General features: G+C 64.5%; 98 protein-coding genes (1 of these 98 only partly in view). 46 read left to right on the top strand and 52 right to left on the bottom strand.

Annotation, left to right across the window (positions count from 1 at the left end):
* Positions 1 to 204 precede the first annotated feature (204 nt).
* Positions 205 to 2436 (bottom strand): CHASE2 domain-containing protein, encoded by a 2232-nt coding sequence (locus tag ACR9YP_RS01590; protein WP_474218854.1) that lies wholly within the window; start codon positions 2434 to 2436, stop codon positions 205 to 207.
* Between the two features lie 137 nt (positions 2437 to 2573).
* Positions 2574 to 8435: a VCBS domain-containing protein gene (locus ACR9YP_RS01595; protein WP_474218855.1), complete on the bottom strand. Its 5862-nt coding sequence runs from the start codon at positions 8433 to 8435 to the stop codon at positions 2574 to 2576.
* Positions 8436 to 9087: 652 nt separating this feature from the next.
* On the opposite strand from ACR9YP_RS01595, the gene ACR9YP_RS01600 reads away from it, so the two are divergent.
* Positions 9088 to 9819, top strand: coding sequence for a transglutaminase-like cysteine peptidase (locus ACR9YP_RS01600; RefSeq protein WP_474218856.1), 732 nt, complete (start codon positions 9088 to 9090; stop codon positions 9817 to 9819).
* Positions 9820 to 10004: 185 nt separating this feature from the next.
* Positions 10005 to 11120, top strand: coding sequence for a lysozyme inhibitor LprI family protein (locus ACR9YP_RS01605; protein ID WP_474218857.1), 1116 nt, complete (start codon positions 10005 to 10007; stop codon positions 11118 to 11120).
* Between the two features lie 179 nt (positions 11121 to 11299).
* On the opposite strand, the gene ACR9YP_RS01610 is transcribed toward ACR9YP_RS01605, so the two are convergent.
* The 6 genes from ACR9YP_RS01610 to ACR9YP_RS01635 form a co-directional block, all read right to left on the bottom strand.
* The gene (locus ACR9YP_RS01610; RefSeq protein WP_474218858.1) at positions 11300 to 12499 is read right to left on the bottom strand and encodes an ABC transporter substrate-binding protein; all 1200 of its coding nucleotides are present in this window, start codon (positions 12497 to 12499) and stop codon (positions 11300 to 11302) included.
* Between the two features lie 100 nt (positions 12500 to 12599).
* Positions 12600 to 14438 (bottom strand): AMP-dependent synthetase/ligase, encoded by a 1839-nt coding sequence (locus ACR9YP_RS01615; protein WP_370987860.1) that lies wholly within the window; start codon positions 14436 to 14438, stop codon positions 12600 to 12602.
* Between the two features lie 78 nt (positions 14439 to 14516).
* Positions 14517 to 15305: an ABC transporter ATP-binding protein gene (locus ACR9YP_RS01620; protein WP_438104441.1), complete on the bottom strand. Its 789-nt coding sequence runs from the start codon at positions 15303 to 15305 to the stop codon at positions 14517 to 14519.
* Positions 15306 to 15309: 4 nt separating this feature from the next.
* Positions 15310 to 16068 carry an ABC transporter ATP-binding protein gene (locus tag ACR9YP_RS01625; protein WP_060737253.1) on the bottom strand — a complete coding sequence of 253 codons (759 nt, stop codon included), beginning with the start codon at positions 16066 to 16068 and terminating at the stop codon, positions 15310 to 15312.
* Positions 16065 to 17216 carry a branched-chain amino acid ABC transporter permease gene (locus ACR9YP_RS01630; protein ID WP_474218859.1) on the bottom strand — a complete coding sequence of 384 codons (1152 nt, stop codon included), beginning with the start codon at positions 17214 to 17216 and terminating at the stop codon, positions 16065 to 16067. The genes ACR9YP_RS01625 and ACR9YP_RS01630 overlap by 4 nt, the downstream gene beginning before the upstream one ends.
* 5 nt (positions 17217 to 17221) lie before the next feature.
* Positions 17222 to 18097: a branched-chain amino acid ABC transporter permease gene (locus ACR9YP_RS01635; RefSeq protein WP_128936774.1), complete on the bottom strand. Its 876-nt coding sequence runs from the start codon at positions 18095 to 18097 to the stop codon at positions 17222 to 17224.
* Between the two features lie 251 nt (positions 18098 to 18348).
* Between ACR9YP_RS01635 and ACR9YP_RS01640 the strand changes: the two genes are divergently transcribed.
* The 5 genes from ACR9YP_RS01640 to ACR9YP_RS01660 all read left to right on the top strand — a co-directional run bounded on the left by ACR9YP_RS01640 (position 18349) and on the right by ACR9YP_RS01660 (position 23508).
* Positions 18349 to 19098: an ABC transporter ATP-binding protein gene (locus ACR9YP_RS01640; protein WP_474220992.1), complete on the top strand. Its 750-nt coding sequence runs from the start codon at positions 18349 to 18351 to the stop codon at positions 19096 to 19098.
* Positions 19095 to 20621: a permease gene (locus tag ACR9YP_RS01645; RefSeq protein WP_474218860.1), complete on the top strand. Its 1527-nt coding sequence runs from the start codon at positions 19095 to 19097 to the stop codon at positions 20619 to 20621. Before ACR9YP_RS01640 ends, ACR9YP_RS01645 begins: the two co-directional genes overlap by 4 nt.
* Before the next feature lie 106 nt (positions 20622 to 20727).
* On the top strand, positions 20728 to 21540 hold the full coding sequence (locus ACR9YP_RS01650; protein WP_474218861.1) for an MBL fold metallo-hydrolase: 813 nt from the start codon (positions 20728 to 20730) through the stop codon (positions 21538 to 21540).
* A gap of 65 nt (positions 21541 to 21605) precedes the next feature.
* Entirely contained in the window at positions 21606 to 22127 is a 522-nt protein-coding gene (locus ACR9YP_RS01655; protein ID WP_370987854.1) for a hypothetical protein, read from the top strand.
* Between the two features lie 328 nt (positions 22128 to 22455).
* On the top strand, positions 22456 to 23508 hold the full coding sequence (locus tag ACR9YP_RS01660) for an amidohydrolase family protein (RefSeq protein WP_438104433.1): 1053 nt from the start codon (positions 22456 to 22458) through the stop codon (positions 23506 to 23508).
* An 80-nt stretch (positions 23509 to 23588) separates the two neighbouring features.
* Here the strand turns inward: ACR9YP_RS01660 and ACR9YP_RS01665 are convergent, their stop codons facing one another.
* Positions 23589 to 24044, bottom strand: a complete 456-nt coding sequence (locus ACR9YP_RS01665; protein ID WP_438104431.1) for a cupin domain-containing protein — start codon at positions 24042 to 24044, stop codon at positions 23589 to 23591.
* 240 nt (positions 24045 to 24284) lie between these two features.
* On the opposite strand from ACR9YP_RS01665, the gene ACR9YP_RS01670 reads away from it, so the two are divergent.
* Complete coding sequence (locus ACR9YP_RS01670; protein ID WP_474218862.1) at positions 24285 to 24839, top strand: hypothetical protein; 555 nt, start codon at positions 24285 to 24287, stop codon at positions 24837 to 24839.
* A 168-nt stretch (positions 24840 to 25007) separates the two neighbouring features.
* On the opposite strand, the gene ACR9YP_RS01675 is transcribed toward ACR9YP_RS01670, so the two are convergent.
* Entirely contained in the window at positions 25008 to 26264 is a 1257-nt protein-coding gene (locus tag ACR9YP_RS01675) for an aminopeptidase (protein WP_091885349.1), read from the bottom strand.
* Positions 26265 to 26377: 113 nt separating this feature from the next.
* Positions 26378 to 27739, bottom strand: coding sequence for a 3-carboxy-cis,cis-muconate cycloisomerase (gene pcaB / locus ACR9YP_RS01680; RefSeq protein ID WP_438104428.1), 1362 nt, complete (start codon positions 27737 to 27739; stop codon positions 26378 to 26380).
* 440 nt (positions 27740 to 28179) lie between these two features.
* On the opposite strand from pcaB, the gene ACR9YP_RS01685 reads away from it, so the two are divergent.
* The gene (locus tag ACR9YP_RS01685) at positions 28180 to 29739 is read left to right on the top strand and encodes a winged helix-turn-helix domain-containing protein (RefSeq protein ID WP_438104426.1); all 1560 of its coding nucleotides are present in this window, start codon (positions 28180 to 28182) and stop codon (positions 29737 to 29739) included.
* 42 nt (positions 29740 to 29781) lie between these two features.
* On the opposite strand, the gene ACR9YP_RS01690 is transcribed toward ACR9YP_RS01685, so the two are convergent.
* Together ACR9YP_RS01690 and mddA are read right to left on the bottom strand one after the other, a co-directional pair.
* The gene (locus ACR9YP_RS01690) at positions 29782 to 30204 is read right to left on the bottom strand and encodes a GFA family protein (protein WP_128956882.1); all 423 of its coding nucleotides are present in this window, start codon (positions 30202 to 30204) and stop codon (positions 29782 to 29784) included.
* A gap of 85 nt (positions 30205 to 30289) precedes the next feature.
* Entirely contained in the window at positions 30290 to 31075 is a 786-nt protein-coding gene (mddA, locus tag ACR9YP_RS01695) for a methanethiol S-methyltransferase (RefSeq protein WP_438104425.1), read from the bottom strand.
* Between the two features lie 133 nt (positions 31076 to 31208).
* Between mddA and ACR9YP_RS01700 the strand changes: the two genes are divergently transcribed.
* Positions 31209 to 32771 (top strand): winged helix-turn-helix domain-containing protein, encoded by a 1563-nt coding sequence (locus ACR9YP_RS01700; protein WP_438104424.1) that lies wholly within the window; start codon positions 31209 to 31211, stop codon positions 32769 to 32771.
* 40 nt (positions 32772 to 32811) lie between these two features.
* On the opposite strand, the gene irr is transcribed toward ACR9YP_RS01700, so the two are convergent.
* The 4 genes from irr to ACR9YP_RS01720 all read right to left on the bottom strand — a co-directional run bounded on the left by irr (position 32812) and on the right by ACR9YP_RS01720 (position 35674).
* Positions 32812 to 33291, bottom strand: a complete 480-nt coding sequence (gene irr / locus ACR9YP_RS01705) for a Fur family transcriptional regulator Irr (protein WP_438104422.1) — start codon at positions 33289 to 33291, stop codon at positions 32812 to 32814.
* Positions 33292 to 33515: 224 nt separating this feature from the next.
* Positions 33516 to 34085 carry a DUF2147 domain-containing protein gene (locus tag ACR9YP_RS01710; protein ID WP_474218863.1) on the bottom strand — a complete coding sequence of 190 codons (570 nt, stop codon included), beginning with the start codon at positions 34083 to 34085 and terminating at the stop codon, positions 33516 to 33518.
* A gap of 32 nt (positions 34086 to 34117) precedes the next feature.
* The gene (locus ACR9YP_RS01715) at positions 34118 to 34774 is read right to left on the bottom strand and encodes a DUF3313 domain-containing protein (RefSeq protein ID WP_474218864.1); all 657 of its coding nucleotides are present in this window, start codon (positions 34772 to 34774) and stop codon (positions 34118 to 34120) included.
* A 270-nt stretch (positions 34775 to 35044) separates the two neighbouring features.
* Positions 35045 to 35674 carry a TetR/AcrR family transcriptional regulator gene (locus ACR9YP_RS01720; protein WP_438104418.1) on the bottom strand — a complete coding sequence of 210 codons (630 nt, stop codon included), beginning with the start codon at positions 35672 to 35674 and terminating at the stop codon, positions 35045 to 35047.
* A 216-nt stretch (positions 35675 to 35890) separates the two neighbouring features.
* Between ACR9YP_RS01720 and ACR9YP_RS01725 the strand changes: the two genes are divergently transcribed.
* The 7 genes from ACR9YP_RS01725 to ACR9YP_RS01755 all read left to right on the top strand — a co-directional run bounded on the left by ACR9YP_RS01725 (position 35891) and on the right by ACR9YP_RS01755 (position 42874).
* A complete protein-coding gene (locus tag ACR9YP_RS01725; protein ID WP_474218865.1) occupies positions 35891 to 37441 on the top strand; it encodes an ABC transporter substrate-binding protein in 1551 nt (516 codons plus the stop codon).
* 205 nt (positions 37442 to 37646) lie between these two features.
* On the top strand, positions 37647 to 38618 hold the full coding sequence (locus tag ACR9YP_RS01730; protein ID WP_474218866.1) for an ABC transporter permease: 972 nt from the start codon (positions 37647 to 37649) through the stop codon (positions 38616 to 38618).
* The gene (locus ACR9YP_RS01735; protein WP_143035393.1) at positions 38615 to 39454 is read left to right on the top strand and encodes an ABC transporter permease; all 840 of its coding nucleotides are present in this window, start codon (positions 38615 to 38617) and stop codon (positions 39452 to 39454) included. The genes ACR9YP_RS01730 and ACR9YP_RS01735 overlap by 4 nt, the downstream gene beginning before the upstream one ends.
* Before the next feature lie 2 nt (positions 39455 to 39456).
* Positions 39457 to 41076: an ABC transporter ATP-binding protein gene (locus tag ACR9YP_RS01740; protein ID WP_474218867.1), complete on the top strand. Its 1620-nt coding sequence runs from the start codon at positions 39457 to 39459 to the stop codon at positions 41074 to 41076.
* Positions 41077 to 41271: 195 nt separating this feature from the next.
* Positions 41272 to 41604, top strand: coding sequence for a hypothetical protein (locus ACR9YP_RS01745; RefSeq protein WP_438110883.1), 333 nt, complete (start codon positions 41272 to 41274; stop codon positions 41602 to 41604).
* Positions 41601 to 41810 (top strand): hypothetical protein, encoded by a 210-nt coding sequence (locus ACR9YP_RS01750; RefSeq protein ID WP_091885309.1) that lies wholly within the window; start codon positions 41601 to 41603, stop codon positions 41808 to 41810. Before ACR9YP_RS01745 ends, ACR9YP_RS01750 begins: the two co-directional genes overlap by 4 nt.
* A gap of 125 nt (positions 41811 to 41935) precedes the next feature.
* Positions 41936 to 42874, top strand: a complete 939-nt coding sequence (locus ACR9YP_RS01755; protein WP_474218868.1) for an AEC family transporter — start codon at positions 41936 to 41938, stop codon at positions 42872 to 42874.
* Positions 42875 to 42885: 11 nt separating this feature from the next.
* Here ACR9YP_RS01755 and ACR9YP_RS01760 read toward each other — a convergent pair whose 3' ends face one another.
* Entirely contained in the window at positions 42886 to 43170 is a 285-nt protein-coding gene (locus ACR9YP_RS01760) for a hypothetical protein (RefSeq protein ID WP_474218869.1), read from the bottom strand.
* Positions 43171 to 43359: 189 nt separating this feature from the next.
* Here ACR9YP_RS01760 and ACR9YP_RS01765 point away from each other — a divergent pair, with 189 nt between their 5' ends.
* From ACR9YP_RS01765 to ACR9YP_RS01780, 4 genes are all read left to right on the top strand, one after another.
* Entirely contained in the window at positions 43360 to 43680 is a 321-nt protein-coding gene (locus ACR9YP_RS01765; RefSeq protein ID WP_128956889.1) for a helix-turn-helix domain-containing protein, read from the top strand.
* A gap of 225 nt (positions 43681 to 43905) precedes the next feature.
* On the top strand, positions 43906 to 44631 hold the full coding sequence (locus ACR9YP_RS01770; protein ID WP_474218870.1) for an outer membrane protein: 726 nt from the start codon (positions 43906 to 43908) through the stop codon (positions 44629 to 44631).
* Positions 44632 to 44795: 164 nt separating this feature from the next.
* Positions 44796 to 46937 (top strand): methyl-accepting chemotaxis protein, encoded by a 2142-nt coding sequence (locus ACR9YP_RS01775; protein WP_474218871.1) that lies wholly within the window; start codon positions 44796 to 44798, stop codon positions 46935 to 46937.
* A gap of 291 nt (positions 46938 to 47228) precedes the next feature.
* Complete coding sequence (locus ACR9YP_RS01780; RefSeq protein WP_474218872.1) at positions 47229 to 48290, top strand: MBL fold metallo-hydrolase; 1062 nt, start codon at positions 47229 to 47231, stop codon at positions 48288 to 48290.
* Positions 48291 to 48459: 169 nt separating this feature from the next.
* On the opposite strand, the gene aroQ is transcribed toward ACR9YP_RS01780, so the two are convergent.
* Positions 48460 to 48891 carry a type II 3-dehydroquinate dehydratase gene (aroQ, locus tag ACR9YP_RS01785; RefSeq protein WP_091885287.1) on the bottom strand — a complete coding sequence of 144 codons (432 nt, stop codon included), beginning with the start codon at positions 48889 to 48891 and terminating at the stop codon, positions 48460 to 48462.
* A 335-nt stretch (positions 48892 to 49226) separates the two neighbouring features.
* Between aroQ and hemA the strand changes: the two genes are divergently transcribed.
* On the top strand, positions 49227 to 50456 hold the full coding sequence (gene hemA / locus ACR9YP_RS01790) for a 5-aminolevulinate synthase (RefSeq protein ID WP_128942077.1): 1230 nt from the start codon (positions 49227 to 49229) through the stop codon (positions 50454 to 50456).
* A 296-nt stretch (positions 50457 to 50752) separates the two neighbouring features.
* The gene (locus ACR9YP_RS01795; protein ID WP_438104394.1) at positions 50753 to 54262 is read left to right on the top strand and encodes a PAS domain-containing hybrid sensor histidine kinase/response regulator; all 3510 of its coding nucleotides are present in this window, start codon (positions 50753 to 50755) and stop codon (positions 54260 to 54262) included.
* Positions 54263 to 54298: 36 nt separating this feature from the next.
* On the opposite strand, the gene ACR9YP_RS01800 is transcribed toward ACR9YP_RS01795, so the two are convergent.
* The 3 genes from ACR9YP_RS01800 to ACR9YP_RS01810 all read right to left on the bottom strand — a co-directional run bounded on the left by ACR9YP_RS01800 (position 54299) and on the right by ACR9YP_RS01810 (position 56406).
* Positions 54299 to 54853, bottom strand: coding sequence for a cytochrome P460 family protein (locus tag ACR9YP_RS01800; RefSeq protein ID WP_438104393.1), 555 nt, complete (start codon positions 54851 to 54853; stop codon positions 54299 to 54301).
* Between the two features lie 71 nt (positions 54854 to 54924).
* Entirely contained in the window at positions 54925 to 55953 is a 1029-nt protein-coding gene (locus tag ACR9YP_RS01805) for an alpha/beta fold hydrolase (RefSeq protein WP_474218873.1), read from the bottom strand.
* Positions 55954 to 55986: 33 nt separating this feature from the next.
* On the bottom strand, positions 55987 to 56406 hold the full coding sequence (locus ACR9YP_RS01810; RefSeq protein ID WP_474218874.1) for an organic hydroperoxide resistance protein: 420 nt from the start codon (positions 56404 to 56406) through the stop codon (positions 55987 to 55989).
* A 199-nt stretch (positions 56407 to 56605) separates the two neighbouring features.
* On the opposite strand from ACR9YP_RS01810, the gene ACR9YP_RS01815 reads away from it, so the two are divergent.
* Complete coding sequence (locus ACR9YP_RS01815) at positions 56606 to 59446, top strand: ATP-binding protein (protein ID WP_474218875.1); 2841 nt, start codon at positions 56606 to 56608, stop codon at positions 59444 to 59446.
* 6 nt (positions 59447 to 59452) lie between these two features.
* Here the strand turns inward: ACR9YP_RS01815 and ACR9YP_RS01820 are convergent, their stop codons facing one another.
* Positions 59453 to 60124 carry a response regulator gene (locus tag ACR9YP_RS01820; protein ID WP_091885267.1) on the bottom strand — a complete coding sequence of 224 codons (672 nt, stop codon included), beginning with the start codon at positions 60122 to 60124 and terminating at the stop codon, positions 59453 to 59455.
* Positions 60125 to 60463: 339 nt separating this feature from the next.
* On the opposite strand from ACR9YP_RS01820, the gene ACR9YP_RS01825 reads away from it, so the two are divergent.
* Positions 60464 to 62053 carry an MFS transporter gene (locus ACR9YP_RS01825; protein ID WP_438110512.1) on the top strand — a complete coding sequence of 530 codons (1590 nt, stop codon included), beginning with the start codon at positions 60464 to 60466 and terminating at the stop codon, positions 62051 to 62053.
* 69 nt (positions 62054 to 62122) lie between these two features.
* On the opposite strand, the gene ACR9YP_RS01830 is transcribed toward ACR9YP_RS01825, so the two are convergent.
* Both ACR9YP_RS01830 and ACR9YP_RS01835 read right to left on the bottom strand, forming a co-directional pair.
* A complete protein-coding gene (locus tag ACR9YP_RS01830; protein ID WP_474218876.1) occupies positions 62123 to 62596 on the bottom strand; it encodes a secondary thiamine-phosphate synthase enzyme YjbQ in 474 nt (157 codons plus the stop codon).
* A gap of 154 nt (positions 62597 to 62750) precedes the next feature.
* On the bottom strand, positions 62751 to 63272 hold the full coding sequence (locus tag ACR9YP_RS01835) for a hypothetical protein (RefSeq protein WP_474218877.1): 522 nt from the start codon (positions 63270 to 63272) through the stop codon (positions 62751 to 62753).
* A 358-nt stretch (positions 63273 to 63630) separates the two neighbouring features.
* On the opposite strand from ACR9YP_RS01835, the gene ACR9YP_RS01840 reads away from it, so the two are divergent.
* The 5 genes from ACR9YP_RS01840 to ACR9YP_RS01860 all read left to right on the top strand — a co-directional run bounded on the left by ACR9YP_RS01840 (position 63631) and on the right by ACR9YP_RS01860 (position 66270).
* Complete coding sequence (locus ACR9YP_RS01840) at positions 63631 to 64005, top strand: AtpZ/AtpI family protein (RefSeq protein ID WP_370987822.1); 375 nt, start codon at positions 63631 to 63633, stop codon at positions 64003 to 64005.
* Positions 64006 to 64113: 108 nt separating this feature from the next.
* Positions 64114 to 64863, top strand: coding sequence for a F0F1 ATP synthase subunit A (locus ACR9YP_RS01845; protein ID WP_091885258.1), 750 nt, complete (start codon positions 64114 to 64116; stop codon positions 64861 to 64863).
* 53 nt (positions 64864 to 64916) lie between these two features.
* Positions 64917 to 65147 carry a F0F1 ATP synthase subunit C gene (locus ACR9YP_RS01850; protein ID WP_007599451.1) on the top strand — a complete coding sequence of 77 codons (231 nt, stop codon included), beginning with the start codon at positions 64917 to 64919 and terminating at the stop codon, positions 65145 to 65147.
* 65 nt (positions 65148 to 65212) lie between these two features.
* Entirely contained in the window at positions 65213 to 65779 is a 567-nt protein-coding gene (locus ACR9YP_RS01855) for a F0F1 ATP synthase subunit B (protein ID WP_474218878.1), read from the top strand.
* 5 nt (positions 65780 to 65784) lie between these two features.
* On the top strand, positions 65785 to 66270 hold the full coding sequence (locus ACR9YP_RS01860; protein ID WP_474218879.1) for a F0F1 ATP synthase subunit B family protein: 486 nt from the start codon (positions 65785 to 65787) through the stop codon (positions 66268 to 66270).
* Positions 66271 to 66496: 226 nt separating this feature from the next.
* Here the strand turns inward: ACR9YP_RS01860 and ACR9YP_RS01865 are convergent, their stop codons facing one another.
* From ACR9YP_RS01865 to ACR9YP_RS01885, 5 genes are all read right to left on the bottom strand, one after another.
* Positions 66497 to 67147: a hypothetical protein gene (locus ACR9YP_RS01865; RefSeq protein WP_438110509.1), complete on the bottom strand. Its 651-nt coding sequence runs from the start codon at positions 67145 to 67147 to the stop codon at positions 66497 to 66499.
* Positions 67148 to 67293: 146 nt separating this feature from the next.
* The gene (locus ACR9YP_RS01870; RefSeq protein ID WP_474218880.1) at positions 67294 to 67881 is read right to left on the bottom strand and encodes a GNAT family N-acetyltransferase; all 588 of its coding nucleotides are present in this window, start codon (positions 67879 to 67881) and stop codon (positions 67294 to 67296) included.
* Positions 67882 to 67917: 36 nt separating this feature from the next.
* Entirely contained in the window at positions 67918 to 69207 is a 1290-nt protein-coding gene (locus tag ACR9YP_RS01875; protein ID WP_474218881.1) for a M16 family metallopeptidase, read from the bottom strand.
* Positions 69204 to 70622: a threonine synthase gene (gene thrC / locus ACR9YP_RS01880; RefSeq protein WP_474218882.1), complete on the bottom strand. Its 1419-nt coding sequence runs from the start codon at positions 70620 to 70622 to the stop codon at positions 69204 to 69206. Before thrC ends, ACR9YP_RS01875 begins: the two co-directional genes overlap by 4 nt.
* A 548-nt stretch (positions 70623 to 71170) precedes the next feature.
* Positions 71171 to 71815 (bottom strand): response regulator transcription factor, encoded by a 645-nt coding sequence (locus ACR9YP_RS01885; RefSeq protein ID WP_091885239.1) that lies wholly within the window; start codon positions 71813 to 71815, stop codon positions 71171 to 71173.
* An 86-nt stretch (positions 71816 to 71901) separates the two neighbouring features.
* Between ACR9YP_RS01885 and ACR9YP_RS01890 the strand changes: the two genes are divergently transcribed.
* Complete coding sequence (locus ACR9YP_RS01890) at positions 71902 to 73242, top strand: histidine kinase (protein WP_474218883.1); 1341 nt, start codon at positions 71902 to 71904, stop codon at positions 73240 to 73242.
* A gap of 97 nt (positions 73243 to 73339) precedes the next feature.
* Here ACR9YP_RS01890 and ACR9YP_RS01895 read toward each other — a convergent pair whose 3' ends face one another.
* The 9 genes from ACR9YP_RS01895 to coxB all read right to left on the bottom strand — a co-directional run bounded on the left by ACR9YP_RS01895 (position 73340) and on the right by coxB (position 80409).
* Positions 73340 to 73705 carry a nuclear transport factor 2 family protein gene (locus ACR9YP_RS01895; RefSeq protein ID WP_091885231.1) on the bottom strand — a complete coding sequence of 122 codons (366 nt, stop codon included), beginning with the start codon at positions 73703 to 73705 and terminating at the stop codon, positions 73340 to 73342.
* Positions 73706 to 73819: 114 nt separating this feature from the next.
* A complete protein-coding gene (locus ACR9YP_RS01900; protein ID WP_474218884.1) occupies positions 73820 to 74572 on the bottom strand; it encodes an SURF1 family protein in 753 nt (250 codons plus the stop codon).
* Positions 74569 to 74970: a DUF983 domain-containing protein gene (locus ACR9YP_RS01905; RefSeq protein WP_474218885.1), complete on the bottom strand. Its 402-nt coding sequence runs from the start codon at positions 74968 to 74970 to the stop codon at positions 74569 to 74571. The genes ACR9YP_RS01900 and ACR9YP_RS01905 overlap by 4 nt, the downstream gene beginning before the upstream one ends.
* A gap of 99 nt (positions 74971 to 75069) precedes the next feature.
* Positions 75070 to 75966: a cytochrome c oxidase subunit 3 gene (locus ACR9YP_RS01910; protein ID WP_091885221.1), complete on the bottom strand. Its 897-nt coding sequence runs from the start codon at positions 75964 to 75966 to the stop codon at positions 75070 to 75072.
* Between the two features lie 79 nt (positions 75967 to 76045).
* The gene (locus ACR9YP_RS01915) at positions 76046 to 76684 is read right to left on the bottom strand and encodes a cytochrome c oxidase assembly protein (protein WP_091885218.1); all 639 of its coding nucleotides are present in this window, start codon (positions 76682 to 76684) and stop codon (positions 76046 to 76048) included.
* 4 nt (positions 76685 to 76688) lie between these two features.
* The gene (locus ACR9YP_RS01920) at positions 76689 to 76853 is read right to left on the bottom strand and encodes a hypothetical protein (protein ID WP_018644977.1); all 165 of its coding nucleotides are present in this window, start codon (positions 76851 to 76853) and stop codon (positions 76689 to 76691) included.
* A 7-nt stretch (positions 76854 to 76860) separates the two neighbouring features.
* Positions 76861 to 77805: a heme o synthase gene (locus tag ACR9YP_RS01925; protein ID WP_474218886.1), complete on the bottom strand. Its 945-nt coding sequence runs from the start codon at positions 77803 to 77805 to the stop codon at positions 76861 to 76863.
* Between the two features lie 60 nt (positions 77806 to 77865).
* Entirely contained in the window at positions 77866 to 79482 is a 1617-nt protein-coding gene (gene ctaD, locus ACR9YP_RS01930; RefSeq protein WP_091885212.1) for a cytochrome c oxidase subunit I, read from the bottom strand.
* Positions 79483 to 79569: 87 nt separating this feature from the next.
* Complete coding sequence (coxB, locus tag ACR9YP_RS01935; protein WP_370987813.1) at positions 79570 to 80409, bottom strand: cytochrome c oxidase subunit II; 840 nt, start codon at positions 80407 to 80409, stop codon at positions 79570 to 79572.
* Positions 80410 to 80857: 448 nt separating this feature from the next.
* On the opposite strand from coxB, the gene ACR9YP_RS01940 reads away from it, so the two are divergent.
* The 4 genes from ACR9YP_RS01940 (at position 80858) to ACR9YP_RS01955 (ending at position 84851) form a co-directional block, all read left to right on the top strand.
* Positions 80858 to 81388, top strand: a complete 531-nt coding sequence (locus ACR9YP_RS01940) for an invasion associated locus B family protein (RefSeq protein ID WP_438104363.1) — start codon at positions 80858 to 80860, stop codon at positions 81386 to 81388.
* A 564-nt stretch (positions 81389 to 81952) separates the two neighbouring features.
* Positions 81953 to 83380 carry a metalloprotease TldD gene (gene tldD, locus ACR9YP_RS01945; protein ID WP_091885424.1) on the top strand — a complete coding sequence of 476 codons (1428 nt, stop codon included), beginning with the start codon at positions 81953 to 81955 and terminating at the stop codon, positions 83378 to 83380.
* A complete protein-coding gene (gene lepB / locus ACR9YP_RS01950; RefSeq protein ID WP_091885205.1) occupies positions 83377 to 84156 on the top strand; it encodes a signal peptidase I in 780 nt (259 codons plus the stop codon). Before tldD ends, lepB begins: the two co-directional genes overlap by 4 nt.
* 128 nt (positions 84157 to 84284) lie before the next feature.
* The gene (locus tag ACR9YP_RS01955) at positions 84285 to 84851 is read left to right on the top strand and encodes a nucleotidyltransferase family protein (protein ID WP_474218887.1); all 567 of its coding nucleotides are present in this window, start codon (positions 84285 to 84287) and stop codon (positions 84849 to 84851) included.
* A gap of 125 nt (positions 84852 to 84976) precedes the next feature.
* On the opposite strand, the gene ACR9YP_RS01960 is transcribed toward ACR9YP_RS01955, so the two are convergent.
* From ACR9YP_RS01960 to ACR9YP_RS01970, 3 genes are all read right to left on the bottom strand, one after another.
* Positions 84977 to 85543 (bottom strand): PAN domain-containing protein, encoded by a 567-nt coding sequence (locus ACR9YP_RS01960; protein ID WP_474218888.1) that lies wholly within the window; start codon positions 85541 to 85543, stop codon positions 84977 to 84979.
* 112 nt (positions 85544 to 85655) lie between these two features.
* The gene (locus tag ACR9YP_RS01965) at positions 85656 to 87026 is read right to left on the bottom strand and encodes a glutamate--cysteine ligase (protein WP_439358911.1); all 1371 of its coding nucleotides are present in this window, start codon (positions 87024 to 87026) and stop codon (positions 85656 to 85658) included.
* Between the two features lie 99 nt (positions 87027 to 87125).
* Positions 87126 to 87623 carry a MarR family winged helix-turn-helix transcriptional regulator gene (locus ACR9YP_RS01970; RefSeq protein WP_018644966.1) on the bottom strand — a complete coding sequence of 166 codons (498 nt, stop codon included), beginning with the start codon at positions 87621 to 87623 and terminating at the stop codon, positions 87126 to 87128.
* Positions 87624 to 87749: 126 nt separating this feature from the next.
* Here ACR9YP_RS01970 and gstA point away from each other — a divergent pair, with 126 nt between their 5' ends.
* Together gstA and ACR9YP_RS01980 are read left to right on the top strand one after the other, a co-directional pair.
* A complete protein-coding gene (gstA, locus tag ACR9YP_RS01975; RefSeq protein ID WP_091885197.1) occupies positions 87750 to 88364 on the top strand; it encodes a glutathione transferase GstA in 615 nt (204 codons plus the stop codon).
* Positions 88365 to 88605: 241 nt separating this feature from the next.
* The gene (locus ACR9YP_RS01980; RefSeq protein WP_370987805.1) at positions 88606 to 88914 is read left to right on the top strand and encodes a hypothetical protein; all 309 of its coding nucleotides are present in this window, start codon (positions 88606 to 88608) and stop codon (positions 88912 to 88914) included.
* Positions 88915 to 89341: 427 nt separating this feature from the next.
* Here the strand turns inward: ACR9YP_RS01980 and ACR9YP_RS01985 are convergent, their stop codons facing one another.
* The 4 genes from ACR9YP_RS01985 to ACR9YP_RS02000 form a co-directional block, all read right to left on the bottom strand.
* The gene (locus ACR9YP_RS01985; RefSeq protein WP_474218889.1) at positions 89342 to 91555 is read right to left on the bottom strand and encodes an FAD-dependent oxidoreductase; all 2214 of its coding nucleotides are present in this window, start codon (positions 91553 to 91555) and stop codon (positions 89342 to 89344) included.
* Positions 91556 to 91709: 154 nt separating this feature from the next.
* Entirely contained in the window at positions 91710 to 92918 is a 1209-nt protein-coding gene (locus ACR9YP_RS01990) for an acetyl-CoA C-acetyltransferase (protein ID WP_474218890.1), read from the bottom strand.
* A 57-nt stretch (positions 92919 to 92975) separates the two neighbouring features.
* Complete coding sequence (locus tag ACR9YP_RS01995; protein ID WP_438104350.1) at positions 92976 to 94766, bottom strand: acyl-CoA dehydrogenase C-terminal domain-containing protein; 1791 nt, start codon at positions 94764 to 94766, stop codon at positions 92976 to 92978.
* A 101-nt stretch (positions 94767 to 94867) separates the two neighbouring features.
* Positions 94868 to 95251, bottom strand: a complete 384-nt coding sequence (locus ACR9YP_RS02000) for a nuclear transport factor 2 family protein (RefSeq protein WP_474218891.1) — start codon at positions 95249 to 95251, stop codon at positions 94868 to 94870.
* 196 nt (positions 95252 to 95447) lie between these two features.
* Here ACR9YP_RS02000 and ACR9YP_RS02005 point away from each other — a divergent pair, with 196 nt between their 5' ends.
* The 4 genes from ACR9YP_RS02005 (at position 95448) to ACR9YP_RS02020 (ending at position 101858) form a co-directional block, all read left to right on the top strand.
* Complete coding sequence (locus ACR9YP_RS02005; RefSeq protein ID WP_474218892.1) at positions 95448 to 96035, top strand: PadR family transcriptional regulator; 588 nt, start codon at positions 95448 to 95450, stop codon at positions 96033 to 96035.
* Between the two features lie 358 nt (positions 96036 to 96393).
* Positions 96394 to 99801, top strand: coding sequence for a tetratricopeptide repeat protein (locus tag ACR9YP_RS02010; RefSeq protein WP_474218893.1), 3408 nt, complete (start codon positions 96394 to 96396; stop codon positions 99799 to 99801).
* Between the two features lie 372 nt (positions 99802 to 100173).
* Positions 100174 to 101091, top strand: coding sequence for a sulfite exporter TauE/SafE family protein (locus ACR9YP_RS02015; protein WP_370987800.1), 918 nt, complete (start codon positions 100174 to 100176; stop codon positions 101089 to 101091).
* Positions 101091 to 101858 carry a TIGR02186 family protein gene (locus tag ACR9YP_RS02020; RefSeq protein WP_474218894.1) on the top strand — a complete coding sequence of 256 codons (768 nt, stop codon included), beginning with the start codon at positions 101091 to 101093 and terminating at the stop codon, positions 101856 to 101858. Before ACR9YP_RS02015 ends, ACR9YP_RS02020 begins: the two co-directional genes overlap by 1 nt.
* A 109-nt stretch (positions 101859 to 101967) precedes the next feature.
* Here the strand turns inward: ACR9YP_RS02020 and ACR9YP_RS02025 are convergent, their stop codons facing one another.
* Together ACR9YP_RS02025 and ACR9YP_RS02030 are read right to left on the bottom strand one after the other, a co-directional pair.
* Positions 101968 to 102741 (bottom strand): MBL fold metallo-hydrolase, encoded by a 774-nt coding sequence (locus ACR9YP_RS02025; protein WP_474218895.1) that lies wholly within the window; start codon positions 102739 to 102741, stop codon positions 101968 to 101970.
* A gap of 12 nt (positions 102742 to 102753) precedes the next feature.
* Positions 102754 to 103665, bottom strand: a complete 912-nt coding sequence (locus ACR9YP_RS02030) for a DMT family transporter (protein WP_474218896.1) — start codon at positions 103663 to 103665, stop codon at positions 102754 to 102756.
* 99 nt (positions 103666 to 103764) lie between these two features.
* Between ACR9YP_RS02030 and ACR9YP_RS02035 the strand changes: the two genes are divergently transcribed.
* Positions 103765 to 104628, top strand: a complete 864-nt coding sequence (locus tag ACR9YP_RS02035) for a LysR substrate-binding domain-containing protein (protein WP_474218897.1) — start codon at positions 103765 to 103767, stop codon at positions 104626 to 104628.
* Positions 104629 to 104768: 140 nt separating this feature from the next.
* On the opposite strand, the gene pdeM is transcribed toward ACR9YP_RS02035, so the two are convergent.
* The 4 genes from pdeM to ACR9YP_RS02055 all read right to left on the bottom strand — a co-directional run bounded on the left by pdeM (position 104769) and on the right by ACR9YP_RS02055 (position 110654).
* Complete coding sequence (pdeM, locus tag ACR9YP_RS02040; protein WP_474218898.1) at positions 104769 to 105467, bottom strand: ligase-associated DNA damage response endonuclease PdeM; 699 nt, start codon at positions 105465 to 105467, stop codon at positions 104769 to 104771.
* A gap of 116 nt (positions 105468 to 105583) precedes the next feature.
* On the bottom strand, positions 105584 to 108169 hold the full coding sequence (locus ACR9YP_RS02045) for a ligase-associated DNA damage response DEXH box helicase (RefSeq protein ID WP_474218899.1): 2586 nt from the start codon (positions 108167 to 108169) through the stop codon (positions 105584 to 105586).
* 212 nt (positions 108170 to 108381) lie between these two features.
* Complete coding sequence (locus ACR9YP_RS02050) at positions 108382 to 109611, bottom strand: ABC transporter substrate-binding protein (protein WP_370987793.1); 1230 nt, start codon at positions 109609 to 109611, stop codon at positions 108382 to 108384.
* A gap of 116 nt (positions 109612 to 109727) precedes the next feature.
* Positions 109728 to 110654 carry a class I SAM-dependent DNA methyltransferase gene (locus tag ACR9YP_RS02055; RefSeq protein ID WP_474218901.1) on the bottom strand — a complete coding sequence of 309 codons (927 nt, stop codon included), beginning with the start codon at positions 110652 to 110654 and terminating at the stop codon, positions 109728 to 109730.
* 131 nt (positions 110655 to 110785) lie between these two features.
* Here ACR9YP_RS02055 and ACR9YP_RS02060 point away from each other — a divergent pair, with 131 nt between their 5' ends.
* From ACR9YP_RS02060 to ACR9YP_RS02075, 4 genes are all read left to right on the top strand, one after another.
* A complete protein-coding gene (locus ACR9YP_RS02060) occupies positions 110786 to 111823 on the top strand; it encodes a ligase-associated DNA damage response exonuclease (RefSeq protein WP_474220993.1) in 1038 nt (345 codons plus the stop codon).
* Positions 111820 to 113481 carry an ATP-dependent DNA ligase gene (locus tag ACR9YP_RS02065; RefSeq protein WP_474218902.1) on the top strand — a complete coding sequence of 554 codons (1662 nt, stop codon included), beginning with the start codon at positions 111820 to 111822 and terminating at the stop codon, positions 113479 to 113481. Before ACR9YP_RS02060 ends, ACR9YP_RS02065 begins: the two co-directional genes overlap by 4 nt.
* A gap of 301 nt (positions 113482 to 113782) precedes the next feature.
* A complete protein-coding gene (locus ACR9YP_RS02070) occupies positions 113783 to 114088 on the top strand; it encodes a DUF6460 domain-containing protein (RefSeq protein WP_091885415.1) in 306 nt (101 codons plus the stop codon).
* Positions 114089 to 114185: 97 nt separating this feature from the next.
* Positions 114186 to 114913: the 5' portion of an MBL fold metallo-hydrolase gene (locus tag ACR9YP_RS02075; protein WP_474218904.1), read on the top strand. It continues 7 nt past the right edge of the window; only the first 728 of its 735 coding nucleotides appear in the window; its start codon is at positions 114186 to 114188; its stop codon lies beyond the right edge, outside the window.

Raw genomic sequence — 114913 nt, forward strand, 5'->3', positions numbered from 1 at the left:
AATAACGCTGTCGTCCCGGCCTAGTGCGCAATTGCGCACTAGGCCGGGACGACACTCTTAGTCAGGAGGCCCATTCGCGCAAAACACTCAGTCTCGTAGGGTGGGCAAAGCGTAGCGTGCCCACCATTCGACCTCGGTGAGAGCGGATGGTGGGCACGGCGCTTCGCGCCTTTGCCCACCCTACGGGAGCGGTGACGAAGGCAACTACTTCGTCAGCAGCGCATAAGCCCCGGTCCATCCTTCCGGCGGCGGCGTGAGCTGGAAATCCCTGATCCGCGCTTCATAGAGCCTGAACAGCTTTTCCAGCGTGTCGGCGTCTTCGCTGCGGCGGCCGCGCTCGATGGCGTCCAGCGCGCCCTGCCAGTCGCGGCCGCGATAGCAGCCGAGCATTTCGATGGTGATGTTGCGCAGGCGCTGGAAGGCACCCGAATGCATCACGTCCTCGCGGCCCGCGATGGCGTAGATCACCTCCGGCTCGGTCTTGCCCTTGACCATGATGAAGTCGAGCTCAAGGATCGCGAACTTGTCCTTGGCGGCGACCGCCGTCCGGGAGCCGACGATGATCGGGAAGCCGTATTCCTTGGTCTGCCCCTCGAGGCGCGAGGCCAGGTTCACACTGTCGCCGAGCACCGAGTAGTTCTTCTTCAGGTCGGAGCCCATATTGCCGACCACGCCGATGCCGGTGTTGAGACCGATGCCGACATTAAGCGGAATGTAGACGTGGCCGCCGTCGGCGGCTTCCTGCTCGCGCTCCTTGTTGACCGCGTCGATCTGCTCCAGCATCTGGATCGCGGCCTCGCAGGCGTTGACCTCGTGCTCGGCATCGTCGAGCGGCGCGTTCCAGAACGCCATGATGGCGTCGCCCATGTATTTGTCGATGTAGCCCTTGCGCTCGATGATGACGTCGGTCAGCGGCGTCAGGAAGCGGTTCATGAGCTCGATCAATCCTTGCGGATCGTCCTTGTAGCTCTCCGAGATCGTTGTGAAGCCGCGCACGTCGGAGAACATGATCGTCATCTCGCGCTCCTCGCCGCCGAGCACGAGCTTCTCCGGCGACTGCACGAGCTGCTCGACCAGCACCGGCGACATGTATTGCGCGAATTGCCCGCGGATCTGCACGCGCTGGCGCTGCTCGCGCACGAAGCTGGCAAAGATCAGCGTTAGGTAGACCGCGGTGGTCGACAGCAGCGGATAGGTGAAATCGATGAGGTAGCGGTACTGCGCGTAGAAGAACCAGGACACGCCGACCAGGATGGCAGCGAACATCGCGCCCGCAAGCACCAAGCGCACGGGGCCGAGGTTTGGCGTAAAGACGATGACGAGCAGGCCGATGACCAGCGCGGCGATCAGTTCGACGCCGAGCGCATAGTTCGGCTGGGAGATCACCGCGCCGCTCAGCACGCTCTCGAGCACCTGGGCATGGATCTCGACCCCGGGCATGGTCGAGGACACCGGCGTGGTCTTGATGTCGTTGAGCCCGCCCGCGGAGGTGCCGATCAGCACCAGCTTGCCGGCGATCTTGCTCGGCGGCACGCTGTTGTCGAGCACGTCAGCCGCGGAGACGTAGATCGAGGGATCCCGGCGGGCGTAATGCACCCAAAGCTGGCCGTTCTTGTCGGTCGGAATTTCTACGCCCTTGAGGCGGATCGCCCTGATACCGGTCTTGTCGGTGCGAACCAGCAGCGTCGGCGTGCCCGTGACGACGCGCAGGATCTCGAGGCTGAGCGAGGGCATGATGTTGCCCTGGGCGCGCATGATCATCGGCACGCGGCGGATCAGACCGTCGCGCTCGGTCCTGATCGAGAACAGACCGCGACCGGCGGCGACCTTCTCGATGATCGGCACGTTGCGCAACAAGCCCGGGAATTCAAACAGGAAGCGCTCGGCGCCCTCCTCGCCGACCGTCGCGACGCCAGTGAAGGGCAGCGACTTGTCGAGCTCGGACAACACGCCTGGAAGCCCGGTCTCGCCCAGCACCACGCGCGAGCGCTTGATCGCCTCGGCGAGAATCTGATCGTTGGTCGGCAGCTCGCGCAGCTTGGCGCGGGTGACCTCGTCGAGATAGCGCATCTGGCTCGCGACCAGATCCGGATTGAGCCGGTCGGCTTCCGAGAACACCACGTCGAAGCCGATCGCCACCGCGCCGTTGTTGGTGAGGTTCTGGATCAGATCGGCGATTCGCGTCCGCGGCCACGGCCATTGGCCGAGCTTGCCGAGGCTCTTGTCGTCGATGTCGACGATGGTGACGGGCCGCGCCGTCTTGTGGCGCGGATCGATCAACTGGAACATGTCGAAGGTGCGCAGCCGCAATTCCTGGATCGGCGGCGGGTCCCAGAGACGGGCGCCGGCAAACAGGACCAGCAGCGCGAGGCACATCAGCCGCGCAAAGCCGAACTTGCGTGCAAACCACCGCCGCAGGATTTTTAGACGTTTCATGCCGGTTGGGCTTCCTGTCCCGCCTGCTGCCGTGCGCACCGATCATGGAGCGTCCACGCGCGATTTGCTATGCCCTGGCAGCTGAGGATTATGGATTTTTTGCCGCGGTCAAGCTGCCCGCCGGCTGGCGGGGCAGATCAGGTGATGTGGAAGATGAAATCGCTGGCCTTGAGATTTGCCGCGATCACGTTCTTCAGCAGCAGCGACTCGTTCTCCGTGAACGGCGCGCCCTCAGGCTGTGTGACCTGCTGATGCCAAGTGATCAGCGTGTCGCCGGAGCCCTGCTGGACGATGGTGAGATTGCTAATGGAGTTGACGTCCGAGAATTGCCGCAGGTCGATCTTGTCCAGCCCCGTCGTGAAATCGGTGATGGTGTGCGAGAGGTCGGTGACGGGTTGCCCGTTCTGGTCGTACAGCACGCCCGGCGAGAACACGAACTGATCCTTGCCGGCGCCGCCGGTCAGCGTGTCGCCCGTGTCGGTCGCGAAGATGACGTCCTTGCCGTCGGTGCCTTCCAGAGTGACGCCTTGGCCGGTGTCCCCCGCCTCGTTGAAGATGAAGTGGACGGTATCGAACAGGCCGGTGGTCTTGTCCGTCACCGTCAGCGTGATCTGATCGTTGTCCGGCGGCGTTTGGCCCGGATCATAGGTGACGCCATCCGCGAGGGCCAAGTTGATGTCGTCGAGAGAGCCGCACGCCGTCCCCGGGGCGACACTGCTGTCCGGATCATGTGCAGTTACGGCCGTGATCTTGAACTCATCCGTCGCAGCGCCGGGATCGGTGTCGATGACCGAGAGACCGGTTATGAAGTCGGTGTTGCTCTCATTGGCGTGCCAGACGTAGAAGCTCGTGGTGTCGATGACCGGGCCGCTGGCGTCGTCGGCGCCGGTCACGTCCACCGTGAGCGTTGCGGTGCCGGTGGCACCATGCGCGTCCGTGGTCTGGACCGTGAATGTATCCGCATAGGACCCGTCCGACAGCGCGTTGATGGCCGCTGCATTGGGAACGTAGCTGTAGCTGCCGTCCGGGTTGATCGTCAGCGAACCGTACAGTCCCGCAACCGTCGTCGTGGCATGGTGATCCGCGTTCAGGACGGCATAGGTCAGCGTCGCCGTCTCGCCGCTATCCGCGTCGGTGCCGGCCAGTTGACCGGTAAGATCGGAGAAGGTGTCGGCAGCGGTCGTGTCCGTGAGCGGGCCGATGTGGAGATCGGCGAGTGTCGGCGCATCGTTGCTGCCGGCGATGTTGACGGTGACGATTGCGCCCGTGCCAGCGCCCTCGGCATCCGACGGCACGATCGTGTATCGCAGCGACAGCGTCTGGCCGGCGGCGAGGAAGTCGAAGGCCTGGCTGCCCGAATTGAAATTCCAGGTGAACTGGGCGTAGCTGGCCGTGCCGTCGAGGATGTCGCCGGACGGCACGGTGAGATAGTTCAAGAGGTCCGCATGCGACAGCCCGCCGACGTCGCCGGTTTGCGGCACGCCGTCGAGAGAGATCTGCACCTGGCTGACCGACAACGTGACGTGATCGATCGCATCGACGTCGGAGACCGCCAGCACGCCATGCGAAAGCTGGCCGGCATTGGTTTCCATCAGATCGGCGACGGCGCCGCCCGGCCCGGAGGTCCCGCTGGCCCAGTCCGCGGTGCCCTCGATCGCGAGGCTGTGGGCGGAGTTGACCGTATTGGCGGCCGTGGTCCCGCTGCCGTCGCCGAGCTGGTAATACGCGGCAAGATTCGCCTCGCTGCCGGTGAGTGCGGTGAAATCGATCGACTGGATCTGCGTCTGCGTGAGCGCGGTGGTCCAGACGCTGACATCGGCGATCGAGCCGAAGAAGCCTTCCGCCCCGAAGCCCGGCGCGCCTGGTTCGCTCGCGGCGCCGATCATCATGTAGGACGCCGACGGATTCGACGGACTGCCGTCGATCGGGTTGACCGTCCATGACTGCGAATATTCGAGGTGTCCGTCCAGATAGAGTTTGAAGGTGTCGTTGTCGCGGGTCAGCGCGATGTTGTGCCACTGCGACGCGGTGAGCGCCACGCCGGTATCGGCGATCTGGACGCCGCCCGCAAGAATCTGCAGCTCCATAGTGCCATCGGCGTTGACGGTGCCAAGGAGACCGAACCCGGTGGTCGAGGTGTTGCCGTTGTAGAACAGGATCTGGCCGTGGCCGGCATCTGCCGCCCCGCTCCAGTTCACCCAGCCGTCCAGCGTCACGTCATCGGTGGCGACCGTCGGCACGTCGCCGACCGCGATGGTGTGGCCATCGAAGTTCATGTAGTTCGATGTCACATAGGAGACGGCCGGCGCATCGTTGGTGCCGGTGATCGTGACGGTGACGTCCTGCGAGACTTGCGCACCGTGATCGTCGGTAAAGGTGACGGTGTAGACCTGGGTGATGGTCTGCCCCTCCGCCAGCGACTGCAGCACGGGATCGCTATTGTCCAGCGTGAAGTGCCAACCCAGCGTCGCGCCGTTGCTGGTGTCGGTGCTGGATTCGGACACCGGATCGATCGTGAAGGTGCCGATGTTCGTGCTGCCGTCCTCGAAGCCCGGCAGCGCCGAGCTGACGGACGACGATTTGAACGACCACTGCGCCGTATGGGTGTCGGTCAGGTCGACGTCCTGGATCGCCAGCGTGCCGCATGCCGACAGCGACGAGCCCTCATCCTCGGTGACCGCGCCCGTCGCCGCGGCAGCATCGCTCGTGATGGTCGGCGCGTCGTTGACGCCGTTGATCGTGACGGTGACATCCTGGCTGACGGTGCCGCCGTGGTGGTCATCGAACGTGACGGTGTAGACCTGGGTGATGGTCTGGCCCTGCGCCAGCGATTGCAACATCGCGTCGTTGTTATCGAGCGTGAAGTGCCAGCCCAGCGTAGCGCCGTTGTTGGTGTCAGTGCTGGATTCGAGCACCGACGGATCGATCGTGAACGTGCCGATGTTCGTACTGTTGGCGTCGAACCCCGGTAGCGCCGAGCTGACGGACGACGACTTGAACACCGCTTGCGCGGTATGAGTGTCGATCAGGTCGAGGTCCTGGATCGCCAGTGTGCCGTCAATCGACAAGGTCGGACCCGTGTCCTCTGTGATCTCGCCCGTTGCCGCCAAGGCATCGCTCGTGACGGTCGGCGCATCGTTGACGCCGGTGATGGTGACGGTGACGTCCTGCGTGACCGTCGCATTGTGATTGTCAGTGAAGGTGACGGTGTAGACCTGGGTGATAGTCTGCCCTTCCGCCAGCGACTGCAGCATCGCATTGCTATTGTCGAGCGTGAAGTGCCAGCCCAGCGTGGCGCCGTTGTTGGTGTCGGTGCTGGATTCGAGCACCGAAGGATCGATCGTGAAGGTGCCGATATTCGTGGCGCCCTCAACAAAGCCCGGCAGATGCGCGCTCGAGGACGAGGACTTGAACACCGCCTGCGCCGTATGGGTGTCGATCAGGTCCAGATCCTGGATCGCCAGCGTGCCGTCGATCGACAGCGACAGGGCCGTGTCCTCGATGACTTTGCCCGTCGCCGCCGCGGCGCTGCTGGTCACGATCGGCGCATCGTTGGTCCCGGTAATGGTGACCGTGACGTCCTGGGTGACCGTTCCGCCGTGATGATCGTCGACGGTAACGGTGTAGACCTGCGTGATGGTCTGGCCTTCCGCCAGCGACTGGAGCACCGGATCGTTATCGTCGAGCGTGAAGGTCCAGCCCACGGACCCTCGCGTGCTGACGCCGGGGCTCTCGATCACCGGCAGAAGCGCGAAAGTGCCGATATGCGAGCTGCCGTCGCTGAAGCCGGGCAGATGCGCGCTCGACGTCGTCGACTTCAGAGCGAAGCTCGCACTGTGCGTGTCCGTGAGATCAGGGTCGTTGAAGGCGATGGTACCCTCGGCCGTCAGGCTCGCCGCATCCTCCGTCACCGCGCCGGTCGAGATCGTGGAGTCTTCGACGATCGTCGGCACGTCGTTGGTGCCCTCGACATTGACGTCCGCACCGTTGATGGACACGGTGATCGGCGTGCTGACCACACCGCCGTGGCCGTCATCGACCTGCACCACATAGTTGAGGGTCAGCGTCTCGCCTTCGGCGAGGAAATCGAACAAGTGGTCGGGGACACTGTAGGTCCAGGTGGCCGAGCCGTTGTTGCTGTTTCCCGCGCCCTGCACCACGGTCAGCGGCACCTCGACGCCGGCGATCGCGGCGCGTTGCTCCGGCGTCAGCGTCGCGGTGATATCGTTGCCTTCGGCATCGAGATATTTGAACGGCTGGGTCGACGAGAGCGCCGCGCTCACGATCGGCCGGTCCGTCAGATCGACGTCGGTGAAGCTGACCGTGCCCGTGATGGTGTCCAGAGCCTCGTTGCCGGTCCCGACCTTCTCGATGACGGTGCCACCCGATGTCGCGACGGTGGGCTTGTCGTTCGTCCCCGTGATCGTGATGGTGATCGGGATGAACTTGGACTCCGGGTTCACCGCGAAATTGGTATCGACGCGAACCATGTAGGTCAGCGTCAGCGTTTCGCCGGCTGCGAGGAAGTCGAAGACGTGATCGGGGACCGTGTAGGTCCAGACCGCAGAGCCATTATTGTTGTTGCCGGCGTCGGCAACGACGTTGATCTGGATCTGCGTCGCCGCGATGTCCTGCTTCTGCAGCGCGGTGAGTGAGCCGGTGACGTCCTGCTGGCCGGCGTTCTTGTAGACGTAGTTCGGCGCCTCAGCGAGGCTCACCGACACCGTCGGCAGGTCGCCGAGGTTTTGATCGACGAAGGTGATCCGGCCGGAGACCGTGTCGTTATGCGTCGTGTCGCCCGTGGTGTCCGCGCGCTCGGTCACCGAGAACGCCGTCTTCACGTTGCCGCTGGAATCGAGGCTTTGCACCAGTGGCTGGCCGGGAACACGGGTGGCCGTGGGCGTGGAGGTGTGGGGGCCGTCCTGTCCCTGCGGATTGAGATTGACGAATGTCGCGACCGCGATGGCGCCCGACCCCGATTTGAACACCACGTCCTGGCTGATCGGCGTGATCGTGTCGGTGAAGTTCGTGGTCAGCTTGGTGTTGGTGTTGTTGTCGGTGAACTTCAGCGTGAACACGTCCGTGATCAGCTTCTGCACGTCCGGCGACATCAGTGCATTACTGATTGAGACGTTGCCGCCGCTGATCTGGATCATCTGGCCGGCCTGGTTGACCGTCGCGATCGGCAGCAGCGTGACCTTGTCGAACAGGATGTAGGAGCCCGTGGTGCCGTTCGGCTCGACCAGCACCTGGAAGCTCGCCTGCGGCTGCGGATCGCCGCCGCCGGCGGGAACGACGAAATTGATCTGGGTCAGCACCGCGGTGCCGCGGATGCCCATGGTGGCGACCGGCGTGTCGATCTTCATGTCGCCATGCTTGGCGGTCTCGCCGGCGACGAAGGTGATGGTGCCCGCGACCAGGCTCAGCAGCGAGGAGTTGCTCGACCCGTTGGGGTCATAGACCATCTCGTTCAGCACCATCCGCGCATTGGAGGACAGGCCGAACACGGTGCCGTCGATGAAGGTGATGCCGAGTGTCGAATCGGCGCCGGTCGAGACCACGTCGCCCTTCTCGACATTGTCGCCGTTGTTCAGGATGACCGAAACGCCATTGCGGATCGCGGTCGCGCTGCCGGAGAGTTTTGTGACGTGACCGATGACCTGGGCCGCGGCAGTGCCGGGCGCGGCCTGCGCATATTGCACATGGCCGGTGAGCGCATTGACGACGTCGCCGCTGAGGTGGGCGCCATCGGGCGAGGCGATCGCCGCGCGCTTGTCGCCCCTAAAATAATCGTGAACGACGAACTCATGACCCTCATGGGACAGCACGAGGTCGAGGCCTGCGCGCTTGAACTCGCCATTGAAGATCAGGTTGGGATCGGGAACAACGAACGCGCCATCGGGCACGTGACCATGCGCCTTGGCGATAAAGGGCTTGGCAGCAGAGAAATCGACATGGCCATCGGCGAGCGAGCGGGAATCCTGGCCGTCCAAGGACATCGCGGCGTCAAATTTGCCAGCGTAATTCAATCGGGCACCGTAAAAAGGGTTAAAATCTAAGTAAGTATCGACCGCCTAAGCTTGCATAGCATTACCAAGTCCTTAGCGAAACCATCTATTGCTTGTGTGATTTCGCGTCACCGAGCCGCCGCCGGCTCGGTCGGAGCAAGTCTTCATGGAGGAAGCGGGGCAGTTCGAGAAATATTTGGACGTATAATTTCGCCTGTTTGAGCCCATTTCCTGCACTCCCACGTATTCCACTGTATAGATTCGGTAACGAATACTTGTGTCATCTTTTGTTCGTGGTGCCCCGCAGCACACTGGGGCAAATACGGAACCAAATCTGTGACCCAACTAACAGAACCCGGGAAATATCGGGGCCGTTAGCCATAGGGCGCGGAATCAGCGAGCACACAACCAATACCTGCAATTGGCTCCATTTCGCGGCAGGCGGCGCTTCCCCTAGCCCCGATTCGTAAAATTTTATGCAATCTGGGCAGGCTCGTTTCAGCCTGTTCCCCGGTTTCGGGACCCCCGCCGGGCGCGTTAAGCAGAACAAAACGGCCCATCTCGCACTATCTCCGCGAAAGCAACAAAGCCCGGCACGTCGAGATCGAGGGGGATCTCGCGAAGCTTGGGAAGGGGATGTCAGATGGAGACCGCTGCTCGCTCGCGCGCTTGGCGCGCAATCCTTGTCTTGTGCGCATTGATCCTGCTCGGATCGGTCGCCGAGCTTCGCGCCGGCACGTTGCTGTCGCCGGGCGCCGGCGTCCTCGTGCGCAAATCCGCCGAGCCGTTCGGCGTGTTCGCCTTCGCCATCTCGTCGGGCAGCCTGCAACGGAAATGGCTCGCGCTGAAGGACAAGCTCGACGACGACATGGTGCAGCTCGCGCTGTGCGATGGCGACCGGGACCATTGCGCATCGCCTGCGGCCCTGAAGCTGCTCGCCATCGTCGACCAGGCCCGTGATCGCGACGGCCGCGCGCGGCTGGGCGAGGCCAACCGCGCCATCAACCTCGCCATCCGGGCCGCCAATGACGGCACCGACGACGTCTGGAGTTCGCCGCTTGCGACCTTCCAGCGCGGCGCCGGCGATTGCGAAGACTATGCCATTGCCAAGCTCGCCGCACTGCGGCTCGCCGGCGTTGCCGCCGAAGACCTCCGCATCGTCGTGGTGCGCGACACCCACGCCGGCGAGGCGCATGCGGTGGCCGCCGCACGGCTCGACGGCCACTGGCTGATGCTCGACAACCGCCGCATGGCGATGGTCGAGGACGACGCGGCACCGATCTACCAGCCGCTGTTCGTGCTCTATCAGTCAGCCGTGATGAAATATGTCGACGAACCCGTGCGGTTCTCGATGGCCGCCACCGAGACGCATTGATCCATCTCGTAGCCCGGATGGAGCGGCAGCGAAATCCGGGACCGCTATCAGTCTGTTGCACGAATCCCGGATTGCGCTTCGCTCCATCCGGGCTACAGGACTGGAATACGCCGTCCAGCCACAAAGCCATTCCGTCACATCGTCCGGGACGCTAGCATGGCAGCGGCTATGCGGGGGCGACTGAGATGCGGTTCATCGTGATGACTGTGCTTGCGCTGCTGGCGTTGCCGGTGGCACCAGCCTCCGCGCAATCCGACCGCCCCATTGCCGATCGGCTGCCGCTGTTTGCCAAGAACAACTGCCAACAGATTCGCGATCCCGGCAACCAATTGTTCTGCGGCGATGCCGAGCTTGCCGCCGCCGCCGAGAAGCTGAGCACGGCGATCGAGGCACGGCTCGCCCGCCTGCCCGATCGTCTGCCGGCGATCGAGGAGAATGCGATCTGGAACCGCCAGCGCAACCTCAGCTGCGGCATCGTCGGCCAGACCGCGATTCGCGCCGACGATTTCGACCGGGTGAAGGCGTGCCTGCTCAAGGTCACCGAGGAGCGCGCCGCAATCGTGCGCGATCCGGATTTCGACTGTCTCGCGGCCAACACCGCGGCGGGCGCGCTGATCTGCGCGGACCCGGCGCTGGCACTTGTCGAAACCGAGTTGAACAGCCAGGTGCTCGGCCTGATCGGCAAGCTGGACCCGACCGCAGCGCGCTTTGCCTTCGCCGAATATGGAAGGTGGACGCGAGAGCGCGACCGCAAATGCAATCTGGTCGGCAAGGAGAACGTGCCGCTCCTGGAGCTGGAGTCCGCGGAGGACTGTCTCGCCGACCATTTGAAGCGCAAGACCGATGAGATTCGCGCCGCGAGAGGCGACCCCAAGAAGGTGTTCGGCCGGCAGGTCGCGGCCCGCTCGCCCGACACCGACGCGATCGACTTCTGCGCCGCGCGGATTCACGCCGCCAATTCGTGTGGAAATTTCCTCCGCATCAACCGCGTCTACGCGCTCGACAGCCAGGTGACCGGGCAGGAGGCGCAGGTCACGGGCGAGATCGAGATGGCCGTGCTGGCGCCCTTCACCATGTGCAGCAAGGTCGCCTCCACCTGCACCGGCACCTGCTGGGACGCCAGGACCGGTCGTCCGCAGCCGGGAGCCGGCAACAAGGAGCGTGCCGCAGAAGCCTTCAATGTCACGCGCCGCCTGCGGATCCAGCGGACTTTTGCTTTCGTGAAAGCCGCCGATGGGTGGCGGTGCCGGGAAGACGAACTGGCCCCGGTGAATTCGGGAACGGCGGGTGGGGGATCGTGAGTGCTCTTACCCTCCCCTGGAGGGGGAGGGTCGCTACGCATGTAGCGAAGCGGAATGCGTAGCGGGGTGGGGTGACAGTCTCTCCACATCGAGTACTGCCCGTGTTGAGAGATCACCCCACCCCGCTCGCGCTGCGCGCGATCGACCCTCCCCCTCCAGGGGAGGGTGAAAGCGAAGTGTCAAAACATCAGATTGTCCTTCACCAGCACCCAGCGGCCGCCCTTGACCTGCTGTACCTGGGTGATGGTGTTGGCGAGGTGGTCGGTCTTGGAGAACTTGGTCGGGGGCGAGTTGAAGATGTCGAGGAATTTGTCGCCCGACTCCAGCGCGTCCAGCATCTTCTGACCCGTGAGATCCTTGCCCGCCTTGTTCGCGTAGAACGCAAACGTCATCACCGCATTGTAGCCGATGATGGCCTGCGTATTGGCGTCGGTGCCAAACATCTTCTTGTAGTTGACCAGCCAGTCCTTGACCTTGCCCTTGGCGGTGTCCTCGTAAGGAATCTCGAAGCCGCTGGCGGCATAGAGACCTTCGACGGCTTCCTTGCCGAGCATCGGCACCTCCATCACGTTGGTCGGTGTCGCACCGAGGAAGGTGACGTCCCAGCCGAGCTTCTTGGCTTCGGTCATCGCCCCTATGGTCTCGCGGAGCACAGTGCCGAGCAGGACGAGGTCGCAGCCATCGGATTTCATCTTGGCGATCTGCGCGCTGAAATCGGAAGCGCCGCGCTTGTAGCTCGTGATCGACGCCGGCTGCACCTTCATCGCGGTGAGCTGCTGGTTGAAGCCGTCGAGCACGTTCTTGCCGTACTCGTCGTCCTGATGCATGATGCACGGCTTCTTGAAGCCCTTCCACTCCATCATGTATTTCAGCGCGGCCCGCGTGCTCTCGACGTAAGGCAAGAGGTTGTTGAACTTCAGCCGCTCCTGCGGCTTGGCCGGATCGAACTTGAAGGTGAACTCGGCCGCCGTCAGCGGGAAGAGCTGCATGACGCCGGCGTCGAACAGGATGTCCTGCGCGGCGAGCACTGTCGGTGATCCCATCGGTCCCACCATCGCGAAGATCTTGTCACGCTCGATCAGTTTTTGCGAAGCCAGCACGGCCTTTTTCGGATCATAGCCGCTGTCCTCGACGACCAGTCGAATCTTGCGGCCATTGATTCCGCCGGACGCATTGATCTCCTCGGTCGCCATCTTCATGCCGTTTGCGACCGGGACGCCCCAACCCTTGATCGGACCCGACAGATCCTGGTGAGTGCCGATGACGATCTCGGATGCCGAGATGCCCTCATTGGTGATCTTGGTCTGCGCCGCGGCCGGCAGATGCGTGAGCACCACTGCGCTCACCGCAAGGCCGAACGCCCTGAACGACTTCGACATTGATATCTCCTCTCCCTGGCCGGTGTTGCGCGAAGGGCGTGGCCATCGCTCCTTCGCTGATTTCAGCGTCGCCTGGCGCACGGCGTTCCTGCCATGCGCCTCACGCCACCGCACGCTGGCGATACATCGCCTCGATCTCCGCGGCGTAGCGCTTGTTCACGAAGCCGCGCTTCAGCTTCATGGTCGGTGTCAGCTCTTCGTCCTCCGGGGTGAGCTGGCGCTCGATCAAATAGAACTTCTTGATGGTCTCGACCCGGGCGAAATTGCCGTTGACCTGCTCGATCTCACGCCAGATCAGGTCCTGAATCTCCGTCGCCCGGCACAGGCTGGCATAGTTGGTGAACGGAATGTCGTGGTCCTGCGCGAACTTTTCGACGTTCTCCTGGTCGATCATCACGAGGCAGGTCAGATACGGCCGCTTGTCGCCGATCACCACGGCGTCCGAGATGTAGGGCGAGAATTTGAGCTGGTTCTCGATCTCCGACGGCGTGATGTTCTTGCCGCCCGAGGTGATGATGATGTCCTTCATCCGGTCGGTGATGCGGACGAAGCCTTCATTGTCGATGGTGCCGACGTCGCCGGTATGCAGCCAGCCGCGTTGATCGATGGTCTCGGCAGTCTTCTCCGGCTGGTTCAGATAGCCCATGAACAGGAAGTCGCCCTTGATCAGGATCTCGCCGTCGGGCGACAGCGCGACCTCGCCCCAGGGGACGGCCGTGCCGACCGAGCCGAGCTTGATCCGCTCCGCCGGCATCATGGTGGCGACCCCGCAATTCTCGGTCTGGCCATAGACCTCGTGCATGTCGATGCCGAGCGCAAGATACCAGCGGATCAGCTCCGGGGCGATCGGCGCCGCGCCGGTGAAGGCGATGCGGCAGCGGTCGAGCCCGATCATGCGGCGGATGTTGCGGAATGCGATGCGATAGGCGAGGCGGTTGGCGAGGCGCAGCGACAGCGGCGGCGTCTTACCCTCGAGCCGGCAATCGACCATGCGGTGGCCGACACCGATGGCGCGGCGATAGACCCATTGCTGGAGCGGCGTCGCATCCTTCAGCGCGATGGTGATGGCGGAATAGAATTTTTCCCAGATGCGCGGCACTGCGAGGAAGACCGTCGGCTGCACCTCGCGCAAATTGTCCGGCACTGTCTCCGGGCTCTCGGCAAAGTTCATCACCGAGCCGAGCGCGACCGAGATGTAGTAGCCGCCGATGCGCTCGGCGACGTGGCAGAGCGGCAGAAAGATCAGCCGGTCCTCGGCTTCCTGCGCCGGGATGAAATCGTTGGCGTGGCGCATCTGATGCGTCACGCTGCGGTTGGCATGCATCGCCCCCTTGGGCGGCCCTGTCGTGCCCGACGTGTAGACGAGGATCGCGAGGTCGCCGGTGCTGCGGCTGTCGATCATCTCCTGCCACAGCGCCTCGCGGCCGACCATGTGGTTGCAGCCGAGCGCGCGGAACTCGTCGAGCGACATCACCATGTCGTCGGAGAAGCCGCGGAGACCCTCCATGTCGAACACGATGATCTTCTGCAAGGTAGGACAGCGGGCCCGGCAGGCGAGGACCTTGTCGAGCTGCTCCTCGTCCTCGACGAAGATCACCTTTGTTCTGGAGTCGTTGACGAGATATTCGACCTGGGAGGATGCGTCGGTGGGATAGATGCCGGAGGAGACGCCACCGGCGCACAGGATGCCCATGTCGGCATGGACCCATTCGGGCACGGCATTGGCGATGATGGAGCCGACGTCGCCGGGCATGAAGCCGATCGCGCGAAGCGCGTAGGCGACTTCCTTTGAGATCTCCAGCCATTGGCGCCAGCTCGTCGGCTGCCAGATGCCAAATTTCTTCTCGCGGATCGCCGGCCTGTCGCCCCGCGTCTCGACGGCGCGCAGAAAGCTCTTCGCGATCGTATCAGCGACCGTCAGCACCGCCGGTCGGGCCATGCGCCTCTCCTCCTTGTCGCTTTCCCTTCCGCTGCCTGCCTTGCCGGCGGTCTATGTCTTACGGAGGGGCTGTTCCATCTAACGCCACGTTTTCTTCTTTTTCCAGCGCCGTTCGCCTCTGGCGCCCACTTCCTTGGCGCCAAGGTAAAATTCCTGAATGTCCTGGGAATGCATCAAGCGGTCGCAGGTGTCGTTCATGACGATCCGGCCGATCTCCAGGACATAGCCGTAATGCGCGGTCTCCAGCGCCACCTTGGCGTTCTGCTCGACCAGCAGGATCGACATGCCCTGCTCCTCGTTGACGCGGCGGATGATGGTGAAGATCTCCTTCACCAGCAGCGGCGACAGGCCGAGCGACGGCTCGTCGAGCAGCAACAACGTCGGCCGGTTCATCAGGGCGCGGCCGATCGCCAGCATCTGCTGCTCGCCGCCGGAGAGCTGACCGGCCGGCTGGTTGATGCGTTCCTTCAAGCGCGGGAAATAGCCGTAGACGCGCTCCAGATCTTCCGCGACACCGTCGCGATCCCGGCGCGGATAGGCGCCCATCATCAGGTTCTCGCGCACCGAGAGGAACGGGAAGACTTCGCGTCCCTCCGGCACGTGGCTGAGGCCGAGTCGCACGATCCTGTCGGCTTCCATGCGCTGGATCGGCTTGCCCATGAACTCGATCGCGCCCTTCTGCGGATCGAGGATGCCCGAAATCGTCTTCAGCACGGTGGTCTTGCCGGCGCCATTGGCCCCGAGCAGCGTGACGATGCGGCCGCGCGGCACCTCCAGCGAGATGCCGCGGATTGCCATGATCGGCCCGTAATAGCTCTCGATGTTCGAGAGCTTCAGGATGGTCTCCGGTGTCGCGGTCGCATCCATCGCCTCAGGCTCCCAGATACGCGGCGACGACGTCGGGGTGCTGCTGCACCTCGGCCGGGGAGCCCATCGCGAGCACTCGACCATAGTTCAGCGCGATGACGCGATCGGAGACGCGGTTGACCAGCGACATGTCGTGTTCGACCATCAGCACGGTGACACCGAGCTCGTTCTTCAAGTCGCGGATCCAGAACGACATGTCGTCGGTCTCCTCGACATTGAGGCCCGAGGACGGCTCGTCGAGCAGGATCAGCTTCGGCTCCGAGCACAGCGCGCGCGCCAGCTCGATCACCTTGCGCACGCCGTAAGGCAGGCCCGAGATCAGCTTGTCGCGATAGGGTTCGAGATCGAGGAATTCGATGACCTGCTCGACCCGGCGGCGGTGCACCTTCTCGTTGGCCCGCACGCTCGGCAGGAACAGCAGCTCCTGCCAGAGCTGCGTGGTGGAATGGCGGTGGCGGCCGACCAGGAGGTTGGAGAGCACGGTCGCGTTCTCGAACAGCTCGATGTTCTGGAAGGTGCGGGCGATGCCGAGCTTGGCGATGTCGTAGGGCGGCTGCTCCGTGATGTCCTGGTCCTCGAAGAAGATGCGGCCCGAGGTCGGCCGGTAGATCCGCGAGATCAGGTTGAAGATCGAGCTCTTGCCGGCGCCGTTGGGACCGATGATGGAGAGGATCTCGCCCTTCTCGACCGCGAACGAGACCGCATCGACGGCCTTGAGGCCCCCAAAATGCAGCGACAGGTTCTCGGCGCGAAAATAGCTCATCGGTTGCGCTCCGACTTCACGTAAATCTTCTGCCGCTTGAAGGTGGCGCGCTTGTAGAGCGGGAACAGCTGGAAGAAGAGCTTGATCTTGAGCCAGCGGCCGTAGAGCCCGAGCGGCTCGAACAGCACGAACAGCACGATGATGATGCCGTAGATCGCGCCTTTCAGGCCGTTGAGCGAGGCGAAGGCCGCGACTTTTGACTGGACGTTGCCCGCAGTCGTCGGGCTCGCACCAAAGGTCGCGGTGATGCCGGCGATGATGCCGGGCATGTCGTCCTTCAGATAGGTTAGGAACGGATCGATCATGACGATGAAGATCGCGCCCAGCACCGCGCCGTGCAGGCTGAAGGCGCCGCCGATCAGGATCACGATGATGAATTCGATCGAGAGCTGCAGCGTGAACATCTCCGGCGAGATGAAGGAGAGCTTATGCGCGAACAGCACGCCGGCAAGGCCGGTGATCGCTGCCGAGATCGCAAAGGACTTGACCTTGTAGAGCGCGACGTTGACGCCCATGCTGCGCGCCGCCGTCTCGGAGTCGCGGATCGCGACGAAGGCGCGCCCCGTCGGCGAACGCAACAGGTTGAGCGTGCCGACGATGGTCAGCACCAGCACGGCAAGACAGAGGAAATAGAAGGCCGGGCTGTCACGCGGGACCGTGACGCCGAGCAGCGACAGCGTCTTGATCCGCAAGCCCTCGTTGCCGTTGGTGACGCTCTCCCAGCGCGCCAGGACCTCCTCCACGATCAAGGCAAAGGAGATGGTGGCGATGACGAGGTAGATTCCGGTCAGGCGCAGGGCGGGAAAGCCGACCAACGCGCCGATGACGCCGGTCAAGGCTCCGGCGGCGAGGAAGTAGACCGGGAACGGCACGTTGTATTTCTGCAAATAGGCCGCGGTATAGGCCCCGATCGCGAGGAACGCGGCGTGGCCGAGCGAGGCCTGCCCCGTGAAGCCGGTGAGGATCAGGAGCGCCACGCCGACGGTTGCATAGATGCAGACGAAGACGAGCTGGCTCATCAGATAGCTGGAGAGCACGTAGGGAGCGATCAGCAGCAGCGCGATCAGGATGCCATAGGTGACGACGTAGCCCGAATGCGGAAACAGCTTGATGTCGTCTTCATAGTCGGTCTTGAACAGGAAGCGCATGGTGTTCAGACCTTCTTGCGGACGTGGAGGCCGAACAGGCCTTCAGGCTTCAGGAGCAGCACGGTGAGCAACACGATGTAGGGCGCGGCGTCCTTCCAGCCTTCGGGCAAATAAAAGCCGGCCATGCTCTCGATGACGCCGATCAGCACGCCACCAACGACTGCGCCCGGGATCGAGCCGAAGCCACCGAGCACGGCAGCCGGAAACGCCTTCAGGCCGAGCACGAGGCCGACATTGGAGTGAATGAAGGTGATCGGCGCCAGCAGCACGCCGGCGCAGGTCGCGACCGCCGCGCTGATGGCCCAGACGATCGACACCACGCGCTTGACCGGAATGCCCATGTAATAGGCCGCGAGCATGTTCTCGGAGCTGGCGCGCATCGCGGTGCCGAGCGTGGTCTTGTTGAAGAACAGCCAGAGCAGCGTGCACAGGATCATCGTCGCTGCGATCACCGAGAGCTTGTCGTAGGCGAGCACCAGCGAGCCCATGCGCAGCACGCCCTGGCTGAACGGCGTCTCGATCTTCAGATCGTCGGTGCCCCAGATCATGCCGGCGATCGAGCGCAGGAAATAGCCGAGCCCGATCGTCGCCATGATGATGGAGAATTGCGGATAGCCGAGGATCGGCCGGACCACCACGCGCTCGGCCAGCATGCCGAACAGCGCCATGGCGGCCACCGCACCGGCAAAGCCGATCCAGTAGTTCAGGCCCATCATGCCGATGAAGGTGAAAGCGAAGAAGCCGCCGAGCATCATCAGATCGCCCTGGGCGAAATTGACGACCTCGGTAGCCTTGTAGACGAGCACGAAGCCGAGCGCGATCAGGCCGTAGACGCAGCCGAGCGCAACACCGCTGACCAGCTGCTGAACGAAATCCAGCATCGCCGCGCATCCTCCCGACGCAACCGGCGGCTCTTCCTGACCGCCTTGTCGCATCTTGTGTCCAGTCGCTACGCAGTCGTTTCGCTGCGTCAGCGCCATTTGTCCGAGACCAATTCAGCCTGAACCGCCAAGCGCTGTCAACAAACGGTGACTTGCCTTTAGGATGACGGAATTTGTCGGCCGTAGATTCACGGTGCCGAAACATCTTCAAGTCATGGTCGCGGGCGATGCAAAACCGGATGGTGGACGTCATGAAGCCGGGCAGCTCGGCGCTGGAAGTCGTGGGGTTAACGAAGCGTTTTGACCGTTTGGCGGTCGATGGCCTCGATCTCACCATTCATGCCGGCGAATTCTATGCCCTGGTCGGCCCCAACGGCGCCGGCAAGACCACCACCCTGCGCATGGTCGCGGGCCTGTTGCGGCCCGATGCCGGCAGCGTCTCGATCTTCGGCATCGATGCGCTCCAAAATCCGGTCGCCGCCAAGCAGATGATGGCGTGGGTGTCCGACGAGCCGATGATCTACGACAAGCTGACGCCGCTCGAATATCTCGAGTTCGTCGCCGGTCTCTGGGGCATCGCGCCGTCCAGCTCGGAACCGGTTGCGCAGGAGCTTCTCGGCTCGCTCGGCCTCGCGCAGCACCGGCACGAACGCTGTGAGGGCTTTTCCAAGGGCATGCGCCAGAAAGTGGCGCTGGCCGGCGCGCTGGTGCACGATCCCCGCCTCATCATCCTCGACGAGCCGCTGACGGGGTTAGATGCCGTTTCCGCCCGCCATGTGAAGGGCCTCCTCAGCGGGCGCGTCCGCGCCGGCTGCACTGTCATCATGACCACGCATATTCTGGAGGTCGCCGAGCGCATGGCCGACCGCATCGGCGTGATCGCATCGGGCCAACTGGTCGCCGAAGGCACGCTCGACAAGCTGCGGCGGCAGAACGGCCATGCCGATACCAGCCTCGAAGACCTCTTCATCGCGCTGGTGACGCTTCCGGACGCCGCATGAGCTCGGCGACCGCGCTGTCCTGGTTCACCCGTCACGAGCTCCGGCTCGCCTGGCGCGAATGGTTCGCCATGATGACGGGCGGACGGCGCAAGCGGGCACGCGCCGCCATGATCGGCCTGCTGTTCTTCGCCGCACTCCTGCACCTGCCGGCCTGGGCCGTGATCGGCCGCTTCGCCGACCTGCAACTGCCGCTCGACAAATCCTCGCTGATCGTGATCTCGGCGACGATCTTTCTCGCCTGGACCTTGATGCTGTCGCAGGCGATCGAATCGGTGACGCGGGTGTTTTACGCCCGCGCCGATCTCGATCTCATCATGTCCTCGCCGGCGAAGCTGGCCAATCTGTTCTCGGTGCGCATTGCCGCGATCGCGCTCACCGTCACGACAATGGCGCTGCTGTTCTCGACGCCCTTCATCGACGTGCTGGTGATCGGCGGCGGTGCGCGATGGCTCAGCGCGTTCGGCGTCGTGGTCGCGATGGGCCTGTCGGCGGCGGCGATCGCGATTGCCGTCACCATTCTCCTGTTTCGGCTGATCGGCCCGGCGCGGACGCGCTTGATCGCCCAGATCCTCGCCGCGATCATCGGCGCGGGCTTCGTGATCGCGCTCCAGGTCGCCGCGATCACGTCGTACGGCACGCTGTCGCGCTTCACCATCCTGACCTCGGGTCGCGTAGCCGCCTACGCGCCCGATATCGACAGCATCTGGTGGTGGTCGGCGCGGGCGACCATGGGCGACAGCGAGGCGCTGCTGTTGCTCCTCGCGCTTGCGCTCGTGCTGCTCGGAAGCGTCATGGCGATCTTCTCACGCCGCTTTGCCGACACCGCCATCGACGCGGCGGCGTATGGCACAGCCGGCCGCGTACGCGCCAAGGAGCGCCCGTTCCGCGGCGGATCGCGGCAGCAGGCGCTGCGGCGCAAGGAATTTTCGCTGCTCTGGCGCGATCCCTGGCTGATCTCGCAGACCCTGATGCAGCTGCTCTACTTGGTGCCACCGGCGCTGCTGCTCTGGCGCAATTTTGCCGACAGTTCGGCGGCGCTGACGCTGATCACGCCTGTCATCGTGATGGCGGCCGGACAGCTCGCCGGCGGGCTTGCCTGGCTGACGATCTCGGGCGAGGACGCGCCCGACCTGGTCGCGACCGCGCCGCTGACGCCATCCAGCGTCATCCGCGCCAAGATCGAGGTGGTGCTGATCGCGACCGCCGTGATCTTCTGCCCGCTGGTGGCGGCACTGGCCTTCGCCTCGCCATTCCAGGCGGCGATTAGCGCCGGCGCGATCGTCATCAGCGCGGCCTCCGCCACTGCGATCCAGCTCTGGTTCCGGGTGCAGGCTCGGCGCAGCCAATTCCGCCGCCGCCAGACTTCCTCGCGGCTTGCAACCTTTGCCGAAGCCTTCTCCTCGATCGGCTGGACCGCCAGCGCCGCGCTGCTGCTTGCTCTTCCCATCGCCGGCCTCATCAGCGGCCTGATCACAGCCAGCCTCATCGCCATCACCTGGAAGTTCAGCCCAAGGCGCGAATAAAAGACGCGGGCGAGAGGTGCGACACTGACGCGCTGTTGATCGCAGTCCATTGGCCATGCGCAGCATAGCACGCTAGACTTTCTTCGAAGTCATCGGGGACGGATGCATGTGGCGACTGGTTTCGGCGGCTCTGGCGCTGTTCGGCGTATCCCTCGCACCTGCCCTCGCCCAGCAGCCGCAGCGCAGCGAATGCCTGGCGATGGCGAACGCGGCGCCCCGCGCGCTGCCGGTCGCGTTCCGGCAGGCCGGCGGCTCAGCCGAGGTCGAGATCACCTATGCCGGCCACTCCACCTATTTCATCGATACGCCCGGGGGCCTGCGCATCGCCACCGACTATAGCGGCGCCTATCAGGTGGGACGGCGCCCCGATGTCGTCACCATGAACCGGGCCCACAGCACCCACTACACGCTATTCCCGGACAAGCGCATTCCCCATGTGCTGCATGGCTGGGGCGAGGACGGCAAGCCCGCGGTGATCTCCGAGCGCATCGGCGACACCTTCATCCGCAACGTCACCACCGACATCCGCCGCTATTTCGGCGACGATTCCGGCGCCGACATGATCCGCGACGGCAACTCGATCTTCATCTTCGAGGTCGCCGGCCTTTGCATCGGTCATCTCGGCCATCTCCACCACAAGCTCGACGACAGCCATTTCGCCCAGATCGGCCGGCTCGACATCGTGATGGTGCCGATCGACGGCACCTACACCATGTCGCTGGACGGCATCTCCGAGATCACCAAACGGCTGCGCGCCTCGGTGGTGCTGCCGATGCACCGCTTCGCTACCCCGCTCGACGATTTCATGCGCCGGATCGGCCAGCAGTTCGAGATCGACCAGCGCATCGAGCGGTCGTTCCGGATCTCGCGGGATGCGCTGCCGTCGAAGCCGACGGTGATCATCCTCGACGGGGTGTGACGCGCAATTTTCTCCAAGTCCGCTGAGGCCCGCTCGTGCTGATCTCCTGGCAACAGGAGATCGACATGACAGATTTTGCGAGACTGTTGCACGCGGACGGACCGAACCCGGAGCACGCGGCGGCTCTGCAGCTTTACGGCCGTTTCGTCGGCGACTGGGACGCCGAAATCACCGCCCACGCGCCCGATGGAACCAAACACGCCGCGCCCGGCGAAATCCATTTCGGTTGGGTCCTGGAAGGGCGGGCCGTGCAGGACGTCTGGATCATCCCTCGTTCCCCAGGCAGCCCGGCCTTTCCGATCGCCGGCAATTGGTACGGCACGACGCTGCGGGTCTACGATCCCGCCATTTCCGCATGGCGGATTTCCTGGTTCGATCCCGGCCGCAGCGTGTTCCGGCAGCAGATCGGCCGTCCGCGCGGCGCGGACATCGTGCAGGAAGGCACGACCGAAGCCGGTGAGCTGACGCGCTGGAGCTTTACAGAGATCACCGGCGATTCCTTCCACTGGCTCGGCGAGGTCAAGCCTGCGACCGCAACCGATTGGCGGCTCGTCGTCGACGTGAAGGCGAAGCGGCGCAAGGCTTAAAGATTGAATCGCTCTTGAATCAGTCAGCTCCGGGCGCGCTGCAACCTCTCCCGCTTGCGGGGGAGGTCGCGCCGAAGGCGCGGGTGGGGGCTCGCTCCACACTGGGAATCTCTCTGTGGCGGCACCCCCACCCCAGCCCTCCCCCGCAAGCGGGAGAGGGAGCGCACCTTCCGTGTGGCGGCAATCGAGCTTCATCTAGTCGATATCAGTCACACCGCCGCTGTGCGCGCGATGATGGGTGCGGTTGCATGGCGTGCGCTGCTGCGTGACGAGATGAGATGCTAGGCTCCCAGCACAAAATACCAAAATACAGAGGGAGCGAACGCCGATGGCCGCAAGCGGGTTGCCCACTAATACCAGCGGCCTGTTTGTCGAGCCGCGCGAGGATTGGCTTGCGCAGCACCAGGAGGAGATCATCGATGCGGCCCGGCCGATCGTCGATCCTCACCACCATCTCTGGAATCGCGGGCATCGCTATCTGATCGAGGCGATGGCAGCCGACATCGCCTCCGGCCACAACGTCATCGCAACCGTCTATGTCGATTGCCGCTCGATGTATCGCGCGCATGGGCCAGAGGCGTTCCGGCCTGTCGGTGAGGTCGAGTTCGCCAATGGCGTCGCCGCGATGAGCGCGAGCGGTGCTTACGGCAAGGCGGCGATCTGTGCGGGCATCGTCAGCCACGCCAATCTGCTGCTGGGTGACGCGGCCAAGCCGGTGCTGGAAGCGGAAATCGCGGCGGGCAACGGCCGCTTCCGCGGCATCAGGCATTCCTCGGCCTGGGACGAAGACCCCGTCGTCGCCGGCATGTATGCGAACCGGCCGAAGGGCCTGTTGCGGGATCCGACCTTCCGCAAGGGTTTTGCCTGCCTCGCGCCGCTGAACCTCAGCTTCGATGCCTGGCTGTTTCATCCGCAGATCGGCGAGCTCACCGAGCTTGCGCGCGCCTTCCCCGACACCAGGATCGTGCTCGACCATTGCGGCGGCCCAGCCGGCGTGGGACGCTTTGCAGGGCGGCGCGAGGAGGTGTTTGCACAGTGGCGCGCCTCGATCCGGGAGATTGCGAAATGCGAGAATGTGGTGGTTAAGCTCGGCGGGCTCGCAATGTGCCTGCTCGGCTACGACTTCCATTTGCGCGCGAGGCCGCCGTCATCCGAGGAGCTTGCCACGGCCTGGCGGCCTTATGTCGAAACCTGCATCGAATCGTTCGGACCTAAACGCGCGATGTTCGAGAGCAATTTCCCGCCGGACAAAGGCCAGTGCAGCTATCAGGTGATCTTCAACGCCTTCAAGCGCATCGCGGCGCCCCTGAGCGAGGCCGAGAAGACGGCACTGTTCTCACAGACCGCAATTGATTTCTATCGGCTCGAACTGCCGTCGTGACAAGAAAAGGGGCCCGGATGTTGATCCCGACCCCTCTTCCGTCGTGGCCGCTGGGAAGCGTCCTTGAAACTTTGTGAGCTCTAGCCTGCACCCATCAACGAGGCTGGACGGCGTTCGCCGGTGGAGGTGAACATCTTCTTCAGCTTGTTGACGACGCGGATCAGGAAGCCGATCATCACGGGATTGGTCTTGCGGCAGAACGCGATCTTCCTGACGTGCCCTTCGACATGCCATTTGGCATGCGCGCCATCGCGGAAGAAAATGACGTCGCCGGGGCCGTAGCGCTTCGGCGGCATGCCGTCGCTTTCGAGCACGATCGATCCTTCCATGATCATGATCGTCTCGTCGATGTCGTAATACCAGTTGAAGCGCCCTTCGGTGCAGGCCCAGATGATGGTTTGGGCCGTGCCGTCGGCGCTGGTGGACAGGACGCGCGAGCGCGACACCGGATTACCCTCGATGATCCAGGACGGCTCGATCGGCCGCAGCTCGAGATCCACATTGCAACTGCCGATTTCAATCATTGCGCGCGACATCTGTTTCCTCAGGGAATAAAATAGGTTTGGCCGGGTCGGAGCCCGGATTGTTTCCAATGATGGCCGCAACGCTAGTGACCGCCTTTTAATTCTTCCTTACGCAGGCACCGACAATCAGCCCTAAGTTGCAGGTGCGAAGCAGCTAACGTTGAGATTCCGCTGCGAATTCGCGCACATGAACCCCTCTTTTCCGGGGTGCGACAAAATGCGCGAAAGTGACCATGGAAGGAGCCAATGCCGATGCCCGTCACGCCCGAGGTTCTGACAGCCAACCGCGAGGTCGTCGCCTGGCTCGGCGCCCTCGATGTTTCCTTCGGGCCGGACGAGGAGCCCTGGTTCACTATCGACGACATCGAAAGCCCGCGGCAGATCGGCAGCGACGGTTCCGGCGGCACGTTCGTGCTGCTGCCGTTGCAGAATGTGCTCTACGTGTCGTCAGAGGGGCGCGCTGGCATTATCGCGGAGAATTTCGAGGCGTTCATGCAGCTCGTCGTCGCCTGCCCCTATTGGCTCGACATCCTCAAATTTTCCGCCGGCGGTGATCTCCTGGAGATGCGGCGCGCGGCGGATGCACTGGAGGCGACACTCGACAACGAGGACGACCTCAACGAGGCCCGCGAGCAAATCCGCGACGCGCTCGACCTGCCCGAGCCGGACGATTCCGTCGGCGCGCTCTACGAGGCAGTCGCTGCTTCCTACGCCATCGTGCGGGCCACCGACGGCAGCCCGTTCACGACGCTGTTCAACCGCTTCAGCATCGACAACAACCCGATGCTGCGCAACGCCGCGGCGTGAGACAGCACGCCAGACCATGAGCGCGAGGAAGACTGTCGCCGGGATGCTTACTCTCCCCGACGGGGAAAGGTCGGGTGGGGGCCGCGGCATTTGGTGAAAGCGTAAACCCTCACCCGGATCGCATCTGCGATGCGATCCGACCTCTCCCTACGGGAGAGGTGAAGCAAGCTACTTCGCCCACTCGCCCTTGCGGAACACCGGCACCTTGCTGCCATCGGCGAGAATGCCGTCGATGTCGGTCTCGGCAGAGCCGATCATCCAGTCGATATGGATCAGGCTCTGGTTGCCGCCCTGCGCGGCGATCTGCTGCGGCGTGAGCTGCGCGCCGTTGATGAAGCATTTCGAGTAGCACTGGCCGAGCGCGATGTGCGAGGCCGCATTCTCGTCGAACAGCGTGTTGTAGAACAGCAGCCCGCTCTGCGAGATCGGCGAAGAATGCGGCACCAGCGCCACCTCGCCGAGGCGGCGCGCGCCCTCGTCGGTATCGAGCACCTTGTTCAGCACTTCCGCGCCGCGCGAGGCCTTGGCGTCGACGATCTTGCCGTCCTCGAAGCGCACTGCGATGTTGTCGATCAGGGTGCCCTGGTAGGACAGCGGCTTCGAGCTCACGACGTGGCCGTAGACGCGGCGGCAATGCGGCGTGGTGAAAACCTCTTCGGTCGGGATGTTGGCGTTGCAGCTGATGCCGTTCTTGGAGAGCGAGGCACCGCCCTCCCATTCGTGGCCGTCGGCGAGGCCGATGGTGAGGTCGGTGCCGGGACCCGAATATTGCAACGCGCGAAAACGCTGACCGTTGAGCCAGTTGGTGCGCTCGCGCAGCACCGCATTGTGGCTCGCCCAATTGCTTATCGCGTCCTCGCGGTCGACGCGGGACGCGGCGAAGATCGCATCCGCGAGCTTGCCGATCGCGATGTCCTCGGGATCATTAGGAAACACCTGCTTGGCCCAGGACGGGCTCGGATAGGCGATGATGTTCCAGTTGGTATCGAAATTGACGATTTTTTCCAACGCCGGCTGATAGGCCATGGAGTTGGCCTTGCTGGCGCGCGCCACCTTCGACGGATCCTCGCCCGACAACAGCATCGGATTGTCGCCGACGATGGCGAGCCGCGCGGTATTGTCCGAGAAGGCCTTGGCCATGCCCTCGTACAGCCAGCCGGCGGCACGATCGAAACTGTTGTCCTGGCCGTGGCGGTAGCGCGCCAGCGTCATCTCCTCGTCCGACAGGATCGGCGTCACGATGCCGGCACCGGCCTTGTAGGCGTGCACGGCAATCCGCCGCACCAGCGGCAGCGCGATCGCAGGCGCCGTCAGAAGAAGATCCTGCCCCGGCCGCAAGCCCAGGCCCACCTTCACCGCCACCTCGGCCAGCCGGTCGAGTTTCGCGGGATCGATGGGAGTAGCGGAATTGCGGTGATCAGTCATGCGGGGCCCTCTGCCGAAAGTCTCTCATTCAATCTAAGCGTAGCATCGCGAGGCGCAAGTGCGCGAGCACCTTACGACACCGATAAGATACGCAGTTTCACGCATATTGGTTTTCAACGCGTTGCCGATTTCAGCACCCGGTCGACCATGGCGGGGGCAAGCCCGAGGTAATTTTTTGGTGAGGTGAGCGCCTCGATCGTGGCGCGGTCGATGCGGCTCGAAACGCGGGGGTCGGATGAGAGCGCATCTGCCAGCGTCAAGCCTTTCTCATTGGCGAGCCGGCAGGCGTCATAGACCACGTCATGCGCCTCCTGCCGTCCGATCTGCGGCGCGAGCCCCATCATGACGGCTTCGGCCACGATCAGGCCGCGGCTGATGGCGAGATTGTCGTTCATCTTGGCCTCGTCCACGATGAGGCCTGCGAGCGCAAACTTCGCCTGGTGCAGCGCGCCGGCGCTCAGCACGAAGCTTTCGGGGATCGCCATCCATTCGGCGTGCCAGGGGCCGGTGGCGCGCTCGAAGTCCTGCACCATCGCGTCCAGCATCAGGCCGGCATGCTGGCGCACCGCCTTGGACGCCGCCAGCATCAGCTCGGACGAGATCGGGTTGCGCTTCTGCGGCATGGTGGAGGAGGCGCCGCGGCCCTTGACGAAGGGCTCGTAGACCTCGGCAAACTCGGTCGAGGCCATGATCATGATGTCGAGCGCGATCTTGCCGAGCGAGCCGGTGACGAGCGCCAGGAAGTTCACGGCCTCGGCAAAGCCGTCGCGCGCGACGTGCCAGGTCGAGGCGGGAACGCCGAGCTTCAGCTCGGCGCAGAGCGCCTCCTGCACCTCGAACCCCTTGTCGCCGAGCGAGGCCAGGGTGCCGGCGGCGCCGGCGAACTGGCCGACCAGGACGCGGGGCTTCAATTGCGCCAGACGCTCGGCATGGCGGTCGAACATCGCGAGCCAGATCGCGGTCTTGTAGCCGAATGTCACCGGCAGCGCCTGCTGCAGATGGGTGCGGCCCGCCATCGGCGTATCGCGATATCGCTTGGAGAGGTCGGCGAGGATACGGCGGAGTTCGGCAATGTCCTTTTCGACGATCTCGAGCGCGGCGCGCAGTTGCAGGACCACCGCGGTGTCCATGATGTCCTGCGTGGTCGCGCCCCAATGCACGTAACGGCCGGCCTCGCCGCATTGCTTCACCATCTGATGCACCAAGGGTAGGATCGGATAGCCGACGATGTCGGTCTCCCGCCGCAACAGATCGAAATCAAGCGCGGTAACATTGGTGCGGGCCGCGATCTGGTCCGCAGCGTCCTGCGGGATCACGCCGCATCTGGCCTCCGCCTTCGCCAGCGCCACCTCGACCTCGGCATAGCGCGCCACCAGCGCAACATCGGAGAACACCTCCCGCATCTCAGGCGTGCCGAAGGCATCGCGGAACAGCATGGAGTCGAGCACGGTGGTCGATGCGGGAAAAGCGGGCATGGGCGTTTCTTCGTGGCTGGGTGTTTTCTGTGAAGGCAGCTTACGCAGGCCGCGCTGTTCGGCAATGCCCGCGATACAGCCGATGTCGTCCTGGCGAAAGCCAGGACCCATTACCCCAAGGAGACATTTGGCGAAGACACGCCGTCCGGTACTTATACCGCCTGCAATCGAGAGATTCCGTATGGGTCCTGGCTTTCGCCAGGACGACATCGGGGAGATGTTCGGCACTGCCGACTCGCTGTTCTTGCGGATTCAGCTGGCGGCAATCTGGCCCAAACCTCACATTCCACCGAGGTCGTATTCCCATCCGAAACCGCATGACTGCCATCACGCGATCGTGGTGAACCTGACAGACCGTTCGGCGGACTCACAGACTTCAAGTCGAAATCCATTTTGATTTTATTATTGCCTGATGTCGTTGTGAGGACTGAGTTTTCGACGTGCAGTTTCTGTTCCGGGATCACCTTCTCGACACCGACCGGCGCGAGCTGAGCCGCGAGCAGGTTCCCATTGCCGTGGAACCCCAGGTTTTCGACCTGGTCGTGCATCTCATGGAGAACCGCGACCGGGTGGTCAGCAAGGACGAGCTGATCGACAAGATCTGGCACGGCCGCAGCGTCTCCGAATCGACCTTGACCAGCCGGATCAACGCGGCGCGCAAGGCAATCGGCGACAATGGCGCGAACCAGGCGCTGATCCGCACCATCGCACGCAAGGGCTTTCGCTTCGTCGGCGACGTCGAGGCGAAGCGCGGCGCGGCCGCGCCGGAACCCGGCCGCGGCGCGTCGGCGCCGCAGCCCACGCTCGCGCTGCCCGACCGGCCCGCGATCGCCGTGCTGCCCTTCACCAATATGAGCGGCGACCGCGAGCAGGATTATTTCTCGGACGGCATCAGCGAGGACATCATCACCGCGCTGTCGAAGCTGCGCTGGTTCTTCGTCGTCGCGCGCAATTCCTCCTTTGTCTACAAGGGCCGCGCCGTGCACCTCCACGAGGTCGCGCGCGAACTCGGCGTACGCTACGTGGTCGAAGGCAGCGTGCGGCGCAGCGGCGAGCGCCTGCGCATCTCGGCGCAGCTCAACGACGTCTCGACCGGCAGCCATCTTTGGGCCGAGCGCTACGACCGCGAGCTAGCCGACGTCTTCGCCGTGCAGGACGAGATCACCGAGGCGATCGTCGCGGCGATCGAGCCGCAGCTCTATGCCGCCGAGAGCTTCCGCGCCCAGCAGAAGCCGCCGGGCAGCCTGGATGCCTGGGATCTCGTGATGCGCGCATTGTCGCATTACTGGCGCATCACCCGCGAGGACAATGCCGCCGCGCAAGGGCTGCTGGAAATGGCGATCGCGATCGACCCTGCTTATGGCAAGGCGCTGGGCCTGCTCGCCACCAGCCATATATTCGGCGCGCATATGGGCTGGGCGGACATGGCTGTAACCGTGCCGGTCGCCGAACGCGCGGCGCTGGCGGCGGTGGAGGCCGATCGCGACGACGCCTGGGCGCATCACGGCCTCGCCTATACTTATTTATTCCGCCGCCGCTTCGAAGACGCACTGGCGGAGTTCGAGCTGGCTCTCAAGCTCAATCCGAATTTCGCGATGGCGTACGCCTTCTACGGCGTGACGCTGTGCTACGCGGGACGATGGCAGGACGGCGACGCCGCCGCCCGCCGCGCGCTGCGGCTGAGTCCGCGCGATCCGCTCGCCGCGATCTATTGCGGAGTTGCGGCCTATGCCCGGTTCATCGGTCGCGACTACGAAGGCGCCGTGCAGATGGCACGCGAGTCGCTGCGGCAACGCAGCGATTTCGTCGGCGCGCATCGTGTGCTGACCGCCGCCGCCGGCATGTCGGGAAGCTCGGCTCTCGCCGCGTCCGCCCTGGAAGGCCTGCGCCGCACCCAGCCCGGCATTTCGCTCGCCTGGATCACGCGCGAGTTGCCGATGCTGCGCGACGAGGATCGCGCGCATTATCTGGAAGGATTGCGGCGCGCGGGGATGGGGTGAGGACCTCTCCCTCGCCCCGCTTGCGGGGAGAGGCGAAGAGTCCTACTCCTGCATCATCTCGCCGCTGCCGCCGAACTCGGCGGGAAAATCCTTCAGCTTGGGCAGACCGTCGCGCATTGGCAGCACCGTCTCGGCGTAGTTGACATGGACGCCGGGCGTGAACGCCAGCGTCGGGATGGTGGCGGTGAAGACGTCGACGAGGCCGAGCGGCGGATGGTTGGTCATGAGATGACCGCCGCACTTCTTACAATATTTGCGCTGGCTGAGCGGCGTCTTGGCGAAGGTCTCGACGTTCTGGGCGCCTTCGGTGATGCGCACGGCTTCAGGCTTCCACAGGCTGAAGGCGTTTACCGGTCCGCCCGACCACGACCGGCAAGAGCGGCAATGGCAATAGCCCATCGCCTCCGGCGCGCCCGTGACCTCGACCGTGACCGCGCCACAGAAGCAGTTTCCGACATGTTTCATTGGTGTCTCCATGATGAAGGATCGTTATCGCGCGTCGGCGCCCCGCGCATCCTCCTTTCGGTGGACGCGCGGAACGAGGCCAAGACTATACCGATCTGCGCCAGGGAATAAGCATCGACACGCGTTGTTTGTACTGCCGGTACTCGTCGCCGAAGAGATCGATGAGGTCGCGCTCCTCCAGCGCGATACCGACGAAGATGTAGAGCGTCGTCACGGCGGCGAACAGCAGGTGGCCCGCGGTCATGACCGGCGCCGCCCAGAACGCGATGATGAAGCCGAGATAGATCGGATGGCGGACGAAATTGTAGAGCAGCGGCGTCTTGAACCGCGCAGGCGCCGCCTCCTTGCCGACGAGATGGTTCGTCACCTGATGCAGGCCGAACAATTCGAAATGGTTGATCATGTAGGTCGAGGTGAACACCAGCACCCAGCCTGCGAAGGACAATGTGACCAGCGTCACAGCAAGATCGGGATCCTGGACCTCCCATATGACCGCAGGCAGCGGACGCCATTGCCAGAACAGGAGCAGCAATGACAGGCTCGCCAGCAGCACATAGGTGCTGCGCTCGACCGGTTTCGGGACGAACTGCGTCCACCAGGCCTTGAAGCTCTGACGCGCCATCACGCTGTGCTGAATGGCGAACAGCGACATCAGGAGGAGATTGACGATGACCGCCTCAACCGGCGGCGTGGCGGTTCCAGTGTCGATGGTCTTCGGCACGACCAGCCCCATGACAAAGCCGATGGCGTAGAGGATGGTGACGAAAAACACGAGATATGCCGCAATTCCGTACAGAAAGGCGACGAACTTGAATATGCGTGAGCCCGCAACCGCCGGGCTGATCGAATGAACCTGATCAATCTGGGACATGGAAAGCTCCGTTGTGCCAAAACATCGGCACTTGTTGGTAGTCCCACCATGCACCTCGGACGGGCCTGAGACTTTCGCTGACAATTGATTTTCGCCTGAGACGCCTTTGAGTTTTGCTTGAGACGACGAAAACGTGCGATTTTGCTTTGAAAACAATGTGCTCGACGGCGACCTGCGGGAACTCACCTGCGCCGGGGTTGCCGTGCCGTTGCAGCCGCAGGTGTTCGATCTGTTGCTCTATCTGGTCGCGCAACGCGCGCGTGTGGTCAGCAAGGATGACCTGATCAGCCAGATCTGGAGCGACCGCATCGTCTCCGATTCCGCCCTGAACAGCCGAATCAATGCTGCGCGCAAGGCGATTGGCGATGACGGCGCGACCCAGCGGCTGATCAAGACCATTCCGCGCAAGGGTTTTCGTTTCGTCGGCGAAGTCCGGGAAGAAATCCGGAAAGACGTGGCGGCTTCGCCTGCGCCCGCCGTATCCGTTCTCGCCCAACCGCACACTGTCTCGGACCGCCCGGCGGTCGCGGTGCTCGCCTTCGAGAACATGAGCGGCGATCCCGCACAGGATTATTTCGGCGACGGAATCAGCGAGGACATCCTCACCGCGCTGTCGAAGCAGCGCTGGTTCATGGTGATCGCCCGCAACTCGTCCTTCACCTACAAGGGACGCGCGGTCCACGTCAGGCAGATCGCCGAGGAACTCGGCGTCCGCTACATCGTCGAAGGCAGCGTCCGCAAGGCGGACAACCGGGTGCGCATCACCGCGCAGCTCAACGACGCCACATCGGGCGGCCATCTCTGGGCCGAACGCTACGACCGCGAGCTCGTCGACGTCTTTGCCGTGCAGGACGAGATCACCAACGCGATCGTGGCGGCGATCGAGCCGCAGATCCATGCGGCGGAAAATTTTCGCGCTCACCGCAAGCCGCCTGCGAGCCTGGATGCCTGGGATCTGCTGATGCGGGCGCTGTCGCACTACTGGCGCGTGACGCGGCGGGATCACGAGACAGCGAAGGCGCTGCTGGAGCGCGCGATCGGGATTGATCCGAATTATGGTCAGGCGCTGTCGGTGCTGGCGGCAAACCACATGTTCGGCGTGCATCTCGGCTGGGCCGAGCTTGCCGCGGTGGCGCCGGTCGCGGAAGCCGCCGCGCTGGCTGCCGTGCGCTGCGACCATGAGGATGCCTGGGCGCATGCCGCGCTCGGGAGCGTCCTGTTCTCGACACGCAGGCTGACCGACGCACTGTCCGAGTTCGAGCGGGCGCTCGCGCTCAATCCGAACTTCTCGCTGGCGCAGGGCTATTACGCGCTGGCGCTGTCCTATGCCGGACGCTCGAAGGAGTCGTTCGAGGCGGCGCAGAGGGCAATCCGGCTCTCGCCGCGCGATCCGTCGCTGGCGATCTATCACGGCATTGCTGGCTATGCGCGCTTTACCGAGCGGCACTATGACGAGGCGATCGCGCTCGCGCGCGAGGCGATCCGCCACCGCGGCGACCTCACCGGCGCCTATCGCGTGCTCGCGGTCTCCGCCGGCATGACCGGCGACCGAAAGCTTGCGGAGACGGCGCTCGGCGAGCTCCGCCGCACCCAGCCCGGCATCTCGCTGCACTGGATCGCGACGCAACTGCCCTGGGCCAATGAGGCCGATCGCGAGCACTATCTGGAGGGATTTCGGCGCGCAGGGTTGCGGTGATTCCTCTTACCCTCCCCTGGAGGGTAAGTGCACCGTGGTGCTACGCGCGCTTGCGGCGCAGATGCACGATGACGTCGAGCCGCGCGATCTCGTGGCCGGGAAGCGCCTCGGGCACCCTGGTGAAAGTCAGGCCCTCGGCGACGTCGACCAGCACATCCTCGCCTTCGAGGTAGAAATGCGGATGCACGGAAGTGTCGGTATCGAAGAACGACTTGATGCCGTCGGCCGCGATCCGGCGCAACAGGCCGGCTTCGGTGAACTGGTTCAGCGTGTTGTAGACGGTCGCGAGCGACAGATACATGTTCGCCGCCATCGCCTCGTCATAGAGCTTCTCCGCGGTGACGTGACGATGGCCGTTCAGGAACAGCAGCTGGCCGAGCGCCAAGCGCTGGCGCGTCGGGCGGAGGCCAGCCTCGTTCAGCAGTTGAAGACAGCGCTGCACGCCCTCATCCGGCGGTGGCCCGACGACATCGGGCCCGCTGTCGTTACCGGCAGCGATATTCGTGGCGTACATGTCCATCGATCGTCTCACGTCTGCAAGAACCGGGACGCGCAACACGCTTTCCCAGTTGCTATTCGATCGCAGAAGCGACGACTTGGCTTTGATCCGGATCAAATTGGAGGCATCGATTGCCTCCACGCCGTCATTGCGAGGAGCCCTTGCGACGAAGCAATGACTGAGTTTGGCGCAACAGCGCCTGACACAATGTCGCTTGCGATCGTGGCCGCAGGACAATGCTACTCCTATTTCGCCTTAACCGGGATCGGCTTCGGTGCCGGCACTTGCGCCCATTCCTTATCGGCGCGGGGACCATTGAGATCGCCGGTCAGGCCAATGAGCTGACCGGGCAGCACGTCGAGGGTCTGTTGCCAGGTTTGGGTCTGGCACAGGATCTTGATCAGGCATCCCCTGAGCTTGAGGCGGTCGGGGGATTCGCGCCAGAGCGAGACCGAGTACGACTTGCCGTCTTCGGCATTGTAGATGTCGCCAGCAAACCGCCCCTCGGATGTCGCCTGCAGGCCCATGACGAGCTGGTGGCCGAGCAGCATTCGGGCGCGCTTGTCGGGATCTGGATTCTGGCTGTCGCGATAAGGCTGGCCGCGTTTGTCGGCCGGCTCCTTCATCCAGACGATGAAGCCGCAAATGCGGTCGCGCGACGGACCGCAGCGCTCGAGCCGGATGCGGGCGCGGCCGTCCTCGACCAGCCAGGTGCCGCTCGGATCGGTGGACGCGGCGGCGCTGGCGCGGCCGCCAAACGCCATCATTACGATCGTGATCGCGATGCGCAGCACGAAGCGAAGGAATATGTTCATCGGCAGCACCTTTCGTTGGATGGATCGCGGCGTCAGTTCAGTTGCACCATCAGCGCGTCGGCGCCCTTGTCGAGGCCGGCGGTGGCGGCCTCGAGCGCGCCGACGCTGGCTTTGATGTCGTAGGCGCCCGGGTACTGCTTGGTGACGTAGGCCGAGAGCAGGCGCGAGGACGTGGCATCGAAGATCTCGACGCCGTAGACGACCGAGCCGGTCATGGTCCCCTCGCCGTCGCGCGCGGCCTGCACGCCGTTGTAGACGGCACCGGCAAGGTCGAAGCGCGAGAGCGTGCCGAGCACCGGCGTGTTGGTGACGGCGCCGGTGAGCGTCAGCCTGATCCGCAGCGTATTCGGCCCGCGCTCGCGCACCAGCGCGAAGCGGCTGCGCAGCCGGTCGGCGAAACGGGTCTGCATGTAAGCGGCGAGCGTCGCCTTGTCGGACATGTCGCCGAACTGGTGATCCCTCCCCCGGTAGACGACGACGGGATCGAGGATCACTTTATTGTAAGCGCGCCAGTCGACCTGCGTGGAATAGCGGTAGGGCACGCGGCCGGAGGCGTCCGACTTGTCCGGAGCCATGTAGGCCGAGGACGCCATCTCCGAATAGGGCACCGGAGCGACCGAGGCGCAGCCCGCCGCAGCGACGCAAAGCACCAGCGTTCCCAGACCGCGCAGGGCGATCGAGCGATCCATTCCAGACTCCTCTTGCGGCTGATTGGGAAGGCCAACCTTTAAAGTTGCGATGGCGACCGCAGCCGCGCTTCGGGACCAGACGCGGCTGGGGCGCTCACCATTGCCAGCCCAAGGCATCGTCCGGGGTCATTTCAGATGCCTTAGGCCGTCTCAGTGTTTGCGCTTATAAAACCGACCAGTCGGCTTGTAAAGTGCCGAGATGACGACCTGGCACCTTTGGCCGCAGGCGTGGCTTTAGGCAGTGACCGGCAGGACATCATTAACGATGAATCAGGCCCGCTTGCGCGGGCCGGCCGCCTTTGCTGCACCGGATTTTGCCGCGCGCTTTACGGCCGGCTGTTCGAGACCGGCCCACTGCGCGTCGTCGAGCAGACGCGCGAACAATCGCTGGTGCTCGTCGTTGCTGAGCGGCGACATGCCAAATAGCGAGCTCAGCAGCAAGCCCATCGCTCCAGCCCAGCGCAGCATCGCAAGGTCGGGGTCGGCGGCCTCGTCCCTGATCGCCGCCATCCTCTCCATCTCGCGCTCGCGCGGCAGCGCCATCAGGTTGGGATTCTCGACCATGGCTGCAACCAGCGCCAGCGCGGCAGAATTCGGCGAGGTTGCGGCTTCGCGCACGGTGGCGAGCTGGGTCGCCAGATTGGGATTGGCGGAGGTCGCGCTCACCTTTGCCATATAATCGTTCGAGAACTCCTCGAACCGCACCATCTGTCGTTCGAGCAGCGCCTTCAGCACCGCCTCCTTGGTGCGGAATTGATGCATCACGCCGCCCTTGCTGAGGCCGCTCTCGCGCGCGATCGCATCGAGCGTCAACCGCCCCGGCCCGTCGCGCGCGATGATCGCGATGGCCGCTTCAAGCGCAGCGTTGCGGGACCGTTCGGAGCGCGTGGCGTTGTCCATGGCGGACTTGTCTGCGTGACAGGAGAATGAATCAAGTGAAAACAGGACGCGCTGTACATTTTTTGTGCGAACACTGTCGCGACTTTCATCTTGCGGCGCCGAACGAGACTATGTGAGCCTCGATATCGGATGGGGACTGGGATGGGCCGGCCGTCGCTTTGCGCGCGAGGACGTTGCGAAGCGCTCACGGCTGGTCTCGGTTGAGAAAGATACGACATGCCAAAACGAGTGTTGCTTGGTCTCCTCCTGGCTTGCGGCCTCACGGCCCCGGCAATGGCGCAAGAGCCGAAAACGGGGGGTGTGATCAATGCCGTGATCCAGCCCGAGCCGCCCGGCCTGATGCTCGCGATGGTCCAGAACGGTCCGACCCAGATGGTGTCGGGCAACATCTTCGAGGGGCTGCTGCGCTACAGTCCCAAGCTCGAACCCCAGCCGGAGCTCGCCGAGAGCTGGAGTGTCAGCGAGGACGCCAAGACCTACACCTTCAAGCTCAGGAAGGGCGTGACCTGGCATGACGGCAAGCCCTTCACCGCCGCGGACGTGCTGTTCTCGGTCGAGATGCTGAAGCAGACCCACGCGCGCGCCCGCAACAACCTCGCCCAAGTGGACAAGGTCGAGGCGCCCGACGACTACACGGTGGTGTTCACGCTGAAGCAGCCGTTCGGCCCGTTCCTCGGCATCTTCGAGGTTGGCTCGATGCCGATGGTGCCGAAGCATCTCTATGAAGGCACCGACTTCAAGACCAATCCCTACAACAACGCGCCTGTGGGCACCGGCCCCTTCATGTTCAAGGAGTGGCAGAAGGGCTCGTTCATCCGCCTGGTCAAGAATCCGAACTATTACGAGAAGGGCAAACCCTACATCGACGAGATCTACTGGCAGATCATTCCCGACGCGGCCGCCCGCTCGGTGGCGTATGAGACGGGCAAGGTCGACGTGCTACCCGGCGGCTCGGTCGAGAATTTCGATGTGCCGCGCCTGTCCAAGCTGAAGGACACTTGCGTCACCGGCGCCGGCTGGGAGTTCTTCTCGCCGCTGGCCTGGCTGTGGCTCAACAACCGCCAGGGTCCGCTCGCCGACAAGCGGGTACGGCAGGCAATCATGTATGCAATCGACCGCGACTTCGCCAAGGACGTGATCTGGAACGGGCTCGGCAAGGTCGCGACCGGCCCGTCCGCCTCGACCATCAAATATTACACCGACGACGTGAAGAAATATCCGTACGATCCGGCCAAGGCAAAGGCGCTGCTGAAGGAAGCCGGCTACAAGGGCGAGAAGATCCGCCTGTTGCCGCTCGCCTATGGCGAAACCTGGCAGCGCTGGGGTGAAGCGGTGAAGCAGAACCTCCAGGACGTCGGCATCAACATCGAGACGATCGCCACCGACGTTGCCGGCGGCAACCAGAAGATCGGCGACTGGGACTACGACATCGCCTTCACCTATCTCTATCAGTACGGCGATCCCGCGCTCGGCGTGGGACGCAATTACGTCTCCAGCGCCATCGCCAAGGGCCAAGTCTTCAACAATGTCGAAGGCTATTCCAACCCGGAGATCGACAAGCTGTTCGCCGATGGCGCCGTCGCGACCCCTGATACCAAGCGCAAGGAGATCTACGAGAAGGCGCAGAAGATCCTGGTCGAGGACGTGCCGGTGGCCTGGATGCTCGAGCTGCAATTCCCGACCATCATGCGCTGCAAGGTCAAGAACCTGATCACCACGGGGATCGGGGTCAATGACGGCTTCAAGGACGCATGGCTCGACAAGTGAGAGGCCGATCCTTCACCTCTCCCCGCTTGCGGGGAGAGGTCGAATGTGCGCAAAGCGCACATTCGGGTGAGGGGGAGTCTCCGCGAGCCCAGCTGTCACCTCCCCCGCGGAGAGTCCCCCTCACCCCAACCCTCTCCCCGCAAGCGGGGCGAGGGAGCACTTCCGTCTCCGTGGCTGCAGATCATCCCCCCGGTATGACCTTCTAATGCTCTCCTTCGTCGCTCAGCGTGTCCTGAAGGGCGTGATCGTCCTGCTCGCGATCGTTGTCCTCAATTTCTTCCTGATCCGGCTTGCGCCCGGCGACCCCGCGGTCGTGATGGCGGGCGAAGCCGGGGCCAGTGACCAGGTCTTCGTCAAGCAGCTCCGGGAAAAGTTCGGCCTCGACAAGCCGCTGCCCGAGCAGCTCTTCATCTACGTCAAGGGCGTCGTGACGTTCGACCTCGGCTTCTCCTTCCGCCAGCAGGCGCCAGTCGCAAAGCTGATTGGCGAACGGCTGCCGGCGACGCTGCTGCTGACACTGACGGCCTTTGCGATCTCGCTCATGCTCGGCATTCTCTTCGGCACCTTCGCCGCGCGCTTTGCCGGAACCTTCCTCGACACCGCCATCACCGTGTTCGCGCTGATCTTCTACGCCATGCCAATCTTCTGGGTGGCGCTGATGGGGATCCTGCTGTTCTCAGTCACCATGGATTGGCTGCCGAGCTTCGGCTACGAGACGGTCGGCGCCAATCTCACTGGCCTTGCCCACGCGGTCGACGTCGCAACACACCTGATCATGCCGGCGATGACGCTCGGGCTTTTCTTCATGGCGACCTACACCCGCATGACGCGCGCCGCGATGCTCGAGGTGAAGCGGCTCGACTTCGTCAAAACCGCGCGTGCAAAGGGGCTGTCCGACGCCGTGATCCAGCGCCGCCACGTGCTGCGCAATGCGCTGCTCCCCGTCGTGACGCTCGCCGGCGTCCATTCCGGCACGCTGATCGGCGGCGCCGTCATCACCGAGACCGTGTTCGCCTGGCCCGGCATCGGTCGGCTGATGTACGACGCGCTGCTCCAGCGCGACTACAACCTGCTGCTCGGCGTCTTCGTGATCTGCTCCGCCATGGTGCTGATCTTCAACCTCATCACCGACCTGGTCTATCGACTGGTCGATCCGCGCATCGAATTCGCCTCATGAAACAGTTCTGGAAATCGATGCTGAAGAGCCCGAGCGGCGTCATCGGGCTCGTCATCCTGCTGCTTGCGATCTCGGTCGCGGTGTTCGGGCCGATGCTGTTCCCGAACTCGCCCTGGCGCATGGTGCAGCGGCCGTTCCTGCCGCCCTTCACGCTGTCGACCGTGCCGCTCGGCACCGACGCGCTCGGCCGCGACGTGTTCGCCGGCATGATCTTTGGCGCACGCGTCTCGCTGCTTGTGGGCCTGGTCTCCACGCTGGTTGCGCTGGTCGTCGGCGTCCCGATCGGCGCCATGGCCGGCTATTTCGGCGGCAAGGTCGACGACGCCCTGATGCGCTTCACCGAGTTCTTCCAGACCATTCCGAGCTTCGCGCTCGCGATCGTGCTGGTCGCGATCCTGCAGCCCTCGATCTATTCGATCGTGGCATCGATCGCGGTGGTGAGCTGGCCACCGGTCGCCCGCCTCGTGCGCGGCGAGGTGCTGTCGCTGCGCACGCGCGAATATGTTCAGGCCGCGGTGGTCACGGGACAGAGCAACACCTGGATCATCCTACGCGAGATCCTGCCGAACGCACTGTCGCCCGTGATCGTGCTGGCTTCGCTGATGGTGGCGACCGCGATCCTGCTGGAATCCTCGCTGTCGTTCCTTGGTCTCGGCGATCCCAATCTGATCTCCTGGGGCTACATGGTCGGCGCCGGCCGCACCGTGATCCGCCAAGCCTGGTGGATCACCGTTTTTCCCGGCGTCGCTATCCTGATCTCGGTGCTCGGCCTCAATTTGATCGGCGAAGGCCTCAACGACGCGCTCAATCCACGCCTGTCGCGGGAGGGACGCTGACGATGACCGCACCGCCCGCCATCTCCATCAAGAACCTGAGAATCGCGCTGCCCAAGGGCGCCGAGCGTCCGTTCGCCGTCGATGGCGTGTCGCTCGATTTGCAGCCCGGCAAGATCGTCTGCGTCGTCGGCGAATCCGGCTCCGGCAAGTCGATGTGCGCGCATGCGCTGATGGGCCTGTTGCCGGACACGGTGTCGATCGCCTCCGGCGAAATCCAGTTCGAGGGCCGCGACCTGCTCAGGCTGGACGACGACGGCTGGCGCGACCTGCGCGGCCGCAGGCTCGCGATGATCTTCCAGGAGCCGATGACCGCGCTCAATCCGTTGATGCGGATCGGCGACCAGATGGCCGAGATGTTCGAGGCGCACGGCCTGCTCACACCCAAGGAACGGCGCGCGAGAGCGCTCGCATTGGCGCACGAGGTCGGCTTGCCCGACCCCGAACGCATCGTGCGCGCCTATCCGCACCAGCTCTCCGGCGGCCAGCGCCAGCGCGCCATGATCGCGATGGCACTCGCGCTGGAGCCTGCCGTGTTGGTCGCGGACGAGCCGACCACCGCGCTCGACGTCACCACGCAGGCGCAGATTCTCAAGCTGATCCGCAACCTCCAGCGCAATCGCAACATGGCGGTGATGTTCATCACCCATGATTTCGGCGTGGTCGCTGACATCGCCGACCAGGTCGTCGTGCTGCGCCATGGCAAGGTCGTGGAGGAAGGCTCGGCCTCAGCCGTCTTCAGCGATCCGCAGCACGACTACACCAAGGCGCTGCTCGCCGCCGTGCCATCGATGGACCCGCCGGTGCGCGCACCTCTCGACGATCAGGCCCGGGCTGTCGAGGTGATCGGGCTGGACAAGACTTATGTCACCTCGGGCGGCTGGTTTCGCGAGGACCGCCGCGTCGATGCCGCGCGCGAAGTCAATTTCAACATCCTCAAGGGCGAGACGCTCGGTCTCGTCGGCGAATCCGGGTCCGGCAAATCGTCGGTCGCGCGGCTGGTGATGCGGCTGATCGAGGCCGACCGCGGCACGGTGCGAATCGGCGAGACCGATCTCACCTCTCTTTCGGGCAAGGCGCTGCGCGCCGAGCGCCATCGCATCCAGATGATCTTTCAGGATCCGTTCGCCTCGCTCAATCCGCGCCGCAAGATCGGCCACATCATCGCCGACGGCCCGATCGCGGCCGGCACTGATCCGAAGGTCGCATTCGACCGGGCCCGCGATCTCCTCAAGATGGTTGGCCTCGACGCCGGCGCACTCGAGCGCTACCCGCATGAATTCTCCGGCGGCCAGCGCCAGCGCATCGGCATTGCGCGCGCGCTCGCACTCGAGCCCGAGATCATCGTCGCCGACGAAGCCGTCTCCGCGCTCGACGTCTCCGTGCAGGCGCAGGTGCTGAAGCTGCTCGAAGACCTCAAGGCGCGCTTGGGCCTCTCGATGCTGTTCATCACTCACAATCTGCGCGTCGCCGCCCAGATCTGCGACCGCATCGCCGTGATGCAGCGCGGCGTCATCGTCGAGCTCAAGCCAACCGCGCAATTGTTCGCCGCGCCCGAGCACGCCTATACGCGTGAACTGCTGGCGGCGGTGCCGGGGCGGAAGGAGCGCGCGCCGGCAGCGTGAGCGACGGTCGCCCAGTTCTTCGAACTACAAGATTGTTCCAAAAACTTGCACGCGACACGGGCGAAACATATTCGCTCGATCAGCATTTGCTTTGCGAGACTGCCTTGCCGGTGACGGCAAGAGTAAGCTGTCACCGGCATTCGCTCGCGCGCTAGTTGCAGCCGCGCGATAGGAAGCGGTGAACAGCCCAAGAACTTGGCAAAGAACACCCGACGTTGGGACGCCGGCGCGGTCACGAGCTTTTTATTCCGTCGTGAACGGGCACGCCATTTCAAAGTCGAGGGCGACGCCATAGATGCTGATTGGATGATCGTCATCATCTCATGTCCTACTTGCCCACTGATATTCGGAGCCAACATGGGCGAAGTTATTCGATTTGTCTCAAGATCTGAGCGCGAGCGCATGCGCCTCATTCAGGAGGCACGCGCAATCTACGACAGCATCTTCCCGCCATCCGATCCGGCCAGCGACGGGCAGGATGGAGACAACGGCCGCACGATCGGCGGCGATAGGAGTAAGCTCTCGTGATCAAGATCATCGCCGTGCTTTGCAGCCTCGCCACTCCGAGCAATTGTCACGAGCAGATCGTGACCACTTCCGATTTTGCTGAGGTCTCGGTGCAGTCCTGCCTGATGGGCGCGCCGCAGCTCGCCGACTGGATGAATCAGCATCCGGCTGAGCGCCTGGCGGCATGGCGTTGCGTGATCGGGAAGCAGGGCGGCAGGGGAATCTAGCGAGGAAGATTATCGTCCTTTGCGACTTGAAACGATCGCTCGGGACGGCTCCATCAAATCACACAGTGACGACAATCCATCGCCGGGCTAACCTCGTCGCCGTTTGGCCATGAGGGGGAAATCGGATGGAGGTCGCCAGCCTCGTTCTTCCCGTATTCGCGATCATCGTCACCGGCTGGCTCGCCGGCGAGTTCGGCTACCTCTCCCGCTCGCTTGCCGATGCCCTGGTGCACTTTGCCTACAACGTGGCGATGCCGGCGCTGCTGATCGTCACGATCGCGCAGGAGCCCGCGCGCAATCTGCTGGAATGGCGGTTCCTGCTCGCATTCGGCGGCGGCTCGCTGATCTGCTTCGCGCTGGTGTTCCTGGCGGTCCGCGCGAGTGGCAAACACGATCTGGCCAGCAGTACCATCCATGGGATGGCGGCGGCGATGACCAACACCGGGTTCGTCGCACTGCCGATCCTGCACGCAATCTACGGCCAGCCCGCCGTTCTGCCCGCCGCGGTGGCGACAGTGTTCGTGGCCGCCGTGATGTTTCCGATCACGGTCATCCTGCTGGAAGGACGCGACCCGCACGGGTCCGCGCATCCCACGGGACTGGCGAAGCAGATCCTGCTCAATCCGATGGTACTGTCGACGCTCATTGGGCTGGTGTGGGCGATCACGGGCTTGCCGATTCCGGCGCCGATCGCGACCTATCTGAACATGATCGCTGCCGCGCTCACGCCCTGCGCGCTGTTTGCCATCGGACTTGGTTTGTCCGTCGAGGGCCTGCGATCCAACCTGAAGGCATCGTTTGCGCTCGCGGCGGTGAAGCTGGTGGTGATGCCTCTGATCGTCTACGGGCTCTGTGTGCTCTTGGGCCTCGATCCACTTTACACGATCGCTGCCGTCGTCTGCGCGGCAGTACCGACGGCGAAAACCGTGTACGTCCTCGCGCACGAGCACAAGGTCGAGGAGAAGCTGGTTGCGGCCACGATCTCGATCACGACGATGCTGTCGGTCGCAACGTTGCTGGTCGCGCTCTATCTGCTCTCCGGATTGGCGAGCGGCGCAGGCTGATCGGCATCGGTCTATCTGGTGGTGTTGCTCCACGTGGGCACCGAATTGGTCACGCCGACCGACGGCCAATTGTACGATCCGATCGACGGCGCGGTGACCGTGCCGACCGTCTGTCCGGATGACCCGTAGGACGCCCTCGGCTGCGCTGCCGGCGTTCCGGCACCGCTGTAGGCCGGCGCCACTACACCGGTGCTGTAATGCCGGCTCGACCGGACCTTCTTCGCCTCAGCCGCGAAAGGCGCGGCAAGCAGTCCGGTCGTGATGAGCGCGGCAATGGCGAATTTGATACTTGTCATGACTGTTCCTTTCGCCCCGCACGCGCCCCGGTATGCCAACTGTTCATTCCTCAGAAAATTTCCATAGGTTCTCCGTTCATAACTCCGTGCGCACGCGAAGGTGCCGCAGCGCGTGCGCTCGCCGCCTTCGGATGGACCCGAATCAGCGCTAGTGCATTGCTTTCATTGACTTCCCTGGACGCAAGCAGCATGACCGGCGCCGAACTGAAGCAACTCCGCAACGACCTCTCCGATGCGCTCGAGCGCAAGCTCACCGCCGCCGACATGGCCAGGCTGTGCGGATTGCCGGAGAAGGGCGGCGCCGACACCATTCGGCGCTGGGAGGTCAGCGGCCCGACACCGTCGGCGACCAAGGTGCTGCGCGTGCTCGCGATGGCGAGCGAACGCTATCCGATCCTGGAGAAGTTCGACATCTTCGATCGTCACGACGTACGCGAGGAAGACCGGCCGGCAAAGCGCGCAGCCTTTCGCGCGCAGATGCGCGACGAGGCGCGGCGGCGTCTTGGTTAATGAGAGGCGCGCGCAAGTTACCTGCGAGGCGCCACGTTAAGCCTTCCTTCAGCATTTCTTAAGCCGGCATTAAGCACGAAAATCATTTGCGACCCAATAAGTTAGGTTGGGCGACGCTGTGCCATGCATGTGACAGCATTTTCGTCAAAAGCAAGCTATCTGCAAAACCAACGACGGCGCGGAATGCGCGCCTGCCGGGGACCTTACGTGTTGGAGTTCAAGACGATGAAGAAGATTTTGTTTGCGACCGTTGCGCTGCTCGTGCTGGGCATGGCTGCGCCGGCCGTCGGTGCCGATCTCGGCAATCGCAACTATTACAAGGCGCCCGCGCCTGCCTATGTCGCGCCGATCTACAACTGGACCGGCTTCTACATCGGTGGCCATGTCGGCGGCGCGTTCTCCAGCGACAACAATTTCAACGGCCTCTCCACCGGCAACAATGGCAACGGCCGTTTCCTCGGCGGCGTGCAGGTCGGTGCGGACTGGCAGCTCAACCCGAACTTCGTGGTCGGCGTCGAGGGCCAGTATTCCTGGCTCTCCGGCAGCGTCGGTGCGGTATTCCCGGGCGGCATCGCCTACACCAACGACCAGCGCGGGCTCGGCTCGATCACCGGCCGTGTCGGCTACACCTGGGGTCCGGGCCTCCTCTACGTGAAGGGCGGCTACGCCTATTCGGACAACAACGAGAAGGTGACGGTCGGCGGCGTGCCGACCGGCTTCATCATCGATGGCGATCACCGCAACGGTTACACCGTCGGCGCAGGCCTCGAATACATGTTCGCGCCGAACTGGTCGGCCAAGGCCGAGTACCAGTACTACAACTTCGGCGACGCGCACTTCACCGCGGGCCCACTGGTCGGCACCGGCAACTTCACCACCGACGATCACACCTTCAAGGCGGGCGTCAACTACCGCTTCAACTGGGCCAGCCCGGCCGTCGCGCGCTACTGAGCGGTTAGCAAAATCTTATCATCACGAAGGGCCGGCGATGTCGCCGGCCCTTCTTTTTTCGCTCTGCGGAACGCACGCAACCGATTGCACAAATTGCGATTTTTTAACCGGCGTGCCCGATACTCCCGGCCACAAAACAGAAGCAAGGGCGTGGGGGAATTTCGATGGCGATCCGTCTCAGTCTCGGCCGTTTCAAGCCGCGTTTCAAACTGCCGAAATGGGGCGTGCGCGGCAGCCTGTTCGCGGCCTTCGCAGTGATCGCCGGCATGGGCCTCGTGATCTCGGCCGGCGCCGGCCTGGTGCTGCAGAATCTCGGTGGGCGCATGACCGAACTGAGCGGGCGGGACATTCCGCGCCTTGCTGCGAGCCTGCAATTATCGGCATTGAGCGCGAGCCTTGCGGCACAGGGACCTGCCCTGCTTGCGGCCCAAACCGAAGACGCCCTAAACGAGCGCACCAAGAAGCTGAAGGAATTGCAGGAGCAGACACAGCAGAAACTCAACGAGATCATCGAGCTCGGCGCTGACAAGGCAGTCGTCTCCGGACTCAGCGAGACCATCAAGAGCATCAACGAGGCGGCCCAGAGTCTGGCCAAGGCCGCCCGCGAGCGGCTGGATATCGCCGCCCTGCATGATAAGCAATATGACGCCCTGCGCAGCGCGCAGAGCGCGTTCGTCGGCGCGGCCAGTCCGGCCATGCTGAACGCCCAGACCCAGGTCAACGCCATTCTCGGGTCGGCCAACCTCTCCGCCGAAGATGCCACCGAAGCCGCGCAGACCGTCGGGCAGCTCGGCAACGTCGTTGCCAGTGGCAATCTCGCAGCCGCCGACATGAGCGCGGCGCTGTCGGCGAACACGGCCGACAAGCTCGACGACATCCAGAAGGAATTCAAGACGGCGCAGGGACGCCTGCGGTCCAACCTCGATTTGTTGCCGAACAATCAGGGCACCAAGATGCTGCGCGAGACGGCGGAAAAGCTGCTCGCGCTCGGCACCGGCAAGACCGGCGTATTCAATTTGCGTGAGAAGGAGCTCGACTCCGTCGACTACGGCCAGACCATCCTGGACGAGACGCGCAAGCTCAATGTCGGCCTCGGCATCAGCGTGCAGCAGCTCGTCGACGGCGTGCAGAAGGAGACCAACGCATCGACCTTCCAGGCCCGCCAGGACATCTCGCTCGCGACCATCGCGATGCTGGCGTTGGGCGCTATGATGCTTGTCGGCTCGGCGCTGTTCGTCTGGCTCTATGTCGGCCGCAACATCCTGCGCCGCATCAGCGGCCTGCAGCGCGCCATGCAGCTGCTGTCAGCCGGCGATCTCGACACCGAGATCGCACGCGCGAAGCACAATGACGAGATCGGCGCGATGACCGACACGCTTCACGTGTTCCGCGACAGCATGATCGAAGCCCGGGCGCTCGCCAGCGAGCAGGACAAGGATCGTGTCGCGAAAGCCGAGCGTGCGGCGCGCATGGAAGCGAAGATCGCCGATTTCGAAAGCACGGTGCGCTCCGCGCTCGACAATCTCGCGCAGTCGGCCAATTCGATGCAATCGACCGCACAGAGCATGTCGAACACCGCGGACCAGTCCAACGCGCTGGTGAACGCGGTCGCATCCGCCGCGGAGGAAACCTCGGTCAACGTGCAGACCGTCTCGGCCGGCACCGAGCAGCTGTCGTCCTCGATCGCCGAAATCAGCCGCCAGGTGGTCACCTCTGCGGAGATCGCCAAAAAGGCGGTCGACGAGGCCGGCGCCACCGACACCACGGTGCAGAGCCTCGCCGACAGCGCGAGCCGCATCAGCGTCGTGGTCGATTTGATCCAGACCATCGCCTCGCAGACCAATCTGCTCGCCCTCAACGCCACCATCGAGGCGGCACGCGCGGGCGAGGCCGGCCGCGGTTTCGCAGTGGTCGCCTCCGAGGTGAAGAGCCTCGCGAGCCAGACCGCCAGGGCGACCGAGGAGATCCGCACCCAGATCGCCAGCATGCAGGAGATCACGACCTCGGCAGTCGGCGCCATCCAGGGCATCGGCCGGATCATCGGCGAGATCAACGACGTCACCACGACGATTGCGGCAGCGGTCGAGCAACAGGGCGCCGCCACCCGCGAGATCGCCCGCAACATCCAGCACGCTGCCGGCGGCACCAGCGAGGTCTCCAGCAACATCGTCGGCGTCTCCACGGCATCCGCCGAAGCGGGCGCTGCGGCGAGCGAAGTGCTGGGCGCTTCCGACGCACTGCGCCGCGAGGCAGACATGCTGCGCGGAGAGATCGACGCGTTCCTCAACAACATGCGGGCGGCGTAAGGACGCCGGCCACATCGGGGCTGCATTCCCTCTCCCGCTTGCGGGAGAGGGCTGGGGGTGAGGGTGCCTCCGCAATGGGACAGTTCGCAGCTTACTGGGAATGTCCCGCGAGGAGAGAGCCCCCACCCGGCGCTTCGCGCCGACCTCCCCCGCAAGCGGGAGAGGTAACCGAGCTCGGGGCGCGACTGTCCCACATCACGGAAAAACACTGCCGGTATGACGGCCATGCGGCGGCCGCCAGGCATCCTTTTTCGGCTGGCGCCCCGCGCGCGGCGGGGTTAAGCCGGTAGCATGAACTCGAAAACCGACACCGCGCATTCCTCGGCCGAGGCTCTGCGTTACCCCTGGGAACAGCATCCCGGCCCCGAAGAAGTGGTCGAGGTGCGGCCCGGTGTGCTGTGGGCGCGGCTGAAGTTGCCGTTTCGCCTCAACCACGTGAACATCTACCTGCTCGCCGATGGCGACGGCTATGCGATGATCGATGCCGGCTTCGGCAACGAGGAGACAATCGAGGCCTGGACAAAACTGTTCGACGGGCCGCTGAAGGGCGTCAACATCACGCGCCTGATCGTCACCCACTCGCACCCCGATCATGTCGGCCTCGCCGGGTGGATCGTCGAACGATTCAACTGCCCGCTGGTGATGTCGCAGGTCGAATATCTGCAATCGGTCTATCACCAGAACCGCGGCACCGAAGAGCGGCGCGAGGCGCAGCGGCTGTTCTTCCGCCGTCATGGCATGGACGAGTCGCTCACCGAAAAACTGCTCGGACGCGGCCAGGATTATCTCAAGCGCGTCTCGGTGCTGCCGCCGTCCTACCGCCGCATCTCCCACGGCGACGACGTCGTGATCGGTTCGCGCCGCTTCAAGGTGATCACCGGCGGCGGGCACGCACTCGACCAGGTGATGCTCTATTGCGCCGATGACAAGCTGTTCCTCTCCGCCGATCAGGTGCTGAGCAAGATCTCGCCGAATGTCAGCGTCTGGGCGGTCGAGCCCGACCAGAACTCGCTCGGCGAATATCTGGCCTCGCTCGCCAGCCTCACCACGACGCTTCCCTACGACGTGCTGGTGTTGCCTGGCCACGGCGTGCCGTTCTACGGGCTCAAGACCCGCATCAAGCAGCTCGCCGATCACCACGAGGAGCGCTGCCGCCTGATCGCGGAGGCCTGCCGCGAGGTGCCGCAGACCTCGCGCGCCTTGGTGCCAGTCGTGTTCAACAAGCATGTGCTGGACGAGCACCAGATGGGCTTTGCCGCCGGCGAACTGGTCGCCCATGTCAACTACATGATCGTCGAGGGCCGACTGACGGCGGAGACGCAGGACGGCGTGTTGCGGTTCAGGACGACGTGAGTTTTTCACCTCTCCCCGCCTGCGGGGAGAGGCCGACACGCGAAGCGTGGCGGGTGAGGGGGAGTCTCCGCGAGTCCAACTCTCACCGTGATTGCAGAGCGGCCCCTCACCCCAACCCTCTCCCCGTAAGAACGGGGCGAGGGAGCAGACCGTCGCCGCAGCAACAAACTCACTTCATATTCGCGATCGCGTGCAGCGCCGCGATATAGCCGTACGGGCCCAACCCGCAGATCACGCCGGTCGCCACGAAGGAGATCTTCGAGTGGCGGTGATATTCGTCGCGGGCGTGGATGTTGGAGATGTGGACTTCCAGCACCGGGCCTTCGAATATCTTGATCGCGTCCATGATCGCCACCGAAGTGAAGGAGAAGCCGGCGGGATTGATGATGATGGCCTCGGCATCCTGCCGCGCCGATTGAATCCAATCGACGAGCACGCCCTCATGGTTGGACTGGTGGAAGGCCAACTTGAGCCCTAGCTCTGCGGCGGCAGCCTCGCAGCTCGCGTTGATCTGCGCCAGCGTCGTCGTGCCGTAGATGTGCGGCTCGCGCACGCCGAGCAGGTTCAGGTTGGGACCGTTGAGGATCATCACACGTTTCACCGGGGCGTCCTTTCGCATGAGCTGTCGGCACGACCGACCCGCGCCCTGCCTCGGGACGAGGCTATGACGTCGGCGCGACCGGCTCCGCAATCATGGACGGAGCCGCATCATGGACAAAATGTCCAAGGCAGCCCTTGCCCTCCCCCGGGTGCCAGTCCCGGCCGGCAGGCCTGTGCTAGGCGGTTGATCCAAATCAACAATCGCCGCCGGACCGGCGTTATCAATTGGCACGCGCGCCTTGCCGCAAATATGCGCAGGCGCATGGACATCGGAGCTGGAAAAGCTCTAAAAATTGGACGGCCGCCTTGGGCCGAGTTCCGCTGCAGGTTTTGCCGATGGATTACAACGAGTTCTTCAGTTCCGCCCTCGACCGTCTCCACACCGAGCGGCGCTACCGCGTGTTCGCCGACCTCGAGCGCACGGCCGGCCGGTTCCCGCACGCGGTCTGGCACTCGCCCAAGGGCAAGCGCGACGTCGTGATCTGGTGCTCCAACGATTATCTCGGCATGGGCCAGCACCCGAAGGTGGTCGGCGCCATGGTCGAGACCGCAACCCGCGTCGGCACCGGCGCCGGCGGTACCCGCAACATCGCCGGCACGCATCATCCGCTGGTGCAGCTCGAGGCCGAGCTCGCCGATCTCCACGGCAAGGAAGCCGCGCTGCTGTTCACCTCGGGCTATGTCTCGAACCAGACCGGCATCCCGACCATCGCAAAGCTCATTCCGAACTGCCTCATTCTGTCGGACGAGCTCAACCACAATTCGATGATCGAGGGCATCCGCCATTCCGGCTGCGAGCGGGTCGTGTTCCGCCACAACGATCTGGCGCATCTCGAGGAGCTGTTGAAGGCGGCCGACCCGAATCGGCCGAAGCTGATTGTCTGCGAGAGCCTCTATTCTATGGACGGCGACGTCGCCCCGCTCGCCAAGATCTGCGATCTCGCCGAGAAATATGGCGCGATGACCTATGTCGACGAGGTCCACGCGGTCGGCATGTACGGCCCGCGCGGCGGCGGCATCGCCGAGCGTGACGGCGTCATGCATCGCATCGACGTTCTGGAAGGCACCCTGGCGAAAGCCTTCGGCTGCCTCGGCGGCTACATCGCCGCCAACGGCCAGATCATCGACGCCGTGCGCTCCTATGCGCCGGGCTTCATTTTCACCACCGCGCTGCCGCCAGCGATCTGCTCGGCCGCAACCGCCGCGATCAAGCATCTGAAGACCTCGAACTGGGAGCGTGAGCGCCACCAGGACCGCGCCGCCCGCGTCAAGGCGATCCTCAACGCCGCCGGCCTGCCGGTGATGTCGAGCGACACCCATATCGTGCCGCTGTTCGTCGGTGACCCCGAGAAGTGCAAGCAGGCCTCGGACCTGCTGCTCGAGCAGCACGGCATCTACATCCAGCCGATCAACTATCCGACGGTCGCCAAGGGCTCCGAACGGCTGCGCATCACGCCCTCGCCCTATCACGATGACGGGCTGATCGATCAGCTGGCCGAGGCTCTGCTGCAAGTGTGGGATCGTCTCGGCCTGCCGCTGCGCCAGAAGTCGCTAGCGGCGGAGTAGCACTGTACCCATCATCGCCGGCGTCGTCCTGGCGAAAGCCAGGACCTATTACCCCGACGGCGAATTGTTGCAGCTCGATGTGGCTACCCGTGTGCCCATAAGTGCGCCCTGTGGTTATGGGTCCTGGCTTTCGCCAGGACGACATTGACGCTGGCAGCTCGCCCCACGGCTTAACGACAACCCCAGTTCCCGGCCCCACCGGGCATTTCGCTGTCGCCTGCGACCTTTCAACGCGCTAGATTTGCAGGGAAAATGAGATCGGGCGCTGCCAGCGCCCAGGGAGAAGCGCGCTCGCCATGCTGCACGACTGGGGCGTGATCGCCGCCGCCTTCGGCTACATCGGCTTTCTGTTCCTGGTGGCGAGCCACGGCGACCGCCGTTCGCCGGCCGGGCCTGGCCGCGCCTCCGGGCTGATCTACCCGCTGTCGCTGGCGATCTACTGCACCTCCTGGACCTTCTTCGGCTCGGTCGGCTTCGCCACCCGCACCTCGACCGACTTCCTGGCGATCTATCTCGGTCCGATCCTGATGATCGGGCTCGGCGCCGGCGTGCTTCGGCGCGTGATCCAGCTCGCCAAAGCCCACAACATCACCTCGATCGCCGATTTCATCGGCGCGCGCTACGGCAAGAGCCAGGCGGTGGCAGCCACCGTGGCGCTGATCGCCATCATCGGCTCGGTGCCCTATATCGCGCTCCAGCTCAAGGCGGTCGCCTCCTCGCTCGGCACGATCCTGAGCGAAGACCAAGCCTTCTCCCACATCCCGATCCTCGGCGACATGGCGCTGATGGTGACACTGGCGATGGCGGCCTTCGCGGTGTTGTTCGGCACCCGCCATACCGACGCCACCGAGCACCAGCACGGCCTGATGCTGGCGGTTGCGACCGAGTCCATCGTCAAGCTGGTCGCTTTCCTGGCCGCCGGCATCTTCGTCACCTTCTGGATGTTCTCGCCGCAGGAACTGATCGAGCGCGCCATGAAGACGCCGGAGGCGGTGCGCGCCATCAACTACTCGCCGTCGATCGGCAACTTCCTGACCATGACGCTGCTGTCGCTGTGCGCGATCATGATGCTGCCGCGCCAGTTCCACGTCAGCGTCGTGGAAAATTCGTCCGACGCCGAGGTCGGCCGCGCGCGCTGGCTGTTCCCGCTCTATCTCGTCGCCATCAATCTGTTCGTGATCCCGATCGCGCTGGCCGGCCTCGTCAGCTTCCCGTTCGGCACGGCCGACCCCGATATGTATGTGCTGGCCCTACCGATTGAGGGCGGCGCGAATCTGCTCAGCGTCGCCGTGTTCGTCGGCGGACTGTCGGCGGCGACCGCCATGGTGATCGTCGAATGCGTCGCGCTCTCCATCATGGTCTCGAACGACCTCGTGGTGCCCTTGGTGCTGCAACGACGGCCGGAGGGACGAACCGGCGGCGCCGATTTCAGCGATTTCCTGCTGCGCTCGCGGCGACTTGCGATCTTCGCCATCATGGTGATGGCCTATTTCTACTATCGCGCGCTCGGCAACACCCAGCTCGCAGCGATCGGCCTGTTGTCGTTTGCCGCCATCGCCCAGCTTGCACCAAGCTTCTTCGGCGGGCTGCTGTGGCGGCGGGCGACGGCGCGCGGCGCGATCGGCGGGATGCTGGTCGGCTTCGTGGTGTGGCTCTACACGCTGTTCATTCCGAGCTTCATGGATACCTCGACGACGGGCATCCTGCTGCTCCAGCACGGACCGTTCGGAATCGAGGCGCTGCGGCCACAGGCGCTGTTCGGCGCCGATCTGCCGCCGCTGATGCACGGCGTCATCTGGTCGCTGTCGCTCAACATCCTCACCTATGTGCTGCTGTCGCTGGCGCGCCGGCCGTCTTCGATCGAGCTGGTGCAAGCCGACCTGTTTGTCCCCAACACGCTCGCGCCAATCTCCCCGAGCTTCCGCCGCTGGCGCACCACCGTCACCGTGCAGGATATCCAGACCACGGTGGCGCAATATCTCGGGCCCGACCGCGCCCGCCATTCGTTCGAGGCCTTCTCGGCGCGGCGCAATGTCCGGCTGGAGTCCGGGGCGCCCGCCGATTTCGAACTGTTGCAGCACGCCGAGCACCTGATCGCGTCCTCGATCGGAGCCGCGTCCTCGCGGCTCGTGATGTCGCTGCTCCTGCGCAAACGAACCGTGTCGGCCAAGGCGGCGCTAAAGCTGCTCGACGATTCTCATGCGGCGCTGCATTTCAACCGCGAGATCCTCCAGACCGCGCTCAACCATGTGCGCCAGGGCATCGCGGTGTTCGATGCCGATCTGCAACTGATCTGCTCCAACCGGCAGTTCGGCGATCTGCTCAACGTCCCCCCGCATTTCATCCAGTTCGGTACGCCCTTGCGTGAAATCCTGGAATTCATGGGCGTGAGCGATCCGCCCGAGCCGGGCGACCGCGAGGCGATGATCGAACAGCGGCTGGTCGCCTATACCACCGACAGCGAGCCGTATCTCGAACGCCTGCCGGAACGCCACATGGTGATCGAGGTGCTCACCAACCGCATGCCCGGCGGCGGCTTCGTCATCACCTTCACCGACGTCACGCCCACCTTCGAGGCGGCGGAAGCGCTGGAGCGTGCCAATGCGACGCTGGAAAAGCGCGTCCGCGACCGCACCGAGGAATTGACGCGGCTGAACTCGGAGCTGGCGCTGGCCAAGAGCGCGGCGGAGGATGCCAGCATCTCCAAGACGCGCTTCCTCGCCGCCGCCAGCCACGACATTCTCCAGCCGTTGAACGCGGCGCGGCTCTACATCACCAGCCTTGTCGAGCGCCAGCACAATGGCGAGGAGACCCGGCTGGTCGAGAACATCGACGAGTCACTGCAGGCCATCGAGGAAATCCTCGGTGCGCTGCTCGACATCTCCAGGCTCGATGCCGGTGCGATGACGACCTCGATCTCGAGCTTCAAGATGGCCGATTTGATGCGCTCGCTGGAGATCGAGTTCGCGCCGATCGCGCGCGCCAAGGGCCTTGAGCTCGCCTTCGTGCCCTGCTCGCTGCCTGTCGAGTCGGACCGGCTCCTGCTGCGGCGCCTGCTCCAGAACCTGATCTCCAACGCGATCAAGTATACCCCGCGGGGCCGCGTGCTGGTCGGCTGCCGCCGCCGCGGCGCCTCGCTCAAGATCTGCGTCTACGACACCGGCGTCGGCATCCCGTCGGTCAAGCGCGCCGAGATCTTCAAGGAATTCCACCGCCTGGAGCAGGGCGCTCGAATCGCGCGTGGCCTCGGGCTGGGGCTCTCGATCGTCGAGCGGCTGGCGCGCGTGCTCAAGCACGGCATTGCCATCGACGGCAATGCAAGCGGCGGCTCGGTATTTTCGGTGACGGTGCCGACGGCGAAGGCGATCACCCACACCGCGGCCGTGACCAGCGCGACGCCGCTGGCACACACGCCGATCTCGGGCGCGCTGATCGTGTGCATCGAGAACGATGCAGCGATACTCGACGGCATGCGCACGCTGTTGAAGGCCTGGGACGCCGAGGTGATCGCGGTCGCCGACCCCGAGGGCGCGATCACCGCGATCGAAGCCGCCGGACGGCGCGTCACCGGCCTGCTCGTCGACTATCATCTTGACCGCGGCAACGGCATCGCCGCCATCCGCGACATCCGCCGCCGCTTCGGCGACGGCATTCCCGCCATCCTGATCACCGCCGATCGCAGTCCCGCCGTGCAAATAGCTGCGCGCGACGAGAGGATCGCCGTGCTCAACAAGCCGGTGAAGCCAGCCTCGCTCCGCGCCCTGCTCGGCCAGTGGCGCACGCAGCAGATGGTGGCGGCGGAGTGAAGCAGCCTTGCTGGCGAGGGCCAGCAGGTCTTCCGGTTAGGGTGCCAGCCGCGTGAAGACGTAATCGCGTCCTTTGGCGCGCGCTTCATGGCACGCGAAGCAGGTGCGATGCTGGGCCTCGTCGACCGGCTTGCCGTCGATGAAACGGCCAAACCCCCAGCCGCCGGTGGCGGCGTATTTTTTGGAGTCCTTGACCATCACCTGGACCGTCGTGGCAGCGCCGGGAATCGTCGCGGACGCAAACTCGGGGGACTGTTTCCGCTTCCAGGCGCGCTTGACCAGAATGGTGCCGTCCGGGAACGGAAGCGTTCCCGCCTGATAGGCGTCGATTGCGGTCTGGTTGCCGACCACGGCGCGAAGTTCGTCGAGCGGCGCCGCCTCTTCGGCCGGCGCGATCAGCTCCCACTGCTTGTAGCCCGGTGGAATCGTGACGCCGAAGATCGGCGAGGAGTCGGCCGTCGCGGGCCCCTCGGCGGAAGCGATCGTGACGAGATACGGCACGCAGGTCAGGAGAATGACGAGGAGAACCATCGCCAGCACGATCATCGTGGCGTAGGGAGACTTCTTCTTTTCAGGTTCGGTTGGCGTCATGAGGTTTCATCAAGCTGGGTTCGACGGGGATCCTCGGTCCAGCCTGGCTGGACCGAGATGCTGACAGATGCTCAGACGCCGTCCGCCTCGATGACGGCCTTGGCAAAGGCTTGCGGTGCTTCCTGCGGCAAATTGTGGCCGATGCCGCCGGTGATCAGGCGAAACTCGTATCGGCCTGAGAACTTCTTGGCATAGGCGCTCGGGTCGGGATGCGGCGCGCCGTTGGCGTCGCCTTCCATCGTGATCGTCGGCACGTCGATGATGGGAGCTGCAGCGAGCTTCTTTTCGAGATGCTCGTATTTCGCCTCGCCTTGGGCGAGCCCGAGCCGCCAGCGGTAGTTGTGGATCGTGATCGCGACATGATCCTTGTTGTCGAGCGCCGCCGCACTTCGATCGAAGGTGGCATCGTCGAACTTCCACTGCGGTGAGGCGAGCTTCCAGATCAGCTTGGCGAAATCATGTGTGTATTTTTCGTATCCGGCGCGGCCGCGCTCCGTCGCGAAATAGAACTGATACCACCATTGCAGCTCGGCCTGCGGCGGCAACGGTGCGTTGCCCGCGGCCTGGCTGGAGATCAGATAGCCGCTGACCGACACCAGCGCGCGGCAGCGGTCCGGCCACAGCGCGGCGATGATGTCCGCGGTGCGCGCGCCCCAGTCGAAGCCGGCGACAACGGCCTTCTTGATATCGAGCTTGTCCATCAGCGCGATGATGTCCGCGGCCATCGCCGCCGGCTCGCCGTTGCGCGGCGTCTCCCTGGAGAGGAAATGCGTCGTGCCATAGCCGCGCAGATACGGGATGATCACGCGATAGCCAGCCTTTGCCAGGATCGGCGCGACATCGACGAAGGCGTGAATGTCGTAGGGCCAGCCGTGCAGCAGGATCGCCACGGGACCGTTGGAGGGACCCGCCTCCGCATAGCCGACGTTGAGAACGCCGGCATCGATCTGCTTGATCTTGCCGAAGGACGCATTCGATGCGGAGGATCGCGGCGCCTCCGTCTCGGCGCGAGCGAGATCGATCACGCCGAGTCCGACGGCGACGGTTCCCGCGGCGACGCCAAAGAACTTGCGGCGATGCTGGTCGATGATCTGCTTCATGGTGGTGCTCCCTTTGGGGTAGATGATGGTGCGTCAGATCAGCGCGACCGTGACGTCGACGTTGCCGCGGACGGCCTTGGAATAGGGGCAGGTTTGATGCGCTTCATCGATGATGCCGCGGGCAATCTCGCGATCGAGACCCGGCAGACTGACATTGAGGCGCGCCCTCAGCGAGTACGCGCCCTCGTCGAGCACGAGGTCGATCTCCGCATCGATCGCGCATTTCCTGGGAAGATCCATCCTGCGCTTGCGCGCCGCGATCTCCATCGCGCCTTCGAAACAGGCCGACCAGCCGGCCGCGAACAATTGCTCGGGATTGGTGCCGATGCCTGCACTGCCCGGCGGCGACAGCTTGACGTCGAGGCGACCGTCGGAACTGCGCGACATGCCGTTGTGTCGACCGCCGCTGGTGTGTGTCTTGGCCGTGTAAAGCAATTTTGCCGCTTGCGTCATGAAGCTCTCCTTGCCGTCGCGCAACTGACTAGCAGCGGCTGCCGCAGGACACCCGTTTGGAGTTGTGAGAAGTTGTGAGGCCTCAGTTCGCGCGCCTCACAAAGGCCTGCATCCACGGTCTGATGCCGATGCAGGGAGACGCCTTGCCCGATCGCAACCATCTGCTATCGGGTCCCCCGGAAAGGATCAGGATTTCGCCATGACTGAACCGGCCGGGTCTGCGGTGGGAGCCCTATCGTTCGGGCCATTCAGCGTGACGCCGCATGAACGGCTGGTGACGCGCGACGGCGTCGCGCTGCCGCTCGGCGCGAAAGCGTTCGACATGCTGATCGCGCTGATGTCGCGGCCGAACGAGGTCGTCAGCAAGTGGGATTTGATGGCGCTGGTGTGGCCCGGCCTGACCGTTGAAGAAGCCAGTTTGCGTTTTCACATCGCAGCTCTTCGTAAGGCGCTCGGCGACGGCAAGGACGGCGCACGCTACATCACCACGCTGTCCGGCCGCGGTTATTGCTTCGTGGCGCCGATCTCGCAGGCCGCTATCCCGGCAGAGCGGCGCCCGGCGCCGCAGGGTGGCCTGTCGCCGGTGAAGCTGCCGAACCGGCTGCAACGGATGGTCGGACGCGACGATGCGATCGCCGCCGTCTCGGACAAACTCATCGCCTCGCGCTTCGTCACGATCGCCGGCCCCGGCGGCGTCGGCAAGACTGCCGTGGCGATCGCGATCGCGCACGACCTGCTCGAGACCTTCGCCGATGCCGCCCACTTCGTCGATCTTGCCGCGCTCAGCGATCCCGATCTCGTGATCACCTCGATCCTGCTGATGCTGGGCTTGCCGGCGCAGACCGACGATCCCTTGCCCGCGCTGCTCGCGCATCTCCACGACAAGAGGATGCTGCTGATCCTCGATAATTGCGAGCACGTCATCGCCGCTGTGGCGCCGCTGGCTGCGGAGATCTTCCACGCCGCGCCGCATGTCCATATTCTGGCCACGAGCCGCGAAGCCCTGCGCGTCGAGGGCGAGCAGGTCTATCGATTGGCGCCGCTCGCCGTTCCGCCAGACGGCTCCGGACTCACGGTCGCTGCAGCGCGGACCTATTCCGCACTTCAACTCTTCCTCGAACGCGCCACCGCCAGCGGCGCGCAGATCGCGCTCGACGATGCCAATGCCGCGATCATCGCAAGGATCTGCCGCAAGCTCGACGGCATGGCCCTGGCGATCGAGCTCGCCGCCGGACGGGTCGAAGCCTATGGCCTGGAGCAGACGGCAACGCTGCTCGACGAACGCCTCAATCTGCTCTGGCAGGGCCAGCGCACCGCGCCGCCGCGACAGAAGACGTTGCGGGCGACCCTGGACTGGAGCTACGGGCTCCTGTCCGACACCGAGCGCCTGGTGCTGCGCCGGCTTGCGGTGTTCGCCGGGCACTTCACCATCGACGCCGCGCTCGAGGTCGTCCCGGACGAACGCGTCGATCGCTCCCACCTGTTCGACGCCATCGACAGCCTCGTCGCCAAGTCCATGGTCGCGCCGCGACCGATCGGCGCAATGATGCGCTACCGCCTGCTCGACACCACGCGCGCCTATTTGCTCGAGATCGAACCGAACAACGCGGAACTCGCCGCACGTCATGCCACCTACTACCGGCAATGGCTGGAGCAGGCGGGCTCGACATGGGCCATGGTGCCGAGCGCCGACGAACGGGCGATCCATTTCTCCGCACTTCACAACGTGCGCGCCGCCTTGGACTGGTGCTTCGGCAAGGACGGCAACGCCAGTATCGGCATTGCGCTCGTCGCTGCGGCGGCACCGATCTTCCTCGCAATGTCGCTCCTGATCGAATGCCGGCGTTGGTCGGAACGGGCGCTGCTTGCGATCGATCCCTCCTCGCGCGGCAGCACTGAGGAAATGCACATCCAGGCTGCCCTCGGCCTCACCTTGATGTTCACGCGGGGCGGCAGCGAAGCGGCGCGCGCCGCCTTAAGCCGGGGCCTTGCGATCGCGGAGGCGCGCGGCGACGAGATCAACCGGCTCCAGCTGCTCGGCCGCATGCATATCTTCCACGAGCGGATGGGAGAGTTCGACGCCGCGCTCGGTTACGCCCGGCAGAGCCTTGCCGTCGCCGAGGCACTTGGCGATGCGGCCTCGATCGCACTCGCCCATTCGCTTCTGGGCGTCTCGCTGCATCTGGCCGGCGAGCATCGCGATGCGCTGACGATGCTGGAGGCCGCCTGGCAGGGGCCTGGCACGGAACGGATCAGCACGGTCTACGGCTTCGATCATCGCAACCGGGCCGGCATTTCGCTCGCACGAGAGCTTTGGTTGCAGGGCCGGCCCGCGCAGGCGCAGCAGCTGGCGCGGCAGACGGTCACCGAAGCCGCGCAGATGGATCATCCCATCACGCTCTGCATCGCGCTGATCTGGGCGGTCTCGATCGACCTCTGGAACGGAGATCTCGACGGCGCGGAAGCGAACATCGACCGCTTCATCGCACACGCCGAATCGCGCTCGATGGGCCCGTACCTCGCGGTCGGCCGAGGTGTCAAAGGCGAGCTGGCAATCCGGCGGGGAAACGCCGCCGCCGGCGTCGAGACGATCAGGGCTTGTCTGCGCGAGCTCCACGATGCCGGCTACGAGCTGCTCACCACGACCTTCAACATCGCGATGGTTCAGGGCTTGTTGGCACTCGGACAGATCGAGCAGAGTGCGCGCCTGGTCGACGATGCGATCCGCCTCGTCGAGCAAAGCGGCGATCACCTCTTCATGCCCGAGCTGTTGCGCATGAAGGGCAGAGTTCTGTTGTCGCTACCGCAGCCGAAGTCTGAGCAAGCAGAGGCTCATTTTGTGCAGTCCCTGGAACTGAGCCGTCGCCAATGCGCAAGAGCCTGGGAGCTGCGGGGAGCGATCGATCTTGCCGGGCTATTTGCCGGACGCGGGCAGCGCGAGGAAGCGAAGCGATTGCTCCAGTCGGCCCTCGAGGACTTTGCCGAGGGGTCCGAAACGGCGGACATTAGCGCGGCCAGCGCGCTTCTGACGACGCTGTAGCGGCTCTCACCCCGTCGGAGTGCCCTGCTTCCATTGGCCGCCGGCGATCTTCGCGGCGGCAATGACGGCCTGGGTGCGGCTCTCGACGCCGAGCTTTTGCAGGATGGCCGAGACGTGCGCCTTGATGGTGGCCTCGGAGACGCCGAGCTCGTAGGCGATCTGCTTGTTGAGGAGGCCCTCCGAGAGCATCATCAGGACCCGGACCTGTTGCGGCGTCAGCGTCACCAGGCGATCGCGGAGGCGCGTCATGTCGGGGTCGGACGCAGCCGACAGATCGGTGTCGGCGGGAACCCAGACGTCGCCTTCCATCACCTTGAGGATGGCGTCGCGCAGCGTCTCGACGCCGAACCGCTTCGGGATGAAGCCGGAGGCGCCGAAATCGAGCGAGCGGCGGATCGTGGCGCTGTCGTCGGAGGCCGAGACGATCACGACCGGGATCGCCGGATATTGCGCCCGCAGATAGATCAGGCCGGAAAAGCCCGAGATCCCGGGCATCGAGAGGTCGAGCAAGACCAGATCCACGTCGGAGGTCTGTTCCAGCAGCTTGGTCAGATCCTCGAACGATCCGGCCTCGTCGATCCTGGCCGAGGTCAGGACGCCCGCCACCGCCTGTCGCAGCGCATCGCGGAACAGGGGATGATCATCGGCAATGACGAGATGGGTCGTGGGAGCGTTCATCGTTCTCTTGCTGTCGTTCGCGACCGGCCGGCGAGTCGATGCGGCGGCGGGTCAATTCTTCCCTGCCCGGCCGTGGCATGCAAGTGCACATTATCCCTTTGCTGCAAAGGGGTTAATCCACAATCTCGTCCGGCCGCGCCGCACCCGATACCAGCACCGTCAGCTGCGCGTCAGTGCGCAAGGCCAAAAGTCGTATTGGGGAGGGTTTCACGGCGATGTTACCTTAACGATCAGGTCGCCCGGCTTTCCGACAGCAGCCGGGTCGCGAAACAACCGTTTGGGGAGCGAAAACTGATGACCATGGCTGCGACCGCGGACGGGACCGTCCGCACCCGAGGGATGACTGGCGAAGAGCGAAAGGTCATTTTCGCCTCTTCACTTGGCACCGTCTTCGAGTGGTACGATTTCTACATCTACGGCACGCTCGGCGCCTTCCTGGCAAAATACTTCTTCTCAAACGTGCCGCCGAATGTCGGCTTCATCTTCGCACTGCTCGCCTTCGCAGCCGGCTTTGCAGTCCGCCCCTTCGGCGCGCTGATCTTCGGCCGGCTCGGCGACATGATCGGCCGCAAATACACGTTCCTCGTCACCATGACGCTGATGGGCGTCGGCACCTTCTTCATCGGTCTGCTGCCGGGCTATGCGAGCTGGGGCCTCGCCGCGCCGATCGTGCTGATTGGTCTGCGCCTGATCCAGGGCCTGGCGCTCGGCGGTGAATATGGCGGTGCGGCGACTTACGTTGCCGAACATGCCCCGCAGAACCGGCGCGGCTATTACACGTCGTGGATTCAGACCACCGCGACGCTCGGTCTGTTTCTGGCGCTGCTGCTGATCCTCGGCATCCGCACCGCGATGGGCGAAGAAGCATTCGGCGATTGGGGTTGGCGCATTCCGTTCCTGCTCTCCGGCGTCCTGCTGGCGGTTTCGATCTGGATCCGCTTGAGCCTGAACGAGTCGCCGGTGTTCCAGCGCATGAAGGAAGAGGGCAAGACCTCGAAGCGCCCGCTCACCGAAGCCTTCGGCGAATGGAGCAATGCCAAGATCGCTATCTTGGCGCTGTTTGGCGCCACGGCCGGTGAAGCGGTGGTGTGGTACGGCGGACAGTTCTATGCCCTGTTCTTCCTCACCCAGACCCTGAAGGTACCGGCCGTGCCGGCGCAGATCATGATCGTGGTTGCGCTCGCCCTGGGCACGCCCTTCTTCATCATCTTCGGAATTTTGTCCGACAAGATCGGCCGCAAGCCGATCATCCTCGCCGGCTTCCTGCTTGCGATGGTGACCTACTTCCCGATCTTCAAGGGCATCACCCACTTCGCCAATCCGAAGCTCGAAGCAGCGCTGGCAGCCTCGCCAGTGACGGTGATCGCCGACCCCAGCGAGTGCTCGTTCCAGTTCAAGGCAACCGGCACTGAGAAGTTCACCACCGGCTGCGACATCGCCAAGGCCGCACTGGTGAACTTGTCGGTGAACTACCAGAACCAGGATGCGCCGAAGGGCACGGCGGCGACGGTCAAGATCGGCGAGCAGACGCTTACGGCCACCTCGCCCGATTTCGCCAAGGCTTTGCCCGCAGCGATCAAGGCTCATGGCTATCCGGCTTCCGCCGATCCGAACGACATGAACTATGTCATGACGACGGTCCTGCTCTGGATTCTCGTGATTTACGTGACGCTGGTCTACGCGCCGATCGCCGCCTGGCTGGTTGAGCTGTTCCCAAGCCGAATCCGCTACAGCGGCATGTCGCTGCCCTACCACATCGGCAACGGCTGGTTCGGCGGCTTCCTGCCGGCGACGGTGTTTGCGATCGTGGCTGCTACCGGGAACATCTATTCCGGCCTGTGGTACCCGGTCGCCATTGCCGCGATGAGCCTGGTGATCGGTTTCCTGTTCCTGCCGGAAACCAAGGATGTCGACATCAAGCAGATCTAGTTGAGATCAGCCGGAACCAAGGCTCCGGCGATCAGACACGAACGGCCGCGGATTCCGCGGCCGTTTTGCTTATGACGTCGCGCCGACGAACTGCAGCACGACCTCGCGCCGATGCGGCCGGCTGCGATGTTCGATCAGATAGATCGCCTGCCAGGTGCCGAGCGCGAGCTTGCCGTTCAGGACCGGGACCTGAAGCGAGGCATCCGTCAGCATCGTCTTGATATGCGCGGGCATGTCGTCAGGCCCCTCGGTGTCATGCATCCATCCGGCGTTCTCGGGCGCGAGCCGGGACAGCGCCGTGCTGAGATCGGCGAGCACGGAAGGGTCGGCATTCTCCTGAATCGTCAGCGAGGCCGAGGTGTGGCGAATGAACAGCGTCAACGCGCCCTCGCGCGCGTGCGCTTCAGCGATGAACTTGGCTGCCTCGCTGGTCAGATCGGTGAAGCCGTGACCCGGCGTCTGCACGGTGAGCAGCGACGATGTGACGGTGGCGGCCTGCACCGACGAGGGCGCCGAACGCGTTACCGATTTGCCTGATGTCATCAAAAATCCCTCCGGAAGCGCCGTAAGGTGGGCAAAAGGCGCAAAGCGCCGTGCCCACGTCTTGTCTCGTCATCGTGGAAACATGGTGGGCACGGCGCAAGGCGCCTTTGCCCACCCTACAAGAGCTCAATGCTTTGGCCGCGCGAAGGGGTCCTCAAATCTTCCCCGACACGTCCTTCTGCACGCGGTTGGCCATGTCGATAAGCCGGCGCCAGGCTCTTTCCAGGAACGACATCACGCGGTCGACATCCTGGTCGCTCGGCAGGGGGATCTCGATCTTACGCTCGCCCTCGGCGGCTTTCGGCTCCGCCTTCTTGAGCGGATCGGATTTCGGCAGCGGCTCGTCGATCTTGCCCGATACCGTCGGCCCGGCCGCGAGCTGGCCCTTCAGCTTCTCGACTTCGGCCTGAAGCCGGCCGATCTCGGCATCGAGTGCAGACCGCTCGTCAGGCACCGCGTAGCAAGCCCAGCCGGCGCCGTTCTTGGTGCAGGTCGACATGGTGCCGGTGCGGGTGTCGAGCCGCAACACGCCCTCGGGGATCGGCGTCATGCTGTAGCGGCCGTTTTCACTGTCGGGAGCGGATTGCGCGGCGACGAAGCCGCCGCTGACGACCATCACCACGGCGAACGTCGCTACCCCAAACCATGATGTTGTGGATGACGTCACAGGTCCCATCTTGCGCTCCGCCACGACGTGCAGGTGGCACTTTCGTAATTCTACACCCGCCGAGGCCATCCGCCGCCCAAAACGCACCACCGATATCAACGACCGCGACGGTCCCTTTGATCCCGGCAGCGCGGCGAAATGGCGGCTGCATCCGCCGATCATGCGGAGAGCTGCTGCGGTGCGGCGTCACGCTGTGTGCAGCGCTGCCGTGCGCGCCAATATCATCAACCAAATCAGATACATAACAGAAAGAGACGCAATCGTGACTTGGCTTGACTTGATTATAGGCCATCAGTATGGTCCGCGCGGCTTTTGAGGGTGGCGGGCGTAATTTCCATTCAGCCGCGGCGTTTCGGGTCTTCGTTGCATGACACAGGGCACGGGACACGGTGAGAATGGAGATCGCGATAGATCGTCCGAGGAAGCTGCGCTTTCCGAACGGCTCGGAAGTCTTGATCAGCGGTTGTCCGAACTTCGGGACCGGCGGAGCAAGACCGAGCAACCCGCAGGTAACGGTGAAGACGGAGCGGCCAGAGCCTCGGCGATGGCGCTTGGTTTCCGGTTATCCTCGGAGTTGGTCGCCGGCGTCGTTGTCGGAGCGGGGATTGGCTGGGGGTTCGACCGCTTGCTGTCGACGTCGCCTTTCGGATTTATCGTGTTCCTGCTGCTGGGCTTCGTCGCCGGCGTGGTGAATGTGGTGAGAACGGCGGGCGCGGGTCAAAACAGGCGCGGTGGTTCTTAAGCGATCCCCAGGAGAGGAATGATCGTGCCGGCTCGCCGGTACGGGCCGGCCTGGCCGGCAGACCGAGACCCGCCGGCATCGCCCGGCAGACCAAGAGATGCCGCGCTGATGAAAATCGACCCGATCCACCAGTTCAACATCGAGCCTCTCTTCACTCTGGGCCATATCGGCAATCATACGATCGCCTTCACCAATTCGTCGCTCTACATGCTGGTGGCCGTGGCGATCATCTCGATCCTGATGCTCGCCAGCGGCACGCAGCTGATTCCCGGGCGTCTGCAGTCCGTCGCAGAAATCTCCTACGAATTCGTCGCCTCGACCATCCGTTCGACGGCCGGCGCGGAAGGCATGAAGTTCTTCCCGCTGATCTTCTCGCTGTTCATGTTCATCTGCGTCTCGAATCTGGTGGGTATCATCCCCTACACCTTCACGGTGTCGAGCCACCTGATCGTCACCGCGGCGCTTGCGCTCCTGGTGTTCTTCACCGTCCTGATCTACGGCGTCTACAAGAACGGCCTGAAATTCTTCAAGATTTTCGTTCCCCACGGCGTCCCCATCTACATCCTGCCGCTGGTCATGTTCATCGAGGTCCTGTCGTTCTTCCTGCGGCCGGTCTCCCACAGCGTCCGTCTCTTCGCCAACATGCTGGCCGGCCACATCGCGCTGAAGGTATTCGCGGGATTCGTCGCCATGCTCGGCTTCTCGCTCGGCGCCATCGGCTGGGTCGGCGGCGTGCTGCCGCTGGCGCTCACGGTCGCGCTGACCTCGCTCGAGATCCTGGTCGCGTTCCTCCAGGCTTACGTGTTCGCGATCCTGACCTGCATCTACCTCAACGACGCCATTCATCCGGGACACTGAGCGGTCCGGGGAATTTCCACCCACAACGCAATCTTTCTTCCAAGGAGTCTAAAATGGATCCGGCAGCAGCAAAACTTATCGGCGCGGGCATCGCGTGCATCGGCATGGGCGGTGCGGGCGTCGGCGTGGGCGTGATCTTCGGCAACTACCTCGCCGCGGCCGTTCGCAATCCGTCGGCCGCTCAGGGCCAGTTCGGCAACCTGATCTTCGGCTTCGCCGTGACCGAAGCGCTCGGCATCTTCTCGCTGCTGATCGCGCTGCTGCTGCTGTTCGTTCCGCTCTGAGGACGACGTTTTTCGCGCCGTTCCAGTCCATGGGACGGCGCGCGTGACAGCAACAGGAGAACTCCATGGCTGAGAGTCATGGCGACGCAAAAGGTCCGGCGGCGGGCGCTCACACCGAGGCTGACGGTGGTCACCACGGTGGCGGTTTTCCGCCGTTCGAGAGCAGCAGCTTTGCTTCACAGCTGGTGTCGCTCGCGATCTTCTTCGTCCTGCTTTACGTGATCGTGTCCAAGCTCGCTCTGCCGCGCATCGGCGGTGCGATCGAGGCGCGGCAGAACAAAATCGAGGGCGACCTCGCCGAAGCGCAGAAGCTGAAGGACCAGTCCGACGCGGCGCTGAAGGCCTATGAAAGCGAGCTCGCTTCGGCGCGCACGCGGGCACAGGCGATCGGCAACGAATCCCGCGACAAGGCGAATGCGCAGGCGGACGCCGAGCGCAAGGCGCTGGAAGAGCAATTGGCGACCAAGCTCGCCGGGGCGGAGAAGACCATCGCCTCGACCCGCGCTGCCGCCATGAGCAACGTCCGCGGCATCGCGGCGGATGCGGCAGGCCAGATCGTGCAGCAGCTCACCGGCGTCGTTCCCGACGCAGCGTCGGTCAATGCCGCGGTCGATGCGTCCTTGAAGGGTTAGTCGAGATGTTCTTCGAACCTGAATTTTGGGTCGCCGTCGCCTTCGTGATCCTGATGGTCGTGTTCGGCTATCTCGGGATCTTCAAGACGGCGATGACCGCGCTCGATCATCGTGCCGACCGCATCAAGGCCGAGCTCGACGACGCCGCACGTCTCAAGCAGGAGGCAGCCAAGGTGCTCGCCGACTACAAGGCGCGCAGTGCCGCGGCCGAGCGCGAGGCTGCCGACATCATCGCCAATGCCAAGTCCGAAGCCGAGCGCATCGCGGCCGACGCCAAGGCGAAGATGGAAGACTTAGTCGCCCGCAGAACCAAGACCGCGGAGAGCAAGATCGCGCTCGCCGAGGCCCAGGCGCTGGCCGATGTCCGCGCCGCAGCCGCGGAAGCCGCCGTCCAGGCCGCCTCGACGATCCTGTCGCAGTCGGTCAAGGGCCAGGTCGCCGACGACCTGCTCGCCAAGGGCATCAACGAGGTTCGGCAGAAACTGAACTGAGGGGGGTCGCCTTCACCAATCAAAAAGCCGGCGCGATGAGCGCCGGCTTTTTTGTTTTCGACGCCACGACAACAACCACGGTGTCATCACCCGCGCAGGCGGGTGATCCAGTACGCCGCGGCCCCTCGGTTCTAACCTTGCTGTCTCGGATTACTGGATTGCCCGCCGGAGCGCTCGCAGAAGGCGAGATCCGGTGGCGGGCAATGACAGCTGAGGTCGTAGCCAATTACTTCCTCTTCCGCCCCTTCGGCTCGGGCGAGAGTGCCTGCGGGTCGAAGCCGACATAGAAGATGTAGGAATCGGCGACCGCTGCCGAGGGCATCGGGTAGGCCAGATCTTCGGCGACGAAGGTGAAGGGCACGCTGCCGCCCTCCGACATCTCGACCGTGGTCCGGTAGGCCTTCGACGCAATCACCTTCTCGCCGACGCCGCCCTGCACCACGGCGATACGCAAGGGGACCTCGACCGTCGCAGGCGCGCCGGCCGGGCCGGCGATAACACGGCCCTGGATTCCGATCCGGGCGGTGATATCGCCGCCGCTCCGGGCGCATTCGCGCGCCATCTTGGTAATCGTGGCCTGGAAGCGGATCTCATTGCCGACGGCCGGCTTGCCGCTGGCACCAACCGCATAGGTGGAGGCGCCGGCGCGCACGGTGACCTGCGGGCAATCGACGTCGTCATCGGCTGGCTGGCCGGGCGCGGGCGCCGGCTTGGGCTGCGCCGGCTCGTCGGACTTGCCGCCGAACAGGCTCTTGAAGCGGTCGCTCAAGGACTGGGCCGCCACCGGCGAGACGGACGCGAGCGCAATCGACAACGTCAACGCGACCACCGTCCCCCGCCGCAGCGCATTCCGCGATGACCGAAGCTCCTTCACCATCGACACCCATACTCCATGACAGCATTCCGGCCGATCGCAGGCCGGCCCGCGCCGTTATATCGCCAAAATCGGCGAACCCAAGGCAGGTAAATTACGGCAGCAAGCAGGGCGGGGCGACCAAGACTTTGGCCGCAGGAGGTGGCGGCTCAGCCGCGAAAATCCTCATGCAGCAGGCCGAACAGCAGGTGATCCTGCCAGATCCCGTTGATGCAGAGATAGCGGCGCGCCAGCCCCTCGCGGGAGAAGCCGCACTTCTCCAGCACCCGGATCGACGGCGCATTGGTGGGGATGCAGGCGGCCTCGACCCGGTGCAGGTTGAGCTCGCCGAACAGCGTCGGCAGCAGCACCCGCAGCGCCGCGGTCATGTAGCCGCGATGGGCGTAGGGCTGCCCAATCCAGTAGCCGATGGTGCCGGCCTGCACGATGCCGCGCCGTACATTGGCCAGCGTGATGCCGCCGACCATGGCGCCGTCGAGCTCGCGAAAGATCAGAAAGGGATAGGAACGATCCGCGGCGATGTCCTCGGAATAGCGGCGCAGACGGCGGCGGAAGCCGGACCGGGTGAGATCGTCCGAGGGCCAGATCGGCTCCCAGGGCGTGAGGTAGTCGCGGCTGGTTTCGCGCAAGTGAGCCCATTGCAGGAAATCCGACATCTGCGGAGCGCGCAGCAGCAACCCGTTGCCGCGCGGCACGAGGGCGGCGGGTCCACTGGATGGCAGGCGAAAGAGGGCCATGGTGATGCTTCCGGGGGCGGCGCCCCTGCGCGGCTCCTAATGCAGCCGCGCCTTGGCGCGCGCCCGGGTCAATCCTTCCGCAAAAGACACCGCCGTGTCCAGCCCCCTGCCGCTGCCCAATGCGACGACCGCAGGGCGGCTGCGCGAAAGCAGCGCACGCGCGGCATCCCGGGTCGATTCGACGCTGACGGCGTCGATTCGGGCCACCAGCTCCTGCACGGTCTGCGGCCGGCCATAGGCCAGCACATGCCGGGCAAGCTGCTCGGCACGGGACGAGCAGCTCTCCAGTGCCATCAACAGGCCCGCCTTCATCTGCGCCTTGGCCCGCGCGATCTCGGCCTCGGTCAGGGTTTCAACCGAATCATTCATGATGTCGACCACGACCTCCATCATCTCCGGCGCGTCGGCGGGATCGGTGCCGGTGTAGAGGCCGAAGAAGCCGGTGTCGGTGTAGGGCGCGTGGAAGGTGTAGATGGAGTAGCAGAGGCCGCGCTTCTCGCGAACCTCCTGGAACAGCCGCGACGACATCCCGCCGCCGAGAATGTTGGTGAAGACCTGGAGCGAAAACAGCGAGAGGTCGGTCTGCGGCACCCCTTCGAGCGCCAACGTCAGATGCGCCTGCTCGAGCTCGCGGTGGACCACTTTGGCGCCGCCCTGGCCGAACTGGGCGGATTGCGGTTTCGGTCCCGGCGTCGCTTCGAAGCTCGCGAAGCGCTTCTCGACCTCGGCGACCACCTGCTTGTGATCGACCGCGCCGGCAGCGGCCACCACCATGTCGGGCCCGCGATAATGCGTCGACAGATAGCCGCGGAGCATGTCGCGGTTGAAGCCGCGCAGCGTCTTGGCGGTGCCGAGCAGCGAACGGCCCATCGGCTGGTCGGGATAGCAGAGCTCGTTCAGATGCTCGAACACGACGTCGTCGGGTGTGTCCTGCGCAGCCCCGATCTCCTGCACGATGACGTTCTTCTCGCGCTCCAGCTCGTCCGACTCGAAAACGGGATTGGCGAGGATGTCGGCGAGCACGTCGAGCGCGAGCGGCACGTCGGCCTTCAGCACCCGCGCGTAATAGGACGTGGTTTCGGTCGAGGTGCCGGCATTGAGGTCGCCGCCGACCGCTTCGATCTCCTCGACAATCTCGCGCGAGGAGCGCGTCGTCGTGCCCTTGAACGCCATGTGCTCCAGAAGATGCGAGATGCCGTGCTCGTTCGGCCTCTCGTCACGCCCGCCGACGCCGGCCCAGACGCCGAGCGCGGCAGTTTCGAGATGGGGCATCTTGTCGGTGACGACGGTCAGGCCGGAGGCAAGCTTGGAAATCTCGACGCTCATCCGGCAACTCCCTGCTTTGCGGCGCGGCTGACCGACAGCACGAACCGCTCGACCTCGGCCTGATCGTTCTTCATCACCTTCATGTGCTCGGATTTGGTCATCAATCCGTCGAGCCAGGCGGGCAGTTGCGGCCGCTGGCCGCAGGCCGCCTCGACCGCGTCGGGGAATTTGGCCGGATGGGCCGTGGAGAGCACGATGCTCGGGACAGTCGTGTCGGTGGTGTCGCGGTCGGCGACCGCAAGCGCCACCGCGGTATGGGGATCGACTAGCTCGCCCGCCTCGCGCCAGGCGGCGCGGATCGCAGCCGCGGTTTCGGTCTCGTCGGCGCGGCCTGCGTCGAACTCCTCGCGGATCGCGGCCAGCGTCGCATCGGGCAGCACGAAGCGTCCGGACTGCTTCAGAGAATCCATCAGACGACGCACACCGGCCGCATCGCGCCCGCCGGCCTCGAACAGCAGCCGCTCGAAATTCGAGGAGATCTGGATGTCCATCGACGGCGACGCCGTGGCGTGCACCTCGCGCACCTCGTAGATCCCGGTCTTGAGCGTGCGGGCCAGGATGTCATTGACGTTGGCGGCGATGCGCAGCGTGCGCACCGGCAGCCCCATGCGCTTGGCGACGTAGCCGGCAAAGATGTCGCCGAAATTGCCGGTCGGCACGACGAAATCCACCGCGCGCGCCGGTGCACCGACGGCGACGGCCGAGGTGAAATAGTAGACCACCTGGGCAACGATACGCGCCCAGTTGATCGAGTTGACGCCGGACAGCGAGGTCGCATCGCGGAAGCGATGGTTGTTGAACATCCCCTTCACGAGCGCCTGGCAGTCGTCGAAGGTGCCTTCGACGGCGAGCGCGTGCACATTGGCCGCACCCGTCGTCGTCATCATCCGCTGCTGGACCTCTGAGATACGGCCGTGCGGGAACAGCACGATGAGGTCGACATTCTCCAGACCCGCGAAGGCTTCGACCGCGGCGCCGCCGGTATCGCCGGAGGTCGCAACCACGATGGTGGTGCGCTGGCCGCGCTTGGCGAGCACATGGTCCATCAGCCGCGAGATCAGCTGCATCGCCACGTCCTTGAAGGCGAGCGTCGGGCCGTGGAACAGCTCCAGCACGAACTGATGCGGCGACATCTGGCGCAGCGGCACCACCGCAGGATGTCGGAAGGTGGCATAGGCCTCGTTAGCCATGCGGCCAAGCTCGGCGTCCGTGATCTCGCCGCCTGTGAAGGGGCGAATCACGTCGACCGCGACCTCCCAATAGGGGCGGCCGAAGAAGCCGACGATGGCCTGCGCCGAAAGCTGCGGCCAAACGGCCGGCACATACAGGCCGCCATCGCGGGCGAGCCCGGTCAGCATTACGTCACAGAAGCCGAGTTCGGGGGCCTCGCCCCGGGTCGAGATATAACGAGTCAAACTGCCCTCCAAAGGCCGGCCGAGCGTGAGCCCGCTCGTTAAGCCTTTGATTTTACGAAAATACTTGTTAACAGCCAGCGGCTTTCGGCCACCATAAAGTGTTTTGCGGCATCGGGAAACCGCTTCCGGTCGCCCTCGTTGCTGAATGAAAAAGGGCTGCGGCTTTGCCGCAGCCCTTCTCTTGGAAGGTCTGTCGTTGTGTGCAGACCGGTTTGCCTCGTCGGGTCCCTCGACCCGCTAAAACTGTTCGCCCAAGCTTTCGTCAGCTGCAATCAAATCGTCAAGAGCCAAAACGGCAGGCGACGAACGACGTTCCTATTTTTCCCGGCGTGCTCAGGGCATTCTGTCGCGGATAGGAGCAACGACTTGCTCCTCATTGCTGGTTTTTCCCGAACCTATGGCCTGCCTGAGGAACGAATGCCGTGGCGACCGATTGGGTCGGCGGAGGGTGCCAGCCATCGCCCATGCATTGCCCGGCCGATGGCGACGCCGATCCGTCGACCGAACCGCTGCATCCTGGAGCAGCCGGTTCGGTCGTTGGCGGGAGATCAATTCATCCCGATTTCCACGGCGATCCGGATCAGATCGGAATGGTTCTTGGCCCCGAGCTTCTGCTTGAGGAGGGACGTGGTGTTCGCGACGGTCTTGTAGGAGATGCCGAGCGCCTCAGCCACTTCGACGATTTTGTCGCCGCGTCCGAGCAGGCGGAGAATTTCGAGCTCCCGCGGCGTCATCTGCGAGGCGGGATTGGCCTTGATCGCCGCACCGGAAAACGTCACGGCTTCCGCGAGCTGCGGCGAGATGAAATTGTCGCCTGCGACCACCTTGCGCACCGCTTTCAGCAGGATCCTGGGATCGTCGCCCTTGGAGACATAACCCTGCGCCCCAAGCTCGACCGCCCGCACCACGAAGGCCGGATCGTCGTTCATGCTGAACATGATGATCTTGGCGCCCGGATCGTCCTTGCGGATGCGTCGCATCAGCTCGAAGCCGGAGACATCAGGCAGGCTGATGTCGATCACGGTGACGTCGGGCCGCTTGCTGACATAGGCGCGATGCCCGGATTTGGCGTCGGTCGCCTCGTCGATACGGATCGAGTGGTCGGAGGCGAACAGGGTGCGACAACCGGACAGCACCACGGGATGGTCGTCGACGATCAGGACCCTGGTCGCCGGTCTGGCGGTATCTTGCATCGCGCGCTCTCTTGTTTTTCGACTCATAGACCGGCGGGAACAAATGGAAAGAGAGAATCCCACCAAAACACGTTAGAATTGACCTAATGTGGCAACGGCTCTCATTCCGGACGCAATTGTTTCTTCCGCTTGGCGCGAGCCTTCTCGCGGCACTGATCCTGGGCGGCATGCTGCTTCAGACCTTCGCGGGGGGCCAGCTCGCTGAGGAAAATGAGCCGCGCCAGCGTTCGGCCCGGGCAATCGCCACCGCGCTCAACAACACCCTGCGCGCGTCGGACAAGCCACGGCAGACACTCGATGCCTTTGTCCATTCATTGGGTACCTCCTCCGATATCCAATTCCGCGCCGCCGAGGAGGGTCCCGCGCCCTCCCCGAAAGGCGGCCTGCGCAGCCTGCATGGCGTGCCGCAATGGTTCATCGAGCTGCTTGTCATCCCGGAGATGGACGCGGCGTCCCCGGTCATCATCGACGGCAGGCGTGTAGGAGATCTCGTCTTCCTCCCGGACCTGTCGGCCGACTTGTTCGAGAAATGGATCGGCTTTCTCGCGCTGATCTGCCTCGTCCTCGCGCTCATGGTGCTCACGGGCACCATCGCCTATGTCTTCGCGGGATCGGCGCTGCGGCCCCTGCGAAATCTCGGCGAGGGGCTCACGCGGATACGGCGCGGCGACTACGCAACGCCGATTCCCGTCGCCGGCCCGCCGGAGATCCGGCAGAGTTGCGAGGAGGCCAATTCGCTGGCCGCAACGCTGGCGCAATTGAGCGCGGACAATCGCAACCTCCTGCACCGCCTGGTGTCGCTTCAGGATGACGAGCGGCGCGACCTCGCCCGCGAGATGCATGACGAACTCGGGCCGCTGTTGTTCAGCATCCGCGCGGGGACGATCGCCTTGATCGAGGCATCTTCACCTGCAGGAAATCTCGGCAATTCGGCGCAGGAGGTGCTGCAATCGATCGAGGCGCTCCAGCAGACCAACCGCCGTATTCTCGACCGGCTGCGACCGCTCTATATCGAGGAGCTGGGCCTCGCGACCAGCGTGCAGACACTGCTGCAAAACTTTCGCAAGCAGTCACCGCATATCGGCCTGACGGCCACGATCGATCCCGGTCTCAACGGGATCGACGGACCGCTGGCCCAGACCGTCTATCGCGTGATCCAGGAGGCGCTGACCAACGTGCTGCGCCATGCCAAAGCCAGCAATGCCCATGTGCAGGCGACCGTCGCCGGCGAGACGCTCGTCGTCGAGATCTCCGACGACGGCGGCGGCTTTCCCGCCGGCAACGTCTTCGGCCGGGGTCTGACCGGCATGCATGAGCGCGTGCGCGCGCTCAGTGGATCGCTGTCACTGCTGCGCGCGGATAACCGAACGTATATACGCTGCCGTCTTCCGGTCGAGACGACGCGGGATGCGCCATTATCAGGCTAAAGCGCGATGAGATTGGGGTGAATCGTCATCGCGCTTTAGGTTATTGCTTGAGCATGAACTTTTCGGAAAACCGCTGCGCACTTTTCCGGATCATGCTTTAGCACGCGCAACCGGCATGCGCGCTCTGCCGCGCCGGCTCGCACAGCGTGCTGCGGATCTTGCCTTCGGGGCTGAAGCGAAACGAAGCATGAATGTGCAGCGCGCCGGCGACGGAATATTCGAGTTCGACGCCATGAGGCGCGGGATGGATCTCCTCCAGTCCGAAACCCACCGACGCGAAGGCGCTGAGCCGCGGCTGCCAATAGGCTTCGAGCTCGCTCCGGCCGCAATATCGGTGCATGCCGTTGCACATGCATTCGAGCTGGGCGTCGTCGGCATAGAGATCGAGCAGCGTCGTGAGGTCGCCCTTCCGACAGGCGTCCACCCAATCGACGACAATTCCCATCTGATCAAAATCACTCACGCTGCAATCCTCTGCCGGGGACAAGCACTGGCGGCTTAGGACTACACTCGTGAATATGCGCTGAATGGTAAAGCCCGGGCGATACCGGGTTCCCTCGTGGATCTACGGACAAAATCAGCTCGGCCGCCGCCCCCTCACCCACACCGCAAAAGCGATCAACAGGGCGCCTGCGAGCGTGAACCAAGTGATGGCGTATTGCAGGTGATCGTCTTTCAAATGCACGTCGAGCGGACCGGGACGTGGAATGCCGTTCTCGGGCATCGGCTGCTCCAGGTCGATATAAAACGGCGCGACCGTCCCCCAGCCGAGCGCGCTCGCGATTCCCAGATGATCGCGCACGAACCAGAGTCGCTTGTCGCGGTTCTCCGCCGGTGTCAGCCAGCCTGCTGGTTCCGGGAACCGGAGATAGCCGGTGAGCACGGCCGGCTGACCCGTGACGAGCTGCCTCACCGCGCGATCCTCGACGCTGCGATCCTGCATCGTGTTCTCGACGAAGCCGGCATCGATCACGACCATCTCGCCGCTCGGAAGCCGCGCCGGCAGGAACGCCCAGGTGCCGGGGCCGACAGCGTCCTTGCGCACGGCCGAGCCGGATGAATAGACCATCGCATCGGGCAGCGGGGCGTAGATTGCGGTGAAGCTGACGCGGCGAAATTCGTCGCGCGCGGGATTGAGCGCAGCCCATTGCGCGGGCGCAGGCAGCGCGACCGGCGCGGCCGCAAGCCGTTCGGTGAGAGCGGCGATCAGCTCGTGCTTGGCTGTCCGGCGCTGCAATTGCCAGATGCCGAGTGCGACGAAGACGGCCGTCAGGAGCAACGTGAACAGCGCAAAGCCGGCCACGCGAGGCTTGCGCACACTCCCGTTCATTTCGCGCGGTCGATGAGCCGGCCCGGCGCTGCCTTGTGGTGGAATTGCAGCGCGATTAGCAGCGACTTCATCGCGCGCAGCGGCAATAGCGTGGTGGCGAGGATCAGCGGCAGCCAGAGCACCGCATGCAGCCAGAACGGCGGCTGATACTTGACCTCGACGACGAGCGCGCAGCCGACCACGATCGCTCCGGCCAGCATGATGATGAAGATCGCCGGACCATCACCGCTATCGATGAAGGCGTAGTCGAGCCCGCAGCGGTCGCAGCGAGGCGCAAGCGTCAGGAAGCCCGCATAGAGCTTGCCCTTGCCGCAGCGCGGACATTTGCAGGCGAGCCCGCGCAGCGCGCTTTGCAGGACGGTGGTTTCGGGCTCGGATGGGCCGGCGGTGTCGTTCATGATGGCAAACTCTATCACAGTTTCCGCCGAAGCTTCCGGCGGCCGGAAAGCGAAAGGGCGGCACCACGGCCGCCCCTTCTGATCATCCGCCTCGCAGGCTCAGTGCGCGCCGTGGGCCATGGTCTCGGCGCCGTGTCCCCAGACATAGATGCAGAGGAACAGGAACAGCCAGACCACGTCGACGAAGTGCCAGTACCAAGCAGCGAACTCGAAGCCGAGATGCTGCTTCGGCGTGAAGTGGCCGGCATAGGCGCGGAACAGGCAGACCAGCAGGAAGATGGTGCCGACCAGCACGTGGAAGCCATGGAAGCCGGTCGCCATGAAGAAGGTCGCACCGTAGACGTTGCCGCCAAACGAGAACGCCGCGTGGCTGTACTCATAGGCCTGCACGCAGGTGAAGAGCGCACCCAGCACGACGGTGAGGATCAGGCCGTATTTCAGGCCCTGACGATCGTTCTCGAGCAGCGCGTGGTGCGCCCAGGTCACGGTGGTGCCGGAGGTAAGCAGGATCAGCGTGTTCAGGAGCGGCAGATGCCAGGGATCGAAGGTCTCGATGCCCTTTGGCGGCCAGGTGCCGGGAACGGAGCAGGCACCGGCCTGGGTGCCGAGGCCGCAGCCGAACACGGCATCGCGCGTGGCATGGACGGCGTCCGCGGGGAACAGCGCCGCGTTGAAATAGGCCCAGAACCAGGCCACGAAGAACATCACCTCGGAGGCGATGAACAGGATCATGCCGTAGCGATGATGGAGCTGCACGACGCGGGTGTGGTCGCCCTTGTACTGGGCTTCCTTGATCACGTCGCCCCACCAGCTCGCCATAGTGTAGAGCACGCCGACGGTGCCGACGCCGAACACGATCGGGGCAGCCGAGAACATGTGGTGCATCCAGGCGATCGCGCCAACCGCCATGATGAAGGCCGACAGCGAGCCGACGGCCGGCCAGGGAGAGGGATCGACCAGGTGATAGTCGTGATGCTTGGTGTGCGCCGTTGCCATTTGCGGTCTCTCTCCTCAATCCCGTGCCTATCAGGCACTTATCCCCTTGTGTCCAACCCCCGAGCCATGAACCCGGCGATCAGAGATTTCCCTTGCGTTTGTCGCGTTCGCCGGATGCCAGCGGCTTCACCACGGGATCCTTCACCGGATAGAACGTGTAGGACAGCGTGATCGTGTTCAGCCCGTCATTCTCGTGGTCGTCGGCGATCGACGGATCGACGTAGAACACGACCGGCATCTCCCGTTTCTCGCCGGGCGCCATGGTCTGCTCGGTGAAGCAGAAGCAGTTGATCTTCTGGAAATATGACCCAACCGTCAGCGGCGCGACGTTATAGGCGGCCTGGCCCGCGGTGGTGCGCGCGGCCTGGTTGGTCACGGTGTAGTAGATGGTCGTGACCTGACCGATATTGACCTCGATCTCGCTCTGCTCGGGCTCGAACTTCCAGGGCAGGCCCGGCGCGACGTTGGAATCGAAACGCACCGAGATTTTTCGCGCGATCGGGCCGGTCGCTGGCGCGGAGGTCGCGACCTGGGTGGTGCCGTTGAAGCCGGTAGCGCGGCAGAACCAGTTGTAGAACGGCACTGCCGCGTAGGATGCCCCCACCATCAGCGCCACCACGCCGCCGCAGATGGAAGCAACCACCACATCGCGACCCAGCCCGCGGCGCTTGGCCGGCTTGGCGCTGACGTCCTGCGATATGGTCGGCTCGTGATCCATCTTCCTACATCGGCCGCACTAGAACTGCCGGTCCCTTGACCATGGTGACGGCGAAGAACAGCACCACGAGCACGCCGAGCGCCAAAGCAATGGCGATCGAGCGCTGACGACGGCTCTTCTTCTGCGCCTCGGTGAGGACGATTCCATCTGGCTCGGGTTTGTCGGCCATCCCTGCCTCATGCGCCCCATGCCATCGGAGCAAGCGCCCGGAACACGACCTCGGCCAGCAAGGTTGCGAATAGCGCGAACAGATAAAGGATGGAGAAGGCAAACAGCTTGCGGGTCGCGCGCAGCGACTGGCTGCGCTCGCGGCGCATGTAGACGTTGATGGCGAGCACCAGCATGCCGGCACCAAGGATCAGCGAGACGATGCCGTAGATGGCGTCGAAATAGCCGAGCGCCCAGGGCGCGGCGGCGACCGCGATCAGCACGATGGTGTAGAGCAGGATCTGGAGCCGCGTCGCGTCGGGACCGGCGACATTGGGCAGCATCGGAATGCCGGCACGGGCGTAATCGTCCGAGCGGAACAGCGCCAGCGCCCAGAAATGCGGCGGCGTCCAGAAGAAGATGATGGCGAACAGCAGCAGCGGCTCGACGTCGACCGTGCCCGTCACGGCGGCCCAGGCCACCACCGGCGGCAGCGCGCCGGCGGCGCCGCCGATCACGATGTTCTGCGCGGTCCAGCGCTTCAGACACATCGTGTAGATCACGACGTAGAAGAAGATGGTAAAGGCGAGCAGCGCGCCCGCGATCCAGTTGACGAGGATGCCGAGCGTCATCACCGAGAAGAAAGCGAGCGTCATGCCGAACGCCATCGCCTCGGGACGGGTGATGCGGCCGCGCGGGATCGGCCGGTTCGCCGTGCGCGACATCTTGGCGTCGATGTCGCCTTCGAGCGCCATGTTGAGCGCGCCGGAGGCACCGGCACCGACGGCGATGCAGAGCAGCGAGGTGATCGCCAGCACGGGGTGGAAATGCCCGGGCGCCATCGCCATCCCGACCAGCGCGGTGAAGATCACCAGCGACATCACCCGCGGCTTGAGCAGCGCGATGTAGTCGCCGACCTCCGCTTCGGAGATGCGGGGATTGATGTCGATGGCGTTGTGGTCGAGGACGGACACTTAATTCAACTCGCTTCGTGAACAGCCGCGGCGCCCGTCTCGGGCGCCGCGGACGATGGCTTACTGCACGCGCGGCAGCACTTCGAACTGGTGGAAGGGCGGCGGCGAGGACAGCGTCCACTCCAGCGTGGTCGCCCCCGCACCCCAGGGATTGTTGCCCGCCGGCACCCTGCGCATGAAGGCGTCGAGCACGCAGTAGAGGAAGATCAAGACGCCGAAGCCGGAGATATAGGAGCCGACCGAGGAGACCAGGTTCCAGCCTGCGAACGCATCGGGATAGTCGACGTAGCGGCGCGGCATGCCCGACAGACCCAGGAAGTGCTGCGGGAAGAACACCATGTTGACGCCGATGAAGGTGACCCAGAAGTGGGCCTTCGCCAGCGTCTCGTTGTACATGTAGCCCGACATCTTCGGGAACCAGTAGTACCAGCCCGCGAAGATCGCGAACACGGCGCCGAGCGACAGCACGTAGTGGAAGTGCGCAACGACGTAGTAAGTGTCCTGCAGCACGCGGTCGACGCCCGCGTTCGCCAGCACGACGCCGGTGACGCCGCCGACCGTGAACAGGAAGATGAAGCCCACGGCCCAGATCATCGGCGCGCGGAATTCGATCGAACCGCCCCACATCGTGGCGATCCAGGAGAAGATCTTCACGCCGGTCGGAACCGCGATGACCATCGTGGCGGCAACGAAATAGGCCTGCGTCGCCGAGGACATGCCGACCGTGTACATGTGGTGTGCCCACACTACGAAGCCGATGCCGCCGATCGCGACCATGGCGTAGGCCATGCCGAGATAGCCGAATACGGGCTTGCGCGAAAAGGTCGAGACGATCTGGCTGACCATGCCGAAGCCGGGCAGGATCAGGATGTACACCTCGGGGTGGCCGAAGAACCAGAACAGGTGCTGGAACAGCACGGGATCGCCGCCGCCGTCGGGCGCGAAGAACGTCGTGTGGAAATTGCGGTCGGTCAGCAGCATGGTGATCGCACCGGCGAGCACCGGCAGCGACAACAGCAGCAGGAACACCGTCACCAGGATCGACCACACGAACAGCGGCATCTTGTGCAGGGTCATGCCCGGCGCGCGCATGTTGAAGATCGTGGTGATGAAGTTGATGGCGCCGAGGATCGACGAGGCGCCCGCCAGATGCAGCGACAGGATCGCGAAGTCGACGGCCGGGCCCGGATGACCGGAGCTCGACAGCGGCACATACATGGTCCAGCCGGCGCCGACGCCGTTGGCGCCCGGCTCGCCCTCGACGAAGGTCGACATCAAGAGCAGCGCAAAGGAGGCCGGCAGCAGCCAGAACGAGATGTTGTTCATGCGCGGGAACGCCATGTCGGGCGCGCCGATCATCAGCGGCACGAACCAGTTGCCGAAACCGCCGATCATCGCGGGCATGACCATGAAGAAGATCATGATCAGGCCGTGCGAGGTCACGAAGACGTTGTAGGTGTGCGTCTCGTGGAAGATCTGCACGCCCGGATACATCAGCTCGGCCCGGATCGCGATCGACATCGTGGCGCCGATGACGCCGGCGATGACCGCGAAGATCAGGTACATCGTGCCGATGTCCTTGTGGTTGGTCGAATAAACGTAGCGCCGCCATCCGGTCGGATGGGCGTGCTCGTCATGATGCGCGTGATCGCCGTGTGCCGCTGCGCTCGTTGCCATTTTCAAATCCTGCCTTGCGTCCCATTCGGACCTTATGCGGTCCCGCCCTTCATGTCGCTTTCAGTCCCTCGAGCCTGCGCCCGGCGCTTACTGCGTCGGGCCGGCCGCGGAGGCGTAGGTGCTGGTGCCGCCGCTCGCAAATTTCTTCTTCGCGGTCTCGACCCAGGAGGCAAACTCCTGGTCGTCGACCACTCGGATCGCGATCGGCATGAAGGCATGATCCTTGCCGCACAGTTCCGAGCACTGGCCGTAATACATGCCGGTCTTGGTGGCCTTGAACCAGGTCTCGTTCAGCCGCCCCGGAATGGCGTCGATCTTGACGCCGAAAGCCGGCAGCGCGAAGGCGTGGATGACGTCCGCGCCCGTGGTCTGGACCCGAATCACCTTGTTGACCGGCACCACCATCTCGTTGTCGACGCCGAGCAGGCGGGGCTGCTTGTCCTGGGCCATCAGCGAGTCGAACTCGAACTTGCCGTTATCAGGATAGGCATAGGACCAGTACCACTGCTTGCCCGTCGCCTTGACGGTCAGATCCGCCTTCGGCACGTCGAGCTCGAGGAACAGGAGGCGGAACGACGGCACCGCGATGCCGACCAGGATCAGCACCGGAACCAGGGTCCACACCACCTCGATCAGCGTGTTGTGGGTGGTCCGCGACGGCACCGGATTGGCCCTCGCATTGAACTTGATGACCACGACCACGAGCAGCGCCAGGACGAACAGCGTGATCAAGGTGATCAGCACCAACAGGAAGTTGTGGAACCAGACGATGTTATCCATCACCGGCGAGCCGGATTGCTGGAGCGCCCACTCCCACGGCGCCGGTTGCCCGAGCTCGGCGAATGCCACACCGCCCGTCGCCAGCGTCAGACCCGCCACGGCCAATCCCAGCAACTGCCGGCCCATCCGGCCCATCGACATCCTCATGCCGTTCGCGCTCCCCTTACGAAATCACCCCACGTGCATTCCCCTGTTTCCGGGAAACGCTTATTCGATCCGCCCGTCTGACAAACCGCCGCGCAAGAATACCTCTAAGAGGAATTGGGGCCAGATCGCTAGAACGCCGTAATCAAGCCTCTCAAACCATAATTCTTGATCTATCGCAATGCAGTCTTGGGCCTCATCTGCCAGGCATCACCCGCAAGATATTTCCTAGTAAGATCAGAGAAAAATACCGTTTCCCGGTATGCTGCGGCTTGACAGCGGAATTGCCCGCGGTAGGCACTGGCAGACAGCCGCGCAGGATCCTGATTCGTGCGGGCGATGGTGGTGCGCGACGGCGCGGAATTTGCTTGGGAATTGCCTTCAAGACGCCGTCATTCCCGTATCAGTCCGCCAGGTGCGAGCGACCCAGGCGAGCAGAGGGACCGACCCGATGGGGCTTTCGAGATGCATGGCAAGGCAGGCTGGCGGCCTCACGATGCTGGCCGCCCTGCTGGCGGTTGCCTTCGTGGCGCTGCCCGGTCTTGCCCATGCGCAGGGCGCGGTGCGCTCCGTCCATGGCGACTGGCAGATCCGCTGTGACACCCCGCCCGGCGCCCAGACCGAGCAATGCGCCCTGATCCAGAGCGTGGTGGCGGAAGACCGCTCCAATGCCGGCCTGACCGTGATCGTGCTCAAGACCGCCGATCAGAAGAGCCGCCTGATGCGGGTGGTCGCCCCGCTCGGCGTGCTCTTGCCCTCCGGCCTCGGCCTCAAGCTCGACAACCAGGACGTCGGCCGCGCCGGTTTCGTCAGATGCCTGCCCAACGGCTGCGTCGCGGAAGTGGTGATGGACGACAAGCTGCTGGGCCAGCTCCGCAGCGCCAAGACTGCGACCTTCATCATCTTCGAGACCCCTGAAGAAGGCATCGGCTTCCCGCTCAGCCTGAATGGGCTGGGTGAGGGCTACGACAAACTGCCGTAAAGCGCGATGAGATTGGGACGAATCGTCTTCGCGCCTTAGGTCGTTGTTTAAGCATGATCTTATTGGAAAACAGCTTCGCACTTTTCCGGATCATGCTTTAGCGGCGCTCACGCCTTGTCGACGCGATAAAGCTCCGTGTCGCACCAGCCGCAGCGATAGATGCGTCCTCTGCCGGCCACTGGCCCCACCAGCGCCTTTCGCTGACATGTCGCGCAGAGGATACCGTCAACCGTGTCGCAGCCCGGGTGAGCTGCGACATAGGCCTCGCGCGTGGGATAGGATGTCCAGCGGCGTCGATAGACGAACTGATTGAAGATCAGAACCAAAGCCAGCGCGGCAAAGCCGATGATCAGGCCGTGATACTGATCCTAGAACACAGTCAGGGAATTCCACATGCTCTGTCGGCGGCTCCGACTTCAGGTTCGCCGGTGATAGGCCGAAAATCCTGAAAGCCGGCTTAAGCCCGAGGCGCACCTATCGTTTCCGTAATGTGACGGCCCGCCCCTCGCGGAACCGGTCCGAAACCATTATCTTGCCCCACATCCCCCGATAATGGACGGACGCATGACCAACCCTGCCACTACCTCCCTGCTCGACCGCGCCAATCTCGACCGCGACCAGGTTCGCAACGAGGTCGCGCGCGGGCTTGCCGGCGCCGACGATGGCGAACTGTTCCTGGAGTACAGCCAGACCGAAGCGCTGATGTTCGACAATGGGCGGCTGAAGCAGGCGACCTACGACACCTCGCAGGGCTTTGGCCTGCGCGCCGTCAAGGACGATGCGGTCGGCTATGCGCATTCCTCCGACGTCTCGCTACCGGCGCTGATTCGCGCCGCTGATGCAGTCGCGGCCGTGCGCGGCGGCTATTCCGGCAGTTTTGCCGCCCCGCCAGCGCATACCAACGTGCGGCTTTACAGTGACGACAATCCGCTCGATGCACCCGGCTTCGAGACCAAAGTAAAACTGCTCGCCGAGATCGACGCCTATCTGCGCGACAAGGATCCGCGGGTGCGGCAGGTCAGCGTCAGTCTGGGTGCGACCTGGCAGGTCGTCGAGATCCTGCGACCCGACGGCGAGAGCTATCGCGACATCCGCCCGCTGGTGCGCGTCAACATCTCCGTCGTCGCCGGCCAGGGCGACCGCCAGGAGAGCGGCAGCAAGGGTTATGGCGGCCGCGCCGGCTATGCCGAGTTCATCGAGAGCAGGAGCTGGCGCGAGGCCGCCGACGGCGCGCTGCGCGAAGCGCTCGTCAACCTGGAATCGATTCCCGCCCCCGCCGGCGAAATGGACGTCGTGCTCGGCGCCGGCTGGCCCGGCGTGATGCTGCATGAAGCGGTCGGCCATGGCCTCGAGGGCGACTTCAACCGCAAGAAGACCTCGGCCTTTGCCGGCCTGATGGGCCAGCAGGTCGCGGCCAAGGGCGTCACCGTGGTTGACGACGGCACCATAGCCTCGCGCCGCGGCTCGCTCTCGATCGACGACGAGGGCACGCCGACCAATCGCACCGTGCTGATCGAGGACGGCATCCTGGTCGGCTACATGCAGGACCGCCAGAACGCGCGCCTGATGAACATGAAGCCGACCGGCAACGGCCGCCGCCAGGGCTACGCCCATGTGCCGATGCCGCGCATGACCAACACCTACATGCTCGCGGGCGAGCGCGATCCCGCCGAGATCCTCGCCTCCGTGAAGAACGGCGTGTTCGCCGCGAATTTCGGCGGCGGCCAGGTCGACATCACCTCGGGCAAATACGTGTTCCAGTGCACCGAGGCCTACAAGATCGAGAACGGCAAGCTGGGGGCGCCCCTGAAGGGCGCCATGCTGATCGGCAACGGGCCGACCGATCTGCACCGCATCCGCATGGTCGGCAACGACCTCGCGCTCGACACCGGCATCGGCACCTGCGGCAAGAATGGCCAGGGCGTGCCTGTCGGCGTCGGCCAGCCATCGCTGTTGATGGAGCGCATTACAGTAGGTGGAACGGGCGCATGAGCGTGGAAGAAAAGGTGACTGTCACCACCAAACGGAAGAGCAGCGGCTGGGGCGGGCAGCTAATGCAGCTCGCCGGCATCGTCGCCGCCGTGTTCATTGCCAAGGGCGCGCTGGCCGAACCTTTCTACGTGCCGTCGGGATCGATGGAGCCGACGCTCTTGATCGGCGATGCGCTGCTCGCCTCGAAATTCCCCTATGGCTACGGCACTTCGTCGCTGCCGATCCAGATCAACCTGCCGGAGACCGGCCGCGTCTTCGCGGAGACGCCGAAACGCGGCGACGTCGTCGTGTTCCGCTGGCCCGGTGATCGCTCGCAGGCCTGGGTCAAGCGCGTCGTCGGCTTGCCTGGCGACCGCATCCAGATGCGGCAGGGCCAGCTCTTCATCAACGACCGCCCCGCCGAGTTGAAGCCCGATGGCGTTGGAGCTGCCGAGGATGACAATGGCGGTCGCGAGCCCGCCTACCGCTATATCGAGACGCTGCCGAACGGCGTGTCGCACCTGATCTTCAAGATGCGCGACAACGGCCCGCTCGACAACACGCCGGAAGTGACGGTGCCAGCAGGCCATCTGTTCGTGCTCGGCGACAACCGCGATAACTCCGCCGACAGCCGCGTGCCGCTGCGCTCGGGCGGTGTGGGCTTGTTGCCGATCGACAATCTGGTCGGCCGCGCGGACGCCGTGCTCGGCTCCTGGGATCTCGGCATCCGCGGCCAGCCCGTGTGGACCTGGCTCTCCGGCTTCAGGCTCGCGCGGTTCTTCACCGCCGTGCATTGACTAAAGCGTAGATCGTTAGGGTGGGCAAAGCGGAAGCGTGCCCACCACTTCTGTCGCAACGTGGAGAGATGGCGGGCACGACGCGCGAAGACGCGCCTTTGCCTACGCTACGATTCCTCCGGTCTGCCATGAGCAAAGACGAATTCCTCGCTCTCGCTCTGCAAAACCCCGTCAACGCCGCGATCATCGATGAGCTCGGTCGACTCGCGCTGCCGGATGCGTGGCTGGTCGCAGGTTGCTTGGTGCAGTCGGTGTGGAACGTGCTCACGGGCCGCCCGATCGATCACGGCATCGCCGATTACGACGTGTTCTATTTCGACTCCGATACCTCGTGGGAGGCGGAGGACGCGGTGATCCGCAAGCTGAATGCGCGGCTCGCGCATCTCGCTGCCAAGGTCGAGATTCGCAACCAGGCGCGTGTGCATCTGTGGTACCCCGACAAGCATGGCCTGCCCTATCCGCCTTTGATGCGCTCGACCGACGGGATCGATCGCTTCCTCACGGAGAATACGCAGCTCGGCATCCGGCCGGCGGACGGGAATTTCGAGGTCTATGCGCCGCATGGGTTCGATGACGTCGCGAGGCTGATCGTGCGGCCCAATCGGGCGCTGAATTTTTCCGCCGCCAATTACGAGGCGAAGGCCGCGCGATGGAAGGCGTTGTGGCCGGAGCTTACGGTGATTGCGACGGAGTGAGATGCCGTAGGGTAGGCAAAGGCGCGAAGCGCCGTGCCCACCATTTGTCTTCGCTGGATAGAAGTGGTGGGCACGCTTCGCTTTGCCCACCCTACGGGACCGATGCCTCGGCTACGGCATCTTGCCTACCGCACCACGCCCGACGTAAATCCCGCCTTCCGCCGCGGCGGCTTGATTTCCTTTTTCAGGAAGCAGCGTGCCTCGCGCCCAGTGTAGCCGGGACGGGCATAGGTGAAGGCGCGGCATTTGTTGTCGGCGGTGCAGGCCGCCTTGCAGGCCTCCTCGCCTTCGCCAACCTTGAGCTCGAAATTGCGCAGGTCTCCGCCCGGACGATCGATCGAAGTTTCCACGCCCTCGATGCGCGGCTCGATCACGCCGGCGCCGCGGACGCCGGAGATACAGCAATTGCCCGGCACGCGCGCCGGCACCGTGTTCTTGAGCCAGCACACCGCCGAGCCGCCTTCGACGTCGGGATAGTTGAAGCTCCAGGAGCGGCAACGGCGGTCACGCTCGCAGAGCAGCGCACAATCCTCGGGATCGCCCGAGGTGACCGGCGTGTTGAAATAGTCGCCGCCCGGGCGGTCGAACGCCGTCTGCGCGGACGCCGGCACGCTCGGAAACGCGAGCGAAAGCAGCGCGGCGCATGCCACGACGCTTGCGATGACGCCCCCGGACAGGCGACCCTTCCCCATCGGAACAGCTTTCGAGTTATTGACGACGCTCAGGTTTTTTCAGCCGATCATTTGATGGCCGCAAACCTGTACGTGCGATGAACGCTCAGTTCCCGATCGTTAGCCTATTGGTCTAGAAAGCGTATTCCGCGTAGGCCGGTTCCACCGAACCCTTCCAGGGACCATTAAACTTGTCCAGCATCTCCTCGGCCGGCGTGCGGCCGGAATCGATGATGCGATCGAGCGGCTCCAGATGCCGGGTCTCGTCGCGGCCGAGCTGGTCGATCCGGCCGCGCCGGCGCAGGCCGGCATGTGCCAGGACGAGGCACTCCTTGGCGATCTCGAAGAGATAGCGGTCCCTAATCCGCGACTTGAAGCCGAAGCGCGGCACATCGTCGCGCAAGGCCTGACGTTCAGGCGCGCTCCAGTGCTTCACGATTTCCCAGGCGGCGTCGAGCGAGACGTCGTCGTAGAGCAGCCCGACCCAGAACGCCGGTAGCGCCGGCAACCGGCCCCACGGGCCACCGTCGGAGCCGCGCATCTCGAGATAGCGCTTGAGCCGCACCTCGGGAAAGATCGTCGAGAGATGGTTGGCCCAGTCCGACAGCGTCGGCCGCTCGCCGGGCAGATTGTTGTTGCGGCCGTCGAAGAAGGCGCGGAACGAGGAGCCCGACACGTCGATGTAGTCCTCGCCGCGCTTGACGAAATACATGGGCACGTCGAGCGCGTAGTCGACATAGCGCTCGAAACCCATGCCGTCCTCGAACGCCCACGGCATCATGCCCGAACGCGCATTGTCGGTGTCGCGCCAGATCTCGGAGCGGAAGGAGAGGAAGCCGTTCGGCTTGCCTTCGGTGAAAGGCGAGTTGGCGAACAGCGCCGTCGCGACCGGCTGAAGCGCGAGCGAGACCCGCAGCTTCTTGACCATGTCGGCTTCCGAGGAGAAGTCGAGATTGGTCTGCACCGTGCAGGTCCGATACATCATGTCGAGGCCGTATTGACCGACCTTCGGCATATAATTGGTCATGATCTTGTAGCGGCCCTTGGGCATCACCGGGATGTCCGCGCGCGACCAGGACGGCGTCATGCCGAGCCCGAGGAAGCCGATGCCGAGCGGCGTTGCGATCTCGCGCACTTGCGCCAGATGCGCCATCAGCTCGCTCTGGGTCTGGTGCACGTTCTCGACCGGCGCGCCGGAGAGCTCGAACTGTCCGCCGGGCTCGAGCGAGATGGCACCGCCGCCGGTGACGTCGTAGAGGCCGATGATGTTGCCTCTCTCCATGATCGGCTCCCAGCCGAGCAGGAGCTTCATGCCCTCGAGCAGCGCGCCAATGCCGCGCGCGCCTTCGTAAGGCACGGGTCGATGGCCTTCGAGCGTGAACGGCGTCTTCTCGTGCTCGGTCCCCAAGCGGAATTCGGACGGGTCCTTGCAGCCGGCCTCGAACCACGCGACGAGCTCGTCGCGCGATTGCAGTGGCGTCATATCGATCTGGTCTCGCGCCATATCAAACTCTAATCAAAAAAGCGCTTCGACCGAACGCGCGGGTGACGGGGAGGGTCCGCGAACCCGCCGGGCGCGCGGACGTGCTGGTTTGCCGCGCGATCATCGCGACGGTGTGCTTTCGTTGACGTTGGCGACGGGCGGCAATTTCATCTCGCCGCACGAGCAGCCCAGGCGATCGAGCAGACCACTGAGCTTGACGGCGTCGGCATCCGATAGTTTCGAACCGACATATTTCTCGATTGCGGCCGAATAAGCGCCCCACATCCGCTTCTGCAACTCGCGGCCGGCTTCCGTGATCTCGACGAACTGGCCGCGCTTGTCGATCTTGCATTCGCGCCGCGAGGCGAGGCCTTCGTCGACCAGACGGTCGATCAGCCGCGAGGTCGAGTATTGCGGGATCAGCATCTGGCGTTCGAGCTCCACCGGCCGCAGCTCGCCAGAGGGGGCGCGGGACAATTCGAGCAGCGCGTCATACCAGGCGAGCGGCGGGAACCCCGCTTTCTTCAGGTCCTGCTCGACACAGTCGAGCACGCGGCTCTGCACCCGCATCAGGCGGATCCAGGCCGAAGTTGCCTCGGTCGATGGTTTGCGTTTCATGGTCGCGCTCAAGCTCGTCGCCCGCTCTTTACCTCACTCGATGCACCTGCATCAATCTTGACTATTTCATGCAAGCGCATGTAGTCGTTCTTTCGCCCCCACCAAGCGTCACGAGAAGGAAATTCCATGAAACTGTACTATTCGCCCGGCGCCTGCTCCCTGTCCCCCCATATCGCGCTCCTGGAAGCCGGCCTGCCCTATGAGCTGGTCAAGGTCGATATCCGAGCCAAGAAGCTCGAAAATGGCGAGGATTATCTGAAGCTGAACCCCAAGGGCCAGGTTCCTGCGCTGGGCCTCGATAGCGGTGAGATCGTGACCGAAGGCCCCGTGATTGTCCAGATGATCGCCGATCAGGCATCAAGCAAAGCGCTGGCCCCCGCCCGCGACAGTTCCGAGCGCTACAAGCTGCTCGAATGGCTCAACTTCCTCACCTCGGAGGTGCACAAGAGCTTTGGCCCGCTGTTCGCCCCGGCGCTGAACGACGAGGCCAAGGCCTTCTTCAGGGATCGCGTCATGGGCAAGCTGAAATATATCGACAGCCAGCTCGCCGGCCGCGACTACCTCATGGGCAAGCAGTTCACGGTTGCCGACGGCTATCTCTTCACGATGCTGACCTGGGGCGACCGGATGAAGTTCGACCTCTCGGCGATGCCCAACCTGACCGCCTACAAGGCCCGCGTCGCGGCGCGGCCGCAGGTGCAGGAAGCGCTGAAGAAGGAAGGATTGGTCCAGGCAGCGTAAGTCCAGACCACAACAGGCGAGATGATAAAGAGCCGGATCGATGATCCGGCTCTTTTACTTGAACCGCTCGGGGAAACCCGGAGGTTCGAGATATCTCGATATCAATTTTACGAGCATTGTCGGAGTTAACAATAACTCCGCCTTGCGTGCTCGGCGGAGGTCACCATCCTTGTGAGAGCAATCCGGTTGGCTCTACTTCAGCTAGGGCCCGCGATGCGGGCCCCCGAACTGGGAAGCTCTCGTGACAACCGTACTCCTCCTCTTGCTCGCGAGTGCAATCACTGGGTTAGCGACGGGGCTATTCTTCCGAGTCTGGGCTTTGTCGCTGGTCTCGCCGGCGACCGCGATCCTTGCCGCAACCGTCCTTCAGACCTCAGGCTTCGGATTTTGGACCGGCATTCCGATCGTCGTCGGCTGTCTTGTTACCGGCCAGCTTGCCTATCTGGCGGCAACGTTCCACCTGCACAGAGGGAAGCTCTCAGTGCAGGACGAGATCGACGGCGAACCAGGCGAGCATCGCCATCGCCATATCGAAGAAGAGAACGAGTAGGGCCAGGCCGGACCACGAGGGAATTTTTCTGCGCCGCCGCAGGAGCCCGCGGCGCGGCCACAGCCGACCCACCAGAAAAAGGGGCGCGTGTCTTATCGCAACGCCGGCTGCGCTGTCTTGGGACACCGTCGGGATCATTGCGGGACACCTTCAATGCTAATGGTCATCCGGTGATTCATTAGCAAGAGCGGTGCCAGGGCGGAGCGAGTGTGGCTGGGATTTGAAGCGGCGCCGGTGACCCGATATCGGGCCGCGCATTCTCGCCGTCGGCGACGGAAAATAAAAAAGGCCGGATCGATGATCTGGCCTTTTGTTTCTGCGCAGTCTGCGTAGCCCGGATGGAGCGAAGCGTAATCCGGGTAACTCCAGCATCCCAGGAGATGCTGTCCCGGATCTCGCTTTCGCTCCATCCGGGCTACTAGCTCTCTTAGGCCGCCGCCTTCTTCGGCGCGAAGCGGCCGTAGAAGGTTTCTCCCTTCGCCGCCATCTCTTCCAGCAACTTCGGCGGGGTGAAGCGCGAGCCGTATTTGGCCTCTAACTTGTGGCAGAGCTCGACGAACTTCTTCGTGCCCATGAAGTCGATGTAGGACAGCGTACCGCCGGTGAACGGCGCGAAGCCGAAGCCGAGGATCGAGCCGACGTCGGCCTCGCGCGGATCGGTGATGACGTGGTCCTCGACCGTGCGCGCGGCTTCCACCGCCTGCACCACCAGGAAGCGCTGCTTCAGCTCCTCGACGTCGAGCGTATCAGGGTCGAGCTGCTTCGGCTGCAACGCCGACAGGCCTGGCCACAGGCTCTTCTGACCCTTGCCCTTCTCAGGATAGTCGTAGAAGCCCTTGCTGTTCTTGCGGCCGAGCCGGCCTTGCTTCTCGACCATCTCGACCATCAGCTTCTTCTGGTCGGGGTTGATGGCGTTGGGGCCGAGATCGGCTTCCGTCGCCTTCATGATCTTGAGGCCGAGGTCGAGCGCGACTTCGTCCGACAGCGAGAGCGGGCCGACCGGCATGCCGGCCATCTTGGCACAGTTCTCGATCATCGCCGGCGGCACGCCTTCGAGGAACATCTCGTTGCCTTCGGCGACGTAGCGGCCGACGCAGCGGTTGGCGAAGAAGCCGCGGCTGTCGTTGACGACGATCGGCGTCTTGCCGATCTGCCGGACATAATCGAGCGCGGTCGCGAGCGCGACGTCGCCGGTGTTCTTGCCGAGGATGATCTCGACCAGCATCATCTTCTCGACCGGCGAGAAGAAGTGGATGCCGACGAACTTGCCCTGGTCCTTGAAGCTCTCGGCCAGCGAGGTGATCGGCAGCGTCGACGTGTTGGACGCGAAGATCACATCCGGCTTCAGGTACTCCTGCGCCTTGGCAAAGGTCTCCGCCTTGACCTTGCGGTCCTCGAACACGGCCTCGATGACGAGGTCGACGTCCCTCAGCGCGGCATAGTCCGCCGTCGCCGTGATGCGCGCGCGCAGCGCTTCGGCATCGCCAGGCTTGGCGCGGCCTTTCTTGATCTGCTCCTCGATCACCTTCTGCGCATGCGCCTTGCCCTTGTCGGCGCTCTCCTGGTCGCGGTCGATCAGAACGACGTCGAGGCCGGCACGGGCCGAGACGTAGCCGACGCTCGCGCCCATGAAGCCGGCGCCGATCACGGCGATCTTCTTCACCTTGGTGGGCGGCACGTTCTTCGGACGGCGGGCGCCCTTGTTCAATTCCTGCATCGACAGGAACAGGCTGCGGATCATTGCAGCCGCTTCCTTCGAGCGCAGCACCGAGGTGAAATAGCGGGACTCCACGCGAAGCGCGGCGTCGATCGGCAGCTGGAGGCCTTCATAGACACAGCTCATGATCGCGCGCGCGGCCGGATAATTGTCGTAGGTCTCGCGGCGATAGATGGCGTTGCCGGCGGGGAACATCATCATGCCGGCCTTGGAGAACACCGGACCGCCGGGGAGCTTGAAACCCTTCTCGTCCCAGGGCGCGACCGCCTTGCCGCCGCCCTTGATCCAGTCCTTGGCCGCCTTGATGAGATCGGCGGCGGGAACGATGGCGTGGATCAGGTTCAGCGCCTTCGCTTTCTCCACCGTGACCGGATCACCCTTGAGCAGGATCGTCATCGCGTCCTGCGGCGGCACCAGACGCGGCACGCGTTGCGTACCGCCGGCGCCGGGGAATAGGCCAACCTTGACCTCGGGCAGGCCGAGGCGGGTCTTGGGATTCTCCGCGGCCACGCGATAATGGCAGCATAGCGTGATCTCAAACCCGCCGCCGAGCGCGAGGCCGTTGATCGCGGCCGCCCATGGCTTGCCGGAGGTTTCGATCGAGCGCAGCACCTGCGAGAAGCGGCGGCTCTGGTCGAACAGCATCTGGTTCGCCGCGGTCTCGCCCTGCTCCTTGAAGAGCTTTGCGTAGGCCTGGTTCATGCCTTCGAGCATCGAGAGGTCGGCGCCGGCGCAGAATGCTTCTTTCGCCGAGGTGATGACGACGCCCTTCACCGCAGCGTCTGCCGTGGTCGCCTTGACGATGGCGTCGAGCTCGCTGGTCGAAGTCTCGTCGAGCACGTTCATCGAACGGCCCGGGATGTCCCAGGTGACGAGCGCGATGCCGTCGGAATCGGTCTCAACCCTAAAGTTCTTGTACGACATGTTGGTTGCTCCTCGGTGCCGCAGCCGATGCCAGGCGCGGCGGTTGACTTAAGGTCTCGTAGGGTGGGCAAAGGCGCCTTTGCGCCGTGCCCACCATTTTCGCGGAGACAGCAGTGGTGGGCACGCTTCGCTTTGCCCACCCTACGGCAGCTCGTTACACCCGCTCGATGATGGTCGCGGTGCCCATGCCGCCGCCGATGCACAGCGTCACCAGCGCAGTGGACTTGTTGGTGCGCTCGAGCTCATCGAGCACGGTGCCGAGGATCATCGCGCCGGTCGCCCCGAGCGGATGGCCGAGCGCGATCGCGCCGCCATTGACGTTGATCTTGGCGTTGTCGATGTCGAAGGCCTGGATGTAGCGCAGCACGACCGAGGCGAAGGCCTCGTTGAGCTCGAACAGGTCGATGTCCGACTTCTTCATGCCGAAACGCGCAAAGAGCTTCTCGGTGACGTCGACCGGACCGGTCAGCATCATCGCCGGCTCCGAGCCGATATTGGCGAAGGCGCGGATTTTTGCACGCGGCTTCATGCCGTATTTCGCGCCTGCCTCCTTGCTGCCGAGCAGAACGGCGCCGGCGCCGTCGACGATGCCCGAGGAGTTGCCGGCGTGGTGCACGTAGTTGACGCGCTCGATCTCGGGGTGCGACTGCAGCGCGACGCCATCGAAGCCGCCCATCTGCGCCATCATCGTGAACGCGGGCTGGAGCTGCGCCAGCGACTGCATCGTCGTCGAGGGGCGCATGTGCTCGTCCTTGGCGAGGATGGTGAGGCCGTTGATGTCCTTCACTGGCACCACGGACTTGTTGAAGCGGCCCTCATCCCAGGCCTGAGCCGCGCGCTGCTGGCTCTGCACCGCGTAGGCATCGACGTCGTCACGCGAGAAACCGTATTTGGTGGCGATCAGATCGGCGGAAACGCCCTGCGGCATGAAGTAGGCCGGCACCGCCATCGAGGGATCCATCGGCCAGGCGCCGCCGGAGGCGCCGATACCGACGCGGCTCATGGATTCGGCGCCGCCGCCGATCACCAGCTCATGCTGGCCGCTCATCACCTGCGCGGCGGCAAAGTTCACGGCGTCGAGACCTGAGGCACAGAAGCGGCTGATCTGCACGCCGGGCACGGCGTCGCCGAGACCGGACTTGAGCGCAGCAAAGCGCGCGATGTCGGAGCCCGCCTCGCCGACGGGATCGACCACGCCGAGCACGACGTCATCGACGGAATCCTTGGGCAGGTTGTTGCGATCCTTCAGCGCCTTCAACGGCACGGTGGCGAGCGCGAGCGCCGTGACTTCGTGCAGCGCACCGTCCGCCTTGCCGCGGCCGCGCGGGGTGCGAACGTGGTCGTAGATGAATGCCTCAGGCATGACGCCCTCCTGGTGTGATGTTTCGAGAACGATTGGGAGCGGGCAGCGGTAGCAGGCTCAGAACGCTTCCGCCGGCAATTCCATGATGGTGGCGCAGCCGGCCTGGATGCGCGCGAGATTGGCGGCGGTCTCCGGCAGCATCCGCTCCATGAAGAAGCGGCCGGTGACGAGCTTGGTCGAGAGATAGGGCGTCGCCCCGCTCTCGGCAATCTTCGCCTGCGTCACCTTGGCCATCTTCGCCCACATGTAGCCGAGCGCAACGAAGCCGAAGAGATGCAGGTAATCGGTTGCGGCAGCGCCCGCATTGTCCGGCTTCGCCATCGCGTTCTGCATCAGCCAGGTGGTGGCCTGCTGGAGATGGCCGAGCGAGGTCGAGAGCGGGGTGATGAAGGGTTTTAGCGCCTCGTCGCCGCCGTTCTCCTTGGCGAAGGCCATGACCTCGCCGAAGAAGGCCATGATGGCGCGGCCGCCGTCGCGCGGCAGCTTGCGGCCGACGAGGTCGAGCGCCTGGATGCCGTTGGCGCCTTCATAGATCATCGCGATGCGCGCATCGCGCACGAACTGCTCCATGCCCTGCTCGGCGATGTAGCCGTGGCCGCCATACATCTGCTGCGCCTGCACCGCATTGGCAAAGCCGTAATCGGTGAGGAAGCCCTTCAACACCGGGGTCATCAGACCCATGTGATCGTCGGCGGCCTGGCGGTCCTTGGGATCCTCGGAGCGATGGGCGACGTCGCTCTTCAGTGCGGTCCAGATCACGAAGGCGCGCGCGGCCTCGTTGAAGGCGCGGATCGAGAGCAGCGTGCGACGCACGTCGGGATGCACGATGATCGGATCGGCTTGCTTGTCCGGCGCCTTGGCGCCGGTGAGTGCGCGACCCTGGATGCGCTCGCGGGCATAGGCGACTGCGTTCTGATAGGCGACCTCGGACTGCGCGAGGCCCTGCACGGCGACGCCGAGGCGAGCCTCGTTCATCATCACGAACATGCCCTGCATGCCCTTGTTCTCTTCGCCGATCAGCCAGCCGGTGGCGTTGTCGTAGTTCATCACGCAGGTGGAATTGCCGTGGATGCCCATCTTGTGCTCGATCGAGCCGCAAACCACGCCATTGCGCTGCCCGACCGAACCATCGGCATTGACCAGGAATTTCGGCACCACGAACAGCGACACGCCCTTGATGCCGGCGGGCGCGCCCTCGATGCGGGCGAGCACGAGGTGGATGATGTTGGAGGCGAGGTCATGCTCGCCGGCCGAGATGAAGATCTTGGTGCCCGTGATCTTGAAGCTGCCGTCGGCCTGGCGCACCGCCTTGGTGCGCAGCATGCCGAGATCGGTGCCGCAATGCGGCTCGGTCAGGTTCATGGTGCCGGTCCATTCGCCGGCGACCATTTTCGGCACGTAGATCTGCTTCTGTTCGGGCGTGCCGTGCACCAGCAATGCCGCGGTCGCGCCCATGGTGAGGCCGCCATACATCGAGAACGCCATGTTGGCGGAGATCTGGAATTCGTTGACTGCCTGGCTCAGCGTCACCGGCAAGCCCTGGCCACCATATTCCGTCGGCGCCGACAGACCGAGCCAGCCGCCCTCGACGACCTGCTTGAAGGCGTCCTTAAAACCCTTCGGCGTGGTGACGCTGCCGTCCTCAGTGCGCTTGCAGCCTTCGAGATCGCCGACGCGATTGAGCGGCTGCAGCACCTCTTCGGCGAGCTTGGCAGCTTCGCCGAGGATCGCCTCGCGCACGTCGCTCGACGCGTCCGAGAAGCCCGGCAGATTGTCGTAGCGATCGATCTGGAAGACGTCGTTGAGCAGGAAATTCACGTCTTCGACAGGGGCTTTATAGATCGGCATGGCGTTCTCCCGGCATGGGGCTTGAAGTGGCGATGTTGACGTGATTCCTGCGGCGGAGCCTTGCCCGCGAGCTTAGCGGGTTCCGCAACCTCAGGGCAGTGTCATGATTGGGCGGCAAGCTGCTCCGCCATCAGGCGATGCAGCATGTTGATGGCCTTGAGCGGACGCACCATCACCTTGAAATGGGTGATGCGTCCTTCGCTATCGAAGCTGATGATGTCGACACCGTTGATCTCGATGCCGTCGATGATGGTCTTGAATTCGAGCACGGCGCCATTGTCGCTGCGCCATTCACCGACATAGGTGAAGCCGGGGCCGCCGAGCACCTTCTCGGCGCTGGAGAGGTATTTGAAGGTGATGTCGCGCCCGCGCTGCGTCGAATGGACGACGGGGCTTTCGAACACGGCATCCGGGTGCAGAAGGTCCCAGAGCGCGGCGCGGTCATGAGACTTCATGTAGGCGTACCAGGAATCGAGGCCGGTCATTCTCAGGTGCCTCCCTAGGGCAAGGGCATAAATGCGAAAACAACCCCATGCACAGTAGCGAGAAGGTTGATTCCGCTGGATTTTCAGTCGGGGTCTTGGGCCCCGTCCGCAAGCTGCCTCATATGCACATTGACGCATATGCGCCGATGCGCATAAAGTCAAGCAGGTTGGTCAGACCTAAGAAGGGAGGCCGCTCATGGCGCTCGGCGACGCAATCCTCGCATGCCTGACGGAACGTCCGATGACGGGCTACGAGCTCGCCAAGACGTTCGATTCTTCGATCGGCTTCTTCTGGAAGGCCGACCACCAGCAGATCTACCGCGAGCTCTCCAAGCTGCGTGACCGCGGCTACATCCAGGGCCGCGAGGTCGTGCAGACAGGCAAGCCGAACAAGCTGGTTTATACGCTCACCCCCGAGGGCAGAACAGCGCTGCGGCACTGGGCCGCGCGCCCCAGCACGCCGGCTTCGACCAAGGACGACCTGTTGGTCCGCCTCCATGCGCTCGACAGCATCGACATCGAGCCGCTGCGCACCGATCTGATGGCCCGGCTGGAGCACCACCGCGACCGCCACGCCAATTACGAGCGCATCCTGAAGAAGCGTTTTCCGGACGGCACGGCGGAGGGCAGGCTCGATCTCGGCAATCTGCTCCTGCTCCGCTTAGGGGCCCGGCACGAGCAGATGGTGGCCGATTTCTGCGAGGAGGCGCTGGAGGCGCTGTCGGCGATGAGCGGCAAGGCCACGGTGGTGCCGCTGGAGGACGGCAAACGCGAGAAGGGCTGAGGGCTGGCGAGCCTCGAACTCTCACCACCGTCTCCACTGTCATCGCCCGCGAAAGCGGGCGATCCAGTATTCCAGAGGCGGCGCGGCTGGAATTGAGAAGCCGCGGTGTACTGGATGCCCCGCGTTCGCGGAGCATGACACCGGTTGTTTGGCGACCGGACGGGCGCCACAACCAACACCCCCGCCCAACTTTAAGACACCCGCGCCGGCGTTCCTTAACTCGTTATTTACCGTAACAGGAAAAAGTCGGTTTTCGAGGCAGACGACCTGCGCCAAATTCGGTTGTGTTTACAACCGGGCACGCGTGGGGAGGCTGGAGGCGCCGGGTGGGGCGCCGGAGTCGGAACCGGACAGAGTCATGAATTCGCGCGTATCGTGGAGTGTTGACGGCATCGATCCCTCCGTCCGGGAGCGGGCCGAAGCTGCTGCGCGCAGAGCCGGCATGTCACTCAACGATTGGCTGAACTCCACGCTCGGCGAGACAGCGCCACCGAACTTTCGCGGACCGTACGACCAGCGTCCGCACCACATCCCGCAAGGACCGAGCCAGGAAAGCCGCGAAGTCGCCGACATCCATCAGCGGCTAGACGCGATCACCCAGCAGATCGAACGGATTTCAAAGCCCGCCCAGCGCCAGGATACTTCGCGGCAGGACATGTCGCGCGAGCAGGGCGTCGCGCGCCAGCTCAATGATGCGATCTCGCGGCTCGATGCGCGGCTGTCGCAGATCTCGAAGCCGCAGCCGCAGCAGCCTCAGGCCCAGCGGCCGGCACCGCCACCGGTCGAGACGCGCCAACGCCAGGCCGATGCGGTCGAGCGCGCGGCAGCCCAGGTCTATCGCAATTCGCCGCCCTTAAGCCCCGCGTCCTTCGACGTCGCGGTCGCCGAGATCACGGCGCGGCAGAGCGAGCTCGACGGCTTTACGCCCAGGCAGATGCCGCCACGCGCCGCGCCGTCGATTGCGCCGATGGCGGCGCCACCCGCCCCCGCCTACGCGCCGCCGCCCCCGCAGCCGGGGCCGGATTTCTCGTCGCTCGAGCGCCATCTGCTCAAGATCACGAGCCAGATCGAGTCGCTCCAGCGCCCTGACAATACCGAGCAGGCGATCACCGCCTTCCGCAGCGAGCTTGCCGAGATCCGCCACGCCATCACCGAGGCGATGCCGCGGCGCGCGATCGAATCGATCGAGAACGAGATCCGCTCGCTGCACCGTCGCATCGACGAGACCCGCTCCAACGGCACCGACGGCCAGGTTCTCTCCGGCATCGAGCGCGCGCTGTCCGACATCAAGCAGGTGCTGCGCACGCTGACCCCGGCCGAGCAGCTCACCGGCTATGACGAGGCGATCCGCAATCTCGGCGCCAAGCTCGATCTGATCCTGCGCGCCAATGACGATCCCTCGACGGTGCGCCAGCTCGAAGACGCGATCTCGGCGCTGCGCAGCATCGTCTCCAACGTCGCCTCCAACGAAGCGCTGGCGCGTCTGTCCGAAGACGTGCAGCTGCTGTCGTCCAAGGTCGACCAGATCACCCGCGCCTCCGGCCCCAGTGACAGCTTTGCGGTGCTGGAGCAGCGCATCGCGGCGCTCACCGCGGCGCTCGAGACGCGCGAGCGGCCGCACCCGGCCGAGAGCACCGAGCATCTGGAAGCTGCGATCCGCGCGCTGTCGGACCGCTTCGACCGCATGCAGGTCGGCAACGACTCGGCCTCGACCTTCGCCCATCTCGAGCAGCGCGTCTCGTATCTGCTGGAGCGGATCGAGGCCGCCTCCGACCCGCGCAGCGGCAATCTAAGCCGCGTCGAGGACGGGCTGCACGACATCCTCAGGCACCTGGAACGGCAGCAGGCGACCTATTCCGCGCTGGCCGAGAGCCGCAATTCGGCGCTGCCTGCCGATTCGGGCGTGGTCGATCTCGTCAAGCGCGAGCTCTCCGACATCCGCTTCAGCCAGGCCGAGACCAACCGGCACACGCAGGATTCGCTCGAAGCCGTTCACAACACGCTCGGTCATGTCGTCGACCGCCTCTCCATGATCGAGGGCGATCTGCGCGCGGTGCGCACCGCGCCGCCCGCCCCTGCGCCGCGGATGCCCATGGCTGCTCCGATGGAGCCCGCCCCGATGGAGCCCGCGCCGATGGCGCGCGAGCCGCGGCCGCCGCAGCAACAGCAGCCGAAATACGATCCGAAGCCGGAGCTTCCGAACCCGGCCGCCGCGCAAGCAGCGCAGGCCGCTTTCGTCGCCGCGCCGCGCGAATTCCATGCCGCTGCCCCCGCCGCGCCACCGTCGGTGCCGGCGGCACCGCAAGTCACATCACCTTTACCGCCGCGTGCGATCAGCGAAATCCTGGAGCCGCACACCGCGCCTGCGCGGGCTGCGCTGGCGCCGGAATTGCCGCCGGATCATCCGCTCGAGCCGGGCACCCGGCCGGGTGGCCGCGCCGCCACGCCGTCGGAGCGCATCGCCGCATCCGAGAGTGCGATCAGTGGAATTCCCACTGCTCCGAAAGAGCCGGTGTCGTCGTCGAGCTTCATCGCCGCTGCGCGCCGCGCCGCCCAGGCCGCCGCCGCGCAGCCGGAAAAGACCGGCCGCGCCGCCAAGGCCGGGGCTGATCGCTCCAAGGACAAGGGCAAGGACGGCGGCTCGACCATCACCGCGAAGATCCGCTCGCTGCTGGTCGGCGCGAGCGTGGTCGTGATCGTGCTCGGCACCTTCAAGATGGCGATGAACCTGCTCGAAGGCGGCAGCGTGCCGCCAGCGCCGCAGGCCATGGAGAATACGTCGAGCCAGCCCACCCCGCTGGCTCCCCCGCCCCCGATCGAGAGCAAGCCCGCTACGCCCGAGCAGGTCACGCCGTCGATGACCTCGCCGACGCCGATCGGACGACAATCCCAGAACAATGCTGCGCCGGCCGCCAATCCGGGCAGCTCGGCCTCGGTCGAAATCCCGTCCGCACCTGCCGTGGCCCCGCCGCCACCTGCCTCCAGCGACGTCACCGGCGCGCTGTCGGGCACGAGCCGCGCCAAGCTCGGCCTCATCCAGGTGCCGCCGAGCGAGAAGCTGCCTGACGGCATCGGCGGGCCGGGCCTGCGCACCGCCGCGATGAAGGGCGATGCGACCGCGGCCTACGAGATCGGCGTGCGCTTTGCCGAGGGCAAGGGCGTGGCTACGAACTACGATGAAGCCGCCAAATGGTACGACCGCGCGGCGCAGGCCGGCGTCGTGCCCGCGACCTTCCGCCTCGGCACGCTCTACGAGAAGGGCCTTGGCGTGAAGAAGGACGCCGACATCGCCCGCCGCTACTACACGCAGGCCGCCGAGCGCGGCAACGCCAAGGCGATGCACAATCTCGCGGTGCTTGATGCCGATGGCGGCGGACGCGGCGCCAATTACAAGAGCGCAGCGCAGTGGTTCCGCAAAGCCGCCGACCGCGGCGTCGCCGACAGCCAGTTCAACCTCGGCATCCTCTATGCCCGCGGCATCGGCGTCGAGCAGAACCTCGCCGAATCCTACAAATGGTTCAGCTTGGCGGCAGCCCAGGGCGATGCGGATGCGGCGGGCAAGCGCGACGACGTCGCCAAGCGGCTCGATCCGCAATCGCTCGCCGCAGCCAAGCTCGCGATCCAGACTTTTAGCGCCGAGCCGCAGCCCGACGATGCCGTCAATGTCGCGACGCCCGCCGGCGGCTGGGACAGCGCGCCGCAGGCGAGCGCCAAGCCCGCACCGAAGCCGGTCGCGACCAAGCGCTCGGCCTCGGCGGCGCATTAAAGACGAATAGCTTTAAGTCAAACCAATCGGCCCACGGGCTCGGTGCACCTCTCCCGCTTGCGGGAGAGGTCGGCGCGTGCCGGGCGATGCGAAGCATCGTCCCGCGCGCCGGGTGAGGGCTTTATCCTCTGGGGGAGTCCCACTGCGGAGACACCCTCTCCCCAACCCTCCCCCACACGCGGGGGAGGGAGCGCACCTCCGTTGCGGCGACGATCACGGCTATCATCACGCTCTCACCGCACCCATTCACCCCGCCCAAAATTCCCGGTCCCGCCCGCCGGCGAATTCCGCTATTGAGGGGCGCGGCAATCGTTCCGACCTTCCCGCGAGCATTCCTCGTTAGTCGATCCGTCCCGCCCGGCACGTGGTTCAATGCAGCTCTACCTTCCGATCGCCGATCTTCCGGTCAACGTCTTCCTGGTGCTCGCCATGGGCGCCGCGGTCGGCTTCGTCTCCGGCATGTTCGGAATCGGCGGCGGCTTCCTGATGACCCCGCTGCTGATCTTCATCGGCATCACGCCGGCGGTCGCGGTTGCCTCCGTCACGAGCCACATCGCGGCCTCGTCCTTTTCCGGCGCACTGTCCTATTGGCGGCGGCGCGCGATCGATCCGGCGCTGGCGAGCGTCCTGCTCTGCGGCGGCGTGACCGGCACGGCGCTGGGCGTGTGGACCTTCACCCAGCTCCGCGCGCTCGGCCAGCTCGACCTGATGATCGCGCTCTCCTACGTCGTGCTGCTCTCCACCGTCGGCAGCCTGATGTTCTCCGAAGGCCTGCGCGCGTTGATGCGGACCCGGCGCGGCGCGGTGCCGCCGCGCCGCACCCACAACTGGATCCACGGCCTGCCGCTGAAGATGCGGTTCAAGCGCTCCAAGATCTACCTGTCGGTGATCCCGGTGGTGGTCGTCGGCATCGTGATCGGCTTCATCGGCGCCATCATGGGCATCGGCGGCGGCTTCATCCTGGTGCCGATCATGATCTATCTGTTGCGGGTGCCGACCTCGACCGTGATCGGGACCTCCATGGTCCTCACCCTGGTCACGATGCTGTTTGCGACCATGCTGCACGCGGTGACCAATCACCTCGTCGATGCCGTGCTGGCGCTGATCCTGATGGTCGGCGGCGTCACCGGCGCGCAGTTCGGCGCCCGCGCCGGCCAGAAGATCCGCGGCGAGCAGCTGCGGCTGCTGTTGGGCCTGTTGATCCTCTCGGTCGGGGTCCGCTTCGCGATCGAGCTGGTGATCCGGCCCGAGGACCTCTTCACCATCCGTGAGCTGGGAGTAAGCACCTGATGCGCGCGCTTCTCGCCCTCCTTCTCGTCCTGCTGCTCGGCTCGGCCGCGCGCGCCGAACGGCTGATCGTGTCGGTCTCCAACCACCGCGTCACCGTGACGCCGAACTACTCCGGCGAGGAGCTGGTGCTGTTCGGCTCGGTCGAAAAGGATGCGACGACGCCGGCCGACCGCACGGCTTACGATCTCGTGGTCACCGTGATGGGCCCGCGCGCCGACATGGTGACGCGGCGGAAAGAACGCACCTTCGGCATCTGGATCAACACCGACTACCGGCAGTTCCTGCAGGTGCCGAGCTATCTGGCGCTGTTCGCCAACCGTCCCTTCGACGCCATCACCTCGCCCGAGATCGCGCGGCGGCAGCAGATCGGGCTCAACAACGTGCGGCTGACCCAGCGCGTCAGCGGCGACTATGCCGACGTGGTGCCGAACGATGCGTTCCGCTCCGCCTTCATCCGCCTTCGCACCCAGCACGGCCTTTATCGCGAGGATGCGAGCGCGGTGACGTTCCTGACGCCGACGCTGTTCCGCACCGGCATTCCACTGCCGGCGGAGGTGCCGATCGGCACCTATGAGGTGGAGATCAAGCTGTTTGCGAACGGCGCGTTCATCGGCAAGACCGAGACCGCCTTCGAGATCGTCAAGGTCGGCTTCGAGCAGTTCGTCGCCACCACCGCGCGGCAGAACGGGCTGATCTACGGCCTCGCCACCGCGGCGATGGCGCTGATGACGGGATGGATGGCGTCGATCGTGTTCCGGAAGGATTGAGGGGCATACTCCGTCATTGCGAGCGAAGCGAAGCAATCCAGACTGCCGCCGCGGAGGGATTCTGGATTGCTTCGTCGCAAGGGCTCCTCGCAATGACGACGTAACGAAATCACGGCGCCTCGATCACCGTCGGCACGCCTGGCTCCAGCAGGCGTAGCCGCGTCCCGAAGCCGAGCATGTCGAAGGTCTTGCGCAGATCCTCGCTGTTCTGGCGGAAATGCGCCCAGCCTTCGGTGTGCACCGGCACGATCATCGCATCGGGAAAGGCACGCGCGGTCTCGATGGTATCGTTGGTGTCCATGGTGAGATGAAACGGCCCGCGCGTTTGCGCCGCGCCCGCGAAGGGCAGCACCACCCCGCATTTGAAGCGGCGCGCGACTTCGGCGACGCCGTCGAACCAGGTGGTGTCGCCGCTGATATAGACCGGACGCGTGTCCTTCCGGCTCGACGACACCACGAAACCGATGACATCACCCGACAGCGGCTCGATGCCGGCCGGGCCGTGGCGCGCGGGCGTTGCGGTGATCGTCAGCGCATTCCCGTCGCCGTCCCTCAGATGCGCGGCGCTCCAGGGCGCAAGGCCCTCGACATGGCCGCCGAGGCGCTTGGCGCCGGCTTCGGTCGTCAGCACGCGCTTGACCTTACCGAGAAACTCCCGGCCGGAATTGTCCAGATTGTCCGAATGCTGATCGTGGCTGAGCAGCACGGCATCGATCGGGCCGATCGCGTCGGGCCTCAGCGCCGGCCCGACGGTCTTTTCCAGCTTCACGTGCGGCAGCTGATAGCTGCCGGGCGCATCGAAGGTCGGGTCGGTGAGCAGGCGAAAGCCGTCGATCTCGATCAGCGCCGTGGGGCCGCCGATCAGGGTGATGGAAACGGGCATGATGAACTCCTGTTACGACACGGGCTTTGCCGGCCGCGTCACCAGATAAATGCCGAGCGCGACTGGAATGATCCCGAGCAAATCGCGGGCCTCGACGTGTTCGCCGAGCACGATGAAGGCGAACAGCATGCCGAGCGGCGGCATCAGGAAATGATAGCTGCTTGCCGCCGTCGCTCCGCACACTTTCAGGAGATGAAACCAGAGCAGGTAGGCGAGGATCGAACCGCCGAGCACGAGGAAGGCAAAGGCGCCGATCAGGCTCGGGGTGAGCACGATCGCGTGAACATCGGCGAAAGTGAGCGCGATCGGCGCCAGCACGATACCGGCGGCGATATTCTGGATGCCGTTGCCGATCCACAACGAGCCCTTCGGCGCAAGCAGCTTGAACAGGATCGTGCCGGCAACGATCGAGGCCAGCGAAGCCAGCGTGAACAGAATGCCGTGCAGGCTGTCGGTGCCCACCGACAGACGGTGCCAGACGATGAAGGTGACACCGATGACGCCGAGCAGCAGGCCCGCCGCCTTGCGCCAGGTCATGCCTTCGCCAAGCAGCAGCGCGGCGAGCGCAGCCGTGAACACCGGATTGGCCGAGACGATCAGCCCGCCGAGGCCGGCGGAGACCGATTGCAGGCCGGTATAGCCGAGCCCGAGATAGAGTGCGTTGTTGGCGATGCCGAGCACGGCGAAGATCGCGGCGTCGCGCCAGGACAGCGACCAGCCATCGCCGCGGATCCAGGTCGCGCACAGGATCAGAACGCCGGCAAGCGAAAAGCGCGCGGCGAGCAGGATCAATGGCGGGCAATAGGTGACGCCGATCTTGCCGGCGACGAAGGCGTAGCTCCAGAGCAGGCAGAACAGGCCGATAGTGAGCGGCAGCGGATTGAAACGGCTGCGGGGGACGGCAATCGACGGGGCGAGCGACATGAGGGCATTCTCCTGGAGCCCTCGATCTAGGAACGCGGCTTGTCATTTGGAAATTAAATGATTAACTTCTCTCCAGTGGATTTGTGAATGGAGGCGGCCATGCTCGATCTCGAGCTGCTGCGCAGCTTCGTCTCGGTGGTCGAGGCCGGCGGCTTCACCCGCGCCGGCGAGCGCGTCCATCGCACGCAATCGACCGTGAGCCAGCAGATCAAGCGGCTGGAGGAGGATGTCGGCCAGGTGCTGCTGCACCGCGACGGCAAGGACGTGCGCCCGACCGAAGCCGGCGAGCGGCTGCTGTTCTATGCGCGGCGGCTGCTCTCGCTCGCCGAGGAGGCGCGCGATGTGCTGCGCCAGCCCGACGGCGAAGGCGCGATCCGGCTCGGCATTCCCGAGGATTTTGCCGCATACCGATTGGCGAAACTGCTGGGTGCGTTCTCGCGCTCGCATCCGCGCCTGCGGCTCGACGTGCGCGCCGACCAGAGCAAGCATCTGGCCCGTGATCTCGAACGCGGTGAGCTCGATCTTGCGCTCTACAAGCGCGAGGCCGGCGCGAAGGACGCCATCGCGGTATGGCCCGAACGGGTGCACTGGGTCACCAGCAAGAGCCATCCGGTCGACGTCGACGTGTCGTCGGTGCCGCTGATCGGGTTTCCGCTCGGCTGCATCTATCGCGCCGGCGCCATCCACGCGCTGGAAAGCGCGGGCCGCGCCTGGCACACCGCTTACACGTCATCCAGTCTCGCCGGCATCCAGGCCGCGGTCGCCGCCGGCATGGGACTGAGCATCCTGTCGGAGATGGCCATCCAGTCCGACCACCGCGTGCTGACCGCCAAGGACGGCTTTGCGCCGATCAACCGCACCGAGGTGGCATTGATGGCCGCACCGGGCGCCACACCCGCGACGCTGCGGCTGGCCGATCGGCTCGCCGAGTTTTGCGATGATGTGCAGGCGAAGGCGGCGTGAACTTGCGGGATGCGTGGGGTGGGTTAGCCGAAGGCGTAACCCACCACTGTCTGTCTCAACGGATGCAAAAGAGGTGGGTTACGCCGAGCAGATGCGCTACGCGCATCTGCAGGGCTAACCCACCCTACAAAGCACGCTCTTCAATAACAGCGCGACGCGGCAATCGCGTGGACGCGGCGGTCGCCGAGCAGATGGGCGACAAAGCCGTTGGTCGGAAAGATTTTCGCGAACGCTTCATCGCGGATGCTGAGGCCGCCGGCATAGGCGCCGAAGGCCGGCATCACGGCGCGCATCCCATCACTGGCGAAGCAGCGGCGCTCCATCGAGCGGCCGCGCGCGGAGACGCGGGCCTTGGGATGCAGATGGCCGGCGATCTCGCCGCTTGCGCCGGTCGGCTCGTGGCGGAAGGTGATCGGGCCGATCGCGACTTCGTCGGCGACGGTGCCGCCGAGATCGCGCGGCAGCATCGGATCGTGATTGCCGGAGATCCAGATCCAGTCGCGACCGGCCTGGAGTGCGGCGACGGCATCGCGATCCTCTGCGGAGAGGCGCTCATGCGCGGTGCGGTCGTGAAAACTGTCGCCGAGCGCGATGATGATACTCGGATTGTGGCGGGAGATGACAGCAGCGAGACGGCTGAGCGTCGCCAGCGTATCGTAAGGCGGCAGCAGCACGCCGCGGGTGGCGAAGCTGGAGCCTTTTTCCAGATGCAGATCTGAAACAACGAGCAGGCGCTGCTCCTCCCAGAACAGCGCGCCGGAGAGGTCGGCGTGAAACGACACGCCGGTGACATCGACGCTGCGCGTCGTCGTCACCGAAAATGCCACGTGCTCCGTCATGGCCGGGCCTGTCCCGGCCATCCACGTTCTTGCCGCAGAGACAAAGACGTGGATGCCCGGGTCAAGCGCGGGCATGACGATGTGGATGGATCAGCGCGCCTCACTGGCAAAATTTTCTATCCCATCGCCTCTTTGACCAGCTCATTGGCGGCTTCCGCCAACAGCTCGTCTGCAGCTTCGCCATAAACTGACTCGCGGCCGATTTCCAGCATCACGGGGACGGCGAGCGGGGAGACGTGGTCGAGTTCCCGATGGGTGATGCGGCCCTGGATGCGCATCAGCATGTCACTGAGGCGGCGCAGGTCGAGCAGGCCGGTGGCGGCATCGGCGCGCGCGGCGCGCAAGAGCACGTGATCGGCCTGGTGCTTGCGCAGGACGTCGTAGACGAGATCGGTCGAGAACAGCACCTGGCGGCGGCTTTTCTCTTCGCCGGTATGCCGCCGCGCGATCAGGCCGGAGATGATCGCGCAATTGCGGAAGGTGCGCTTCATGAGAGCGGACTCGGCGAGCCAGGCTTCGAGATCGTCGCCGAGCATATCAGGATCAAACAGCGCGTCGAGATCGATCCGGCCGTCGCGGATCATGAAGGAGAGATCGCCAAGCCCCCAGATCGCCACGGCATATTCGTTGGCGACGAAGCCGAGCGGCCGGGCGCGGGCACGCTCGAGGCGACGCGTCAGCAGCATGCCGAGGGTCTGGTGCGCGAGACGGCCTTCGAAGGGATAGCAGACGAGATAATGCTTGTTGGCGCGCGGAAAGCTCTCGACCAGGAGCTCGCGCACCGCCGGCACGCGAGAGACGTCCTTTTGCAGCGACAGCCAGTCGCGCACCTGCTCCGGCAAGCCACCCCATGCGCTGAAATCATCGAGCAGCCGGCGCACGCGCTCGGCGAGATAGGTCGAGAGCGGGAATTTGCCGCCCATGTAAGACGGCACCTTCGGGTCCCTGTCATGCGCGCGCGAGACATAGACCTGATCCTCGACCAGGGTCTCGTAGCGCACCACCTCGCCGCTGAACACGAAGGTGTCGCCGGGGCTCAAGCCCTCGATGAAGGCCTCCTCGATCTCGCCGAGCAGCCGGCCGCCGCGCGCGATCACCCCGGTCGAACCGCCTGCTTTTCCTTGGCCGCCGCGGGAGCGCACCAGGCGCACCTTCAGCATGTCGTCCTCGACGATGGTGCCGACATTCATGCGGTAGCTCTGCCGCACTTTCGGGTTCGCGACGCGCCAGCGGCCCTCCTTGTCCTGCTTGATGCGGGCGAAGCGCTCATAGGTCTTCAGCGCGTAGCCGCCGGAGGCGACGAAATCGACGACGTCGTCAAAGTCCTGGCGCGACAGGTTTGCGTAGGGCGCGGCGGTGCGGACCTCCTCGTAGAGCTCGTCCGAGAGAAAGGGCTCGCCGCAGGCGCAGCCGAGCACGTGCTGAGCCAGCACGTCGAGCGCGCCAGTACGCAGCGGCGGCGTGTCCTGCGCATTCTCGGCGATGGCATCGATGGCGACGCGGCACTCCAGCACCTCGAAGCGATTGGCCGGCACCAGCACGGCGCGCGAGGCTTCATCGAGCCGGTGATTGGCGCGGCCGATGCGCTGCATCAGGCGCGAGGATCCCTTGGGCGCGCCGATATTGACGACGAGATCGACATCGCCCCAGTCGACGCCGAGGTCGAGCGAGGAGGTGCAGACTACGCCGCGCAGTCTGCCCGCCGACATCGCGTCCTCGACCTTGCGGCGTTGGGCGACATCGAGCGAGCCGTGATGCAGGGCGATGGCGAGGCCGTCGTCGTTCATGCTCCAGAGATTCTGGAACAGCATCTCGGCCTGGCTGCGGGTGTTGACGAAGACCAGCGTGGTCTTGTTCGCCTTGATCAGCTCGTAGATTTCAGGGAGCGCATGGCGTGCGCTGTGGCCGGCCCAGGGCAGGCTTTCGCGGGTGTCGAGCATCTCGACCTCAGGCGGCGCGGCGCCGCCCGCGATGACGATGTCCGCGGCAGCTTGCCTGCCTTCGGGCTGCGGCACCAGGAAACGCGCGAGCTGATCCGGCTCGGCCACCGTCGCCGACAGGCCGATCGCGCGCAGCTGCGGCGCGAGGCGCCACAGCCGCGCCAGCCCGAGCGACAGCAGATCGCCGCGCTTGGATGTCACCAGCGCGTGCAGCTCGTCGAGCACGATGCGCGTGAGCGATGAGAACAGGAACGGGGCGTCGTCGGAGGACAGCAGCAGCGCGAGCTGCTCGGGCGTGGTCAGCAGGACGTCCGGCGGATAGCGCCGCTGCCGCTGCCGCCGCGACACCGGCGTGTCGCCGGTGCGGGTCTCGACCTTGATCGGCAGCGCCATCTCGGCGACCGGCCGCTCCAGGTTGCGCGCGATGTCGACGGCGAGCGCTTTCAGCGGCGAGATGTAGAGCGTGTGCAGGCCGCCGGTGCGCTGCAAGCTATGGCCGGTGGAGACGAGGGTTTTCTTCGCGCCAGTCTCCCGCTGAGCTGCTTCAGAAGACAGCTCCACCAGCGTCGGCAAGAATCCCGCCAGCGTCTTGCCGGCACCGGTGGGCGCGATCAAGAGCGCCGAGCGATCCTCGCGCGCCTTCTCCAACAGCGCCAATTGATGCGCGCGCGGCGACCAGCCGCGGGCCGCGAACCACGCATTGAAGCGGTCGGGCAGCAGCGCAGGCGTCTCGGCCGGGGATTTGAGGATGCGGGGCGGCACGGCATAAGAGGTAAGCCGTGGCGGTGGGTTCGTCGAGGGGTGGGCTCTTCGCCTCTCCCCGCTTGCGGGGAGAGGCCGGAATTTGCGCGTCAGCGCGAATTCCGGGTGAGGGGGAGCCTCCGCGAGTCCAACTGCCTCCGTCCCCGCGGAGGCTCCCCCTCACCCTACCCTCTCCCCGCAAGCGGGGAGAGGGGAAGAGGCAGCGGGGCTCCTCACTCCGACATCGGCTTGTCGGAGATGTCCCAGTCCTTGCCGGTGAACGTCGAGATGAACAGCGTCTTCATCGGCGTGTAATCCGCGGGCGTGTAGCTGTAGGTGACGCCGTCGAGGAAATAGGGCGAGTGGAAACCGCTGAGGTTTGATGCCTGCTTCAGCACGTTGGCGCGGGTGAGATCGTCGCCGCAGCGGCGCAGGATCTCGCCCATGGTGACGGCCTGGCCGTAGCCGGCGAAGGCAATGGTGTTATCGGGATCGATCGCCGGCGTGTACTTCTTGCGCAGCTCCTCGAACGCCATCACGTCCGGATCCTTCTCCCATTTGGGCAGGCCGACTTCCTTGTTGTAGCGGATGGCGACGATGCCGGTGGCGTTCTCCAGGCCCGCGGCGCTGAGGATGGAGCGGCCGGTCGAACCGGCAGACAGCAGTTGCAGCGGCTTCCAGCCGAGCTCGGCCACTTTCCGGATCGACTGCGATGACGCCTTGCCGGTGGAGATGTTGTAGAAGACATCCGCGCCCGATTTCGAGAGGTTGATGAGCTGGGAATCGACGGTCGGCTCGGTGAGATCGTAGGTCTGCTCCATGATCACCTGCGCGGTGCCGCCGGCGTCAGTCAGCACCTTCTTGAACGGACCGAGGAAGTCGCGGCCGAAATCGTCGTTCTGGTAGAGGATGCCGATCTTGGCGTTCGGCTTCACGCTGACGACGTGCCGCGCGAGAATGCGCGCCTCGGTCGGATAGAGCGGCAGGCCCGCCATCGTCCATTTGAACTCTTTCGGGTTATTCCACTTCGACGCGCCGGTGTTGAGCAGCAGCTGCGGCACTCCCTTGGAGTTCAGGTATTTGTGCACGGCCGTCTGCGGCGCGGTGCCGAGCGAGCCGTACAGCGCCAGCACCTCCTCCTGCTCGACCAGGCGCCGCGTCGCCTCGACGCATTTCGGCGCGCTGTAGGCGTCGTCCATGGTAAGAAACTTGATCTTGCGCCCATTGATGCCGCCCTTCTCGTTCAGCATCTGGAAATAGGCTTCACCGATGCGGCCGAGCACGCCATAGAGCGAGCCGGGGCCGGAATGCGGCACGGTCTGGCCGATCTTGATCTCGGTGTCGCTGGCGCCCGCATCGTATTTCTTCTCCGCGGCCCAGACATATGGCGCGGGCAAGGTGGATGCGGCGATGGTGGCGAGCGCGGCGGCGCTGAAATCGCGCCGCGATGGATTCTTGGTCATTATTATTTTCTCCCTGGTGCGCGCATTGTGCTGGCATCGCAGCATGGCTCGCAAGTGGGAAGTCGCAGCTTTGCGACGCAATGACGCTCAAATTACAGGTTGGCTAGCGCCTAGACTCAAGTTTTCTCAGCAACCACGACGAGGCCGCGTACCGGCTCGTTGTTTTCGTTGCGCGGCGAGGCCGACTCCAGCGTGAGAAGTTTGAGCCCGGCCTTCGCGATGGCGCCGCGCGCATATTCCGCGGAGTGGGCATAGCGCAGGCCTTCGCCGAGGACGATGCCACTGCCGCCATGCGTCTCCAGCGTGAAGGCGAGCACGCCGCCGGGCGCGAGTACGCGCTTTATCTCGGTGAGCACCGGCGCGAGATCGGAGAGATAGACAAAGGCATCCGCGGCGACGACGAGGTTCGCACTCGCATCACTCTTGCCGCGCAGGCCTTCGATCATGTCGGCGACTTCGAGCTCGGCATAGAGGTTGGTGGCGCGCGCCTGCTTGATCATGCCGGGCGACAGATCGATGCCGGTGAAATGATCGACCTGCTTGGCGAAGGCGGCGGCCGCGAGCCCGGTGCCGCAGCCGAGATCGATGGTGCGCTTGAAGAAGGCGGGCTTCTTGGCGGCGACGCGTGAGGCCAGCACCGCCTTGAAGATCAGGCTCGGGGCGCGATAGCCGAGATCGTTGATCAGCGTGTGCTCGAAGCGTGGTGCATATTGATCGAACAGCGCCTGCACATAGGCCTTCGGCATCTCCGCGATCTCTGCCTCGCCGAGCCGCACCAGATGCAGGCCGGCGCCGTGCTGATCCCCCGGATCTGATCGGCGCGCTTCTCGAAACGCCGCGATGGCCTTGTCGCGTTCGCCGAGCTGCTGCCGGATTTCGCCAAGCGCGAACCAGGCCGAGGTGAAATCAGGCGCAAGCTCGATCGCCTGCTCCAGGAGGTTCGCGGCCGCCGGCAGATCGCCCTTGAGCTGGAGGTCGCGCGCGAACTCGAAGCGACGGTCGGCCATGAGATCGCCGGAGGTCAGAAACAGGCGCAGGGGCATAGGGAACCAACACTTATCGTGCCGGGTCACCGGCAATCGATCAAAAAAAGCACTGTTTAAGTGGATGGATGCGTGGGTCAAGCCCGCGCATGACGGATGAATATCAGGGCACCGGTCCCTATATCACCACCATGCGCCCGCAAGACATCCTGCTGCCAGTTGCTGCCGGCCTGTGCTGCAAGCCCGGCGGCTTCCATATCGACCCTGTGCGCCCGGTCGAGCGGGCCGTGATCACCCACGGCCATTCCGATCATGCCCGCGCAGGCCATGGCGCGGTGCTGGCGACGCAGGAAACGCTGAACATGATGCGGCTGCGCTATGGCGAGAATTTTGCCGGCTCGACGCAAGCGATCCGCTATGGCGAGGAAATCCGGCTCGGCGACGTCATCGTCAAATTTCGCCCGGCTGGACACGTCCTGGGCTCGGCGCAGATCGCCGTGACCTGCAAGGACACCTGCATCGTTGCGTCCGGCGACTACAAGGACGCGCCCGATCCGACCTGCACCCCGTTCGAGCTCGTGCCCTGCGACGTCTTCATCACCGAGGCCACCTTTGGGCTGCCGGTGTTCCGCCATGGCGATGCCGCCGACGAGGTCAAGAAGCTGCTGGCCTCGGTCGCGCTGTTTCCGGAGCGCGCGCATCTTGTCGGCGCCTATTCGCTCGGTAAGGCGCAGCGCGTGATCGCGCTGCTGCGCCAGGCCGGCTACGACGCGCCGATCTACCTCCATGGCGCGATGGAGACGATCACGCATTACTATCAGAGCCGCGGCATCGAGCTCGGCGAGCTCAAGCCGGCGAAAGGCGTGAAGAAGGCGGCGCTCGCCGGCACCATCACGCTGGCACCGCCGTCGGCGACATCCGATCTCTGGACACGTCGCTTTCCCGATCCCGTCACCGCGTTCGCATCCGGGTGGATGCGCGTGCGCGCTCGCGCGCGACAACGCGGTATCGAGCTGCCGCTGGTGATCTCCGACCACGCCGATTGGGACGGCCTCACCGCCACCATCGCCGCGACCGGCGCCGGCGAGATCTGGGTCACCCACGGCCAGGAAGACGCGCTGGTGCATTGGTGTCAGAGCAAAGGCCTGAAAGCGCGGCCGCTCGATCTCGTCGGCTATGGCGATGAGGAGGAGAGCGAGACGCCAATTCAAGACGGGGCCGAAGCATGAACCGCTTCGCCGAGCTTCTGGACCGTCTCGCCTACGAGCCCGGCCGCAACAACAAGCTGCGGCTGATCACCGGCTATTTTCGCGAAGTCGGCGATCCCGATCGTGGCTATGCACTGGCCGCACTCACCGGCGCGCTCAGCTTCAAGCACGCCAAGCCTGCCCTGATCCGCGATCTCATCGCGGCACGCACTGATCCGGTGCTGTTCGGGTTGTCATACGATTATGTCGGCGATCTCTCGGAAACGGTGGCGCTGATGTGGCCGAAGGCGGCGATGACCGCTCACAACAACCCGCCGCCTCCGACCCTGACCGAAGTCGTCACCACGCTGCGCACGCTCGGCAAGATCGAGCTACCGAAGCAGCTCGAGCGCTGGCTGGACGAGCTCGATGAGACCGGCCGCTGGGCGCTGCTGAAGCTCGTCACCGGCGCGCTTCGTATCGGCATCTCCGCGCGGCTCGCCAAGACCGCGGCCGCCGCGCTCGGCGACAAGGACCCGCATGAGATCGAGCTGATCTGGCCGGGCCTCGCACCGCCATATCTCGACCTGTTCGCGTGGTTGGAAGGCCGCGGCGAAAAGCCGGTCAATCGCGATCCCGCGCCGTTCCGCCCGGTGATGCTGGCGCACGCAATCGAGGACATGGATTTCGCTGCACTCGATCCCGCTGACTACATCGCCGAATGGAAATGGGACGGCATCCGGGTGCAAGCCGTCGCAGGACGTGATGATCGCGGCCACATCACGACGCGACTCTATTCGCGCTCCGGTGAGGACATCACAGGCAGCTTTCCCGACCTCGTCCCCTCGCTGCACCTGCCCGGCGCGATCGACGGCGAGCTGCTGATCCTGCGCGAGGGCCGCGTGCAGAGTTTCAACGTCCTGCAGCAGCGGCTGAACCGCAAGGTCGTCTCGCCAAAGCTGATCAAGGAATTTCCGATCCACTTGCGCGCCTACGATTTGCTCGGCGACGACGAGAACGATCTGCGCGAGCTGCCGTTCGCGGAGCGGCGCGAGCGGCTGGAGATCTTCGTCGCAAAGCTTGGCGATCCCCGCATCGATCTGTCGCCCACCGTCCCGTTCGCAAGCTGGGAGGCGCTGACCGCCGCGCGCGCCGATCCTGCCAGTGCCGGCGCCGGCGGGGATGCGGACGCGGTCGAGGGCGTGATGCTGAAGCGGCGCGATGCGCCTTATCTTCCGGGGCGGCCGAAGGGCCAATGGTGGAAGTGGAAGCGCGATCCGCACATCATCGACGCCGTGCTGATGTATGCGCAGCGCGGTCACGGCAAGCGCTCGTCCTATTATTCCGACTACACGTTTGGCGTCTGGACCGAGGGCGATGGCGGCGACGAGCTGGTGCCCGTCGGAAAAGCCTATTTCGGCTTCACCGACGAGGAGCTGTTGCAAATCGACCGCTTCGTCCGCCGCAACACCACGGAGAAGTTCGGCCCCGTCCGCCATGTCGTGCACGAGCCGGACAAGGGACTGGTGCTGGAGGTCGCCTTTGAGGGCCTCCAGCGCTCACCGCGGCACAAATCCGGCGTCGCCATGCGCTTTCCCCGCATCAGCCGCCTGCGCTGGGACAAGCCGCCGCGCGAGGCCGACCGGCTGGAAACGTTGGCGAGGATGTTGAAGGCGGAACCAGCGGAGATTGAGGCGTGAAGAATGACGCTCGATTGCCGCTACGAAGGCGGTGCGCTGCCTCTCCCGCCTGCGGGAGAGGGTTGGGGTGAGGGTTTCTCCGCATTGGGATTCCCCAAGAGGACAGAGCCCTCACCCGCGCGCGGGACGATGCTTCGCATCGCCCGGGGCGCGACCTCTCCCGCGAGCGGGAGAGGTAAGGGAGCCCGCGGCTCGCACTGCCCGAATTAAACTCCCGTAACCCGATTGACGCACCGTCGCGGGTTCCCCATGTGCCCCGCCGTGCCCTATAATGGGGTCGAATCCGCCCAAGGAGTTTGTGATGGCCCACGACGTCAGAGATTTGCCGGCCGGCCGCAGCGATGGCCTGAACCGCTTTCTCGGCGGCACGCCGCTGGCGGTCGCGTTTCGCCTGGTCCTGCTCTCGATCCTGGTCGGCGTCGTGCTGGCCGCGATCGGCTTCGACCCCTGGAATATCATCCACAGCATTCGCCTGTTGTTCCAGCGTCTCTGGGATCTCGGCTTCGATGCCGTGAACTGGCTGTGGCGCTACTTCCTGCTCGGCGCTGTCATCGTGATTCCGATCTGGCTGCTCTCGCGCGTGTTCGGCGCGCCGCGCGGCAGGTAACTTATTTTTTGAGCATGATCTTGTCGGAAAACCGCTTCACACTTTGCGCTGACGCGGCCCTTCGGGTCCGGATCGTGCTCTAGGGAGTCCGCAGCCGATGCAATTACGCTTTGTCGGCTGCGGCGACGCCTTCGGCTCAGGCGGCAGGCTCAATACCTGCTTCCACGTCTCGGGGCGTGAAGCCAACTTCCTGATCGATTGCGGCGCGTCGGCCCTGCCGGCGCTGAAGCGGCTCGAGATCGACCGCAACGACATCGACCTCATCCTCATCACGCATTTCCACGGCGACCATTTCGCCGGGCTGCCATTCTTCCTGCTCGACGCGCAATTCTCACGGCGGACGCGGCCGCTGACGATTGCGGGCCCGCAAGGCATCGAGATGCGGCTTCGTGTCGTGATGGAGGCTCTGTTCGAGCGCTCCTCAAAAACCAAGCAGCGCTTCGAACTCAATGTCGTGGAGCTCGCGCGTCAGCAAAGCCAAAGTTTTGGCGCGGTGACGGTGACACCCTACCCAGTCGTGCACGGCGAATCCGGCGGGCCCTTCCTGGCCTATCGCGTCGAGGCCGAGGGCCGCACGCTCGCCTACAGCGCCGATACCGAATGGACGGACACGCTCATTCCGCTGGCGAATGGCGCGGACCTTTTCATTGCGGAAGCCTACATGTACGAGAAGGTGGTCAAGAACCATCTCAGCCTGAAAACCTTGGAACAGCATCTGCCCGCGATCGGCGCCAAGCGCCTCGTGCTCACCCATATGAGCGACGACATGCTGTCGCGCCTGGATGACGTCGAGCATCTCGCCGCCGAAGACGGCATGGTGCTCGT

Source organism: Bradyrhizobium sp. BR14999 (genome assembly GCF_056106085.1).

Bases quoted from the DNA above. Each gene is read 5' to 3' on its own strand.
- ACR9YP_RS01590 (WP_474218854.1), bottom strand. From the start codon at position 2,436: ATGAAACGTCTAAAAATCCTGCGGCGGTGGTTTGCACGCAAGTTCGGC.
- ACR9YP_RS01595 (WP_474218855.1), bottom strand. From the start codon at position 8,435: ATGTCCTTGGACGGCCAGGATTCCCGCTCGCTCGCCGATGGCCATGTC.
- ACR9YP_RS01600 (WP_474218856.1), top strand. From the start codon at position 9,088: ATGGAGACCGCTGCTCGCTCGCGCGCTTGGCGCGCAATCCTTGTCTTG.
- ACR9YP_RS01605 (WP_474218857.1), top strand. From the start codon at position 10,005: ATGCGGTTCATCGTGATGACTGTGCTTGCGCTGCTGGCGTTGCCGGTG.
- ACR9YP_RS01610 (WP_474218858.1), bottom strand. From the start codon at position 12,499: ATGTCGAAGTCGTTCAGGGCGTTCGGCCTTGCGGTGAGCGCAGTGGTG.
- ACR9YP_RS01615 (WP_370987860.1), bottom strand. From the start codon at position 14,438: ATGGCCCGACCGGCGGTGCTGACGGTCGCTGATACGATCGCGAAGAGC.
- ACR9YP_RS01620 (WP_438104441.1), bottom strand. From the start codon at position 15,305: ATGGATGCGACCGCGACACCGGAGACCATCCTGAAGCTCTCGAACATC.
- ACR9YP_RS01625 (WP_060737253.1), bottom strand. From the start codon at position 16,068: ATGAGCTATTTTCGCGCCGAGAACCTGTCGCTGCATTTTGGGGGCCTC.
- ACR9YP_RS01630 (WP_474218859.1), bottom strand. From the start codon at position 17,216: ATGCGCTTCCTGTTCAAGACCGACTATGAAGACGACATCAAGCTGTTT.
- ACR9YP_RS01635 (WP_128936774.1), bottom strand. From the start codon at position 18,097: ATGCTGGATTTCGTTCAGCAGCTGGTCAGCGGTGTTGCGCTCGGCTGC.
- ACR9YP_RS01640 (WP_474220992.1), top strand. From the start codon at position 18,349: ATGAAGCCGGGCAGCTCGGCGCTGGAAGTCGTGGGGTTAACGAAGCGT.
- ACR9YP_RS01645 (WP_474218860.1), top strand. From the start codon at position 19,095: ATGAGCTCGGCGACCGCGCTGTCCTGGTTCACCCGTCACGAGCTCCGG.
- ACR9YP_RS01650 (WP_474218861.1), top strand. From the start codon at position 20,728: ATGTGGCGACTGGTTTCGGCGGCTCTGGCGCTGTTCGGCGTATCCCTC.
- ACR9YP_RS01655 (WP_370987854.1), top strand. From the start codon at position 21,606: ATGACAGATTTTGCGAGACTGTTGCACGCGGACGGACCGAACCCGGAG.
- ACR9YP_RS01660 (WP_438104433.1), top strand. From the start codon at position 22,456: ATGGCCGCAAGCGGGTTGCCCACTAATACCAGCGGCCTGTTTGTCGAG.
- ACR9YP_RS01665 (WP_438104431.1), bottom strand. From the start codon at position 24,044: ATGTCGCGCGCAATGATTGAAATCGGCAGTTGCAATGTGGATCTCGAG.
- ACR9YP_RS01670 (WP_474218862.1), top strand. From the start codon at position 24,285: ATGCCCGTCACGCCCGAGGTTCTGACAGCCAACCGCGAGGTCGTCGCC.
- ACR9YP_RS01675 (WP_091885349.1), bottom strand. From the start codon at position 26,264: ATGACTGATCACCGCAATTCCGCTACTCCCATCGATCCCGCGAAACTC.
- pcaB (WP_438104428.1), bottom strand. From the start codon at position 27,739: ATGCCCGCTTTTCCCGCATCGACCACCGTGCTCGACTCCATGCTGTTC.
- ACR9YP_RS01690 (WP_128956882.1), bottom strand. From the start codon at position 30,204: ATGAAACATGTCGGAAACTGCTTCTGTGGCGCGGTCACGGTCGAGGTC.
- mddA (WP_438104425.1), bottom strand. From the start codon at position 31,075: ATGTCCCAGATTGATCAGGTTCATTCGATCAGCCCGGCGGTTGCGGGC.
- irr (WP_438104422.1), bottom strand. From the start codon at position 33,291: ATGGACATGTACGCCACGAATATCGCTGCCGGTAACGACAGCGGGCCC.
- ACR9YP_RS01710 (WP_474218863.1), bottom strand. From the start codon at position 34,085: ATGAACATATTCCTTCGCTTCGTGCTGCGCATCGCGATCACGATCGTA.
- ACR9YP_RS01715 (WP_474218864.1), bottom strand. From the start codon at position 34,774: ATGGATCGCTCGATCGCCCTGCGCGGTCTGGGAACGCTGGTGCTTTGC.
- ACR9YP_RS01720 (WP_438104418.1), bottom strand. From the start codon at position 35,674: ATGGACAACGCCACGCGCTCCGAACGGTCCCGCAACGCTGCGCTTGAA.
- ACR9YP_RS01725 (WP_474218865.1), top strand. From the start codon at position 35,891: ATGCCAAAACGAGTGTTGCTTGGTCTCCTCCTGGCTTGCGGCCTCACG.
- ACR9YP_RS01730 (WP_474218866.1), top strand. From the start codon at position 37,647: ATGCTCTCCTTCGTCGCTCAGCGTGTCCTGAAGGGCGTGATCGTCCTG.
- ACR9YP_RS01735 (WP_143035393.1), top strand. From the start codon at position 38,615: ATGAAACAGTTCTGGAAATCGATGCTGAAGAGCCCGAGCGGCGTCATC.
- ACR9YP_RS01740 (WP_474218867.1), top strand. From the start codon at position 39,457: ATGACCGCACCGCCCGCCATCTCCATCAAGAACCTGAGAATCGCGCTG.
- ACR9YP_RS01755 (WP_474218868.1), top strand. From the start codon at position 41,936: ATGGAGGTCGCCAGCCTCGTTCTTCCCGTATTCGCGATCATCGTCACC.
- ACR9YP_RS01760 (WP_474218869.1), bottom strand. From the start codon at position 43,170: ATGACAAGTATCAAATTCGCCATTGCCGCGCTCATCACGACCGGACTG.
- ACR9YP_RS01765 (WP_128956889.1), top strand. From the start codon at position 43,360: ATGACCGGCGCCGAACTGAAGCAACTCCGCAACGACCTCTCCGATGCG.
- ACR9YP_RS01770 (WP_474218870.1), top strand. From the start codon at position 43,906: ATGAAGAAGATTTTGTTTGCGACCGTTGCGCTGCTCGTGCTGGGCATG.
- ACR9YP_RS01775 (WP_474218871.1), top strand. From the start codon at position 44,796: ATGGCGATCCGTCTCAGTCTCGGCCGTTTCAAGCCGCGTTTCAAACTG.
- ACR9YP_RS01780 (WP_474218872.1), top strand. From the start codon at position 47,229: ATGAACTCGAAAACCGACACCGCGCATTCCTCGGCCGAGGCTCTGCGT.
- hemA (WP_128942077.1), top strand. From the start codon at position 49,227: ATGGATTACAACGAGTTCTTCAGTTCCGCCCTCGACCGTCTCCACACC.
- ACR9YP_RS01795 (WP_438104394.1), top strand. From the start codon at position 50,753: ATGCTGCACGACTGGGGCGTGATCGCCGCCGCCTTCGGCTACATCGGC.
- ACR9YP_RS01800 (WP_438104393.1), bottom strand. From the start codon at position 54,853: ATGACGCCAACCGAACCTGAAAAGAAGAAGTCTCCCTACGCCACGATG.
- ACR9YP_RS01805 (WP_474218873.1), bottom strand. From the start codon at position 55,953: ATGAAGCAGATCATCGACCAGCATCGCCGCAAGTTCTTTGGCGTCGCC.
- ACR9YP_RS01810 (WP_474218874.1), bottom strand. From the start codon at position 56,406: ATGACGCAAGCGGCAAAATTGCTTTACACGGCCAAGACACACACCAGC.
- ACR9YP_RS01815 (WP_474218875.1), top strand. From the start codon at position 56,606: ATGACTGAACCGGCCGGGTCTGCGGTGGGAGCCCTATCGTTCGGGCCA.
- ACR9YP_RS01820 (WP_091885267.1), bottom strand. From the start codon at position 60,124: ATGAACGCTCCCACGACCCATCTCGTCATTGCCGATGATCATCCCCTG.
- ACR9YP_RS01825 (WP_438110512.1), top strand. From the start codon at position 60,464: ATGACTGGCGAAGAGCGAAAGGTCATTTTCGCCTCTTCACTTGGCACC.
- ACR9YP_RS01830 (WP_474218876.1), bottom strand. From the start codon at position 62,596: ATGACATCAGGCAAATCGGTAACGCGTTCGGCGCCCTCGTCGGTGCAG.
- ACR9YP_RS01835 (WP_474218877.1), bottom strand. From the start codon at position 63,272: ATGGGACCTGTGACGTCATCCACAACATCATGGTTTGGGGTAGCGACG.
- ACR9YP_RS01840 (WP_370987822.1), top strand. From the start codon at position 63,631: ATGACACAGGGCACGGGACACGGTGAGAATGGAGATCGCGATAGATCG.
- ACR9YP_RS01845 (WP_091885258.1), top strand. From the start codon at position 64,114: ATGAAAATCGACCCGATCCACCAGTTCAACATCGAGCCTCTCTTCACT.
- ACR9YP_RS01850 (WP_007599451.1), top strand. From the start codon at position 64,917: ATGGATCCGGCAGCAGCAAAACTTATCGGCGCGGGCATCGCGTGCATC.
- ACR9YP_RS01855 (WP_474218878.1), top strand. From the start codon at position 65,213: ATGGCTGAGAGTCATGGCGACGCAAAAGGTCCGGCGGCGGGCGCTCAC.
- ACR9YP_RS01860 (WP_474218879.1), top strand. From the start codon at position 65,785: ATGTTCTTCGAACCTGAATTTTGGGTCGCCGTCGCCTTCGTGATCCTG.
- ACR9YP_RS01865 (WP_438110509.1), bottom strand. From the start codon at position 67,147: ATGGTGAAGGAGCTTCGGTCATCGCGGAATGCGCTGCGGCGGGGGACG.
- ACR9YP_RS01870 (WP_474218880.1), bottom strand. From the start codon at position 67,881: ATGGCCCTCTTTCGCCTGCCATCCAGTGGACCCGCCGCCCTCGTGCCG.
- ACR9YP_RS01875 (WP_474218881.1), bottom strand. From the start codon at position 69,207: ATGAGCGTCGAGATTTCCAAGCTTGCCTCCGGCCTGACCGTCGTCACC.
- ACR9YP_RS01885 (WP_091885239.1), bottom strand. From the start codon at position 71,815: ATGCAAGATACCGCCAGACCGGCGACCAGGGTCCTGATCGTCGACGAC.
- ACR9YP_RS01890 (WP_474218883.1), top strand. From the start codon at position 71,902: ATGTGGCAACGGCTCTCATTCCGGACGCAATTGTTTCTTCCGCTTGGC.
- ACR9YP_RS01900 (WP_474218884.1), bottom strand. From the start codon at position 74,572: ATGAACGGGAGTGTGCGCAAGCCTCGCGTGGCCGGCTTTGCGCTGTTC.
- ACR9YP_RS01905 (WP_474218885.1), bottom strand. From the start codon at position 74,970: ATGAACGACACCGCCGGCCCATCCGAGCCCGAAACCACCGTCCTGCAA.
- ACR9YP_RS01910 (WP_091885221.1), bottom strand. From the start codon at position 75,966: ATGGCAACGGCGCACACCAAGCATCACGACTATCACCTGGTCGATCCC.
- ACR9YP_RS01915 (WP_091885218.1), bottom strand. From the start codon at position 76,684: ATGGATCACGAGCCGACCATATCGCAGGACGTCAGCGCCAAGCCGGCC.
- ACR9YP_RS01920 (WP_018644977.1), bottom strand. From the start codon at position 76,853: ATGGCCGACAAACCCGAGCCAGATGGAATCGTCCTCACCGAGGCGCAG.
- ctaD (WP_091885212.1), bottom strand. From the start codon at position 79,482: ATGGCAACGAGCGCAGCGGCACACGGCGATCACGCGCATCATGACGAG.
- coxB (WP_370987813.1), bottom strand. From the start codon at position 80,409: ATGAGGATGTCGATGGGCCGGATGGGCCGGCAGTTGCTGGGATTGGCC.
- ACR9YP_RS01940 (WP_438104363.1), top strand. From the start codon at position 80,858: ATGGGGCTTTCGAGATGCATGGCAAGGCAGGCTGGCGGCCTCACGATG.
- tldD (WP_091885424.1), top strand. From the start codon at position 81,953: ATGACCAACCCTGCCACTACCTCCCTGCTCGACCGCGCCAATCTCGAC.
- lepB (WP_091885205.1), top strand. From the start codon at position 83,377: ATGAGCGTGGAAGAAAAGGTGACTGTCACCACCAAACGGAAGAGCAGC.
- ACR9YP_RS01955 (WP_474218887.1), top strand. From the start codon at position 84,285: ATGAGCAAAGACGAATTCCTCGCTCTCGCTCTGCAAAACCCCGTCAAC.
- ACR9YP_RS01960 (WP_474218888.1), bottom strand. From the start codon at position 85,543: ATGGGGAAGGGTCGCCTGTCCGGGGGCGTCATCGCAAGCGTCGTGGCA.
- ACR9YP_RS01965 (WP_439358911.1), bottom strand. From the start codon at position 87,026: ATGGCGCGAGACCAGATCGATATGACGCCACTGCAATCGCGCGACGAG.
- ACR9YP_RS01970 (WP_018644966.1), bottom strand. From the start codon at position 87,623: ATGAAACGCAAACCATCGACCGAGGCAACTTCGGCCTGGATCCGCCTG.
- gstA (WP_091885197.1), top strand. From the start codon at position 87,750: ATGAAACTGTACTATTCGCCCGGCGCCTGCTCCCTGTCCCCCCATATC.
- ACR9YP_RS01985 (WP_474218889.1), bottom strand. From the start codon at position 91,555: ATGTCGTACAAGAACTTTAGGGTTGAGACCGATTCCGACGGCATCGCG.
- ACR9YP_RS01990 (WP_474218890.1), bottom strand. From the start codon at position 92,918: ATGCCTGAGGCATTCATCTACGACCACGTTCGCACCCCGCGCGGCCGC.
- ACR9YP_RS01995 (WP_438104350.1), bottom strand. From the start codon at position 94,766: ATGCCGATCTATAAAGCCCCTGTCGAAGACGTGAATTTCCTGCTCAAC.
- ACR9YP_RS02000 (WP_474218891.1), bottom strand. From the start codon at position 95,251: ATGACCGGCCTCGATTCCTGGTACGCCTACATGAAGTCTCATGACCGC.
- ACR9YP_RS02005 (WP_474218892.1), top strand. From the start codon at position 95,448: ATGGCGCTCGGCGACGCAATCCTCGCATGCCTGACGGAACGTCCGATG.
- ACR9YP_RS02010 (WP_474218893.1), top strand. From the start codon at position 96,394: ATGAATTCGCGCGTATCGTGGAGTGTTGACGGCATCGATCCCTCCGTC.
- ACR9YP_RS02015 (WP_370987800.1), top strand. From the start codon at position 100,174: ATGCAGCTCTACCTTCCGATCGCCGATCTTCCGGTCAACGTCTTCCTG.
- ACR9YP_RS02020 (WP_474218894.1), top strand. From the start codon at position 101,091: ATGCGCGCGCTTCTCGCCCTCCTTCTCGTCCTGCTGCTCGGCTCGGCC.
- ACR9YP_RS02025 (WP_474218895.1), bottom strand. From the start codon at position 102,741: ATGCCCGTTTCCATCACCCTGATCGGCGGCCCCACGGCGCTGATCGAG.
- ACR9YP_RS02030 (WP_474218896.1), bottom strand. From the start codon at position 103,665: ATGTCGCTCGCCCCGTCGATTGCCGTCCCCCGCAGCCGTTTCAATCCG.
- ACR9YP_RS02035 (WP_474218897.1), top strand. From the start codon at position 103,765: ATGCTCGATCTCGAGCTGCTGCGCAGCTTCGTCTCGGTGGTCGAGGCC.
- pdeM (WP_474218898.1), bottom strand. From the start codon at position 105,467: ATGACGGAGCACGTGGCATTTTCGGTGACGACGACGCGCAGCGTCGAT.
- ACR9YP_RS02050 (WP_370987793.1), bottom strand. From the start codon at position 109,611: ATGACCAAGAATCCATCGCGGCGCGATTTCAGCGCCGCCGCGCTCGCC.
- ACR9YP_RS02055 (WP_474218901.1), bottom strand. From the start codon at position 110,654: ATGCCCCTGCGCCTGTTTCTGACCTCCGGCGATCTCATGGCCGACCGT.
- ACR9YP_RS02060 (WP_474220993.1), top strand. From the start codon at position 110,786: ATGCGCCCGCAAGACATCCTGCTGCCAGTTGCTGCCGGCCTGTGCTGC.
- ACR9YP_RS02065 (WP_474218902.1), top strand. From the start codon at position 111,820: ATGAACCGCTTCGCCGAGCTTCTGGACCGTCTCGCCTACGAGCCCGGC.
- ACR9YP_RS02070 (WP_091885415.1), top strand. From the start codon at position 113,783: ATGGCCCACGACGTCAGAGATTTGCCGGCCGGCCGCAGCGATGGCCTG.